Origin of the sequence: Methylobacterium sp. E-066 (assembly GCF_022829635.1) — a bacterium.
Classification (GTDB): Bacteria; Pseudomonadota; Alphaproteobacteria; order Rhizobiales; family Beijerinckiaceae; genus Methylobacterium.
In genome coordinates this window covers 1-111,786 of record NZ_JAKSYO010000193.1, presented here as the reverse complement: position 1 = coordinate 111,786, position 111,786 = coordinate 1, and the positions used below count along the sequence as shown (strand labels likewise).

Annotated in this window: 105 protein-coding genes and 3 pseudogenes (1 of these 108 only partly in view); 49 read left to right on the top strand and 59 right to left on the bottom strand. The window is 70.0% G+C overall.

Annotated features, from left to right (window positions below; all coding sequences use genetic code 11):
• Both MKL20_RS29240 and MKL20_RS29235 read left to right on the top strand, forming a co-directional pair.
• Positions 1-42: the 3' end of an amidase family protein gene (locus MKL20_RS29240; protein ID WP_244039620.1), read on the top strand. Its footprint begins 1,353 nt before the window's first position; only the last 42 of its 1,395 coding nucleotides appear in the window; the start codon falls outside the window, past its left edge; its stop codon occupies positions 40-42.
• A gap of 75 nt (positions 43-117) precedes the next feature.
• The gene (locus MKL20_RS29235; protein ID WP_244039619.1) at positions 118-282 is read left to right on the top strand and encodes a hypothetical protein; all 165 of its coding nucleotides are present in this window, start codon (positions 118-120) and stop codon (positions 280-282) included.
• Positions 283-284: 2 nt separating this feature from the next.
• On the opposite strand, the gene MKL20_RS29230 is transcribed toward MKL20_RS29235, so the two are convergent.
• Genes MKL20_RS29230 through MKL20_RS29210 form a run of 5 tightly spaced genes read right to left on the bottom strand, consistent with a single transcriptional unit; the run spans position 285 to position 7,743 of the window.
• Entirely contained in the window at positions 285-1,190 is a 906-nt protein-coding gene (locus MKL20_RS29230) for an NmrA family NAD(P)-binding protein (protein WP_244039618.1), read from the bottom strand.
• Between the two features lie 11 nt (positions 1,191-1,201).
• The gene (locus MKL20_RS29225) at positions 1,202-2,344 is read right to left on the bottom strand and encodes a M20/M25/M40 family metallo-hydrolase (RefSeq protein WP_244039617.1); all 1,143 of its coding nucleotides are present in this window, start codon (positions 2,342-2,344) and stop codon (positions 1,202-1,204) included.
• Positions 2,341-3,810 carry a M81 family metallopeptidase gene (locus MKL20_RS29220; RefSeq protein WP_244039616.1) on the bottom strand — a complete coding sequence of 490 codons (1,470 nt, stop codon included), beginning with the start codon at positions 3,808-3,810 and terminating at the stop codon, positions 2,341-2,343. The genes MKL20_RS29225 and MKL20_RS29220 overlap by 4 nt, the downstream gene beginning before the upstream one ends.
• 34 nt (positions 3,811-3,844) lie before the next feature.
• A complete protein-coding gene (locus tag MKL20_RS29215) occupies positions 3,845-6,202 on the bottom strand; it encodes a penicillin acylase family protein (protein WP_244039615.1) in 2,358 nt (785 codons plus the stop codon).
• Positions 6,199-7,743, bottom strand: a complete 1,545-nt coding sequence (locus MKL20_RS29210; RefSeq protein ID WP_244039648.1) for an acetolactate synthase large subunit — start codon at positions 7,741-7,743, stop codon at positions 6,199-6,201. Before MKL20_RS29210 ends, MKL20_RS29215 begins: the two co-directional genes overlap by 4 nt.
• A gap of 208 nt (positions 7,744-7,951) precedes the next feature.
• Here MKL20_RS29210 and MKL20_RS29205 point away from each other — a divergent pair, with 208 nt between their 5' ends.
• Positions 7,952-9,553, top strand: a complete 1,602-nt coding sequence (locus MKL20_RS29205; protein WP_244039614.1) for an ABC transporter substrate-binding protein — start codon at positions 7,952-7,954, stop codon at positions 9,551-9,553.
• Positions 9,554-9,558: 5 nt separating this feature from the next.
• Entirely contained in the window at positions 9,559-10,950 is a 1,392-nt protein-coding gene (locus MKL20_RS29200; protein WP_244039613.1) for an amidase, read from the top strand.
• 123 nt (positions 10,951-11,073) lie between these two features.
• On the opposite strand, the gene MKL20_RS29195 is transcribed toward MKL20_RS29200, so the two are convergent.
• Positions 11,074-11,775 carry a sigma-70 family RNA polymerase sigma factor gene (locus MKL20_RS29195; protein ID WP_244039612.1) on the bottom strand — a complete coding sequence of 234 codons (702 nt, stop codon included), beginning with the start codon at positions 11,773-11,775 and terminating at the stop codon, positions 11,074-11,076.
• 196 nt (positions 11,776-11,971) lie between these two features.
• Here MKL20_RS29195 and nthA point away from each other — a divergent pair, with 196 nt between their 5' ends.
• From nthA to MKL20_RS29180, 3 genes are read left to right on the top strand one after another with little or no spacing between them, the layout of a single operon-like run.
• Positions 11,972-12,643: a nitrile hydratase subunit alpha gene (gene nthA, locus MKL20_RS29190; protein WP_244039611.1), complete on the top strand. Its 672-nt coding sequence runs from the start codon at positions 11,972-11,974 to the stop codon at positions 12,641-12,643.
• Complete coding sequence (nthB, locus tag MKL20_RS29185) at positions 12,640-13,299, top strand: nitrile hydratase subunit beta (RefSeq protein WP_244039610.1); 660 nt, start codon at positions 12,640-12,642, stop codon at positions 13,297-13,299. Before nthA ends, nthB begins: the two co-directional genes overlap by 4 nt.
• Entirely contained in the window at positions 13,296-13,619 is a 324-nt protein-coding gene (locus tag MKL20_RS29180; protein WP_243962480.1) for a nitrile hydratase accessory protein, read from the top strand. The genes nthB and MKL20_RS29180 overlap by 4 nt, the downstream gene beginning before the upstream one ends.
• Here MKL20_RS29180 and MKL20_RS29175 read toward each other — a convergent pair.
• Together MKL20_RS29175 and MKL20_RS29170 are read right to left on the bottom strand one after the other, a co-directional pair.
• Positions 13,607-14,482 carry an MBL fold metallo-hydrolase gene (locus tag MKL20_RS29175; protein WP_244039609.1) on the bottom strand — a complete coding sequence of 292 codons (876 nt, stop codon included), beginning with the start codon at positions 14,480-14,482 and terminating at the stop codon, positions 13,607-13,609. The two genes, MKL20_RS29180 and MKL20_RS29175, sit on opposite strands and share 13 nt — an antisense overlap.
• Positions 14,483-14,627: 145 nt before the next feature.
• Complete coding sequence (locus tag MKL20_RS29170; RefSeq protein ID WP_244039608.1) at positions 14,628-15,647, bottom strand: SDR family oxidoreductase; 1,020 nt, start codon at positions 15,645-15,647, stop codon at positions 14,628-14,630.
• A 189-nt stretch (positions 15,648-15,836) separates the two neighbouring features.
• On the opposite strand from MKL20_RS29170, the gene MKL20_RS29165 reads away from it, so the two are divergent.
• The 5 genes from MKL20_RS29165 (at position 15,837) to MKL20_RS29145 (ending at position 23,755) form a co-directional block, all read left to right on the top strand.
• Entirely contained in the window at positions 15,837-16,097 is a 261-nt protein-coding gene (locus MKL20_RS29165; protein WP_244039607.1) for a hypothetical protein, read from the top strand.
• Positions 16,098-16,554: 457 nt separating this feature from the next.
• Positions 16,555-19,968 carry an acyl-[ACP]--phospholipid O-acyltransferase gene (locus MKL20_RS29160; protein ID WP_244039606.1) on the top strand — a complete coding sequence of 1,138 codons (3,414 nt, stop codon included), beginning with the start codon at positions 16,555-16,557 and terminating at the stop codon, positions 19,966-19,968.
• 163 nt (positions 19,969-20,131) lie between these two features.
• Positions 20,132-20,344 carry a hypothetical protein gene (locus MKL20_RS29155; protein WP_243962475.1) on the top strand — a complete coding sequence of 71 codons (213 nt, stop codon included), beginning with the start codon at positions 20,132-20,134 and terminating at the stop codon, positions 20,342-20,344.
• A 79-nt stretch (positions 20,345-20,423) separates the two neighbouring features.
• On the top strand, positions 20,424-22,568 hold the full coding sequence (gene pbpC / locus MKL20_RS29150) for a penicillin-binding protein 1C (RefSeq protein WP_409568213.1): 2,145 nt from the start codon (positions 20,424-20,426) through the stop codon (positions 22,566-22,568).
• Between the two features lie 143 nt (positions 22,569-22,711).
• Positions 22,712-23,755 (top strand): cytochrome-c peroxidase, encoded by a 1,044-nt coding sequence (locus MKL20_RS29145; protein ID WP_244039605.1) that lies wholly within the window; start codon positions 22,712-22,714, stop codon positions 23,753-23,755.
• 54 nt (positions 23,756-23,809) lie between these two features.
• On the opposite strand, the gene MKL20_RS29140 is transcribed toward MKL20_RS29145, so the two are convergent.
• The gene (locus MKL20_RS29140) at positions 23,810-24,559 is read right to left on the bottom strand and encodes a glycerophosphodiester phosphodiesterase family protein (RefSeq protein ID WP_244039604.1); all 750 of its coding nucleotides are present in this window, start codon (positions 24,557-24,559) and stop codon (positions 23,810-23,812) included.
• Between the two features lie 2 nt (positions 24,560-24,561).
• A complete protein-coding gene (locus MKL20_RS29135; RefSeq protein ID WP_244039603.1) occupies positions 24,562-25,035 on the bottom strand; it encodes a RidA family protein in 474 nt (157 codons plus the stop codon).
• A 373-nt stretch (positions 25,036-25,408) separates the two neighbouring features.
• Between MKL20_RS29135 and MKL20_RS29130 the strand changes: the two genes are divergently transcribed.
• The 3 genes from MKL20_RS29130 (at position 25,409) to MKL20_RS29120 (ending at position 29,281) form a co-directional block, all read left to right on the top strand.
• On the top strand, positions 25,409-26,599 hold the full coding sequence (locus MKL20_RS29130) for an aspartate aminotransferase family protein (protein WP_244039602.1): 1,191 nt from the start codon (positions 25,409-25,411) through the stop codon (positions 26,597-26,599).
• 179 nt (positions 26,600-26,778) lie between these two features.
• On the top strand, positions 26,779-27,759 hold the full coding sequence (gene argF, locus MKL20_RS29125; RefSeq protein WP_244039601.1) for an ornithine carbamoyltransferase: 981 nt from the start codon (positions 26,779-26,781) through the stop codon (positions 27,757-27,759).
• 496 nt (positions 27,760-28,255) lie between these two features.
• On the top strand, positions 28,256-29,281 hold the full coding sequence (locus MKL20_RS29120) for an Hsp33 family molecular chaperone (protein WP_244039600.1): 1,026 nt from the start codon (positions 28,256-28,258) through the stop codon (positions 29,279-29,281).
• Positions 29,282-29,522: 241 nt separating this feature from the next.
• Here the strand turns inward: MKL20_RS29120 and speG are convergent, their stop codons facing one another.
• Genes speG through apaG form a run of 3 tightly spaced genes read right to left on the bottom strand, consistent with a single transcriptional unit; the run spans position 29,523 to position 31,683 of the window.
• Positions 29,523-30,071, bottom strand: coding sequence for a spermidine N1-acetyltransferase (speG, locus tag MKL20_RS29115; protein ID WP_313899049.1), 549 nt, complete (start codon positions 30,069-30,071; stop codon positions 29,523-29,525).
• Positions 30,072-30,085: 14 nt separating this feature from the next.
• The gene (gene argE, locus MKL20_RS29110; RefSeq protein WP_244039599.1) at positions 30,086-31,255 is read right to left on the bottom strand and encodes an acetylornithine deacetylase; all 1,170 of its coding nucleotides are present in this window, start codon (positions 31,253-31,255) and stop codon (positions 30,086-30,088) included.
• A 35-nt stretch (positions 31,256-31,290) separates the two neighbouring features.
• Complete coding sequence (apaG, locus tag MKL20_RS29105) at positions 31,291-31,683, bottom strand: Co2+/Mg2+ efflux protein ApaG (protein WP_007562424.1); 393 nt, start codon at positions 31,681-31,683, stop codon at positions 31,291-31,293.
• A 262-nt stretch (positions 31,684-31,945) separates the two neighbouring features.
• Between apaG and MKL20_RS29100 the strand changes: the two genes are divergently transcribed.
• Together MKL20_RS29100 and MKL20_RS29095 are read left to right on the top strand one after the other, a co-directional pair.
• Positions 31,946-33,100, top strand: a complete 1,155-nt coding sequence (locus MKL20_RS29100; RefSeq protein ID WP_244039598.1) for a 2'-deoxycytidine 5'-triphosphate deaminase — start codon at positions 31,946-31,948, stop codon at positions 33,098-33,100.
• A gap of 38 nt (positions 33,101-33,138) precedes the next feature.
• Entirely contained in the window at positions 33,139-33,600 is a 462-nt protein-coding gene (locus MKL20_RS29095; protein ID WP_244039597.1) for an Lrp/AsnC family transcriptional regulator, read from the top strand.
• 135 nt (positions 33,601-33,735) lie between these two features.
• On the opposite strand, the gene MKL20_RS29090 is transcribed toward MKL20_RS29095, so the two are convergent.
• From MKL20_RS29090 to MKL20_RS29055, 8 genes are all read right to left on the bottom strand, one after another.
• Positions 33,736-34,257, bottom strand: coding sequence for a cysteine dioxygenase family protein (locus tag MKL20_RS29090; protein WP_244039596.1), 522 nt, complete (start codon positions 34,255-34,257; stop codon positions 33,736-33,738).
• Between the two features lie 390 nt (positions 34,258-34,647).
• Positions 34,648-35,715 (bottom strand): HD-GYP domain-containing protein, encoded by a 1,068-nt coding sequence (locus MKL20_RS29085; RefSeq protein WP_244039595.1) that lies wholly within the window; start codon positions 35,713-35,715, stop codon positions 34,648-34,650.
• Between the two features lie 114 nt (positions 35,716-35,829).
• Positions 35,830-36,555: a 6-phosphogluconolactonase gene (gene pgl / locus MKL20_RS29080; protein WP_244039594.1), complete on the bottom strand. Its 726-nt coding sequence runs from the start codon at positions 36,553-36,555 to the stop codon at positions 35,830-35,832.
• 10 nt (positions 36,556-36,565) lie between these two features.
• Complete coding sequence (gene gnd, locus MKL20_RS29075) at positions 36,566-37,546, bottom strand: phosphogluconate dehydrogenase (NAD(+)-dependent, decarboxylating) (RefSeq protein ID WP_244039646.1); 981 nt, start codon at positions 37,544-37,546, stop codon at positions 36,566-36,568.
• 274 nt (positions 37,547-37,820) lie between these two features.
• The gene (locus MKL20_RS29070) at positions 37,821-40,667 is read right to left on the bottom strand and encodes a bifunctional transaldolase/phosoglucose isomerase (protein WP_244039593.1); all 2,847 of its coding nucleotides are present in this window, start codon (positions 40,665-40,667) and stop codon (positions 37,821-37,823) included.
• Positions 40,668-40,828: 161 nt separating this feature from the next.
• Positions 40,829-42,904 (bottom strand): transketolase, encoded by a 2,076-nt coding sequence (tkt, locus tag MKL20_RS29065; protein WP_244039592.1) that lies wholly within the window; start codon positions 42,902-42,904, stop codon positions 40,829-40,831.
• Entirely contained in the window at positions 42,901-44,829 is a 1,929-nt protein-coding gene (locus MKL20_RS29060; protein ID WP_279595053.1) for a glycoside hydrolase family 15 protein, read from the bottom strand. Before MKL20_RS29060 ends, tkt begins: the two co-directional genes overlap by 4 nt.
• Positions 44,830-44,927: 98 nt before the next feature.
• Entirely contained in the window at positions 44,928-45,515 is a 588-nt protein-coding gene (locus MKL20_RS29055) for a hypothetical protein (RefSeq protein WP_244039590.1), read from the bottom strand.
• Between the two features lie 198 nt (positions 45,516-45,713).
• Here MKL20_RS29055 and MKL20_RS29050 point away from each other — a divergent pair, with 198 nt between their 5' ends.
• The 9 genes from MKL20_RS29050 (at position 45,714) to MKL20_RS29010 (ending at position 58,572) form a co-directional block, all read left to right on the top strand.
• Entirely contained in the window at positions 45,714-46,301 is a 588-nt protein-coding gene (locus tag MKL20_RS29050) for an ANTAR domain-containing response regulator (protein ID WP_007562443.1), read from the top strand.
• Complete coding sequence (locus MKL20_RS29045) at positions 46,298-47,311, top strand: CmpA/NrtA family ABC transporter substrate-binding protein (RefSeq protein ID WP_244039589.1); 1,014 nt, start codon at positions 46,298-46,300, stop codon at positions 47,309-47,311. The genes MKL20_RS29050 and MKL20_RS29045 overlap by 4 nt, the downstream gene beginning before the upstream one ends.
• A 95-nt stretch (positions 47,312-47,406) precedes the next feature.
• Positions 47,407-47,619 carry a hypothetical protein gene (locus MKL20_RS29040; RefSeq protein WP_244039588.1) on the top strand — a complete coding sequence of 71 codons (213 nt, stop codon included), beginning with the start codon at positions 47,407-47,409 and terminating at the stop codon, positions 47,617-47,619.
• Positions 47,620-48,297: 678 nt separating this feature from the next.
• Entirely contained in the window at positions 48,298-49,551 is a 1,254-nt protein-coding gene (locus MKL20_RS29035) for an NAD(P)/FAD-dependent oxidoreductase (RefSeq protein WP_244039587.1), read from the top strand.
• Positions 49,552-49,654: 103 nt separating this feature from the next.
• Entirely contained in the window at positions 49,655-51,466 is a 1,812-nt protein-coding gene (locus tag MKL20_RS29030) for a NirA family protein (RefSeq protein WP_244039586.1), read from the top strand.
• The gene (locus MKL20_RS29025; RefSeq protein ID WP_244039585.1) at positions 51,463-53,067 is read left to right on the top strand and encodes a sulfite reductase subunit alpha; all 1,605 of its coding nucleotides are present in this window, start codon (positions 51,463-51,465) and stop codon (positions 53,065-53,067) included. The genes MKL20_RS29030 and MKL20_RS29025 overlap by 4 nt, the downstream gene beginning before the upstream one ends.
• Positions 53,068-53,334: 267 nt before the next feature.
• A complete protein-coding gene (locus MKL20_RS29020) occupies positions 53,335-56,031 on the top strand; it encodes a nitrate reductase (RefSeq protein ID WP_244039584.1) in 2,697 nt (898 codons plus the stop codon).
• A 232-nt stretch (positions 56,032-56,263) separates the two neighbouring features.
• A complete protein-coding gene (cysG, locus tag MKL20_RS29015; protein WP_244039645.1) occupies positions 56,264-57,721 on the top strand; it encodes a siroheme synthase CysG in 1,458 nt (485 codons plus the stop codon).
• A gap of 356 nt (positions 57,722-58,077) precedes the next feature.
• On the top strand, positions 58,078-58,572 hold the full coding sequence (locus MKL20_RS29010) for a cupin domain-containing protein (RefSeq protein ID WP_244039583.1): 495 nt from the start codon (positions 58,078-58,080) through the stop codon (positions 58,570-58,572).
• A 15-nt stretch (positions 58,573-58,587) separates the two neighbouring features.
• On the opposite strand, the gene nudC is transcribed toward MKL20_RS29010, so the two are convergent.
• The 5 genes from nudC to MKL20_RS28985 form a co-directional block, all read right to left on the bottom strand.
• Positions 58,588-59,487 carry an NAD(+) diphosphatase gene (nudC, locus tag MKL20_RS29005; protein ID WP_244039582.1) on the bottom strand — a complete coding sequence of 300 codons (900 nt, stop codon included), beginning with the start codon at positions 59,485-59,487 and terminating at the stop codon, positions 58,588-58,590.
• Positions 59,488-59,494: 7 nt separating this feature from the next.
• A complete protein-coding gene (locus MKL20_RS29000; RefSeq protein ID WP_244039581.1) occupies positions 59,495-59,914 on the bottom strand; it encodes an HIT domain-containing protein in 420 nt (139 codons plus the stop codon).
• 82 nt (positions 59,915-59,996) lie between these two features.
• On the bottom strand, positions 59,997-60,590 hold the full coding sequence (locus MKL20_RS28995; RefSeq protein ID WP_244039580.1) for a hypothetical protein: 594 nt from the start codon (positions 60,588-60,590) through the stop codon (positions 59,997-59,999).
• A gap of 73 nt (positions 60,591-60,663) precedes the next feature.
• The gene (locus tag MKL20_RS28990) at positions 60,664-61,527 is read right to left on the bottom strand and encodes a universal stress protein (protein WP_244039579.1); all 864 of its coding nucleotides are present in this window, start codon (positions 61,525-61,527) and stop codon (positions 60,664-60,666) included.
• 27 nt (positions 61,528-61,554) lie between these two features.
• Positions 61,555-62,703 (bottom strand): acyltransferase family protein, encoded by a 1,149-nt coding sequence (locus tag MKL20_RS28985; RefSeq protein WP_244039578.1) that lies wholly within the window; start codon positions 62,701-62,703, stop codon positions 61,555-61,557.
• A 210-nt stretch (positions 62,704-62,913) separates the two neighbouring features.
• Here MKL20_RS28985 and MKL20_RS28980 point away from each other — a divergent pair, with 210 nt between their 5' ends.
• The gene (locus MKL20_RS28980) at positions 62,914-63,618 is read left to right on the top strand and encodes a DUF4142 domain-containing protein (RefSeq protein WP_244039577.1); all 705 of its coding nucleotides are present in this window, start codon (positions 62,914-62,916) and stop codon (positions 63,616-63,618) included.
• Between the two features lie 478 nt (positions 63,619-64,096).
• Here the strand turns inward: MKL20_RS28980 and MKL20_RS28975 are convergent, their stop codons facing one another.
• The 3 genes from MKL20_RS28975 to MKL20_RS28965 all read right to left on the bottom strand — a co-directional run bounded on the left by MKL20_RS28975 (position 64,097) and on the right by MKL20_RS28965 (position 66,152).
• Positions 64,097-64,759 (bottom strand): carbonic anhydrase, encoded by a 663-nt coding sequence (locus MKL20_RS28975; protein WP_244039576.1) that lies wholly within the window; start codon positions 64,757-64,759, stop codon positions 64,097-64,099.
• Between the two features lie 43 nt (positions 64,760-64,802).
• Positions 64,803-65,318, bottom strand: coding sequence for an NUDIX hydrolase (locus MKL20_RS28970; RefSeq protein ID WP_244039575.1), 516 nt, complete (start codon positions 65,316-65,318; stop codon positions 64,803-64,805).
• Positions 65,319-65,411: 93 nt separating this feature from the next.
• Positions 65,412-66,152, bottom strand: coding sequence for a DUF429 domain-containing protein (locus tag MKL20_RS28965; RefSeq protein ID WP_244039574.1), 741 nt, complete (start codon positions 66,150-66,152; stop codon positions 65,412-65,414).
• Positions 66,153-66,270: 118 nt separating this feature from the next.
• Between MKL20_RS28965 and MKL20_RS28960 the strand changes: the two genes are divergently transcribed.
• Both MKL20_RS28960 and dut read left to right on the top strand, forming a co-directional pair.
• A complete protein-coding gene (locus MKL20_RS28960; protein ID WP_244039573.1) occupies positions 66,271-67,152 on the top strand; it encodes an HpcH/HpaI aldolase/citrate lyase family protein in 882 nt (293 codons plus the stop codon).
• Complete coding sequence (gene dut, locus MKL20_RS28955) at positions 67,149-67,619, top strand: dUTP diphosphatase (RefSeq protein WP_244039572.1); 471 nt, start codon at positions 67,149-67,151, stop codon at positions 67,617-67,619. Before MKL20_RS28960 ends, dut begins: the two co-directional genes overlap by 4 nt.
• Positions 67,620-67,921: 302 nt before the next feature.
• On the opposite strand, the gene MKL20_RS28950 is transcribed toward dut, so the two are convergent.
• On the bottom strand, positions 67,922-68,788 hold the full coding sequence (locus MKL20_RS28950; protein WP_244039571.1) for an ATP-binding protein: 867 nt from the start codon (positions 68,786-68,788) through the stop codon (positions 67,922-67,924).
• A 145-nt stretch (positions 68,789-68,933) separates the two neighbouring features.
• Between MKL20_RS28950 and MKL20_RS28945 the strand changes: the two genes are divergently transcribed.
• The 6 genes and pseudogenes from MKL20_RS28945 (at position 68,934) to MKL20_RS28925 (ending at position 73,054) form a co-directional block, all read left to right on the top strand.
• Entirely contained in the window at positions 68,934-69,377 is a 444-nt protein-coding gene (locus MKL20_RS28945) for an OsmC family protein (protein WP_244039570.1), read from the top strand.
• 343 nt (positions 69,378-69,720) lie between these two features.
• Positions 69,721-70,086: a YybH family protein gene (locus MKL20_RS28940; protein ID WP_244039569.1), complete on the top strand. Its 366-nt coding sequence runs from the start codon at positions 69,721-69,723 to the stop codon at positions 70,084-70,086.
• Positions 70,087-70,171: 85 nt separating this feature from the next.
• Positions 70,172-70,837 (top strand): annotated as a pseudogene (locus MKL20_RS33310) (serine--tRNA ligase); the annotation flags it as partial.
• Between the two features lie 114 nt (positions 70,838-70,951).
• Positions 70,952-71,632: pseudogene (gene serS, locus MKL20_RS33305) on the top strand (serine--tRNA ligase); the annotation flags it as partial.
• Entirely contained in the window at positions 71,632-72,402 is a 771-nt protein-coding gene (surE, locus tag MKL20_RS28930) for a 5'/3'-nucleotidase SurE (RefSeq protein ID WP_244039567.1), read from the top strand. The pseudogene serS and the gene surE, both read left to right, overlap by 1 nt.
• 4 nt (positions 72,403-72,406) lie before the next feature.
• Positions 72,407-73,054 (top strand): protein-L-isoaspartate O-methyltransferase family protein, encoded by a 648-nt coding sequence (locus tag MKL20_RS28925; RefSeq protein WP_244039566.1) that lies wholly within the window; start codon positions 72,407-72,409, stop codon positions 73,052-73,054.
• Positions 73,055-73,188: 134 nt separating this feature from the next.
• Here MKL20_RS28925 and MKL20_RS28920 read toward each other — a convergent pair whose 3' ends face one another.
• The 6 genes from MKL20_RS28920 to MKL20_RS28895 form a co-directional block, all read right to left on the bottom strand.
• Positions 73,189-74,067 (bottom strand): phytoene/squalene synthase family protein, encoded by an 879-nt coding sequence (locus MKL20_RS28920; protein ID WP_244039565.1) that lies wholly within the window; start codon positions 74,065-74,067, stop codon positions 73,189-73,191.
• Complete coding sequence (locus tag MKL20_RS28915) at positions 74,067-74,465, bottom strand: Mth938-like domain-containing protein (RefSeq protein ID WP_244039564.1); 399 nt, start codon at positions 74,463-74,465, stop codon at positions 74,067-74,069. The genes MKL20_RS28920 and MKL20_RS28915 overlap by 1 nt, the downstream gene beginning before the upstream one ends.
• An 11-nt stretch (positions 74,466-74,476) precedes the next feature.
• Positions 74,477-75,418, bottom strand: a complete 942-nt coding sequence (secF, locus tag MKL20_RS28910) for a protein translocase subunit SecF (RefSeq protein WP_243971829.1) — start codon at positions 75,416-75,418, stop codon at positions 74,477-74,479.
• A gap of 232 nt (positions 75,419-75,650) precedes the next feature.
• Positions 75,651-77,255, bottom strand: a complete 1,605-nt coding sequence (secD, locus tag MKL20_RS28905) for a protein translocase subunit SecD (RefSeq protein ID WP_244039563.1) — start codon at positions 77,253-77,255, stop codon at positions 75,651-75,653.
• Positions 77,256-77,312: 57 nt separating this feature from the next.
• Complete coding sequence (yajC, locus tag MKL20_RS28900) at positions 77,313-77,648, bottom strand: preprotein translocase subunit YajC (protein ID WP_243971834.1); 336 nt, start codon at positions 77,646-77,648, stop codon at positions 77,313-77,315.
• A 120-nt stretch (positions 77,649-77,768) separates the two neighbouring features.
• Entirely contained in the window at positions 77,769-78,653 is an 885-nt protein-coding gene (locus MKL20_RS28895; protein WP_244039562.1) for an alpha/beta fold hydrolase, read from the bottom strand.
• A 124-nt stretch (positions 78,654-78,777) separates the two neighbouring features.
• Here MKL20_RS28895 and MKL20_RS28890 point away from each other — a divergent pair, with 124 nt between their 5' ends.
• Both MKL20_RS28890 and MKL20_RS28885 read left to right on the top strand, forming a co-directional pair.
• Positions 78,778-79,170: a YidB family protein gene (locus tag MKL20_RS28890; RefSeq protein ID WP_244039561.1), complete on the top strand. Its 393-nt coding sequence runs from the start codon at positions 78,778-78,780 to the stop codon at positions 79,168-79,170.
• Between the two features lie 81 nt (positions 79,171-79,251).
• The gene (locus MKL20_RS28885) at positions 79,252-79,593 is read left to right on the top strand and encodes a YidB family protein (protein ID WP_244039560.1); all 342 of its coding nucleotides are present in this window, start codon (positions 79,252-79,254) and stop codon (positions 79,591-79,593) included.
• 93 nt (positions 79,594-79,686) lie between these two features.
• Here the strand turns inward: MKL20_RS28885 and MKL20_RS28880 are convergent, their stop codons facing one another.
• Positions 79,687-81,135, bottom strand: coding sequence for a peptidoglycan DD-metalloendopeptidase family protein (locus MKL20_RS28880; RefSeq protein WP_244039559.1), 1,449 nt, complete (start codon positions 81,133-81,135; stop codon positions 79,687-79,689).
• A 190-nt stretch (positions 81,136-81,325) separates the two neighbouring features.
• Here MKL20_RS28880 and MKL20_RS28875 point away from each other — a divergent pair, with 190 nt between their 5' ends.
• Complete coding sequence (locus MKL20_RS28875; RefSeq protein WP_244039644.1) at positions 81,326-81,892, top strand: GNAT family N-acetyltransferase; 567 nt, start codon at positions 81,326-81,328, stop codon at positions 81,890-81,892.
• Between the two features lie 48 nt (positions 81,893-81,940).
• On the opposite strand, the gene MKL20_RS28870 is transcribed toward MKL20_RS28875, so the two are convergent.
• From MKL20_RS28870 to MKL20_RS28840, 7 genes are all read right to left on the bottom strand, one after another.
• Positions 81,941-82,258, bottom strand: a complete 318-nt coding sequence (locus MKL20_RS28870) for a hypothetical protein (RefSeq protein WP_243971845.1) — start codon at positions 82,256-82,258, stop codon at positions 81,941-81,943.
• A 292-nt stretch (positions 82,259-82,550) separates the two neighbouring features.
• Complete coding sequence (locus MKL20_RS28865) at positions 82,551-83,828, bottom strand: porin (RefSeq protein ID WP_244039558.1); 1,278 nt, start codon at positions 83,826-83,828, stop codon at positions 82,551-82,553.
• 224 nt (positions 83,829-84,052) lie between these two features.
• On the bottom strand, positions 84,053-84,901 hold the full coding sequence (locus MKL20_RS28860) for a 23S rRNA (adenine(2030)-N(6))-methyltransferase RlmJ (RefSeq protein WP_244039557.1): 849 nt from the start codon (positions 84,899-84,901) through the stop codon (positions 84,053-84,055).
• Positions 84,902-84,967: 66 nt separating this feature from the next.
• Positions 84,968-85,630 (bottom strand): ribonuclease T2, encoded by a 663-nt coding sequence (locus MKL20_RS28855; protein ID WP_244039556.1) that lies wholly within the window; start codon positions 85,628-85,630, stop codon positions 84,968-84,970.
• 2 nt (positions 85,631-85,632) lie between these two features.
• Positions 85,633-86,094, bottom strand: a complete 462-nt coding sequence (locus MKL20_RS28850) for a hypothetical protein (RefSeq protein WP_243971854.1) — start codon at positions 86,092-86,094, stop codon at positions 85,633-85,635.
• Positions 86,095-86,227: 133 nt separating this feature from the next.
• The gene (locus MKL20_RS28845; protein ID WP_244039555.1) at positions 86,228-86,434 is read right to left on the bottom strand and encodes a hypothetical protein; all 207 of its coding nucleotides are present in this window, start codon (positions 86,432-86,434) and stop codon (positions 86,228-86,230) included.
• Positions 86,435-86,498: 64 nt separating this feature from the next.
• The gene (locus MKL20_RS28840) at positions 86,499-87,488 is read right to left on the bottom strand and encodes an extensin family protein (RefSeq protein ID WP_244039643.1); all 990 of its coding nucleotides are present in this window, start codon (positions 87,486-87,488) and stop codon (positions 86,499-86,501) included.
• A 213-nt stretch (positions 87,489-87,701) separates the two neighbouring features.
• Here MKL20_RS28840 and MKL20_RS28835 point away from each other — a divergent pair, with 213 nt between their 5' ends.
• Positions 87,702-88,934 carry an amidase gene (locus tag MKL20_RS28835; RefSeq protein WP_244039554.1) on the top strand — a complete coding sequence of 411 codons (1,233 nt, stop codon included), beginning with the start codon at positions 87,702-87,704 and terminating at the stop codon, positions 88,932-88,934.
• Between the two features lie 619 nt (positions 88,935-89,553).
• On the opposite strand, the gene MKL20_RS28830 is transcribed toward MKL20_RS28835, so the two are convergent.
• Complete coding sequence (locus MKL20_RS28830; RefSeq protein WP_244039553.1) at positions 89,554-90,030, bottom strand: BLUF domain-containing protein; 477 nt, start codon at positions 90,028-90,030, stop codon at positions 89,554-89,556.
• Positions 90,031-90,261: 231 nt separating this feature from the next.
• The gene (locus MKL20_RS28825; RefSeq protein ID WP_244039552.1) at positions 90,262-91,407 is read right to left on the bottom strand and encodes an AI-2E family transporter; all 1,146 of its coding nucleotides are present in this window, start codon (positions 91,405-91,407) and stop codon (positions 90,262-90,264) included.
• 165 nt (positions 91,408-91,572) lie between these two features.
• Between MKL20_RS28825 and MKL20_RS28820 the strand changes: the two genes are divergently transcribed.
• Complete coding sequence (locus MKL20_RS28820; RefSeq protein WP_243971865.1) at positions 91,573-91,713, top strand: hypothetical protein; 141 nt, start codon at positions 91,573-91,575, stop codon at positions 91,711-91,713.
• Positions 91,714-91,719: 6 nt separating this feature from the next.
• Here the strand turns inward: MKL20_RS28820 and MKL20_RS28815 are convergent, their stop codons facing one another.
• A complete protein-coding gene (locus tag MKL20_RS28815) occupies positions 91,720-92,187 on the bottom strand; it encodes a molybdenum cofactor biosynthesis protein MoaE (RefSeq protein WP_244039551.1) in 468 nt (155 codons plus the stop codon).
• A 152-nt stretch (positions 92,188-92,339) separates the two neighbouring features.
• On the opposite strand from MKL20_RS28815, the gene MKL20_RS28810 reads away from it, so the two are divergent.
• The 3 genes from MKL20_RS28810 to MKL20_RS28800 all read left to right on the top strand — a co-directional run bounded on the left by MKL20_RS28810 (position 92,340) and on the right by MKL20_RS28800 (position 94,044).
• Entirely contained in the window at positions 92,340-93,359 is a 1,020-nt protein-coding gene (locus tag MKL20_RS28810) for a gamma carbonic anhydrase family protein (RefSeq protein WP_244039550.1), read from the top strand.
• 87 nt (positions 93,360-93,446) lie between these two features.
• Positions 93,447-93,725, top strand: a complete 279-nt coding sequence (locus MKL20_RS28805) for a BrnT family toxin (RefSeq protein WP_244039642.1) — start codon at positions 93,447-93,449, stop codon at positions 93,723-93,725.
• Positions 93,712-94,044, top strand: a complete 333-nt coding sequence (locus tag MKL20_RS28800; RefSeq protein WP_244039549.1) for a BrnA antitoxin family protein — start codon at positions 93,712-93,714, stop codon at positions 94,042-94,044. Before MKL20_RS28805 ends, MKL20_RS28800 begins: the two co-directional genes overlap by 14 nt.
• A gap of 64 nt (positions 94,045-94,108) precedes the next feature.
• Here the strand turns inward: MKL20_RS28800 and MKL20_RS28795 are convergent, their stop codons facing one another.
• From MKL20_RS28795 to MKL20_RS28750, 10 genes are all read right to left on the bottom strand, one after another.
• On the bottom strand, positions 94,109-94,837 hold the full coding sequence (locus tag MKL20_RS28795; RefSeq protein ID WP_244039641.1) for an amino acid ABC transporter ATP-binding protein: 729 nt from the start codon (positions 94,835-94,837) through the stop codon (positions 94,109-94,111).
• A gap of 152 nt (positions 94,838-94,989) precedes the next feature.
• Positions 94,990-95,682 (bottom strand): amino acid ABC transporter permease, encoded by a 693-nt coding sequence (locus tag MKL20_RS28790; RefSeq protein ID WP_244039548.1) that lies wholly within the window; start codon positions 95,680-95,682, stop codon positions 94,990-94,992.
• A gap of 63 nt (positions 95,683-95,745) precedes the next feature.
• A complete protein-coding gene (locus tag MKL20_RS28785) occupies positions 95,746-96,468 on the bottom strand; it encodes an amino acid ABC transporter permease (protein ID WP_243971875.1) in 723 nt (240 codons plus the stop codon).
• A 246-nt stretch (positions 96,469-96,714) separates the two neighbouring features.
• Complete coding sequence (locus tag MKL20_RS28780; RefSeq protein WP_244039547.1) at positions 96,715-97,638, bottom strand: amino acid ABC transporter substrate-binding protein; 924 nt, start codon at positions 97,636-97,638, stop codon at positions 96,715-96,717.
• A gap of 393 nt (positions 97,639-98,031) precedes the next feature.
• Positions 98,032-99,174 (bottom strand): branched-chain amino acid ABC transporter substrate-binding protein, encoded by a 1,143-nt coding sequence (locus MKL20_RS28775; RefSeq protein ID WP_244039546.1) that lies wholly within the window; start codon positions 99,172-99,174, stop codon positions 98,032-98,034.
• Positions 99,175-99,224: 50 nt separating this feature from the next.
• Positions 99,225-99,593, bottom strand: a complete 369-nt coding sequence (locus MKL20_RS28770; protein ID WP_244039640.1) for a DUF6867 family protein — start codon at positions 99,591-99,593, stop codon at positions 99,225-99,227.
• A gap of 5 nt (positions 99,594-99,598) precedes the next feature.
• The gene (locus tag MKL20_RS28765) at positions 99,599-100,396 is read right to left on the bottom strand and encodes an ABC transporter ATP-binding protein (RefSeq protein ID WP_244039545.1); all 798 of its coding nucleotides are present in this window, start codon (positions 100,394-100,396) and stop codon (positions 99,599-99,601) included.
• Positions 100,393-101,322 (bottom strand): ABC transporter ATP-binding protein, encoded by a 930-nt coding sequence (locus MKL20_RS28760; RefSeq protein WP_244039544.1) that lies wholly within the window; start codon positions 101,320-101,322, stop codon positions 100,393-100,395. Before MKL20_RS28760 ends, MKL20_RS28765 begins: the two co-directional genes overlap by 4 nt.
• Positions 101,322-102,728, bottom strand: coding sequence for a high-affinity branched-chain amino acid ABC transporter permease LivM (gene livM / locus MKL20_RS28755; protein WP_244039543.1), 1,407 nt, complete (start codon positions 102,726-102,728; stop codon positions 101,322-101,324). Before livM ends, MKL20_RS28760 begins: the two co-directional genes overlap by 1 nt.
• Positions 102,728-103,645: a branched-chain amino acid ABC transporter permease gene (locus tag MKL20_RS28750; RefSeq protein ID WP_244039542.1), complete on the bottom strand. Its 918-nt coding sequence runs from the start codon at positions 103,643-103,645 to the stop codon at positions 102,728-102,730. The genes livM and MKL20_RS28750 overlap by 1 nt, the downstream gene beginning before the upstream one ends.
• Before the next feature lie 244 nt (positions 103,646-103,889).
• Here MKL20_RS28750 and MKL20_RS28745 point away from each other — a divergent pair, with 244 nt between their 5' ends.
• From MKL20_RS28745 to MKL20_RS28725, 5 genes and pseudogenes are all read left to right on the top strand, one after another.
• Positions 103,890-105,170 (top strand): dicarboxylate/amino acid:cation symporter, encoded by a 1,281-nt coding sequence (locus tag MKL20_RS28745; RefSeq protein ID WP_244039541.1) that lies wholly within the window; start codon positions 103,890-103,892, stop codon positions 105,168-105,170.
• 203 nt (positions 105,171-105,373) lie between these two features.
• Entirely contained in the window at positions 105,374-106,279 is a 906-nt protein-coding gene (locus MKL20_RS28740; RefSeq protein WP_244039540.1) for an amino acid ABC transporter substrate-binding protein, read from the top strand.
• A gap of 110 nt (positions 106,280-106,389) precedes the next feature.
• Positions 106,390-107,064, top strand: coding sequence for a DUF1007 family protein (locus MKL20_RS28735; protein WP_244039539.1), 675 nt, complete (start codon positions 106,390-106,392; stop codon positions 107,062-107,064).
• Positions 107,055-108,047 (top strand): nickel/cobalt transporter, encoded by a 993-nt coding sequence (locus MKL20_RS28730; RefSeq protein ID WP_244039538.1) that lies wholly within the window; start codon positions 107,055-107,057, stop codon positions 108,045-108,047. The genes MKL20_RS28735 and MKL20_RS28730 overlap by 10 nt, the downstream gene beginning before the upstream one ends.
• Positions 108,048-108,185: 138 nt before the next feature.
• A pseudogene (locus MKL20_RS28725) lies at positions 108,186-108,900 on the top strand (hypothetical protein).
• Here MKL20_RS28725 and MKL20_RS28720 read toward each other — a convergent pair.
• Positions 108,901-109,488, bottom strand: coding sequence for a histidine phosphatase family protein (locus MKL20_RS28720; RefSeq protein ID WP_244039537.1), 588 nt, complete (start codon positions 109,486-109,488; stop codon positions 108,901-108,903).
• 38 nt (positions 109,489-109,526) lie between these two features.
• Positions 109,527-109,922: a VOC family protein gene (locus MKL20_RS28715; protein WP_244039536.1), complete on the bottom strand. Its 396-nt coding sequence runs from the start codon at positions 109,920-109,922 to the stop codon at positions 109,527-109,529.
• A gap of 405 nt (positions 109,923-110,327) precedes the next feature.
• Between MKL20_RS28715 and MKL20_RS28710 the strand changes: the two genes are divergently transcribed.
• A partial coding sequence (locus MKL20_RS28710) for a methyl-accepting chemotaxis protein (protein WP_244039535.1) occupies positions 110,328-111,786 on the top strand: 1,459 nt, incomplete at its 3' end.

Below are 111,786 nucleotides of genomic sequence, written 5' to 3'. Positions count from 1 at the left end.
GAGGCGTCCGGCGTGCCGGAGATGCCGATCGATCCAGTCTGACCCAATCCCACCCGCAGCCCGGGAACCGGATTGCAACGGCCTCGCTTATACAACTGACAGTTGTGTGAGGCACCAATGTCCGTGATCGCCACCGCAGGCTGCGTCGGAAGCGCCCTGGTCTGTACCCTGACCGCGTCCTCGGGCCCGATGCTGGCCCTGGCCGGGTTCTTCGGCGGCGGCACGATCGGGGGTATGGTCGGCGCCCTGGCGGTGGCAGCCCTCGGCTGGGGCCGCGCCTGATCTCACGCTCCACCGCGCGGCTCGGCGGTCTCCGCCAAGAAGGTCCGGACCCGGGTCCAGGGCAGATCCGGGTAGCGGTCATTGTCGAGGGGCGTCAGCCGAGCGCGGCCCTCGAACATGTCGCGCAGGTACTGCATGCCCTGCCAGGGCGGAAACACCGCGCCTCGCCCCGGCGCGAGGGTGCGGGCGACGCGGATCATCAAACCCAGAGAGCCGAGGCTGCCGGCGCGTAGAGGCCGGTAGCGCGTGCCTCGCGCGGCACTCGCCGCATGGGCCAAGTCGCGAGCGCTGAGGCTGTCGCCGGCGATGCGCAGCCAGCGCGGCGTCCCGGGATCCAGGGCGGCCCGGGCCGTGAAGGCGGCGGTATCGTCCTTGGTGGTGAAGTCGAGGATCTGGTCGGCGCTGCCCCAATGGAGCACAAGGCGCGGGCGGTTGAGGATCAGCGGCGCCTGCCCGTCGAGCAGTTCCATGAAGGCGCCGTTGAGCACCGAGGTGGCCTGGATCGAGGCGGCGTCGAGACGGTCCCGGAAGGCGCGGCGCAGGTCGAGGTTGCGATTCCCGCCGGGCGCGGTCTTGGCATAGTCGATCGAGAAATCCGACGGGATGAAGCGCGGCACGCCGGCCCGGACGGCGCCCTCCAGCAGGGCGGTCTGCGCGTCGATCACCGTCCCGCTCAAGCCGTTGAAGGCCGAGACCACGCAGGCCGCGCCCGCGCAGGCGGATTGCCAGCTTCCGGGCCGGCCCGGGCCGGCCTCGACGACGCGCGCGCCCAAAGCCGCGAGCGGCGCGACCCGGGCGCGATCTGTCCCGGGCCGGACGAGGGCGGTGACCGCCGCGCCCTCGCGCCGGAGTGCCCGCACGATCCGCAGGCCGAGATCGCCGGTGGCGCCGGCGACCGCGACCGTCACGGGGTCCGGGCTCACGATCGGCCCGCAGCGCCGAGATTGGCGAGCAGAGCCGCGAACAGCCGCGCCCGCTGGGGCAGCGTCTCGATCAGCACGTGCTCGTCGAGGGTGTGGAAGCCCTGGCCCAGCGGCCCGAGGCCGTCGAGGGTCGGGATGCCGTTGGCACCCGTGAAGTTGCCGTCCGAACCGCCGCCGGCGCTGCGGTGGGACAGGGGCTGGCCGAGCGCCTCGCTCAAGCGCCGCGCCTGGTCGTAGAGGGCCATGCAGCCGGCATCGGGCTCCCAGACCGGCCGGGTGACGCCGCGGTTCACGGAGAAGCGGACGCCGTCCTGCTCGCCTGACAGGGCCAGCATCCGCTCGACGCCGCGGTCGAGGTCGGCCTGGCGCTTGGCCATGCTCAGGGCCTGGCCGCGGCACAGGGTCGGGACGCAATTGACCCATTGCCCGCCGGAGACGATCCCGGTGGAGAAGGTGCAATCCGCATCTGACATGCCGTCGATCGCCAGGATCATGCGCGCCATGGCACGGATCGCCGAGCGGCCTTCATGGGGCGAGGCGCCGGCATGGCTCGGGCGGCCCACGGCCTCCAGGTCGAAGCGCGCGATGGCGTAGCGGCCGGTGACGACGCCGTTGTCGGCCTGGCCGGGCTCGGGGACCAGCACGAAGGCGTGGCGGGCGGCCTCGGCCTCGATCAGGTCCCGGGTCGAGGGGCTTCCGACCTCCTCGTCGCCGGTGAACAGGAAGGTCACCGGCAGCGGCGTCTCGATCCCGGAGGCCACCAGGGCGCGGATCGCCGCGAGAGCGATGACGTTGCCGCCCTTCATGTCGAGGATGCCCGGCCCGTAGGCGCGGTCGCCCGCGATCCGCCAGGGCAGGCTCGCCAGGGTGCCGACCGGATGCACGGTGTCGAGATGCCCGAGCACGAGGATGCCGGGCCGATCGCGGTGCCGGTGCGGAAAGCGCGCGCGGACGCAATCGCTCAGGCCCATCCGCCCGGGGATGGTCTCGACCGCGGCCCCGGCGACGGCGAGGTCGCGGGCGGCCAGGCCCATCATGCGGTTGACCGCGGCGGCATCGTGAGTCGGGCTCTCGCACTCCACCCAGGGACGGAGCGTCGCCAGGATGGAAGCGGCGTCGACATGCAGGTCCGGGATCATCGGGCGCTCTCGGCGAAGGGATCGGCGACCTTGGGCCAGTAGCGGCCCGAGCGCTTGGTGTAGGGGATCGCGCCGTAATCCGGCGGGACAGCGCCCGGCGCCGCCACGTAGCGGACCTCGCTCGCGATCGGCGCGAAGGCGGCGTAGAAATGCTGCATCGACTTCACAACCACGATCCGCTTGTCGTCGAGGGTCAGCCCGAGCCCCGTGAAGGCGTCGGGCGCAAAGGCCTGCTGGCGGATATGCGTCAGGACCACGTGGATCCCGTCGGCCTCGACCCAGGCGGCGGGTCCGAGACGGGCCCGGCCGCCGCTGAGACCGCCCTGGCTATGATCCTCGGAGAGGCCCCGCACGGTGACGCGCAGGTCCACGGGATCGCCCGAGGTGATGCCGCACTTGCCGCCGATGCGCAGCACGAAACGCGCGCCGAGCCCGGCCTCATGGCAGATGCCGACCGCCCCGGGATCCCAGATCAGCCCGAGCGCCACATCCGTGATGCCGCGCTCGGCGAGACGCGCCAGGATCGCGGTGTTGTCGGAGGGTGCGCCGGCCCCGGCATTGTCGGCGAAATCGGCCAGCACCATCGGGCGCGGGTCGCCGGAGGCCAGAGCCGCGTCGAGGGCGGCATCGATGCTGTCGCAGCGGCTCGCCGCCTCCTCGCGCATCGCCCAGACCGCGCCAGCGAGTTCGTCCGCGAGCGCCTGCGCCTTGGCGGCATCGCCGTCGGCGACGACCAGCATCCTGGCGCCGACATCCGGCACGTCGCCCCAGGGGAAGCCGTGCCCGAACGAGACCGACAGGATGCCGTCCCGGCCCTCCAGCGCCTCCATCCGGCGCACGAAGCTTGAGACCGGCTCGCGGGTGGTGCGCCACATGTTGATCATCCGGCAATCGGCATAGGCCATCACCGGCCGGATCTCTTTCGAGACTGTCCGCACCACGAGGGGATAAAGGTCGCGGGCGCGGTCGACGATGTCGGTGTGGGGATATTCCTTGTAGATCACGATCACGTCGGCGCTCTGCCGCATCGCCTCGGTGAGGTGGCAATGCAGGTCGAGCTCGACGCCGATCGTGGCGTCCGGCCCGACGATTTCGCGGACCCGCTCCAGGGTGTCGCCCTCGCAATCGTCATAGCCCTCGGCGACCATGGCGCCGTGCATGAACAGCAGCACCGCGTCGACCGGCATGGCCGCCCGGAGATCGTCGAGCAGTGCGTCGCGCAGCTCCTCGTAGACCGCCCGCAGGGTGATGCCGCCCGGCTGCGCGAAGGTCGAGAGGCTCTCGACAACCGTGTGCCCCTCCGCCTCGGCCTGCTCGCGCCAAGCCTTGAGGGCGATGTTGCTGAGGCGAGGCGGATTTTGGCTGCCGTCCCGGCGGGCATAGTCGGCCAGAAAGGCCGCGCGGCCGGTGGGTAGGGGCGCGAAGGTGTTGGTCTCGGTGGCCAATCCGGCGATGAAAATCTTCAAGGTCTTTTGGTCCCCGTCTTCGGCCGGCCGCCGGTCAGTCGGAGGCCGGGCTCAGCGTGATGATCGTCTCGGTGGCCGCCTCCACGGCGGCGCGGCCGTAGAGCATCGGCACATGGTCCCGGCGGCCCCAGATCGGGGCCAGGTCGGCGTAATGCGGGCTGCCCGGGTCCCCCGACTGGCCGGGCACGTTGATGAATACCGACCGATCCCAGTCGCCCACATCCACGACCATGCGGAACGAGGCGCCGTGGGTCAGTTGGAACGTGTCGGTCCGGTACTCCGCGTGCATGACCGATGCCGCGGCGCCCCCGGCGGCGAGCGGGCCGACATCCCAGCCCGAATCCGGCCGCAGGCTCGAGAGCGGATGGGCGAACAGGGCGTGGTGCAACCGGCCCCAAGACCAGGTTTCGGGATCCGGACCCATCCGCGCGCAGCACGCCCGGAACGCGGCACCCAAGGTCTCGGTCAGAAGGGTTGTTCGCACGGCCGGATCGAGGCGGCTTTCCAGCCGCTCGATCAGGCTCTGGGTATCACCGGGCGGCAGCAGGCGACGGGTCCGGGCATCCGGCACCAGGGCCTCGAGCAAAGCTGGGCGCAGGTGGCGGACCCAGAACAGCTCGATCAGGGCGGCCCCGGCGGAGGCCTCGTGCAGCGTCCCGTCGAAGGGCGCCAGTAGGGCGCGGGCCGCCGCGACATCGGGATCCGCCACCGCCGGCAGCGCTCGCACGAGTTCCGCGAGACGCCGGGCCGGCTCGGAAACGTCGTCGCCCTGGAGCGCCCGGGAGTCCGCCAGGCTGTGCCGGTTCTGGCCGTCGAGCACCGTGCGGATGCGCCGGGCGCGCCAGGGCTCAGCCCATTCGAAGCCGACCTTGCGGGTCTCGGCGGGAAAATCCGGCGGCAGGTTCATCTCGTTGGCGGTGGCGAGGTAGCCCTCCGGCGGGTCGATGCGGCGGGGCAGGGCGCCGGGATCGTGGAACCCGGCCCAGTCGTAGCGGCCGTCGCCCGGCACCGGCAGCAGCCCGTCATGGGCCGGACGGACCGGCGCCTTGCCGGCCATGAACCACGCGATCCGCCCGGTCGCGTCGGCATAGAGCTGGTTGACCGAAGGCGCCGACCAGTGGCGCAGGGCCTGCCCGAACGCCTCCGGGCTCGTGGCGCCGAGATAGGCGAGGCTGCCGAGATAGGCGGCAGCGCCCGGCTCGGACCAGACCGTGCGCAGCGCGAAGGCACGGCCAGCCGTCTCGCGGATCACCGGACCGTGCCGGGTGAAGCCCAGCACCACGGTTTCGTCCGGCCCGCCGCGCACCGGGATTGTTTCGGTGACGCGCTCGATCGGCTGCCGTCCGTCGCCGTAGCGATAGCGATCCGGATTGGCCGGGTCGGTCTCACAGACGAAAAGATCCTCCTGGTCCATCGGCGCGATGGTCAGGCTGAAGGCGGCCTGCCCGTTATGGCCGATGGAGATGCCCGGCAGGGCCGGCTCGCCCGCCCCGATCACGTCGAGGCCCGGGGCGGTGAGGTGGACGGCGTAGCGCAGCGACGGCTGCAGGTAGATCCGGTGCGGGTCGCTCGCCAGGATCGGGCGGCCGGTCTCGGTGCGGGCGGGTCCCACAACCCAGTTGTTCGAGCCCTCGACCGGCTCCTTCGGGGCGGCGCGCTTCCCCCGCGTGACCGCGCCGTGGGCATCGACCTTGGTCCAGTCCCAAGCCTCGTCGCGACGGGCCGCCATCCGCTCGGGGGTGAAGCCGACCGGCGCGGTGGCGAGGCGAAAATCGTCGAGGAGATCGTCCGGCCACTCGGCGGCGTCGAGCCCGTCCGGCACCACCGGATCGTGCGGCGGGCTGATGCGCTTGCGCAGGTCGTCGGTGGAAAGCCCGGCCTCGCGGGTCTCGGCCCGGGCCAGCACCCGGGCGCGGGCGACCTCGGACAGGACGTTGCGCACCAGCCCGTGGCTGCGGATCCGGACCACGTCTTCGGGCAACCACCGGGCCGGGCGCGTCTCCGTCAGGGCGAATTCGGGCGGCCGCAAGTCCGGCCGCGTCTCGGTCAATTCGACGAAAGCGTTGATCCCGTTCACGAAAGCCGTGACGACGGCCTTCGTATCCTGCGGCCCGTAGGCGGCCCACTCGGCCGCCATATCCCCGCGATACAGGAACAGCCGGGCGGCGCGGTCCTGGGCGAGGTAGCCCGGCCCGAAATCCGCCGCCAGCAGGCCGAGACCGCGCTTGCGCCAGAGGTCGAGCTGCCACAGCCGGTCCCGGGCGGCGTTGAAGCCCTGAACCCGGAAGGCGTCGAGCGCGGTGGCGGCGCGGATATGCGCCAAGCCCCAGCGGTCGATCCGGATTTCGGCGGGGCCTTCGAGCCCAGGAAGCGCGTAGGCGGCTCCGCTCACAGGGCGACTTCGATCAGGTACGGCCCTGGATTGTCCAGCCCGTGCTGGAACGCCGCGATGAAGTCCTCCAGCGTCTCGACCCGCCGGCCCTCGACGCCGAAGCCGCGGGCGAGGCTGACCCAATCGATCGCCGGATCGTCGAGGCTCAGCATGCCCAGCGCCTTCGGGCCGGGATTGTGCGCACCGACATTGGCAAGCTCTGCCCGCAGGATCGCGTAGGAGCGGTTCGACCAGATCAGCGTCACCACGTCGAGGTGCTCGCGTGCCTGGGTCCAGAGCGCCTGAGCAGTGTAGAGCCCGCTGCCGTCGGCCTGGAGGTTGATCACCTTGCGGCCGGGACAGGCGATTGCCGCGCCGGTGGCCATCGGGATGCCGAGGCCGATCGAGCCGCCGCTGAGCTGCAGCCAGGAATGCGGCGCCGCATCCCGGGTCAGGGCGAAGAAGTTGCGGCCGGTGGTGATCGACTCGTCGCAGATCACCGCGCCCTCCGGGATCAGCGCGCCGAGGACCCGGCCGATATTGTCCTGGTCCAGGGCGCCCGAACGCGGCAGGCTCGGCCGCGGCCCAACCGCGATGGTCTCGGCCGGCGGCGCGGCGACCGCCTCGGCCAGCCGCTCCAGCGCGTCGATCTGGTCCTCCTCGGGGGTGGCGAGGGTAATGGTCGAAGAATCCTCGGGGGCGAGCAGGCTCGGCTTGCCCGGATAGGCGAAGAACCCCACCGGCTGGGTCGCGCCGATCAGGATGATGTGGCGAAAACCTTTCAGGGCCTCGATCGCCTGGTCGATCGGGTAGGGCAGGCGCTCGATCGGCACCGTGCCGGCGCCCCGGTCGATCCGGGCGTTGGAGGTCATGGCCATCAGCGTCGCGCCGGTCTTGCGCGCGATCCGGTCGGCGATCACCCGGCCCTCGCCCTGCACCGCCCGGTCGCCGAGATGCAGCAGCACCGGCTCGCCGCTGGACAGCGCCGCCACCGCGGCCGCGATGGCCGAATCCCCCGCCTTGGTCCGCTCGGGGATCGGCGGCACCGGCGCGATGCCCGTGCCCGGGTCCCAGGCGGTGTTGGCCGGCAGGATCAGGGTCGCGACCTGCCCCGGGGCGGTGCGGGCGGCCGCGATGGCGGCGGCGCCGTCGGATCCGATCTCCGCGGCGCTCAGGCCGGTATGCACCCACGACGACATCGGGCGGGCCAGCCCCTCGATATCCGAGGTCAGCGGCGCGTTGTACTCCCGGTGATAGGTGGCGTGCTCGCCGACGATGTTGACGACGGGGGTGCGCGCCTTCTTGGCGTTGTGCAGGTTGGCGAGCCCGTTGGCGAGGCCCGGCCCGAGATGCAGCAGGGTCGAGGCCGGCTTGTCGGCCATGCGGGCATAGCCGTCCGCAGCGCCGGTGGCCCCGCCCTCGAACAGGAACAGCACGCAGCGCATCCCCTCGACCCGGTCGAGGGCGGCGACGAAGTGCATCTCGGAGGTGCCGGGATTGGTGAAGCAGACCTCGACCCCGCCGGCGACGAGGGTCCGGACGAGGCTCTCGGCCCCGTTCATCGTGGTTGGCGTCCCATCGGTCACGGGCGGCTCCCTCTCGGTCCGGCTCAGGCGGCCGGCAACGCGCATTCTTTATTATCGTGGCGCAGCCCGCGCCGAGCGCAAGGGCCGAAACGCGCCATCACCCGGTCATCGGACGCCCGGACTATCGCATGATCTGGCGCGGGATTTGCCGGTGGCGGCCCGCAACCTCGACGAACGGGATCCGATGAAACTTCGCCGCCTGCTTGCCGCTGCCGTCGCCGGTTCCCTTGGCCTCGCCCCCGCGGCCCACGCCGAGAGCGTGCTGCGCATCGCCATGACCGCCTCCGACATCCCCACCGCCACCGGGATGCCCAATAACGGCTTCGAGGGCATGCGCTTCCTCGGCTACCCGATCTTCGAGGGTCTGGTGCAGTGGGACCTGAAGCACAACGACAAGCTCGCTGGCATCGTCCCAGCGCTCGCCGAGCGCTGGGAGCAGGATCCGAACGACAAGAAACTTTGGACCTTCCACCTGCGCCAGGGCGTCAGCTTCCATGACGGCAGCCCGTTCAACGCCGACGCGGTGATCTGGAACCTCGACCGCTACTTCAAGAACGACAGCCCGCAATTCGAGCCGCAGGGGGCCGGCATCTCCCGCGCCCGGGCGCCGCTGGTCGGGAGCTACAAGAAGATCGACGATTCCACCGTTCAGATCACGACCACGCAGGTCGCGTCGTATTTCCCCGACATGGTCGTCTACCTGCTGTTCACCTCGCCGAAATCCTTCGAGACGGCGGGGCGCGACTGGGCCAAGGTCGCGGCGCTGCCGGCGGCCGGCACCGGCCCGTTCAAGATCACCCGCGTCGCCCCGCGGGAATCGGTCGATCTCGCCAAGTTCGACGGCTACTGGGACCCGGGCCGGATGGCCAAGGTCGACAAGGTCCGGCTGATGCCGATCCCGGAGGCGAATGCCCGGGTCGCGGCCCTGCGGTCGGGGCAGGTCGACTGGATCGAGGTGCCGGCGCCCGACGCGATCCCGTCCCTGAAGCAGGCGGGCTTCGCCATCACCATGGGCTCCTACCCGCATGTCTGGCCGTACATCTTCAACATCGGCGCCAAGGACAGCCCGCTGAAGGACGTGCGCGTCCGCCAGGCGCTGAATTACTGCGTCGACCGGGCCGGCATCGTCGAGCTGCTCAACGGCACGGCCGAGCCGGCCTCGGGCTGGCTCAACGACAAGGACCCGAATTTCGGCAGCCCGAAGAACCGTTACGTTTTCGACGCCGCCAAGGGCAAGGCGCTGCTGGCCGAGGCGGGCTACTCGGAAAAGAAGCCGCTCAGCCTCAAGGTGATGATCTCGTCCTCGGGCTCCGGCCAGATGCTGCCGATGCCGATGAACGAGTACCTGCAGGAGAACCTGAAGCAGGCCTGCAACGTCGAGCTGAGCTTCAATGTGGTCGAATGGCAGGTGCTTCTGAATTCCAGCCGGGCGCTGCCGGACGCGCAGAGCCTCCAAGGCTCGATGGCGCTCAACGTCTCCTCGCCCTCGTCCGATCCCAGCGTGATGGCGCGCTACTTCGCGGGCGACCGGTTCCCGCCCGGCGGCTTCAACTTCCCGAACTGGAAGGACGATCAATTCGACGCCGCCCTCAAGGCCCTCGCCGAGACCAGCGACACCAAGGTGATCGACGCGCAGACGGCGCTCGCCCACGAGCGGCTGGTGGACAACCCGCCGTGGCTGTTCATCGTGCACGATCTCAACCCGCGCGGGATGTCGAAGAAGATCCACGGCTTCGTCTCCCCGCAATCCTGGTTCGTCGACCTCACCCTCGTCAGCGTGCAGTGATCCCGATGGCTGATTTTGATCTTGTCGACGCATCCGCGGCCGAACTCGCCCGGGCGATCGGATCGAAGACACTCTCGCCGGTGGACGCGGTCGACGCGCTGCTCGGCCGGGTCGAGCAGTTGGAGCCGAAGCTCCAGGCCTTCACGGAGGTGTTCGCCGCCGATGCGCGCCTGGCCGCCGAGGGGGCCGACCGGGCGATCCGCTCCGGCCACGCGGTCGGGCCGCTGCACGGCGTGCCGGTGGTGCTGAAAGACCTGATCGACCTGGAGGGCCGGATCACCATGGGCGGCTCGGCCGCCCACCGGGCGCGCCGGGCCGAGCGCACCGCGACCATCGCCCGGCGGCTGATCGCGCAGGGCATGATCGTGCTCGGCAAGACCCACACGGTGGAGTTCGCCTATGGCGGCTGGGGAACCAACCAGCATCTCGGCACGCCCTGGAACCCCTGGGATCCCGAGACGCCGCGCACGCCGGGCGGGTCGAGCAGCGGCACCGGGGTCGCGGTGGCCGCCCGGATGGCGCCCTGGGGCATCGGCACCGATACCGGCGGCTCGGTGCGCCTGCCCGCCTCCTTCTGCGGGCTGACCGGGCTGAAGGTCACGGTCGGGCGCGTCTCGACCTGGGGGATCGTGCCGCTCTCGACGACGCTGGACACGCCCGGCCCGCTGGCGCGCAATGTCGAGGATACCGCGCTTCTCTACGAGGCGATCTCCGGCCCCGACCCGCTCGATCCCGCCACCCGGGGGATCGCCCCGGACGCGCCCTGGTCGACCCTGAACCGGGGCGTGCGCGGCCTGCGGCTCGGGCGGATGCCGGAAGCCGAGCGGGAGGGCGTCGCCGCCGACATGCTGGCAGCCTACGACGCGGCCCTCGACATCCTGGCGCAGCAGGGGGCCGAGATCGTCGACGTCGCCCTTCCGTTCCGGTTCAGCGACTGCGTGGCGATGAGCGGGATCACCAACGCCGAGGCCTATTTCGTCAACGGCGCCCTCGCCGAGGACCCGGCCTCGCAGCTCGGCGACGCTGTGCGGGCTCGGATCCTCGCCGGCGCGACAGTCTCGGCCCAGGAATATCTCGGCACGCTCCAGCGTCGCGCCGCCATGAAGGTCGCCTATGCCGCCGCCCTGGAGGGGATCGACGCCCTGCTGACGCCGACCACGGAATGCGCCGCCGTGGCGCTCGCCGAGGTCGACGAGGCGCATCTGCCGTCGCGCTTCACCCGCTTCGGCAACCTTCTGGACCTCTGCGCCCTGGCGCTGCCCGACGGGTTCACCGCCGCCGGGCTGCCGCTGTCACTGCAGATCACCTGCCGGGGCTACGACGAGGCGATGGCCCTGCGGATCGGCCAGGCCTACCAGCGGGCGACCGACTGGCACCGGCGGCGGGCTCCGGTCTGAGCAGGCTCGGTCTTCCCGTCATCCCAGCATCCGGGGCATCCCGAGCGCGTGTTCACGCCCCGCCGTTGAAACGGGCAAGGTTTGAGACGGGCACGTTCCCAAAAACGGCGTGGTGCGGCCCCCTCACACCGCAGGGGCCTGCCCCGCGACCACCACGCCCAGGGTATCGAGCAGCGAAGAGCGCGCCCGGCTGACCCGGCTCTTCACAGTGCCGACCTGGCAGCCGAGCTTGCTCGCCGCCTCCTCGTAGGTGTGCCCCTCCGCGCCGACCAGCAGCAGCGCCTGCCGCTGGGCGGCCGGGAGGGTCCCGAGCTGCTTCCACACGACCTTGAGGGTGCTTGCATCCTCCTGGTCGGACAGGCTGGTCATCTGGCTGGCATGGGTGCCGTCCACGTCCTCGACCTCGCGCCGGTTCTTGCGCAGCTCCGAGTAGAACTGGTTGCGCAGGATCGTGAACAGCCAGGCGGTGAAGTTCGTCCCGGGCCGGAACCGCGTCTGGTTGGCCCAAGCCTTCACGAAGGTCTCCTGCACGAGGTCGTCGGCCCGGCTCACATCGCCGGCGAGGGACAGCGCGAAGGTGCGCAGGGCCGGGAGCGCCTTGATGATGTCGCTGCGGAAATCGAACGCCACGACTTGGCCGTGCGCCGCCAAAGCGGCCTCGAAGCGCGCCAGGAGGCCGGCGAGCTGCGCCGGCAGCGGCTCCTGCTCGACGATCTGGAAATAATCCCGGATCGGTAGGGCGAGATGCTGGCCGATGATCGCGGCGTAGCCGGTCGCGCCGCCGCGCTCTGTCCCGTCCGACTGGGTCGCGATGTCATCGGTCATACGCGTATCCTGGTCCCGATCGTCTTGTATACTGGAACTGCTCTAACGTCGGTAGCGTCCCAAATCTGAACCGATACCAAACGCTCCCGGAAAAACCGGAGGATCGCGCAATCCGTCGCGATCATGATTGATACATCGCGACGGCAGTGGCCGTGGGCGAGGCGCCGGTGCAGAATACCGATGGCCAGGAGGACGGATGAGCCACGACCACGCGCACGACCAGGCGCACGACCACTCGCACACGCATGACCACCCGCACGGCAGCGATCTTTCGCCCGTCGAGGCGCGGGTGCGGGCGCTGGAATCCCTGCTGACCGAGAAGGGCTATATCGACCCGGCCGCCCTCGACACCCTCGTGGACCTTTACGAAAACAAGGTCGGGCCGCATGCCGGCGCCCGGGTGGTGGCCCGGGCCTGGGTCGATCCGGATTACCGGGCACGGCTCCTGGCCGACGCCACGCCGACGATCGCCGAACTCGGCATCGGCGGGCGGGGCGGCGAGCACATGGTGGTGGTGGCCAACACGCCCGAGACCCACAACCTCGTCGTGTGCACGCTCTGCTCCTGCTACCCCTGGCCGGTGCTCGGCCTGCCGCCGGTCTGGTACAAGGCGCCGCCCTACCGCGCCCGGGCGGTGATCGACCCACGTGGCGTGCTGGCCGAGTTCGGCGTGACGATCCCCGAGACCACCCGGATCACCGTCTGGGATTCGACCGCCGAGACCCGGTATATGGTCCTGCCGATGCGGCCCGCGAACACCGAAGGCTTTTCCGAGGAGGCCCTGGCCGCCCTCGTGACCCGCGACGCGATGATCGGCACCGGCCTGCCCGGAACGGTCCCGCCGAGCCCGCCGGAGATGCCGGTATGAACGGCGCCCAGGACCTCGGCGGCGCGCACGGCTTCGGGCCGGTGGTGCCGGAGCCGGACGAGCCGGTGTTCCATGCCGACTGGGAACGGCGGGTCTTCGCGATGGCGATGGCCATGGGCTACACCGGCGCCTGGAACCTCGACGGCAGCCGCGCCAACCGGGAATCGCTGCCGCCGGCCCAGTATCTCGCGTCGAGCTACTACGAGATCTGGCTGGCGGCCCTGGAGAAGCAGGTCGCCGCCACCGGTCTCGCCACACCCGAGGAGATCGCGGCGGGCCGCGCCGCCGAGCCGCCCAGGGCAGTGGCCCGGGTCCTGGCCCGGGATGGGTTGGAGGCGCGCTTCCGGGCCGGCTTCCCGAGCAGTCGCGACCCCGCCGGGCCGGCCCGCTTCGCGGTCGGCGATGTCGTCATCGCCCGAAATATCCACCCGACCGGGCATACGCGGCTGCCGCGCTATGTTCGAGGCCGGCGCGGCCGGGTCGAGCGCGTCGACGGCGCCTTCGTGTATCCCGACACCAACGCCTACGGGGCGGGCGAGAACCCGTCCTGGCTGTACACCGTCAGTTTCACGGCGCTGGAGCTGTGGGGCGAGAGCGGCGATCCGGGCGGGATCGTCACGGTGGCTGCTTTCGAACCGTATCTGGACCCGGCATGAGCGAACCGGTTCCAAAAACCTTTGCGGCACCCTGGGAGGCACAGGTCTTCGCCCTGGTGGTGTCCCTGCAGGAGGCCGGCCTGTTCACCTGGGCCGAATGGGCCGACCGCCTCGGCCGGGAGATCCGGCCGGCCGATGGTCCTGAGCAGGCCGCCGATTACGGGGCTTGGCTCGCCACCCTGGAAACGATCCTGGCCGAGCGCGGGATCGCAGCCCCCGACAGCGTGGCCGTTCGCACCGAAGCGTTCCTGCGCGCTGCCGCGGCGACGCCGCACGGCCGGCCAATCCGCCTGGAGAACGATCCGCTCTACCGGTCCTGAACCGGCAGGCTGTCGAGCGGTACCGGCGCGGCATGCGCGCGGCCGCTTAGCAACTGATCCAGCAGCGCCAGAACCTCGCGCCGGCCGCAATTACGAGCGGGCTCGAACGGCGTCCACGTCTGGGTGAAGTCGAGGCGCTCGAACACGTCGCGGTAGCGGCGCAGCTCGCCCGGCGTGAGCGGCACCCCGCGCACGAACGCCTTGTGGGCCGAGATCGTGGTCGCCCGGCGCGGATCGGCCGGATCCAGCTCGAACTTCAGGGCGTCGCCGCAGAAGCAGATCTTTCGCGTCCGGTCGTACAGGACGGCGTGGCCGTCGAAATGCCCCGCGGTGCGATGCAGCTCCAGACCCGGCAGGGGTTCGAGGAAATCGTCATACGGCCAGCTCACCTGAAGCGCGGCACTCCAGATGAAATCGGCAGCGGGCAGGCACAATTCCGGGTCGAACCGGTCCTGGAGCTGCGTCAACGCCCCGTAAGCATGCGGGTGCGAGGCCGAGAGGACCTGCATGCCGCCGAGCGTCTCGATCTGGTCGAGGGCGGCCTCGCTGAAGACCGGGCAGCCCTCGAAACCCATATTCCCCTTCTCGGTCTGGATCAGGTAGGCGGAGGGGCCGATGCCGGAGACCGGCTCGTTCCAGAAGCGCCAGACGCCCGGTTCCAGCTCCTGCCAATGGCACGGGAAGGCGTCCTGCGCCTCCCGGGCGGTGCGGAAGCGCCAGCCGTCCTGCGGCACCACGTGGCGGGCGTCGAGGCAGAGCGGGCAGGACGGCGGTGCCTCGAAATGGCGCTGCCAGAACCCGCAATTGTCGCAGGTATAAGCGGGCAGCTTCAGGGCGCCCGCGAAGGGCAGATAGCCGGGCATCGTGTCAGGCCTCTCCTGGCGATTGGTCCCCCGGTTTTCCAAAGGGCTCAGCCCTTTGGCGGGGTTCGGGGGTGGAACCCCCCGAAACACCAGGGCTCTGCCCTGGACCCGCAAAAGATCTCAGACCTTTTGAAACCAGGACTCTCTAGCGAATCCGACCACGCAGCGCAGCCCGCCGGGGCCGGGTGGCCGCCACGGCCGCGGCGGCGAGCCCGAGAAGCGCCAGCCCCGCGAGGCCGCCGACCGCCAGGTCGCGCGTCCGGCTCGTGACGAATTCGCCCCGGGTGGTCTTCATCCGGTCGGTGAACCGCCCGTCGATGCCGACCTCGCCCGGAACTGGGTCGTAGAGGTTGCCTTGCATGTCGGGGATCGTCGTGTCGGACAGCTGGGCCGACCACATCGAGGCGGCCTTGCGGTCTGCGAGCGCGGGGGCGAGCGCCTGCGCGGCGGCCATCATCATCGACGAGCGCCCGACCCAGACCTCCCGACGCGGGTGCTCGACCGCGTAGACGATCGCCTCGGCGCAGAGGCGCGGGTCGAAGACCGGGTCCGGGGCGTATTGGCGATGGCCGGTGCGGTTGCGCGCCCAGTTGAATTGCGGCGTGTTCACCGCCGGCAGGTAGACCACGCTGAGGCTCACCGCGACCTTGTCGTGGAGCAGCTCGCAGCGAAGCGCGTCGGTGAAGCCGGAGACGGCGAACTTGGCCGCGCAATAGGGCGCCTGGAGCGGCGCCGCCCGGATCGCCAGGCCGGAGGAGACCTGGATGATGGCGCCGCGGTTGCGCCGCTTCATGTAACGCAGGGCCGCCAGGGTGCCATAGACCTGGCTGAGATAGGTGGTCTCGGTGACCCTCCGGTACTCGTCGGGGGTGATCTGGTCGGCCGGGTTCACAACGGTGGACATGGCATTGTTCACCCAGGCCCGGATCGGACCGAGCTCGGTCTCGATCCGGGCGGCGGCGGCGTCGACGGCCTGCGGATCGGCGACGTCGGCCGCGATCGCCAGGACCGGCTGGCCGTAGGCGGCGAGCGCCCGCTCGGTGGCGGCGAGCCGCCCGGGATCACGTGCCACCACGGCCACCGACCAGCCGCCGGCGGCGAAGCGATGCGCGGTTGCGAGGCCGATTCCGGCGGTCCCTCCGGTAACGACTGCAACCCGTGCCATCCTGCCCACCCTGTGAAAGAACCGCTGCGGCAACGAGTGTCGCCGCCCCCGGTTGCGCCGCACCACCGTGCCGGAACGTCACGGCCGCCGGTCTTTTTGGAACCCGGCGCGCAACGTCCGCCGACGAGCGCTGTTGATCCTGCGTAGTCGCGCGCCATCGGCGCGCGGCCGGCCTCAAGGATCGCAGCCATGCGCAACGGACGACGGTTTTCCCTGCCGATCGATCCCTGGCCGCAAGCCTCGCTCGGCGAGCGGATGTCGGTCGGGCTGGTCCTGACCCTGCTGCTCGCGGTGCCGCTCTGCGCCGCCAGCGCCGTGATGGTCGTCAGCGCGGCTGTGGGGGCCTACGTCGCCTGGTCCTACGATCTCGGCGCCTCCGTGCGGATCGCCATCGAGCGCCAGATCGGCAGGATGGCGAGCGGACACAGGCGCGCGGTCCGGAAGGTTTGAGGGGCGTCTCGCGTCCAGGCCGGATCGGGACGCAACTCGTTAAATCGTATTCGAGAACGAGAGACGTCTCTCTATCCCAGGAGTCCCGTCCCCGCCCTCACCTTGAGGCGACGGAGCGCAGCAGCCTCGAAGGAGCCCTCCGGCCAGCCGCGCGATCCCTGGAGGCTCCTTCGAGGCTGCTGCGCAGCACCTCAGGATGAGGGGGGGATCGGGATATCCGCTGGCAGACTTGGTAGTCGCCTAACCGTCATTGCGAGCGCAGCGAAGCAACCCAGGGAAACGCCACGTCCGGAGATCGCGCGCCGCACTGGGTTGCTTCGCTGCGCTCGCAATGACGGCGTCGTCGGGATGCTGGCCAAACCGGTGTATTGCGGCCCCGCAACCGCCGCCCGACGCAGGGCCGATTTGACCTCGACGCATCGGCTGGGCCAGTCAGGTTCGGAACCGAGAGATCGCCATGTTCCGTTCCCTGATGAGTGCCCGGCGCTTCGCGCCGCTGTTCTGGTGCCAGTTCTTCTCGGCGTTCAACGACAATTTCCTGAAGAACGCCCTGGCCTTCCTGATCCTGTTCGGGATCGGCGGGCAGGCGGATGCGCATGCGGGCGTGCTCGTCACCCTGGCGAGCGCGGTGTTCATCGGGCCGTTCTTCATCCTGTCGGGCCTCGGCGGCCAGTGGGCCGACCGCTACGACAAGGCGCTGATGGCGCGCCGGCTCAAGTTCGCCGAGATCTTCGCCGCCGGCACCGCGGTGCTGGGCTTCCTGCTGCATTCGGTGCCGGTGCTGTTCGTGGCGCTCGGCCTGTTCGGGACGATCGCGGCCCTGTTCGGCCCGATCAAGTACGGGATCCTGCCGGACCATCTGCGCCGCGAGGAACTGCCCGCCGGCAACGCGCTGGTCGAGGCCGCGACCTTCCTGGCGATCCTGCTCGGCACGATCGCGGCCGGCGCGGCCTCGGCGCTGGGCGGCTCGGGCCTGGTGTTCGGCGTCCTGGTGATGGGCTTTGCGGTCCTGTGCTGGCTCTCGGCCCGGATGATCCCGCCGACCGGGGAGGGGGCGCCCGACCTCCATGTCGACCGCAACGTGGCGCGCTCCACCGCGTCCCTGCTGCGCGACCTCTGGGCCGATACGCGGCTGTGGCGCGGCTCGCTGACGGTGAGCTGGTTCTGGCTGGTCGGCGTGGTGGTGCTGTCGCTCCTGCCGGTTCTGGTGCGCGATGTCTTCCACGGCACCGAGACCGTGATCACCCTGCTGCTGGCTTTGTTCTCCATCGGCATCGCCGTGGGCTCGGGTCTGGCCTCGTGGCTCGCCAGCGGCCGGATCGTGCTGCTGCCGACGCCGGTCGGGGCGGTGCTGATGGGCCTGTTCGGCCTCGACCTTGCCTGGACCATCGGACATGTGCCGCCGCCACCCGCGGAGGCGATCGGCCCGCTCGACTTCCTGCAGACAGGAGAGGGCCTGCGCACCGCCATCGGCTTCCTCGGGCTCGCCGTCTCCGGCGGCCTCTACATCGTCCCGTCCTTCGCGGCCGTGCAGGCCTGGACCGAGAAGGCGATGCGCGCCCGCATCATCGGGGCGGTCAACGTCGTGACGGCAGCCTTCATGGTGGCCGGCACCCTGGCGCTCGCGGCTTTGCAGGGCGCGGGCCTGTCGAACGCCAGCCTGCTCGCATTGGTGGGGGTGCTGAACCTGATCGTCGGCGCCGTCGTGTTCGCAACCCTGCCGACCAGCCCGTTCCGCGACGCGCTCTCGATCCTGTTCCGAGCCTTCTACCGGCTGGAGGTCCGCGGGCTCGACAACGTCGCGGCAGCCGGTCCGAACTGCATCCTGGCGCTCAACCACGTCTCCTTCCTCGACGCGCCTTTGGCCCTGTCGCTGCTCGACCAGGAGCCGGTCTTCGCGGTCGATAGCGGGATCGCGCAGCGCTGGTGGGTCCGGCCGTTCCTGCGGGTCACCAAGGCTATGCCGCTCGACCCGACCCGGCCGCTCGCCACCCGGACGCTGATCAACGCGGTCAAGAGCGGCGAGACGCTGATCATCTTCCCCGAGGGCCGGCTCACGGTCACCGGCAGCCTGATGAAGGTCTATGACGGCGCCGGGCTGATCGCCGACAAGTCCGGGGCCATGGTCGTGCCCGTGAAGATCGACGGGCTGGAGCGCACCGCGTTCTCGCGCCTGTCCCGCGGGCAGGTCCGCCGCCGCTGGTGGCCCAAGGTGACCGTGACGGTGCTGCCGCCGGTGCGGCTGACCGTGGACGACACCCTGCGGGGCAAGGCACGGCGGCAGGCCGCCGGGGCGGCGCTCTACGGCATCATGTCCGACCTGCTGTTCCGCACCGCCGACACCGACCGCGGCCTGATGGCGGCGCTGATCGATGCCGCGGACCGCCACGGCTGGCGCCGCACCGCCGTGGAGGACCCGGTCACCGGCCGCCTGACCTACAGCCGGCTGGTGCTGGGCGCCAACGTGCTTGGCCGCAAGCTGATGCCGCTTGTGCCCGAGGGCGGCCGGATCGGCGTGATGCTGCCCAACGCCAACGGCGCGGCCGTGACCCTGTTCGCCCTGGCGTCGGCGGGCCGGGTGCCGGCGATGATCAATTTTTCGGCCGGGCCGGCCAACGTGCTCTCGGCGTGCCGGGCGGCGCAGGTCGACAGGATCCTGACCTCCCGGGCCTTCATCGAGAAGGGCCGGCTCGGGACTCTCATCGAGGCGATCAAGGGGACGGTCGAGCTGGTCTATCTGGAGGACGTACGCGCCACGATCACGACGCCGGACAAGATCCGTGCGCTGCTGGCCGGCCGTCGACCCCTGGTGAAGCGCAATGGCGAGGATCCGGCCGCGGTGCTATTCACCTCGGGCAGCGAGGGCACGCCCAAGGGGGTGGTGCTGGCCAACCGCTGCATGCTCGCCAACGTGGCCCAGGTGGCGGCCCGGATCGATTTCGGGCCCACCGACAAGGTGTTCAACGTGCTGCCGGTGTTCCACGCCTTCGGGCTGACCGCCGGGCTGGTGCTGCCCCTGGTCTCGGGCGTGCCGGTCTATCTCTACCCGTCGCCGCTGCACTACCGGATTGTCCCGGAGCTGATCTACGGCTCGAACAGCACGGTCCTGTTCGGCACCGACACGTTCCTGACCGGCTACGCCCGGTCTGCGCATGCCTACGACCTGCGCTCGCTCCGCTACGTGGTGGCCGGCGCCGAGGCCGTGAAGGACTCGACCCGCAAGACCTGGGGGGAGAAGTTCGGGTTGCGGATCCTGGAGGGCTACGGCGTCACCGAATGCGGGCCGGTGGTCGCGCTGAACACGCCGATGTTCAACCGCTTCGGCACGGTCGGCCGGATCCTGCCCGGAATCGAGACCCGCCTGGAACCGGTGCCCGGGATCGACGACGCCGGCCGCCTCTCGGTGCGCGGCCCGAACATCATGCTGGGCTACCTGCGGGCGGAAAAACCCGGCGTACTGGAGCCGCCGCCCGAGGGCTGGCACGACACCGGCGACATCGTGGCGATCGACGCCATGGGCTTCGTGACGATCAAGGGCCGGGCCAAGCGCTTCGCCAAGGTCGCCGGCGAGATGGTCTCGCTCGCCGGGATCGAGGCGCTCGCCGCCGAACTCTGGCCGAACCAGCCGAGCGCGGTCGCTGCGGTGCCGGATCCGCGCAAGGGCGAGCGGCTGGTGTTGTTCACGCAGGAGACGGGCGCAACCCGGGCCGCCTACCAGAGCTTCGCCAAGGAGCGCGGCGCCTCCGACGTGGCGATCCCCGCCGAGGTGGTGGTGCTGGACGCGATCCCGATGCTCGGCACCGGCAAGGTCGACCAAGTCTCCGTCGTCAAGCTCGCCCTGGAGCGGGCCAAGGAATCCGCGGCTGCGTGAGCGGCCGTCTCGTCCTGCCGGCCCGCATCACCCAAACAGGGGATGCAAGCGTTGTCGCGTTAGCATGGTATCACGAATACAGTCATGATTCGATCAGCACTCAGCGATCGAGCTTCGTGGACTGGAATTCGCGATTCGCGCGCGTGTCGACGAGGGGTTGAACATGCACAAAAGCAGGCGATTTCCGATCTGGCTGACCCGGCGGGCCTATTTCAAGCGGCTCGAACGCTGGGCGAAGCCCGGGAAGGCGCGCAAATCCGCGCCGCAGATCCTCGAAGCCGAGCCCGACATCATGCCCAGCAACGTCGTGCCCTTCCCCTTCCGCCTGGGGCAGGCGGGCCGGCCGGCGTTCCCAGACCTGCGCGGCGTCGGCTGAGCCGGCTCCCCCGGGACTTGCCTGCCGCCGCAGTTCGTTGAATCTGTGCGCGCCGGCAATCCCGGGACCTGGAGGACGCGTGCCGCACGACGGGCCTGATCCCAGCGCGGCTGCACCGCCGGAAACCCGACGTGGCCGCGCGGCGCCCGTGGGCTTCGGGATCGCGGCCCTCTTCGTCGGGCTCATCGCGGCGGGCGCCGGGCTGGTCTGGCGCTACGCCGTTTCGCTGCCGCCCCTCGATCTGGCGGCGGCCGCGGCGCGCTCGACGGTGGTACTCGACCGGTCCGACACGTTGCTGCGCCCCTTCGCCACCGCGGACGGCCGCTGGCGTCTGCCGGTCTCCGCGGCGACCGTCGATCCACGCTACCGGGCGATGCTGCTCGCCTACGAGGATCGGCGCTTCCAATCGCATCCCGGCATCGACCCGGTGGCGATCCTGCGCGCCGCCGGCCAATGGCTGGGGCATGGCCGGATCCTGTCGGGGGGCTCGACCCTGTCGATGCAGGTCGCCCGCCTGGTCGAGCCGCGGCACGGGCGCTCGCTGGAAGCCAAGCTCCGCCAGATGGTGCGGGCGGTGGCGCTGGAGCGGCGGCTCGGCAAGGCGGCGCTTCTCGACCTGTACCTGGCACTCGCCCCCTATGGCGGCCCGCTCGAGGGCGTGCGGGCGGCGAGCCTCGCCTATTTCGGGCGGGAGCCGGTGCGGCTCACGGCGGCGCAGGCGGCCCTGCTGGTCGCCCTGCCGCAATCCCCCGAGACCCGCAGGCCGGACCGGTTCCCGGCCCGCGCCCGGGCCGCCCGCGACCGCGTGCTTGATCTGGCGGCGCGCCGGGGCCTTCTCACCCTGGCGGAGGCCGAAGCCGCCAAGGCGGAGCCGGTGCCGACCGAACGAAAGCCGTTCCCGATGCTGGCCGCCCACGCCGCCGAGGAGGCGGTGGCGGCCGAGCCCGGGGCGCCGGTGATCCGCCTGTCCATCGACGGGCGGCTGCAAGCGCGGCTGGAGGCCCTGGCGGCCGAGCGCGCCGCAGCGACGGGGCCGGCCCTCTCAGCCGCGATCCTGGTGCTCGACAATCGCGACGGCCGCGTCATCGCCCAGGTCGGCAGCGCCGGCTATCTCGATCCGAGCCGGCGCGGGGCGATCGACATGACCCTGGCCGTGCGCTCGCCGGGCTCGGCCCTGAAGCCGTTCGTCTACGCCCTGGCCTTCGAGAACGGGCTCGCCCATCCCGAGACGCTGCTGGAGGACCGCCCGGCGCGGTTCTCGGCGAGCTACGCGCCGGAGAATTTCGACCTGACCTTCCAGGGGACGGTCACCGCAAGGCGCGCCCTGCAGCTCTCGCTCAACGTGCCCGCGGTGGCGCTGATGGAGGCGGTGGGACCGGCGCGCTTCATCGCCCGGCTGCGGGCGGCCGGCGCCGGGATCCAGCTCCCCCGTGAGGCGGCCCCGGGCCTGCCGGTGGCGCTCGGCGGTCTCGGCATCACGCTCACCGACCTCGCGCGGCTCTATGCCGGGCTGGCCCGCGGCGGCACGGTGCCGGACATTCTGCGCCGGGCCGGGGATTCAGCCGCCACCGGCGCGGAGCACCGGGTTACCGAGCCGGTAGCGGCCTGGTACGTCGCCGACATCCTGCGCGGGACGCCGCCGCCGGAGAACGCGCTGCCGAACCGCATCGCCTACAAGACCGGCACGTCGTTCGGCTACCGCGACGCCTGGGCGGCGGGTTTCGACCGGCACGTCACGGTGGCGGTCTGGATCGGGCGCCCCGACGGCGCCCCGGTGCCCGGCCTCGTCGGCCGCGTCGCCGCCGCCCCGATCCTGTTCGACGCCTTCGCGCGCCTCGGCACCGAGCCGGAGCCGGTCCCGCAGCCCCGCGACGCGCTGAGCGCGGCCGAGTCCGGCGGCTTGCCACCGCCGCTGCGCCGCCTGCATCGCGATGGGCCGGATGCACAGGGTCCGACGCTCAGGATCGCCTATCCCCCGGACGGGGCGCGAATCGATCTCGGTCTGGCGAACGCGCGTGCGGAAGAAGGCGGCGGGACCGGCCCGGGCCTCGCCCTCAAGGCGCTCGGCGGGGTGCCGCCGCTGACTTGGCTGGTCGACGGTCAGCCCGTGGCGCAGACGCCGCGGCGCCGGGCCGAGTGGATCCCGGGCGGGGCCGGCTTCGCCCGGATCTCGGTTCTCGATGCAACGGGGGCGAGCGACAGCGTCTCCATCCGGCTGGAGTGACGTCGCGCATCACAGATTTTACGACGAAAATGCCTGGGTGCGGCACTCTGCACCCGCCAATACGCTCGTGAAGACCGATCTTCCTATTCGGATTCATCGCTCGTCAACGAATACCGGCCTAAAGCTCACCGGTGAGGTCGGTGATGGCTTGGAAGGTCGGCGCCGCAATCGCGGGGCTTCTCGGATTGGTCGGCATGGCAGCCGGAGTCGGAAGCGGTGGTGATCCGCGCCGCGCCGGCTGGCGCGACGCCTATCGCCCGCCCGCCGAGATCCCGTTCCCCAGCGAGAATCCCTATTCCGCCGCCAAGGCCGAGCTCGGTCGACGCCTGTTCTTCGATCCGATCCTGTCCGGCGACGGCAGCCGCGCCTGCGCGACCTGCCACGTCCCGGATCTCGCCTGGGGCGACGGGCGCGCCCGCGCCGCGACGCGCATGCAGGGCGACATGGACCTGCGCACGCCGACCCTGATCAACGTCGCCTGGCAGGACGGCCCGATGGGCTGGGACGGGAAGTTCAAGACCCTCGAAGCCGTCGCCGCGATGCCGATGACGTCGCCGACCAACATGAACCTGCCGATGGCCGACGCGCTTGCCCGGCTGTCCGCTGATTCGAGCTACGCCGCCGCCTTCGCCGCCGCGTTCAACGATTCCGCCATCACCCGGGACCAGCTGGAGGCGGCGCTGGCGACGTTCGAGCGCCTGATCGTCAGCGGAACCACCCCGTTCGACCGCTGGATCGCCGGCAACGAGGCCGCCATCGGCGAGCCGGCCAAGCGCGGCTTCGACCTGTTCAACGGCCGGGCCGATTGCGCCAGCTGCCATTCCGGCTGGTCGTTCACGGACAACTCGTTCCAAGACATCGGCGTCGGCACCGGCACCGATATCGGCCGCGGCCGCCTCAAGCCGACTTCGGCCGCCCTGCGCTACGCCTTCAAGACCCCGACGCTCCGGGAGATCGGCAAGCGCGGCCCCTACATGCATGACGGCTCGGTCGCGACCCTGGAGGCGGTGATCGACCTCTACGACCGCGGCGGGATCGACCGTCCGAGCCGCTCCCGATCGATCAAGCCGCTCCACCTCAGCGCGACGGAGCGGGCCGACCTGCTGGCGTTCCTGGCAACCCTCTCCACCGGGACGGGCCGCGACCTGACGACGGCGTCGTTCACGACGGCGGTTCCGACGCCGTAAGCCGGATTGTTCGGGGCGCCACTCCAAGCCCGGCAATCCGGCGGCTCGTCCCGGTCACGGGACGAAGCCCTCGAACACCATCTGGTCTGCGTGCGCGCCCGCGCGGGCGCGCTGGTCCTCGGTCCGCACCGTCCAGGCCATCACCGGGATGCGGCTGAGGAGCCGGCATAGGTAGGTCGGCGCGCAGGGCAGGTCGTCGACCCGCCAGGACAGGAAGTCCGGCCGCGAGTCTGAGAAATGCAGCAGGTTGGACAGGGCCCGGCGCGTTGCCCAGGGCATGCCGGCATAGGCCGGGTCGTCCTGGGTGGTCTCGGCGACGATGCCCCGGGGGATTGCCGGCGGGCACAGGTCGCGGAGCGCCGCGACCACCTGCGGATCGAAGGATTTCAGCGCCACCGGGCCAGAATAGGCGGCGGCGATCGCGGCCGCCCGGGTCGCCAGCCGCGGATCGCCGTCGTAACGGGATTTGACCTCGATCACGACCGGCACCGCCCCGGCCACCGCGGCCAGGAAATCCGTGAGCGTCGGGATCGTCTCCGAGGTCCCGGCGACCGCAAGCGCCCCGAGCTCGGCCGCCGACTTGGTGCCGATCGCCTCGCTCGCCTCGGTCAGCCGACCGAGGGCGGGGTCGTGGAACACCATCGCCTCGCCGTCGGCGCTCAGCTGAACGTCGCACTCGATAGCAAAGCCGCCGGCCACCGCGGCGCAGGCGGCGGCCAGGGTGTTCTCCGGCCGGCCCGCCGCCCGGTCGTGCAGCCCGCGATGGGCGATCGGCCGCGCGGTCAGCCAGTCGGGCGCGGCCACGCCTAGCGGACCTCGAAGATCGCCTCGACCTCGACCGCGGCGTCGAGGGGCAATTCGGCGACGCCGACCGTCGAGCGGGCATGGCGCCCGCTATCACCCAACAGCTCGACCATCAGGTCGGAGGCGCCGTTCATCACCCCGGCCACCGCGGAAAAACCGGGCGCGGCGTTGATGAAGCCGCCCAGCCGCACGCATTGCTCCAGGGCGCGATCGAGATCGCCCACCGCGGCTTCGAGCTGGGCCAGGACGTTGAGGGCGCAGAGCCGGGCGGCCGCCTTGCCGGCCTCGGGTGAGACGCTGCCGCCGACCTTGCCCTTGTGCTCGGGGGCGATGGTGCCGTCCGCGCCGAAGCAGACCTGGCCAGAGATCACCACGAGGTTGCCGGTGCGCACGAACGGCACATAGTTCGCCACCGGTGCCGCCGCCTTCGGCAGGGCGAGGCCCAGCGTCTCGAGGCGTTCCTTGATCGTGCTCATGGGATTCTCCCGCGCTGACTCGACTCGGCGGGAGCAGGAGCATGACCGCGCCCCGCCGCGCAAGGGGACTCGAGTGCTCGCCGCCGACGTGGATGCCGGTTCGGCGCAAGCGAGCGCGCCACCTCAGGGATCGAGAGCCGTTCCCGGTCGCGTTGTGATCGGGAACGGCTCCAACCCAGCAATGCGGCTCTGAAATCCGGCGCGCGCAAGCATCGTGCAGAGCAGCCGCGCGCCCGGAATCGACCCCGCAACGTTGACAGGAGCGGGTCGTTTCATAGTAATCGCGCGCGTGCCGCCCATGACGAGGCGGCACTTTCATTTGGAGCCGGCACAACGCTTGCTCCGCGCCTTCTGAGATACGGAGACGGGATCCGTGACGTCAGCCCTTCTGCCGACCTACGTCCGCGCGCCGCTCGCTTTCGAGCGCGGCGAGGGCGCCTGGCTCGTGACGGAGGCCGGGGAGCGATACCTCGATTTCGGCGCCGGCATCGCGGTCAACGGCCTCGGCCACGCCCATCCGCACCTCGTCGGCGCGCTCACCGAGCAGGCCGGCCGGATCTGGCACACGTCGAACCTGTTTGAGATCCCGGGCGGCGAGCGCTTCGGCCGGCGCCTCGTGGACGCGACCTTCGCGGACGTGGTGTTCTTCTGCAACTCGGGGGCCGAGGCCAACGAGGCGGCGATCAAGATCGCCCGGAAGTACCACGCCGCCGGTGGCAACCCGGAGCGCTACCGGATCGTCACCTTCGCGGGCGCCTTCCACGGGCGGACCCTGGCGACGCTCGCGGCCGGCGGCCAGCAGAAATACATCGAGGGTTTCGGGCCGAAGGTCGACGGATTCGACCAGGTCCCGGCCGGCGACTACGACGCGCTGGAGGCGGCGATCGGGCCGGAGACGGCCGCCCTGATGATCGAGCCGATCCAGGGCGAGGGCGGCGTGCGCGTCATCCCGCACGCGGACCTGCGCCGCCTGCGCGAGATCTGCGACGCGAACGGCCTGCTGCTGATCATGGACGAGGTCCAGACCGGCGTCGGGCGTACCGGCAAGCTGTTCGCCCATGAATGGTCCGGCATCACCCCGGACATCATGAGCGTGGCCAAGGGCATCGGCGGCGGCTTCCCGATGGGCGCGTGCCTTGCCACAAGCGAGGCGGCGCGCGGCATGACCGCCGGCAGCCACGGCACCACCTTCGGCGGCAACCCGCTCGCGATGGCGGTGGGCAACGCCGTGCTCGACGTGGTGCTGGCGGACGGCTTCCTCGACCGCGTCGCTCATGCCGGGCTGCTGCTCAAGCAGAAGCTCGCGTCCTTGCGCGACCGCCACCCGCACGTGTTCCAGGAGATCCGCGGCGAGGGCCTGATGCTCGGCCTCAAGCTCGGCGTGCCGAACACCGATTTCGCCGCCGCCGCCCGGGCCGCCCACCTGTTGGTGATCCCGGCCGGCGACAACATCGTCCGTCTGCTGCCGCCGCTGATCGTCGGCGACAGCGAGATCGACGAGGCGGTGGGGCGGCTCGACCAGGCCGCCTCCTCCTTCGAAGCCCTGCGCGGGGCCGCTGAATAGCAGGCCGATCCCGCTCTACACGAATCACCGCCCTGCGCCGCGTTCCGGCGCAGGGCGGTGCGAAGCATTTTCGGGTGCGGTCGATCCCCGCCGCGCGTGATGAGAATGCCCCTCACCAGGAGATAGAGTGTCGTTCATGATCAGGTGATCGTGGAGCAGGCTCTAGCGAACGTGACGCGATGAAAGCCCAGATTGACGGCCGGGCGCGTGCCCCAGTCCCGCACCTGAACGGTGCCGGCCCCCGCCACTTTCTCGACCTCAAGGACTTCTCCGGGGCGGACCTGCGCGGGGTGCTCGACGCGAGCGCCGCCATGAAGGCGCACCGCCGCAAGGGCGAGCGCGCCGCCGTGCGTCCGCTCGTGGGCAAGACCCTCGCGATGGTGTTCGACCGGCCCTCGACCCGGACCCGCGTCTCGTTCGACGTGGCGATGCGCGAGCTCGGCGGCGAGACCCTGATGCTCACCGGCTCCGAGATGCAGCTCGGCCGCGGCGAGACCATCGGCGACACCGCCCAGGTGCTGTCGCGCTTCGTCGACGCGATCATGATCCGCATCCTCGACCACGGGCAGATGCTGGAGCTGGCCGAGCACGCCACCGTGCCGGTGATCAACGCGCTGACCAAGGTCTCGCATCCCTGCCAGATCATGGCCGACGTGATGACCTTCGAGGAGCATCGCGGGCCGATCAAGGGCCGCACCGTGGCCTGGTCGGGCGATTCCAACAACGTCCTGGCGAGCTGGGTCCACGCGGCCGCGCGGCTCGACTTCAGCCTGAACATCGCCAGCCCCCCCGAGCTCGCGCCGCCCCCGGGCCTGATCGCGTGGGCGAAGGGCGAGGGCGCGAACATCACCGTCACCACCGACGCCTTCGCGGCGGTGAAGGGCGCGGATGCCGTCGTGACGGATTGCTGGGTCTCGATGGGCGACGATGACGAGGGTCACCGCCACAACCTGCTGAGCCCCTACCAGGTGAACGCCGCGCTGATGGCGGCCGCCAACCCGGACGCGATCTTCATGCACTGCCTGCCAGCCCACCGCGGCGAGGAGGTCACGGCCGAGGTCATGGACGGGCCGCGCTCGGTGGTGTTCGACGAGGCCGAGAACCGCCTGCATGCGCAGAAGGGGATTTTGGCGTTTTGCCTGGGCGCGGGCGAGTCCTGATCCCGGGCTCGCGCTTTTCGGGACTGCGCCCCATATAGGCCGCGGCGGGCAGCTTCTGTCGCCCGCAATGCACGCTCTCTCCAGTGCGGACGAGCGGATCGATCTATCGGATCCGGCAGCAGACCTCTCGGAACGCTGCGTTTCCCCCTCGCCGCAAGAGCTGCAGGCGATAAGCGTTTGAAGCGCGGCTGCTGTTGCAGATCGCGCCGCGCTCCCTCTCCCCTTGCGGGAGAGGGTTGGGGTGAGGGGCTAGGATTTTCCGGATAGGTCGTATCCCTCACCCTGCTCTCTGCGAGAGCAGACCTCTCCCGCACGGGAGAGGGGACCCGCATCGTCTTCGCTCGACCGCACATCCGCGGCTGCGAATGAAACCCGCGCCGTCTCTGACGTCCGCCGGGGAAGGAGCGTGCATTGTGGGACGGCTGGGCACGATGGTGGACCATCGTGTCCGAGTGAGCGGCCGCCGCGGGAACCGGACCTATCGATCGGAGCGGGCATGACCTCAGGACCAGAGTCGCAATCCCAGTCGCAGGCGGTCGGCAACGGCCATGACGGTGCGGACGATGCCGTGCTGCCCTTCGCTGTCGAGGCCCTCGACGTGCGCGGGCGCCTGGTCCGGCTCGGCCCCTCGGTGGACACGATCCTGCGCCGCCACGGCTATCCGGATGCCGTCGCCCGGCTGCTCGGCGAAGCCGCGGCGCTCACGGTGCTGCTCGGCTCGTCGCTGAAGTTCGAGGGCCGCTTCCAGCTCCAGACCAAGACCGACGGCCCGGTGGCGATGATCGTGGTCGATTTCGAGGCGCCGGATCGCCTGCGCGCCACCGCCCGGTTCGACGCGGAGCGGGTCGCGGCGCTTGGCGAGCGCCCGCTGAAGGATGCCGACCTGATCGGCGCCGGCCACCTCGCCATGACCATCGACCAGGGCTCCGCGGCCAGCCGCTACCAGGGCGTCGTCGCCCTCGAAGGCCAGAGCCTGGAAGAGGCCGCGCACCAGTATTTCCGCCAGTCCGAGCAGATCCCCACGCAGGTGCGCCTCGCGGTCGCCGAAGCGGTGGAAGAGGGCACGGGCCGTTGGCGCGCCGGCGGGCTGATCGTGCAGTTCCTGCCGCAGTCGATCGACCGGGCCCGCCTCGCCGACCTGCCGCCCGGCGACATCCCGGAGGGCCACACCCACCTGTCCGGACAGGCGGTCGAGGACGATGCCTGGGTCGAGGCGCGGTCGCTGGTCGGCACCGTGGAGGATCACGAACTGGTCGATCCAAGCGTATCGAGCGAGCGCCTGCTCTACCGGCTGTTCCACGAGCGCGGCGTGCGGGTGTTCGACCGCCAGCCGGTGCACGAGGCCTGCCGCTGCTCGCGGGAGCGGGTGATGGGCATGATCCGCTCGTTCTCGCCGCAGGAGCGTCGCGACATCGTCGCGGATGACGGCCGCATCGTCATCACCTGCGAATTCTGCTCCCGGCGCTACGACCTCGACCCGCAGGAGGTGGAGGCCGAGATCGACACGCAGCCGAACCAGTAGAGTTTCGGCCGATGGCGCCGATCGACCCGTCGATCGGCCTTCCCAATCACACCCTCATCCTGAGGTGACCGCGCAAGCGGGCCTCGAAGGAGCCCTCCAGAAGCCTCAGGGCTTCCTGGAGCCCTCCTTCGAGGCCTTCGCTGCGCTTCGGCACCTCAGGATGAGGGGGAAGATCTGGATTGCACGGACATCGTGAGCAAGGACGACGACGGCCGCGGCACCGTCTTCACAGGAAAACCCATCACACCTTCAGCACCGGCTCGGCGATGTCGCCGCCGCCCCGGGCCTTCAAGTACTCCGGCTGGAACAGGCACATCCGCACGGCGTCGCGATAGCGGCCGTTCACGAAGAACTCGTCCTTCAGGACGCCCTCGGGGTGGAAGCCGCAGCGCTCGTAGATCCGCACCGCCCGCGCATTGTCCCGGTCCACGTGCAGGTACAGCTTGTGGATGTTGAGGACGCTGAAGGCGTAATCCATGGCGATCCGGGTCGCCTGCCAGGCATAGCCGCGGCCCTGGAAGTTCGGGTGGATCGCGATCTGGAATTCGCAGCGCCGGTGCAGGTGGTTGATCTCGACGAGCTCGATCAGCCCGGCGGGCTCGCCGCTCGGGTCGGCGACGATGAAGCGGCGCTCAGTCTGGTTGTGGATGTTGCGCTCGTAGAGCTGCTGCAGTTCGGCGAAGGACTCGTAGGCCTCCTCGAACCAGTAGCGCATGATGCTGTCGTTGTTGTTCAGCTGGTGGACGAAGCGCAGGTCCTCGCGTTCGAGCGGGCGCAGCTTGATGGTGATGCCGATTAGCGCGTTCATGACGCGTAAGCCTCGATCAGGGCCCTCAGGAACCGCTCGCCCTTGCCGAGCGCATCGAGGGTGATGAATTCGTCGGGTTGGTGGGCCTGGGCGATGTCTCCGGGCCCGCAGACGACGGTCGGGATCCCGGCCTGCTGGAAGCGCCCGGCCTCGGTGGCATAGGGTACCGCGATCGTGCGGTTGCGCCCGGCGAGCCGCAGGCAGAGCAATTCGGCCTCGGAGCCGGGTTCGGGTGCGAGCCCCGGAATGTCGACCTCCTCGATCGTCTCGATTCGCCCGTAATCACCGTAGCGGTTCAGGCGCTCGCGCGTCACCCGCTCGACCTCCTCGGCGAACAGGCGCGGGATCTCGCCCGGGTCGAGGTCCGGCAGGCCGCGATACTCCCAGTGGAAGCGGCACTCCTTGGCGAGGATGTTGCGTGCGGTGCCGCCGTGGATCGTCCCGACATGGACCGTGGTCGCGGCCGGATCGAACCGCCCCGACGCGTCGCCGCGCTCGATCATCCGGTCGGCGATCCGGCTGAGCCCGGCGACCAGCTCGCAGGCCGCCGCCACCGCGTTCGCCCCGAGGGCCGGCCGGGCGGAATGGGCCTCGCGGCCGTGCACGATGGTCAGGCAGGTGACGATGCTCTTATGCGCGTCCGCCACCTCCATCCCGGTCGGCTCGCCGACGATCACGGCACCGGGGCGCGGCAGGTCGGCGCCGAACCGGGTGATCGCGTCCATGGAGCCGAGGCAGGTGGTCTCCTCGTCGTAGGAGAGCAGGATGTGGATCGGCCGCTTCAGATCGGCGGCGAGCATGTCGGGCACCAGGGCCAGCGCCAGGGCGTCGAACGCCTTCATGTCGACGGCGCCGCGGCCATAGGCCCGTCCGTCGGCGACCCGCAGGGTGAACGGGTCGCTGGTCCAGGCCTGGCCCGCCACCGGGACCACGTCGGTATGGCCGGAGAGGACGACACCGCCCTCGACCATCGGGCCGATCGTGGCGAACAGGGCCGCCTTGTCGCCGGCCGCGTTCGGCAAACGCAGATAGGGGACGCCCCAGCCGTCGAGATAGGCGCAGACGGAATCGATCAGGGCGAGGTTCGACTTGACGCTCTCGGTATCGAACGACACGAGGCGGGCGAGCATGTCGAGCGGGCTGAGCCGCTCGCCGTTCCCAGACATGGATCCCTCCGGAGCGAGGCCCCGGCGCCGGGACCTCAGTGCAGGCTGCGGCGGACGTGGGGGCTGTCGAGGGAGAAGGCGGGAATCTCGGCCTCGAAGCTCTCGCCGGCCACCGTCGCCATGGTGTAGCTGCCGGCCATCAGGCCATCGGGCGTGTTGAGCGGGCAGCCGCTGGTGTAGCAGAAGGACTCGCCCGGCTCCAGCACGGGCTGCTTGCCGACCACGCCCGTCCCCCGCACTTCCTGGCAGGCGCCGTGGCCGTCGATGATCCGCCAGTGGCGGGAGCGCAACTGCACCTGCTCGCTGCCGGTGTTCACGATCTCGACCGTATAGGCGAAGAAATAGCGGCTCTCGTTCGGGGAGGATTCCTCCTCGACGAAGCGGGGCTGAACGGTCACTCGAATTCCCCGCGTCTCGGCCTTGTACATCGCCCTATTAGGCCCTTCTTCGAACGGTGCGATTCGATGAAGACGAATTGAACGCGCTTCACTCGCGGTGGTAGTGGGCAGTGAAATCGGCGTCAATTGCGGCGGACTACCTCGCGCGGATGATGTCGCAGGCCTGTCGAACCGTGGCAGGAAGCGGCACTGGGCGACCCGCGCTCTCGGTTAAGCGGGCATTAGCCAGTCCCGTCGGAGAACGTGTAGGAACGCGGATCCACCCGGAGGCGCGCGAAGGAGTCGATGCGCGATGAACGCGGGCGCAGGCACGGATGCCGCAGATTCGCAGGCCGCCAAGTCGGGCGACGCCGATTCGAGCGCCGGGACCCGCTCCGGCATCCTGCCGGCCGAGGCGATCGCCGCGCTGGCCCAGGCGGGCGGCATCCGCGTGGCCGAGGCCTTCGCGGGCGACCAGATCCAGCCCGCGAGCCTCGATCTACGCCTCGGCGCCACCGCCTACCGGGTCCGCACCAGCTTCCTGCCGGGCGCGAGCCGCACGGTCCAGGCCTGCGTCGAGCGCCTGTCGCTGCACCGGATCGACCTGCGCCCCAGCGCGGTGCTGGAAACCGGCTGCGTCTACATCGCCGAATTGCAGGAAGGCTTGGCGCTGCCCGGCAACTTGGCGGCCGCAGCCAATCCAAAAAGCTCCACCGGCCGCATCGACGTGTTCACCCGGGTGATCACCGACCGGGGGGAGGCGTTCGATCAGGTCGAGCCCGGCTATACCGGGCCGCTCTACGCCGAGATCTCGCCGCGCACCTTCCCGGTCTTGGTCCGGACCGGCTCGCGCCTGTCGCAGATCCGGTTCCGCCAGGGATCGCCCCGGCTGACCGAGGCGGAACTCGGCCAATTGCACCTGCGCGCGCCGCTGGTCGATTCCGACGCCCCGTCCTTCCACGGTGGCGTGGCGGTGTCGGTGGACCTCTCCGGGTTCGACGGGCTGATCGGCTACCGGGCCAAGCGCCATACTGGCCTCGTCGATGTCGACGCCCCGGGTCGCCACCGGGCGGTGGATTTCTGGGAGCCCCTGGTGGCGGACGGATCGGGCGCCCTGATCCTCGATCCCGGCCAGTTCTACATCCTGGCGTCCAAGGAATCGGTACAGGTCCCCCCGGACCACGCCGCCGAGATGGTGCCGTTCGATCCCCTGGTCGGCGAGTTCCGGGTCCATTACGCCGGGTTCTTCGACCCCGGCTTCGGCCATGCCGGGGCCGGCGGCGCGGGCGCCCGCGCGGTGCTCGAAGTCCGCTCCCGCGACGTGCCGTTCCTGCTGGAGGACGGCCAGATCGTCGGCCGGCTCGTCTACGAGCGGATGCTGGCAATCCCCAAAACCCTCTACGGTGCGGGGGCCGGCTCGAACTATCAGGCCCAGGGGCTGAAGCTCTCGAAGCACTTCTTCCTGTAGACCCGGCAGCCCGGACCCCGCGCGGGAGCAGCTTTCGCATGGACGCGGTGGACCGAAAAATCCTGGACGTCCTCCAGCAGGACGCGACGCTGCCGGTCGCCGAGCTGGCCGAGCGGGTCGGCGTCAGCGCCGCCCCGTGCTGGCGCCGGGTCAAGAAGCTGGAAGCCTCAGGCGTGATCCGCGGCCGGGTCGCCCTGGTGGACCGGCGCAAGGTCAACGTCCCGACCACGGTGTTCGTGGCCGTAAAGGCGCCCCGCCACGCGGCCGACTGGTCCGACGCGTTTCGCCGGGTCGTCGCCGGCTTCCCGGAGATCGTCGAGGCCTGGCGGCTCACCGGCGAGATCGACTACCTCCTGCGCATCGTCGTGCCCGACATCGAGACCTACGACGCCGTCTACCAGCGGCTCATCGCCAAGCTCGAATTCTCGAACCTGTCCTCCTCCATCGCCATGGAGGAGATGAAGTACACGACCGCCGTGCCGACCATTTATATGGAGTGACGGTTTCGGGTCGGGCGGCCCCCTCCACCGTCATTGCGAGCGCAGCGAAGCAACCCAGTGTCGCGCGCGGTCTCAGAACGCTGGCGTTTCCCTAGGTTGCTTCGCTGCGCTCGCAATGACGGCGTGGGTGTCACATCACCCCGCCGCGACCTCATAGGTGCGGTGGACCGAAGAAGCCTGCGCCCGGTGGTCGTAGCCGTAGACGTGGATCGAGATCGCCGGGTCCGGACCGTCATTGGCGATCCGGTGCAGGTTCGGCCCCGAGGGCATCATGCAGGCCACGTAGCCGGGTACCCGGACCACATCCAGGGTCGCGACCGCATGCGTGTCGCTGATCGGGCGATACCAGGTCTCGCGCAGGCTGCCGCTGAGCAGGCCGAAGCAGCAGGAGCAGTGGTGATCGTGCACGGGCGTCACCGCACCGGGGCTCCACACCATGGCCCAGACGCTGAGCGCCCGGGTGCCGAACAGCAGATTGCGGCCGAGGCCCTCCGGCGGCGCGACGAGCTGCGTCGGGTCCAGCAAGTCCGGCCGCGCCAGGATCTTCAGCAGGGTCGCCCGGGCTGAGGCGAGATAGGCGTCCGGGGAGCGCCGGGCCGAGAGCGCGAGATCCGCCAACATCGCCTCGACTTCGGCTGGATGGGTCAGCGGGGTCATGCGCACTCTCCTCAAAGGCCCTCCGTCAGGCTGCGTGAAGCCTAGCGCGGAGGGGCCGGAGACGGGTTGCGAAGTTGGCGCTCGAATGGACTGCCTGAGCAATGTGATCGCGCAGAAGGGCGAAAGGTAGAAATGTCATTTCAACCTCATCGAAAGATGTGGGGTGAGTTCGCACGTCGGCCTGATGTAGCGCAATAAGATCAGCGCGCGTCTCATGCGATTTTTGGTCGATCCGTGCGCAGCTCAACCCCCGTCGTTGCGAGCGCAGCGAAGCAACCCAGGGCAGCGCGCGATCTCCGAATGTGGCGTTTCCCTGGGTTGCTTCGCTGCGCTCGCAATGACGGCGCGGGATAGGGGACCGGATCGTGCTTCGGCACCCGCAAGCGCCGGTCAGGACCCGGCGACGGAGCGCTCGAAGGCGCGCACCAGAGTCCTGTCGAGCTTGCCGCCCATGCCGTGCAGGATCGTCATGGCTGCGGCGGCCGGCATTGGGGCCCGGTAGGGGCGGCGCTCGACCAGGGCCGCGTAGACGTCGCAGACGGTGATGAGGCGGACGATGTCGTCGATGGCCTCGCCGGCGAGGCCGTCCGGGTAGCCCGAGCCGTCGAGCAATTCGTGGTGGTGGCGCACCACCTTGAGCACGGCGTCGTCAAAGCCGCCGGCCTGGACCAGGATTTGGTGCCCGAGGGCGGCATGCGTGCGCATCACCGCCCGCTCGGCCGGGTCGAGGGGGCCGGCCTTGTTCAGGATCGCCAGGGGGATCCTGGCCTTGCCGACATCGTGGACCAGGGCGGCGCGCACGAGTTGCTGGCGGTCGGCCGGCGAGAAGCCGAGATCGATCGCGAAGGTCGCGGCGAGGCCAGCCACCAACAGGCAATGCTGATAGGTGGCGTCGTCGTAGGCGCGCACCGTGTCGAGCCAGGCGGTCAGGCCGCCCTGGCCGATCGCCCCGAGGATCGGCTCCAGGCCGTCATTGACCAGGGCGGCATCGACCCTGCCGGAATCCCGCGCGGCATCGAGCAGGTTGGCGATCACCGCGCCGGCCTTGTCGGCGGCCTGGACGACCAGCGGAGACTTACTGCGCGCACCGGGCTTGGGAACGTCCGAGACGGGTGAGAGCTGCGCCCGCAGGGCCTCGACCACGGTTCCGACCGGCGTGTCCTCGGGCAGGCAGAGCCGCGCCCCGAGCCCGCGCGCCGCCGACAGGCTGCGAGCGCCCATGCTGCGCATCAGAAAAATCCGCGGCAGGGCCGGGGAGGCGGCGATCAGCGTCCGCAGGCCGACGAGCGGGGAGGGCTGAAGCAGGTCGAGGTCGGCCACCAGAGCGAGACAGGGGCCGGCGGGCGGCATCGCGGCGGTGTCCAGCACCGTGCAGGGGGCGACCTGTTGCAGCGCCAGCAGCAGATCAGCGCGGCGGGCAGCCTGATCGATGTAGAGGACGACCGTGCCCGCGCGCATCTGGCCCTTCGTGGCATGGAACCGCCGCTGCGACGCGATCGGATCCGGACCACGCAGCAGGCAACCCGGTCTAGCGCCACCGTCTTGCCAGACCGTAACGGCCCGCGCAGGCCTTCAACCGGCGGCGGCCGCGTCGAGCAGCCAGGCTACGTCACCGACACTGGTGACCCGGCCCGCGGGCAGATCTTCTCCGGCGGCGAGCCGGGCCAGGGGTTCGCGCTTGCCGGCGCCGGTGACCAGGAACAGCACGTGCCGCGAGGAGGCCAGGGCCGGGAGCGTCAGGCTGATACGCGGCACGAACGGCGCCAAGCCGGCTTCAGGCACGGGCGCGACCAGGCGCGCGGTCTCCTCGACCGCCGGCTTGCCGGGGAACAGGGAGGCGGTGTGGCCGTCCTCGCCGAGGCCGAGCAGCACCAGATCGAACAGCGGCCGGGCGGGGTCGAGGGTTTCGGCCCCGTAGAAGTCGAGTAGAACGCGCTCGTAGGCCCGGGCCCCGATCTTCGCCCCCTCGTCGGAAGGGATGAAGTGCAGGTGCGTCGACGGGATCCGGGACCCGTGCCCGAACGCCTCGCGGACCATCCGGACGTTGCTGCGCTCATCGTCCCAGGGGACCACCCGGTCGTCGCCGAAGAACCAGTGGATCCGCTCCCACGGCACCCGGGCGGCATAGTCCGGGCCGGCGAGGAGGCCGTAGAGCACTCTTGGGGTCGAGCCGCCGGACAGGCAGATCGCGATCCGATCGGATTCGGTCTCGCCGCAGGCCACGATCAGCCGCTCGGCCGCCTCGCGGGCGACCGCCTGCGGATCGGGCAGGACATGGGTACCGGTGGGGAGGCTCATCGGCCTTTCCTCACGACTTCTTCGGTTCCTGGTGGCCGCCGAAGCCCTTGCGCATGGCCGAGAGCAGTTTGTCGGCGTAGCTCTCCTGCTCGCGGGAGCGGAAGCGGCGGTACAGGGCGTTGGACAGGACGGTGGCCGGCACGCTCTCCTCGATGGCGGCGTTGATGGTCCAGCGGCCCTCGCCCGAATCCTCGACGTACCCGGAGAAGTCTTGGAGATTCTCGTCGCCGGCCAGCGCCTGGGCGGTCAGGTCGAGGAGCCAGGAGGACACGACGCTGCCGCGGCGCCAGACCTCGGCGATGTCGCCCATGTTCAGGTCGAAGCGGCGCTCGGCCGGAAGCGCCTCCGAGTTGGCGTGCTTCAGGATGTCGAAGCCCTCGGCATAGGCCTGCATCAGGCCGTACTCGATGCCGTTATGGACCATCTTGACGAAGTGGCCGGCGCCGGTGGGGCCGGCATGGATGTAGCCCTGCTCGGCGCGCGGATCGCGACCCTCGCGGTTGGGGGTCTTGGGGATGTCGCCGACGCCCGGCGCCAGGGTCTTGAAGATCGGGTCGAGGCGGTCGACGGTCTCCTTATCGCCGCCGATCATCATGCAGTAGCCGCGCTCCAGCCCCCAGACGCCGCCCGAGGTGCCGACATCGACGTAGTGCAGGCCCTTGGCCTTCAGCTCGATGCCCCGGCGCACGTCGTCGCCGTAGAACGAGTTGCCGCCGTCGATGACGCAGTCCCCCGCCTGCATCAGGCCGGCCAGCGCCTTGACCGCCTCCTCGGTGATCGCGCCCGCCGGCAGCATCACCCAGGCTGTGCGCGGCACTTCGAGCTTGGAGACCAGATCCTCCAGGCTCGACGCGCCGACCGCGCCGGCTTCCACCAGCCCGGCGACCGCCGCCGGGTTCTGGTCGAACACCACGGCCGTGTGCCCGTCGCGCAGGAGCCGCCGGACGATGTTGCCGCCCATCCGGCCGAGACCGATCATGCCGAGTTGCATTGCTGCCATCCCTTACCGATCGCCCCCGCGGCGCGGGGTTTGAGTGCTTCGCCGGCTACGCCAACATTGAACAATGTGGCGCACCCTTTTCCCGGACACCTGAAACGCAGTGAAAGGTGATCCGGGACCCAGTGAGAAAAGCGCCGCGCAGCGGCTCGCATTCGACGCTGGGTTTCGATGTCTCGACGCTTCGCGCGCTCTTGTGCTGGGTCCCGGGTCGCATTCCGCTGACGCTTCATGCGCCCGGGAAAGGGCGGCCAGACCCGTCCGCCCTTTAAGCCACCGCGGCCTTCAACGCCGCCGCGATGCGCTTCAGCCCGGTATCGAGGTCGCCCTTGATGTGAACCCGCAGCGCCCGGCGGCCGCGCTCGGCCAGCACCGCGAAGTCGCCCCGGGCCTGCGCCGCCACCACGGTGGCGAAGCCGAGCGCCCGGCCGGGGATCGGCAGGTCCTCGGTGGGCTCCGCGGTGATCTGCAGGAACACGCCGGTGTTCGGGCCGCCCTTGTAGGCCTGCCCGGTCGAGTGCAGGAACCGCGGCCCGAATTCCAGGCAGGTCGCGACCTTGCGGGCATCGCGCACGGCGAGCCGCGCCTCCTGCAGGATGCCGGCGGCCTTCGGGTCGCGGGGCACGTAGGCGAGGAGCCCGAGATAATCGCCGTCCTTCAGGCGGGCGACCTGCGCATTCAGCGCCGCCTCCAGGCCGTCGGTGGCCTGGGGCAGGGCCTCGGCGTTCTTCGGGTCGGCGTAGAGGGCGATGGCGTCGTCCGCGAACAGCGGCGTCTCCGCGGGGAGGGCGCCGTTGCGCTCGGCCTCCGAGAACAGCTTCTTCGTCTCGATCTTGCTGGCCTCGACATCGGGCTGGTCGAACGGGTTGATGCCGAGCACCGCGCCGGCCACCGCGGTGGCCATCTCCAGGCGGTAGAATTCCTGCGGCAGCTGCTCGACGGAGTCGAGGGTGATGCGGGCGATCGGGTGACCCTCACGCTCCAGGGCGCGCAGGGCCTCGTCCTGCGCCTCCTCGGCGTGGCCGTCGAGGCGGAGATAGATGAAGAACCGGTCGCGGCCGTAGACCGCCGGGACGCTTGCCGGCTCGCCATCCACGGGCACCAAGCCCTTGCCCTGCTTGCCGGTGGACTCGGCGATCAGCTGCTCGGCCCAGGCGCCGAAGCTGTCGATGCCGGGCGAGGCGATCACCGTCACCTTGTCGCGCCCAGCGAGACCCGCCGCGCCTAGGGCGGTGCCGAGCAGCACGCCCGGGTTCTGGGAGGGGGGCACCACCGGCCCGCAGGAGCGGACCATGATCCGGGCCGTCTCCAGGAGCGCCTTCACGTCGAGCCCCAGGGCCGCGGCCGGCACCAGCCCGAAGGCCGACAGCACCGAGTACCGCCCGCCGATCTGCTTCACGCCGTAGAAGATTTTCTTGAATTGATCGGATTGCGCTGCGCGCTCCATGTCGGAGCCCGGGTCGGTCACGGCGACGAAGTGATCGCCTGCCCGGTCGCCCAGCTTTTCCTTCACGCGCCCCAAAAAGTAGTCGCGAAAGACGTTGGGCTCCAACGTCGAGCCGGACTTGGACGAGACGATGAACAGGGTGCGGCCGAGATCGATGCTCGCCTCCAGGGCGCGCACCTGATCCGGGTGGGTCGAATCGAGGATCTGGAGCTTCGGAAAACCCTCGCGCTGGCCGTAGGTCAGGCTCAGCACCTCGGGGCCGAGGCTGGAGCCGCCCATGCCCAGCACCACGGCATCGGTGAAGCCCTCCTGCTTCACCCACTCCGAGAAGGCGGCGTAGTCGGCGGCCTTCTCCAGCTCTTCCTCGACGATGTGCAGCCAGCCGAGCCAGCTCGCCTCGTCATGGCCGGACCAGACGGTGGCATCCCCGGCCCAGAGCCGGCGGATCGAACCGCTCGCCCGCCAGGCCTCGACGGTCTTCTTCGCCTCGGCGGCGAGGGTGTCGTCCATGACCAGGCTCTGGCCATCGAGGCGCTGGCCCAGCAGCGCGGCGCGCTTGCCCGCGACCGCGCCGAGCAGGTTGTCGGCGGCGTCGATGAAGAGCTGCACGCCCTCCTTCACAAGCTGCTCGGCCACAACCTCGATGTCGATGCCGGCGCGAGCGAGCCGAGCCATGACGGCCTCGGCGCCCGGCACGTCCTCCTCGATCGTCGCCCGGACGGTGCCGTGGTCGCGGAACGCGTCCATGGTGGCGGGCGGCATGGTGTTGACGGTGTTCGGCCCGATCAGCTCCTCGACATAGAGCACGTCGGAATAGGCCTTGTTCTTCACCCCCGTGGAGGCCCAGAGCAGCCGCTGCGCCTTGGCGCCCTTCTCCGATAGCGACGTCCACTTCGCCTCGGAAAAGATCTTGCGGTAGCGCTGGTAGGCGAGCTTGGCGTTGGCGATCGCGACCTTGCCCTTGAGCTGGCCGAGCGCCGCCTTCTCGTCGGGGTCGTTGGCCGCGGCGATCTTCTCGTCGAGCAGCTTGTCGACCAGCACGTCGATCCGGCTGATGAAGAAGCTCGCGACGCTCGCGATTTTCGACACGTCGTGGCCGGCCTTGGCCCGCTCGTCGAGCCCGTCGACGAAGGCGCGGGCCACCGCCTCGTAGGCCTCCTGCGAGAACAGGAGCGTCACGTTGATGGAGATGCCCTCGGCCGTGAGCTGGCGGATCGCCGGAATGCCTTTCGGCGTCGCCGGCACCTTCACCATCAGGTTGTCGCGGGCGACCGCCTTGTGCAGGCGCCGGGCCTCGTGGAGCGTCGCCTCGGTGTCGAGCGCCAGGTAGGGCGAGACTTCGAGGCTGACGTAGCCGTCGGCGCCGTCGCTCGCCTCGTAGACCGGGCGGAGCACGTCGGCGGCGGCCTGGATGTCGGCGATGGCCAAGCCCTCGTAGAGGTCGATGACGCGGCTGTCGCCGGTCTCCTGCACGGCCTTCAGGCTGGCATCGTACTCCTCCGAATGGCCGATCGCCTTCTCGAAGATCGACGGGTTGGACGTGACCCCACGCAGGCCGTCCTCCTCGACGAGGCGCTTCAGCTCACCCTTCTGGATGAAGCCGCGGGCCACGAAGTCCAGCCAAACCGCCTGATCCTGTTCGTCGTGCAGGGCCTTGAGCGCGTTCATGTCGGTTCCTCGTCGACGGTCTGCGAACCGCACCGCTTCCGCCTCTCCTCCCCCTTGTGGGGAGGAGCCGGAGGTGGGGGTCGGTCAGGATGGGGCGCTCCGGTGCCTTCTGCACCACCCCCACCCCTTGCCCCTCCCCACAAGGGGGAGGGGAATAAGCGTTACGTCTTGTGCTTGGCGAGCTGCGCCCGCGCGGCTTCCAGCACCTTCTCGGGGGTAAAGCCGAACTTGGTCTGGAGATCCTTGATCGGGGCCGAGGCGCCGAACGTATCCATGCCGATGACCGTGCCCTCGGTCCCGGCGTAGCGGTCCCAGCCGATGATGCTGCCCTGCTCGACGGTGACCCGCGCCTTGACGGCGGGGGGCAGCACGGAATCCTGGTAGGCTTTGTCCTGGCGCTCGAACAGCTCCCAGGACGGCATCGACACCACCCGGACCTTCACGCCCTCAGCCTTCAGCGCCTCGTAGGCGCCGACGCAGAGCTGCACTTCCGAGCCGGTGCCGATCAGGATCACCTCCGGGGTGCCGTCGCTGTCGGCCAGGACATAGGCGCCCTTGGCGGTGCCGGCGGCCGCGCCGAACTTGGTGCGGTCGAGGGTCGGCAGCGGCTGGCGGGAGAGCGCCAGTACGGCCGGCTGATCTTTCAGCGAGAAGATCACCCGGTAGGCCTCGGCGACCTCGTTGGCGTCGGCCGGGCGCAGGGTGACGAGGCCCGGGATGCAGCGCAGCGACAGCAGCTGCTCCACCGGCTGGTGGGTCGGCCCATCCTCGCCCACGCCGATCGAGTCGTGGGTGAAGATGTGGAAGATCGGCAGCTCCATCAGCGAGGCGAGCCGGATCGGCGGGCGCATGTAGTCGGCAAACACCAGGAAGGTGGCCCCATAGGCCCGCAGGCCGGACAGGCCGAGGCCGTTCACGATCGAGCCCATCGCGTGCTCGCGCACGCCGAAATGCAGGTTGCGCCCGCCCGGCGAGAACGGCCCGAACGAGCCGGCGCCCTCGAAGGTGAGGTTCGACTTGTTGGACGGCGCCAGATCGGCCGAGCCGCCGAGCATGAACGGCACGTGCTGCGCGATCGCGTTGAGCACCTTGCCGGAGGATTCCCGGGTGGCGATGCCCTTGGCGTCGGGCTCGAAGACCGGGATGTCCTTGTCCCAGCCGTCGGGCAGGCGGCCTTCCAGCAGGGCGGCGAGGTCCTCGGCGTGGTCGGCATCGGCTGCGCGCGCCTTGGCGAGCAGGCCCTGCCAGGCATCGTAGAGGGCAGCGCCGCGCTGGCCGATGCCATCGCGGAAGTTCTCCTGCACGCCGTCCGGCACCAGGAACTGCGCATCCTCGGGCCAGCCATAGGCGCGCTTGGCGCCCTTGACCTCGTCCTCGCCGAGCGCGTCCGAGTGCGCCTTCGGGGTGCCCTGCTTCTTCGGGGCGCCGTAGCCGATCACCGACTTCACGACGATCAGGGTTGGCCGGTCGTTGGTGGCGAGAAACGTCTCGAGCGAACCGGCCAGCGCGTGCAGGTCATTGGCGTCGGCCACCCGCAGCACCTGCCAGCCATAGGCCAGGAACCGGGTCGCGACCTCTTCGCCGAAGGCCAGTTCGGTGTGGCCCTCGATGGTGACGGTGTTGTCGTCGTAGATCCAGCAGAGGTTGCCGAGCCGCAGATGGCCGGCGAGCGAGGCGGCCTCGGAGGCCACGCCCTCCATCAGATCGCCGTCCGAGCAGATCGCGTAGACGTTGTAGTCGAACAGCGGCAGCTCGGGCCGGTTGAGGCGCGCGCCGAGGAAGCGGCCGCCGATCGCCATGCCGACCGAATTCGCGACGCCCTGGCCCAGCGGGCCGGTCGTGGTCTCGACGCCGGTGGTGAAATGGTACTCGGGGTGCCCCGGGGTCCGGCTGTCGAGCTGCCGGAATTTCTTGATCTCCTCCAGCGTCACCGCCGGCGCGTTGCCGCCGTCGCTCTCGGCGACGTTGGCGAGGTGCAGCAGGGCGTAGAGCAGCATCGAGGCATGGCCGCAGGACAGCACGAAGCGGTCGCGGTTCGGCCAGTGCGGATGGGCCGGATCGTAGCGGAGATAGCGGTTCCACAGGGTGTACGCGACCGGGGCGAGGCCCATCGGCGCGCCGGCATGGCCGGAATTGGCCTTCTGCACCGCGTCGATCGCCAGCGTCCGGATGGTGTTGATGCTGAGCGTATCGATCTCAGCGAAGCCCGCCTTGGCGGGAGTGTCAGCGCCGCTCATGATGTCGCGTCTTCCAGTTCGCCTCTTGCGTGCCGCTTGTCGGCTTCACGCTGCCGAAGGACGGCGGGAGGGGCTCCGTTGGCCTTACCACCCTGCCGATCCGCCGGCCCTTCGCCGCGCGTATAGCTGAGCAGCGTGTTGACGAGCGCGACATGGGTGAACGCCTGGGGGAAGTTACCCACAAGCCGCTTGGCTTGCACGTCGTATTCCTCGCTGACGAGGCCGAGATCGGTGCAGATGCCGATCAGCCGCTCGATGATCGCCCGTGCCTCGTCACGCCTTCCGAGGCCGATCAGGTTGTCCGCGTACCAGAACGTGCAGGGCAGGAAGGCGCCCTCGTTGCCGGACAGGCCGTCGGTGGTTTGGCCCTCGGTCTCGTAGCGGAGGATGAAGCCGTCGCGCATCAGGTCCCGGCCGATCGCCTCGACGGTGCCGACCACCCGGGGATCGTCCTGCGGCAGGAAGCCGGTATGGGCGATGAGCAGCAGGCTCGCGTCCAGCGCCTTCGCCCCATAGGATTGGACGAAGCTGTTGAGCTCGGGGTCGAAGCCCTTGGCGCAGACCTCGGCGTGGATCTCGTCCCGGAGGGCGCGCCAGCGCACGGCCTGCTCCTCGGTGGCGCCCGATTCGTGCATCTCGTGCATGCGCAGGGCCCGGTCGAAGGCGACCCAGGCCATCACCTTGGAATGCGTGAAATGGCGCGAGCCGCCGCGCACCTCCCAGATGCCCTCGTCGGGCTTGCGCCAGGCCTTTTCCAGGTGGCCGAGAATCGCCAGCCCGACCCGCAACCCGTCCTTGCTCACCGGCAGGCCGCGGGCATGGGCCTGATAGAGCGCGTCGAACAGCTCGCCGTAGACATCGATCTGGAACTGCGAGGCCGCGGCGTTGCCGATCCGCACGGGCTTCGAGTTCTCGTAGCCGGGGAGCCAGTCGAGTTCGATCTCCGGCAGCAGGCGCTCGCCGCCGATGCCGTAGAGGATATGCGCCTGTTCCGGGTTGCCGGCCACCGCCCGCAGCAGCCAGCCCAACCAGTTGCGCGCCTCGTCGATATAGCCGCCATCCATCAGGGCGATCAGCGTCAGCGTGGAGTCGCGCAGCCAACAGAAGCGGTAATCCCAGTTGCGCTCGCCGCCGAGGCCCTCGGGCAGGGACGCGGTCGGCGCGGCGACGATGCCGCCGGTGGGCTCGTAGATCAGCGCCTTCAGGGTCAGGAGCGAGCGCTGCAGCATCCGGTCCCAGGCCGTGCCGCCGGCGCAGCGCTCGGACCATTCACGCCAAGCCTGATCGGTTGCCTCAAGGCTCCTGCGCGGCTCGATCGGGGTCGGATCGTCCTCGTGGGACGGGCCGTAGCTCAACACGAAGCGATGGCGCTCGCCGGCATGGACGGTGAACTCGGAGACGGTGGTCTGCGCCTCCGACCCCTTCAGGTGGACATCGGTGCGCAGCACGACCTTGTGCGGGCCGGAGACGGCGCGCAGGTCGCCCAGCTCCGAGCGCGAGACCCACGGCACCGCGGAGCCGTAATCGAACCGCACCGCCATCTCCATGCGCATGGCGACGCGCCCGTGCACGCCCTCGACCAAGCGCACCAAGTGGGAGCCGTCGCCGACCGGCATGAAATCGGTGACCAGGACCTCGCCGAGCCGGGTCTTGTGCCGGGTCTCCAGCACGAGGCTGCCGGGACGATAGGCCCAGCTGGTCTCAACATGCTCGGCCTCAGGAAAGATCTTCCAGAAGCCGTGCGCCTCGGTGCCGAGCAGGCTCGTGAACAGGGCGGCGGCGTCGAAGCGCGGCCAGCACAGCCAGTCGACGCTGCCTTGCCGGCTGATCAGCGCGGCACTGCGGCAATCCCCGACGAGTGCATAATCCTCGATGCGTGCAGCCATCCGGCCTCGGCTCCAGCGCGAGGCCGGGTCCCCGACCATCCGCTGCAACGCACCTAGGACGCCCGGTTGCGAGGTCCAGAGGTGGTCGCACGCTAAGCCGGGCCGAATAGAATGCCGTGCCGTCGGACCGACGCGCGTCAGCGCAGGCAGTCGGCCACCACCAGGGCGACGGAGCCCTGTACGGCCGCCGCGCCGTCGCGCATCAGGCTGGCCGCATCGCCGACGGCGCGGGCGGCGGGCGCCAGCCGTTCGGCCACCGAGGCGGCGAAAGGCAGGGCGGCGGGCGGCAGAAGCCCGGCTTCGTCCGCCTCCGGGGCCTCGGCGCGGCCGGCCGCCAGCGGATCGGTCACGCGCTGGGGTGTCTCCGGGCAGCGGCGACCGGGGCAGGGATGGCGGCCCGCGGTCGCGATATGCGACGTCGCCCGCGCCGCGAGCGCAGGCCTTGCGGCTTGAGTCGGGGCCAGGGGATACATTTCGGCGAAGGCCAGGGAGGCCGGGCGCCGAACCGTCTCCGGGATCGCCACCGGCTTGGCGAAGGCGGTGGGCGACGGGGCCTCGGGCGCGATCAGTTCGGCGCGAGCCTCCGGCGGGGTCGGCTGCGTCGATGAGGGGCAATAGAGGGAGGCGATGCCCAACATCGCCACCACCACCACGGTCGGCAGGAACGGCATCGACACGCGCCCGGTGGCGGCGTCCGTCAGGGCAAGCTGGTCTGGCCTGCGCATCCGTTTCACCATCCCCGCGATCGTTCCGAGAGGGCCAACATGCCCCCAGCATTGCGGCGGAAGCTGGACCGTTTCTTTGCCTGGCGGTAACGCTGGCGATCCCCGCGGGGCATACACCTTGCTTGGGCTATTGGCTTGGCCGGGGGCGCCCGGACCGGGCCGCCCCCTCTTGAGAAGACCCGCGCCGACCGGGCCCCGATGACCGAATCCAACCTCACCGTCGCCGTGATCGACCCGAGCCGCGCCCGTGCGGCGATCCTGGAGGAGGGCCTGCGCGCGGCCGGCATCGGCCGGATCGTGGTGATCCCCGACACGGCCGATCTGCTGGAGCGGATCACCGCCCTGAAGCCCGACGTGGTGGTGATCCACCTGGAAAGCCCGAGCCGCGATATCCTGGAACAGATGTCGGGCGTCTCCCGGCAGGTCGAGCGGCCGGTGGCGATGTTCGTCGACCGCTCGGACACCACCATGATGCAGGCCGCGGTCGATGCCGGGATCTCGGCCTATGTGGTCGACGGGCTGCGGGCGGAGCGGATCAAGTCGATCCTCGACATCGCGATCCTGCGCTTCAACGCCTTCGCGCGGCTCCAGCGCGAATTATCCGAGGCCCGCGGCGAGCTTGCCGACCGCAAGCTGATCGAGCGCGCCAAGGGCATCCTGATGAACCTGAAGGGGCTGACCGAGGACGAGGCCTACAAGCAGCTCCGGCGCAAGGCCATGAACGAGAAGCGCAAGATCGCCGACATCGCCCGGGCCATCGTCACCACGGCGGATCTGCTCGGATGAGGCTCCAGCTCGGCTACATCCCGCTCTGCGATGCCGCGCCGCTGATCGCGGCCCACGAATTCGGCTTCGCCCGCTCCGAGGGCCTGGAGCTTGACCTCTCGGCCGAGCCGTCCTGGGCGACCCTGCGCGACCGTCTGGCCCTCGGGCATCTCGACGGTGCGCACATGCTGGCGCCGCTGGCCCTGGCGAGCCGCCTTGCTTTGTCCGGGCCGCCGTCCGACCTGATCGTACCGCTGCAGCTCAGCGCCAACGGCAACGCCATCACGGTGTCCCGCGCGCTCTGGGCCGCGATGGAACCGGAGAGCGAGGCCCTGGCCGACGTGGCCCGCGCCTTCGCCCGGGTGGCGGCCGAGCGCCGGGATGCGGGCCGGCCGCTGACGCTCGGGACCGTGCATCCGTTCTCCTGCCACACCTACCAGCTGCGGCTGTTCGCGGAGGCCGGCGGCCTCGATCCCACGGCGTTCCGCACGGTCGTGGTCCCGCCCCAGCACAGCGTCGAGGCCCTGGCCCGAGGCCTCGTCGACGGCTACTGCACCGGCGCCCCCTGGAACGACGTGGCCGTGGCGGCAGGCCACGGGCGGATCGCGGCCTTCGGTTGCGACCTCGCCCCGGACGCCCCCGAGAAAGTGCTCGCCCTGTCCGCGCGGCTCGACGGCGCGACGCTGCCCCTGGTCCGGGCGGTGGCGCGGGCCGGGCAATGGTGCGCCGACCCGGCCAACCGCGCCGACCTGATCCATCGCCTCGCCCACCGGACCTACCTCAACCTCGATGCCGAGTTGATCGGCCGGGCCTTTGCGGGCGACGCGATCCTGGATTCGGCCGGCGCCACCCGGCCGGTGCCGGGACATCTCGACCTCGGCGCCTCCGTGCAGGCGCCGCGTCCCGAGGCCGCAAGCTGGCTCGTGGCGCAGATGCGCGCCTCTCGGCAGATCTCCCGGGACGACCGCCTCGATTCGGAGGCGGCCACGGTCTTCTGGCCCGATCTCTACCAAGCCGCCCTGGCGCCCTGAGGGCGATAGACAAAACGGCGATTTCGTCAGCGACGTGATGTCCGAACACAGTCGAGCGCGGAACGTTACCGGGTCTCAGCCGTTTCCCGATCGCCATGCCCGGATGCCGTAAACTCGATACCGACTCGTCGACATCGCATCCGCCGAGGCGGGTCGAGCTTCGACGCTATGTTCGCCGCGGCGCCAAGGCCCCGCGCGCCAGCAACGACAACCGCCGTCCCGGCGGTGTCCCCGCCTGGTATTGGGTCCTCGTGGCCGGCGCGATGCCGACTCTGGGCCTGCTGGCGATGCTCTCGACGCTGATCTGATCCGGCCCAAGCGTCGGATTCGATCTTGCAGGGCTCGAGTGCTCCTCCCACGCACGCCCTCATCCTGAGGTGCCGGAGCGCAGCGGAGGCCTCGAAGGAGCCCTCCAGCCAGCCACGCGATCCCTGGATGGCTCCTTCGAGGCTCGCTTCGCTCACACCTCAGGATGAGGTGGAGGGTTGGACCTTGTTGTCGCGGACCTCCCGGTCCTAGCGAGGCAACTCAGCGCGGCGCACGATCTCCAGGTGCAGCATCTCTTCGCCGCTTCGCTGCGCCTGCGATGACGGCGTAAAACCATCTGGCCGCTCTCGGTCTCCGATGATCAAACGGTAGCCCAGACACCCTCCCTTGCCGCCGCGCTGATCGTTTAAGCGACCGCCCGCCTGCTTTTTGTGCAGTGCGGTCTCGCCCCTCATAGCGCGAGGGCGCCTCTGTGACGGCGACATTTGATCAACACTTGTAATAACTTGGAACTGCGCCCCGCGCTTGGCATGGGATCTGCTTTGATACTCGCGTCCGTCAACGACGACGGGCAGCGCCGTCAGCGAGGCCGCTGATCCGGTTCTCCTGAGGCTTAAAGCCTGCCCGGGGGATGACCGGCAGCGGCTTTTTCGTGGGCGGTCCGCCGACGATCCTGCACTCGAGGTTCCAGACGCGATCCAGAGATGGCGACATCCCCCATGGACACCAGCGCACACGATGCGCGCGCCGAGACCGGCTTGCCACGCGAGCGGCTCGTCGTGGTCGGCAACGGCATGGCCTCGCTTCGATTCCTCGAGCGCCTGACCGAAGGGTCACCTGGCCGCTTCGACGTCACCTGCGTCGGCGCCGAGCCGAAGGCGGCCTATAACCGGGTTCTGCTCTCCTCGCTGCTCGGCGGCGAAGTCGACGAGGCAGCCTGCGAGTTCCGCGGCCTTGACTGGTACGCCGCCCACGGCATCCGCCTCATTACCGGCGCCCCGGTCACCCAGATCGACCGCGAGAACAGCTTGGTCATGGTCGGCGAGACCCATGTCCTGCCCTTCGACAAGCTGGTCCTCGCCGTCGGCTCCCTGCCGATCCGGCTGCCGAAGCCAGGCATGGAGCTGCCGGGCGTCATCACGTTCCGCGACCTCGCCGACGTGGCCGCGATCCGCAAGGCCGCCGTGCAGCATGCCCGGGCAATCGTCATCGGCGGCGGCCTGCTCGGGCTCGAGGCTGCGGTCGGGCTGGCGCGGCTGGGGGTCGACACCACGCTACTCCACGTCATGGACCGGCTGATGGAGCGCCAGCTCGATCACCACGCCGCCGGTCTGGTGAAGCGCGCCATGGAAGCCCGCGGCGTCCGGGTGATCCTCAAGGCCGACACAGCCCGGGTCGAGGGCGACGGCAAGGTCGAGCGCCTCGTCCTCGCCGACGGGACCGTGCTGCCGGCCGACCTCGTGGTGATGTCGGTGGGGGTGCGCCCCTCGATAGCCCTGGCCCAGGGGGCGGGGCTGGAGATCGGCCGCGGCATCAAGGTCGACGACCGGATGACCACCTCGGATTCGCGCGTCTTCGCGCTCGGCGAATGCGCCGAGCATCGCGGCCTGATCTACGGGCTGGTCGAGCCGGCCTACGAGCAGGCCGACACCCTGGCCCGGCACCTCGCCGGCCACAACGCCGCCTATGCCGGCACGTCGCTCGCCACCAGCCTCAAGGTCTCCGGGCTGCCGGTTTTTTCCGCCGGCCTCGTGGACACCCCCGAGGATGCCGAGGCGATCGTCCTGTCCGATCCCGGGGCCGGGCTCTACCGCAAGCTGCTGGTGCGGGAGGGCCGGCTGATCGGCGCCGTGTTCGTGGGCGACATCGCCGAGCAGGGCGCCTGCAAGGGCCTGATCCGCTCCGGCGATCCGGTCGAGAACCTCGATGATCTGATGTTCGGGCGCCCGGCGCCCGAGCAATTGGCTGCTTAGTTCCCGCTGCCGATCGGCAGGGGGTACTAAGCCTTTGATTTCACACGCTCGCTTACGCCGAACCGGCATCCACTTCGGCGGCGAGCGATCCAGGGAGGCGCAGATGGCCGAGACCACCACACAGACCGCCCCGGACGGCTTCAACCCCGAGCAGAAGCGCTACCTCGAAGGCTTCGCCTCGGGCGTCGCCGCGGCGCGCCTGACCGGCGGCTTGGCGATCGGGCAGGGCCCGGCCGCGCCGGCCGAGCCCACCGGGCCGGACGCGATCCACCTCAAGGCGCAGGACAAGACCGTCAAGGACGGCGGCAAGCTCTGCGAGCAGGAGAAGTGGAAGCGCGCCGAGAACCCGTTCGACGGCCATAACCGGCTGATCGCGGACGCGGCCGCGGGCAAGCAGCCCAAGCCCGAGGACAATTTCCGCTGGCGCTACCACGGCCTGTTCTGGGTCGCCCCGAACCAAGTGAGCTACATGGCCCGCCTGCGGATCCCCAACGGCATCCTGCACCATTGGCAGTTCGCAGGCGTCGCCGACCTCGCCGACCGGCACGGCGGCGGCTACGTCCACGTGACGACGCGCGCCAACCTCCAGGTGCGCGAGATCAGTCCCGAGCACGCCCAGCCGTTCCTCGACGGGCTCGTCGATATCGGCCTCACCGCCCGCGGCTCGGGCGCCGACAACATCCGCAACGTCACCGGCTCGTCCACGGCCGGCATCGACAGCCAGGAGCTGCTGGACACCCGCCCGCTGGCGAAATCCTGGAACAACTGGATCATCAACGACCGCTCGCTCTACGGCCTGCCGCGCAAGTTCAACGTCGCCTTCGACGGCGGCGGCGTGATGCCGACCCTGGAGGAGACCAACGATATCGGCTTCCAGGCGGTCGAGGTGCTGGAGGGTGCCGCGGTGGCGCCGGGCGTGTGGATGCGCCTCGTCCTCGGCGGCATCTCCGGCCACCGGGACCTCGCCCGCGACACCGGCATCGTGCTCAAGCCCGAGGATTGCAACGCGGTGGCGGACGCGATCATCCGGGTGTTCATCGAGAACGGCGACCGGACCAACCGCAACAAGAGCCGGATGAAATACGTCCTCGACGCCTGGGGCTTCGACAAGTACCTCGCCGCCGTCGAGGACAAGCTCGGCCGCAAGCTCGACCGTGTCGATCCCGCCCATGTAGCGCCGCGCCGGCCCACCGACCGGTTTGCCCATGTCGGCGTGCACGCCCAGAAGCAGCCCGGCCTCAACTGGATCGGCGTGGTCCTGCCGGTCGGCAAGATGACCAGCGATCAGGTCCGCGCGCTCGCCGAGATCGCCCGCGAATGCGGCGACGGCCAGATCCGCCTCACCGTCTGGCAGAACTTCATCTTTTCGGGGATTCCGGACGCGAAGGTTGCCGAAGTCGAGAGCCGCATTCTCGAACTCGGCCTTACCATCAAGGCGGCCGGCATCCGCTCCGGCCTCGTCGCCTGCACTGGCGCCCGGGGCTGCAAGTTCGCCGCCTCCGACACCAAGGGGCATGCGCTGATCATCGCCGACCATGTCGAGCGCACCGTCACCGAACTCGACGTGCCGGTGAACGTCCACCTCACCGGCTGCCACCATTCCTGCGCCCAGCACTACATCGGCGATATCGGCCTGATCGGCGCCAAGGTGGTCGTCTCCGAGGAGGGCGACACCGTCGAGGGCTACGACATCGTGGTCGGCGGCGGCTTCGCCGAGAACCCGAAGATCGGCACCGAGATCTGGAAGGCCGTGAAGGCCGAGGACGCGCCCTTCCGCGTCGAAGCGCTGCTGCGCACCTACCTGGCCCGCCGGGAAAGCCCGGACGAGAGCTTCCAGTCCTTCACCGCCCGCACCGGCGCCGAAGCCCTGCGGGACGCCGCCGAGGAACAGCCAGCCCTGAAGGCCGCAGCATGAGTGAGCACGTCGCGCCCCCCCTCGTCCTGATCCCCGAGACCGCGCCCTTCGACGCCGACCAGCGCTCGTGGCTCTCGGGCTACTTTGCCGCCCTGCTCGGCCCCGCCGTCACCGGGGCGACCGCCCTCGCGCCGGGTGAGGCGCTCCCGGGCGGCCCCAAGCTCGCCGACAACGACGACGCGCCCTGGCACGACCCCTCGGTGCCGATCGTCGACCGGATGGCGATGGCCAAGGATCGGCCCGAGCCGCAGAAGCTGATGGCCGCCATGGCCCAGCAGGATTGCGGCCAGTGCGGCTACAATTGCGCCGACTACGCCAACGCGATCTTCCTGAAGAACGAGGAGCGCCTGAATCTTTGCCAGCCCGGCGGCAAGGAGACCCTGCGCATGCTCAAGAAGCTGGAGGAGGAGTTCGTCGCCGCCAGCGGCGTGCCGGCGGCCCCGAAGGCCGAGGACGACGCCCCGAAGCCGGCGGCCGATCTCGGCCCGCTCGGCTTCTGCCGCGAGAACCCGGTCGAGGCCCTGTTCCTGTCCCGCCGCCGCCTCAACGATCCGGGCGGCGAGAAGGAGACTTGGCACATCGAGATCGGGCTCGACGGCACGCCGATCACCTACGAGGCCGGCGATTCGCTCGGCCTGTTTCCGGCCAACGCCCCGGCGCTGGTCGACGCGGTGATCGCCGAGCTCGGCGCCCGGCCCGAGCGCATGATCGGGACCAAGACCCTGCGCGACCACCTGCTCAAGGATTACGCGCTCGGTGCCGCGCCGGACAACCTCTACCAGCTGCTGTCGCTGCTGACCTCCGGCGCAGCCCGCAAGAAGGCGCAGGCTCTGGCCTCCGGCGAGGATCCGGACGGCGACGCCGCCTATCTCGACGTGCTCGGCGCCCTGCACAAGTTCCCCGGCGCCCGGCCCGACGCGGAGGTTTTTCTGGAGGCCCTCGACGAGTTGCAGCCGCGGCTCTACTCGATCTCGTCCTCGCCGAAGATGGATACCGGGATCGTGTCCCTGACCGTGGACGCGGTGCGCTATAACCACCGCTCGCGTCTGCGGCTGGGCGTCGCCTCCACGCATCTCGGCGAGCGCCTGCCGGAGCAGACCCACGTCAAGATCTACCTGCAGAAGGCCCACGGCTTCGCCCTGCCGGCGGACCTGTCCAAGGACGTGATCATGTGCGGCCCCGGCACCGGCATTGCGCCGTTCCGGTCGTTCCTGCGCGAGCGCGCCGCGACTCAGGCGCCGGGCCGCAACTGGCTGTTCTACGGCCACCAGCGCCAGGCCACGGACTTCTTCTACAAGGACGAGCTGAACACGCTGAAGGACGACAAGATCCTGACCCGCCTGTCGCTCGCCTGGTCCCGGGACGGCAGCGAGAAGACCTACGTCCAGGACCGGATGCGCGAGAACGGCGCCGATCTGTGGAAGTGGCTCGAAGGCGGCGCACATTTCTACGTCTGCGGCGATGCCAAGCGCATGGCCAAGGACGTGGAGCGGGCGATCATCGACGTGGCGGCCAGCCATGGCGGCAAGAGCCCCGAGGACGCGGTCGCCTATCTCGCCGCCCTCAAGAAGACCGGCCGCTACCAGGCCGACGTGTACTGAGCCGCGCCCTCTCCGTGCGGGCCACGGTGGTCACGCCGCGGTCCATGCGGAGCGCGACGCGCCCCCTCTCCCGTGCGGGAGAGGGTTGGGGTGAGGGGTCTGGTCTCTCCAGAGAGGTCGCATCCCTCACCCTGTCCCTCTCCCGCACGGGAGAGGGGACCCGCGCCCCATCCGGCAACGGGGGCGATCCACTCGCTGTCGGGTGACAGGGAGCGCGGCCCGCCTCTTGCGGCGGCCGTCGAACAAAAAACTTTCGAGGACCCAGCCATGACCCTGTCCGTGGCAGACCCGACGGTGCGGACGACCTGCCCCTATTGCGGGGTCGGGTGCGGCGTGCTCGCGACCCCGGACGGGAGCGGCGGCGCGGCGATCGCGGGCGACACCGAGCATCCGGCCAATTTCGGCCGGCTGTGCTCGAAGGGCTCGGCGCTCGGCGAGACCCTGTCGCTGGAGAACCGCCTGCTCCATCCGGAGGTCGATGGGGTCCGGGCCTCGTGGGACGTGGCGCTGTCGACCGTATCGGAAAAACTGCGCGCGGTGGCCGAGGCGCACGGGCCGGATGCGATCGCCTTCTACCTCTCGGGGCAGCTCCTCACCGAGGATTATTACGTCGCCAACAAGCTGGCGAAGGGCTTCATCGGCACGCCGCACGTCGACACCAATTCCCGGCTGTGCATGTCGAGCGCGGTGGCAGCCCACCGCCGCGCCTTCGGCTCCGACACGGTGCCGGGCTGCTACGAGGATCTCGACGAGGCCGACCTGATCGTGATGGTCGGGTCCAACACCGCCTGGTGCCACCCAATCCTGTTTCGGCGCATGGCCGACGCCAAGGCCCGGCGGGGCACCAAGTTCGTGGTGATCGACCCGCGCCGGACCCAGACCGGGCAGGAAGCCGACCTGTTCCTCGGGATCAAACCTGGCAGCGACGTGGCGCTGTTCTCGGGATTGCTCGTACACCTCGCCGATAACGGCTTCCGCGACCGAGCCTTCGTGGACTCCCACACCGCCGGGCTCGACGCCGCCCTCGACCGCGCCCGCCTCATCGCGCCGGACGTGGCCGCGGTCGCCGTTGCCACCGGCGTGCCGGCCTCCGACATCGCCGCCTTCTACGACCTGTTCGCCGGCACCCGCCGGGTGGTCACCGCCTTCTCGCAGGGGGTGAACCAGTCGGCGCAAGGGACAGACAAGGGCAACAGCATCATCAACTGCCACCTCATCACCGGCCGCATCGGCGAGACCGGGATGGGGCCGTTCTCCCTCACCGGCCAGCCCAACGCCATGGGCGGGCGCGAGGTCGGGGGCTTGGCCAACATGCTGGCCGCGCACATGCACTTCGCCCCCGAGGAGGTGGACCGAGTCCGCCGGTTCTGGGGCGCTCCGCGGATCGTCACCGGCGAGGGCATGAAGGCAGTTGCCCTGTTCGAGGCGGTCGCCCGGGGCAAGATCAAGGCCCTGTGGGTGATGGGCACCAACCCGCTGGTCTCGATGCCGCAGGCCGATCGGATCCGAGAGGCCCTCAAGGGGCTCGAACTCTACGCCGTCTCCGAGGTGATGGCCGATTCCGACACGGTGCTGGGCCTCGGCAAGACCACGGTGCTGCTGCCGGCGCTCGCCTGGGGCGAGAAGGACGGCACGGTCACCAATTCCGAGCGGCGGATCTCCCGGCAGCGCCGGTTCCTGGCCGCCCCCGGCGAGGCGCGGGCCGACTGGGCGGTGCTGTCCGAGGTCGGCCGCCGGCTCGGCCACGGCCGGGCCTTCGCGTTCGACTCCGCGGCGGCCGTGTTCCGTGAGCATGCCACGCTCTCGGCCTACGAGAACAACGGCACCCGCGACTTCGATCTCGGCGCACTCACCGACATCAGCGACGCCGCCTACGACATCAACCTGCCGGTGCAATGGCCGATCCCGAAGCGCTCCGGCCCGAAGGGCGCGCCGCAGGGCAAGGCCCGGCTGTTCGGCGACGGCCGGTTCTACACCTTCGACCGGCGCGCCCGCTTCGTGGCGGTGCAGCCGCCGGGCCTGGCGCAGGCGGTCTCGGAGGATTTCCCGTTCGTGCTCAACACCGGCCGGGTACGCGACCACTGGCACACGATGACCCGGACCGGGAAGAGCCAGCGCCTCTCGGCCCACCGCGCCGTCCCGTTCGTCGAGGTGCACCCCGATGATGCGACCACCTTGGGCCTGACCGAGGGCGGCATCGCGCGTCTGCGCACCGAGCACGGCGAGGCCGAGCTTGAAGTGATGATCACCGACACCGTGGTGCCGGGCGGCCTGTTCATGCCGATGCACTGGGGCAGCGCCTACGCGTCGAAGGCCCGGGTCGGCGCCCTGGTCCGCGGCGTACCGGATCCGGTCTCGGGCCAGCCCGAGCTGAAGGCGACCCCGGCCGCCCTGGAGCCCGTCGCCTACCGCGCCCGGGGCTTCCTGCTGTCGCGCCGGCAGGTGGCGCTGCCGGAGGGCTGGTGGTGGGCACGGGCGTCGATCACCGGCGGCTGGGGCGTGCAATTCGCCACCGCAGCGAGTTCCAGCGCCGTGGCGCTGCTGGTGCGCGGGCTGATCCAGAGCGACGCGCTGGCCGGCTTCGAGCTGGCCGAATACGCCGACCACGCCCGCGACCGCTACCGCTGCGCGGTCTATGACGGCGCCCGGCTGGTCGCCTGCCTGGCCTACGCCCCGGCGGAGGGCCGCCCCGACTGGGAGGCGGCCAAGGCCCTGTTCGCCATCGAGGAGCCCGAGGCAGCCGAGCGCCGGGCGCTGCTCTCGGGCCGCGCCGCCACCGCCTCGGCGGGTCCGGTGGTCTGCGCCTGCCACGGCGTCGGCGCCGACGTGATCGCCGCCACGATCGGCGCGGGGGCCGGGTCCGTGGAGGCCGTGGGCGCCGCCTGCAAGGCCGGCACGAATTGCGGCTCCTGCATCCCGGAGATCCGCAAGATGCTGACCCAGGAGACCGCCCGCGCCGCGTGATTTTCTGATATGATGGCACCTTGAGGACGGACCGGTCTATCCCATCCACACCCTCATCCTGAGGTGCGGCGAAGCCGCCTCGAAGGAGCCCTCCAGCCAGCTCCGCGATTCCTGGAGATCTCCTTCGAGGCGCAGCGATCTTCGATCGCAGGGCACCTCAGGATGAGGGGTATGGATGGGACGGCCGACAGGGACGACCCAGGACAGATTCGTGACCGAGACACAGGCCCCCCTGCGCGCAGCCCGCGCCCCCCGCGAGACCCAATCCGCCGGCCTCGAGCCGTTGGCGGTGCTGCCGGTGTTCGTGCCCCTGCGCGGCAAGCGGGTGGTGCTCGCCGGCTCCTCCGGCGGGGCACCGTGGAAGGTGAAGGTCCTGGCCGCGGCCGGCGCCCATGTCGACGTCTACGCGCCCGAGCCCAGCGACGAGCTGCGTGCGGTGCCGAGCGAGATCGTCGACGGGAGCGTCGCGCTGCATGAGCGCGCCTGGACGCCGGACGACCTCTGGGGCGCGGCCTTCTGCATCGGCGCCCTGGAGGACGAGGCCGACTGCGTCGCCTTCGTGGTCGCCGCCCGGGGGGCGGGCGCCATCGTCAACGCCGTCGACCGGCCGCACCTGTGCGATGTGAAGTTCGGCGCCATCGTCAACCGCTCGCCGCTGGTGGTCGGCATCTCCACGGAGGGCGCTGCCCCGGTCTTCGGCCAGACCGTGCGGGCGCGGATCGAGGCGATGCTGCCCCGTGGGTTCAGTCGCTGGGTCGGGGCCGCCCGCGACTGGCGGGACGGCGTCACCGCCCGGTTCCACGGGTTCAGTGAGCGGCGCAGCTTCTGGGAGCGCTTCACCGACCGCGCCTTCGCGGAGCCCGACCGGGCGCCGACGCAGCAGGATTTGGCCGAGCTGCTCGGCGAGACCGAGGCGGCGCCGAAGGGCGGCGCGGTGACGCTGGTCGGGGCCGGCCCGGGCGACGCGGAACTCCTGACCCTCAAGGCCCTGCGGGCGCTGCGCAACGCCGACGTGATCCTGTACGACGATCTCGTCGCCCCCGAGATCCTGGACTATGCCCGCCGCGAGGCGCGGACCATGCTGGTGGGCAAGACCGGCCACGGCCCATCGTGCCGGCAGGACGACATCAACGCCCTGATGGTGCAGCTCGCCCGCACCGGCAAGCAGGTGGTGCGGCTGAAATCCGGCGACCCGCTGGTCTTCGGCCGGGCCGGCGAAGAGATCGAGGCCTGCCGGGCCGCCGGCATCCCCGTCACCGTGGTCCCGGGTATCTCGGCCGCGCAGGGCGCGGCGGCGGCGCTGGGCCTGTCGCTGACCCACCGCGACGCCGCCCGTCGCCTGCAATTCGTCACCGGCCACGACCGCCGCGGCGCGCTGCCGGACGATCTGAACTGGGGCGCGCTCGCCGATCCGAGCGTGACCACCGTGGTCTACATGCCCAAGCGCACGCTGCGAGCGCTGCTCGCCCGGGCGGTGGACGAGGGGCTGGCGCCCTCGACCCCGGCTCTGCTGGTCTTCAACGTCAGCCGCCCGAACCAGGCCTCGCTGCGCGGCACCGCCGCCGACCTCGCCGACCGCGTCGAGGCCGCCGGCCTCGACGGACCGGCGCTGCTGATGGTGGGCGAGGCATTCTCGGAGACACGGGCGGCGGTACCGGCCGAGGCGGCGCCGGTGCGGGTGGCGATCTGAGGGACTGTTCGCAGCCGTCATCTCTGGCGCCAAGGCGTGATACGGATCTGGATCGGATCACGCATTCCACGCCGTCATTGCGAGCGCAGCGAAGCAACCTAGGGAAACGCCAACGTTCTGCAATCGCGAGCCGCCCTGGGTTGCTTCGCTGCGCTCGCAATGACGGGACAAACTGCGGCAGGCTTTTCCACCGGACGAACGCCACAGCGGATCTGGCGATCTCCGTCGCGCTGTCAGATGGCACCCCACAACCCCGCGACGATCTGCGCCAGCACCCGCGCCTGGGAAACCGCCAAGCCAGCACCAGAAAAAGCCTGCGGGTGCGAAAGACCCCCGCGGGTTCTGGGAGGCGCACCATGACAACACGCTCTTGGCTCGGTGTCGCGGCCATGCTCGTCGCGGCCGGGCCGGCCCTTGCGGCGGATCGCGATGCGCCCGGGATGGTGGTGAAGCCCGATGGGGCGTCGGTCGTCTACGGGCCGGGGCCGGCGAACCTGCCGAAGGGCACGCAGATCAGCCAAGTCGCCGGGGATCCGGCCAAGCCCGGGCCGTTCGTGCTGCGACTGAAGTTTCCCGCTAACACGGTGATCGCCCCGCACACGCATTCCCAGGCGGAAACGCTGACGATCCTGTCCGGCTCGATCTACCACGAGCACGGGGAGACGCTCGACAAGGCCAAGGGGGCGGCGCTGAAGGCCGGCGGCTTCGTCTACCTGCCGGAGGACATGCCCCATTCCCTCTGGACCACCGACGAGCCGGTGGAGCTGCAGGTCAACGGCTCCGGCCCGTTCGGGCTGAACTACATCAACCCCGCCGACGACCCGAGGCGGCAGGCCGGCGGGAAGGGCTAGAACGCCGCGAGAACATCAGGTCTCGCCGGCTACGAAGGCCCGCATCAGGTAGTTGGCGATCGCCATGGGCGGCGGGGCCTGGATGCCCTCGGGATGGGTCCCGGCCAGCATCGCGGCGACGGCGGCGCGGTCGAACCAGCGCGCATCCTCCAGCTCGGTCGGGTCGGTGACGATGGCACCGTCGAGGGCCTCGGCGGCGCAGCCCAGCATCAGCGAGGACGGGAACGGCCAGGGCTGCGAGGTCCGGTAGGTGACCGCGCCGACCCGGATCCGGGTCTCCTCGAAAACCTCGCGGCGCACCGCGTCTTCGATGGTCTCGCCGGGCTCGAGGAAGCCGGCGAGGCAGGAATACATGTTGGGCCGGAAATGCGGGCCCCGGCCGAGCAGGCAGGTCTCGCCCCGGCGCACCAGCATGATCACCACCGGATCGACCCGGGGGAAATGGTGGGCGTTGCAGGCCGGACATTCGCGCCGGAAGCCGCCGGCCTTCGGGACGGTGGCGGTGCCGCAATTGGCGCAGAAGCCGTGCCGGGCGTGCCAATCGAGCATCGACTTCGCCACCGCCAGCAGGCCCAGCTCCTCGGCCTCCACGGCGGATTCGGTGGCGATGGCGCGCAGGTCGAGTGTGCGGGCCTCGGCATCCGAAAACCCCTCCGCGGCCTCGGCCGGGGCGGACGCGGCGAAGACCGGCCTTCCATCCCGATGCCCCAAAAAGATCCGCGTCCCAGAAAGCTCGGGCGCATCGGCGGGGGTGATCAGCGCGGTCGCCCCGCGCAGCACGATCCGGTCGCCGCAGATCAGGACGAGGCGCGCATCCGGCGCATCGAACGGCGGCACCGCCTCCTCGGGCTGCTCGGCAGAGTGCCGGTCGAGGCGGTTGCGAACGAAGCCGAGGGTGTCGCGGGGATCGGTCATGGAAGGGTCAGGCCGCGGAGAACAGGGCGCCGGCGCGCTCGATCAGTTGAGCGCGGGCGTGGAACGGGTAGGTCTTTCGCGTCTCGAAGCCCCAGACCGGGCCCGGCCAGGCCGGGTCGGAGCGGAAGCGGCCGACCACGTGGACGTGGAGCTGCGCCACGACGTTGCCGAGCGCGCCGACATTGACCTTGTCGGGCTTCGACAGCGCCTGCATCACCCCGGTGGCGATGCGGGTCTCCCGCCAGAGATCCGCGGCGTCGGCCTCGGACAGGTCGGTGATCTCGGAGACGTCCGGGCGGCGCGGCACCAGGATCAGCCACGGGAACCGGGCATCGTCCATCAGCAGCACGCGGCACAGGGCGAGGTCGCCCACCTCGACGGTGTCGGCAGCCAGGCGCGGATCGAGGGCGAAGGCAGACTCGGTCATAGCACGACGATGTAGCGCAGCTTGCGTCGCAGCGCGCCTCCCCGATGCGCGGAGCGATGACGCAACCGCAGCAGAGCCATCGTCAGAAGGACGGCACGGCGCCCTGGCGGCCCACCGCGATCGTGCCGACCGAGAGGGCGCCGTCCGGCCCGGACTGGGTGAACAGGGTGACGGCCGCGCCGGGTTCGAGCAGGGCTTTTTCGCCGGGGGCGATCGCGGTGACCGGGGTCCCGGCCGGGATCTCGAAGCTCGCCTGGCCGCCGCCAAAGCCCAGCGTCAGCCGAAGCGGGCGGCCGCCCTTCAGGTCGGCGACCCAGCCCGCCGTCAAGGTCGCGCCGGCATCGGTATCCCAGGGCTGCGTCCCAGCCTCGAAGCCGCGCTCGGAGGGGGAGTACAGCGTCACGGCCTTGGCCCGCAGCGGCGCGGCCCCGGGGGTGGCCAGCACGCTGACGTAGCTCTCGGGCTTGATGTTGCGCAAACCCGCCTCGGTCACCGCGAAGACCCGGGTCCGCGGGTTCATCCGCAGGGTCAGGGTGCTGCCGCCGGGGCGGCGGATCTGGATTCGGTCGGCCTCGGCCCATTCCACGATGCCGCGGAACCGGGCGGTGGTCGGCTGCGCCCACGCGGCAGTCACCGCCGAGACGGCCAGCAGGGAAGCGAGGAGGAGGCGGGTCACGGCTATCGTCACGGGGATCCTGATCCGGCTGCGGTGGCCGAACGCCAGGCACGCGTGGCGGTTCCAGATCCCATCAATGGGCCAGCAGCACCGGCATGTCGGCATGGGCCAGGACGTGACTGGTGACGCCGCCGAAAATCATCTGGCGCAGGCGGCTCTGGGTGTAGGCGCCCTTGATCAGCAGGTCGCAGCCGAACGCCTTGGCCTCGCCGAGAAACGTCTCGCCCGGCGCCCGCCGGCCGGCCGGAAGCGCCCGGTGCGAGGCCGCCACGCCCTCGCAGGCCAGGGCCTGGGCGAGGTCCTGGGCACTCGGCCCCGGCACCATGCCGCCCTCGACGCTGAGCACCAGCACCCGCTCGGCCCGGCGCAGGAACGGCATCGCGAAGGCCACCGCCCGGGCGGTCTCGGTGGAGCCGTTCCAGGCGATCAGGATCGCGTCGCCCAGCGTCGTCGGGGCGAGGGGTGGCGCCAGCAGGATCGGGCGGCCGCCCTCGAACAGGGCGGTCTCGAAGGTGGTCATGCGCGGAGCGTTGTCGGTGGTCCCCGGACGCCCGACCACGGTGGCCGAGAACAGCCGGGCATACTGGCCGAGGAACGCGTCGCCGGTGGGCACGTCCTGCCGCCAGCGGTAGCGCGGGCCGGCATCGGCCACCTTTTCGGGGATGCAGAGCCCGTCGCGGGCGTGCCGCGGGATGCCGGCCGCGTCCATGAAGGCGACGAAGCGCCCGCCGGCCTCCTCGGCCTCGGCCCGGTCGGCCTCCTCGTCGCGCAGCCAGGTCATGCCGCCGACCATGTCGACCGGCACGTATTCGGCGAGTGCCGGGCGCAGGGACACGCCCTCGATCAGGCTGCCGAAGCGTGACGCCGCGAGCCGGGTGGTCTCGAACACGGAGGTCAGGCCGTCGTGCATCGCGACGGGAACGAGCAGGGTCTTCATCGCGGCATCCTCCTCCGGTGCGCGAGGCTAATCCGACCGACGCCCGGGGGGAACCGGGGCGGGGACGGCGCGCACACGGTTTTGCGCGGCGCCGGGATCGAGACGTGCCCGGGCCCACCGGGTCAGGGGCCGCTCGACGCAGCGGTGGACCAGCAGAGCCGCCACGACGCTGCCGGCGACCATCACGGCGAGGCTGCCCCAGGGATGCAGGCCCGCGGCAAGGTCGAGCCGCAGCAGGGCCTCGCGCCCGAGGCGCAGGGCGAAGGGATGCACGAGGTAGAGGGCATACGAGGCATCCCCGAGGCGCACGAGCCCGCGCAGCGCCACCGGCAGCACCGCGATCTCGGCGGCCTGCCGCTTCGGCCCGAGGGCGGCGGCGACCAGCAGGGATGCCGGCACGCCGACCAGCAACGGGCGCAGGACCCCGTCGGCTGCGCCATCGCCGACGAGCAGGCGGGCGGCCAGGCCCAGCCCGAGGAGCCCCAGGATCGCGAGCCCCAGGCGAAGCGAAACGCCGGGCCGAAAACCTTCTCGGTGGGCGAGGGCGAGCCCAGCGCCGAGCAGAAACTCCAGCACGATCGGGTTCGCCCAGAACCGGACCGGCACCGGCAGTCCGGGCACGAGCGCGCCCAAGGCGACCAGCGTCACCAGGGCCAGGGCGAGCCAAGCCACGGCGCCACGCCGGCCGAAGCCGAGCCCGATCGCGAACAGGCCGTAGAAGAACGCCTCGTAATTGAGGGTCCAGCCCAGGCCGTAGAGGGGCTGGACGATGCCGTCCGGCCGGGCCGCCGGCCAGAACAGGAACCCGGCCAGGATCGTGCCGGGCTCGTGCACCAGGGCCGCCGCATCCCCGAGGAGGTCGGGACGTGCCAGGGCGAGCGCCAGATAGAGCAGGCTCACCAGCCAGTAGAGCGGCACCACCCGGGCGACCCGGTGGGCCAGGAAGCGGGCGCGTCCGCCCGGCACCCCGAACAGCCGTCCGCTCGCATGCACGATGACGAAGCCCGAGATCACGAAGAACAGATCGACCCCGCCCCACCACGGCAGCAGCGTGCCGGGATCGAGGGCCGGACCCGCGCCGCGCAGGGCCAGCAGCCCGGCCTCGTGCCGGGCATGGTGCCAGACCACCATCAGGGCAGCCGCGGCGCGCAGGATCTGGACTTCGATCAGGATCACGGAGCCGTCTGCACCAATAGAGTCGCTTTAATCCAAGGCCCTAAGCACAAAACGGCAGGAACCATAGGCCGATGGCCCCGTTGTCGAACCAATTCGCGAACGTGTCGCCGCACGGTTTCGGCCGCGAGATCTTGGTCCTCCAAAGAGGTCCAGGCTTCCGCCCCTGGCCCCGCGTGCCGGTTCGCGTCTTCACTCGTACTCGAGGTTCTCATGCTCAAGAATTACGCTGCCGCGTCCGCGCTCGTCCTGGCCCTGTCGACCCCGGCCTTCGCGCAGGGCGCCAACGATTTCCGCCTGCAGTCGATGCAAGCCAATGCGTTCGAGATCCAGTCCTCGCAGATCGCGCTGTCGAAGTCGCGCAGCCCGAAGGTGCGGTCCTTCGCCCAGGAGACGATCCGTGACCACCGCGCCGCCAACGTGGCGCTGGCCGGCGGTGAGAGCAATTACATGGCGGCCCGCGACGAGGGCCTCGGCGGCCTCGTGACCGCCCCGCTGTCCGTGGCCGGCAGCGCTGTCGGCGCCGGTGTCGGCGCGGCGACCGGCGTGGTCGGCGGCACCTTGGCGGGCGGCCCGGTCGGCGGCCTCGAGGGTCTCGGATCCGGCGCCGCCAACGGCGCACAGGCGGGCGGCCGTATGGGCCGCGGCGATGCCATGGCCACCGGCGCGTCCACGATCGTCCCGCCGAGCCCGGAGCAGCAGGCGATGCTCGCCGAGCTGTCGGCGACCCCGGCCGGCCCGCGCTTCGACCGCCTCTATGCGACCCAGCAGATCCAGGCGCACCAGATGACGATCGCCATGACCCAGGCCTACGCCCAGGGCGGCCCGAACCCGGCCCTGCGCAACTACGCCCAGCAGGCCCTGCCGGCCCTGCAGGCGCATTACGACCACGCCCAGCGCCTGCCGGGCGCCATGTAATTCTTTGGGATCGCCCGGCCTCGGCCGGGCGGTACGGCAAGAGGCGGTGGGCGCGAGCCCGCCGCCTTTTTTGTGTCTGGTCGCGCCCCCATCGCGAGCGCAGCGAAGCAACCCAGGGCGGCGCTCGCTCGCAGACCGTGGGTGTGTCCCTGGGTCACTTCGCTGCGCTCGTGATGACGGTGCGAGGCAGCAAGCGGAGCGCTTCTGCCGAAAGTGCGCGAGACTGATGGAGTGTCTAACCCCCAACGCCTGCAGGCGGTCTCAAGCCCACTCCGCCGTGTTGGCCCCGTTCCTCACACCGGTTTGTGAGGGCCGCAACAGGCCCCCTCTCCTGAGCGGGAGAGGGGGCCCACGCCGGATCCGGCGACAAGAGGGTCTGCCGGTCCAAGCTTGAGCGGCGGAGCGTCGAGCTTCGCAAACAGCCGAAGCCCCTCGGCTTGAGGTGTCGAACAAGCACCTCAAGCCGCTCGATAATCGCTCAGTCGCAGGCCACTGCCGTCGGCAGCACCTTGCGCCCCGCATTGTCCACCGCCGGGTGGAAGTCGCCGGTCTCGGAATCGCGCACCAGCAGCACGCCGTTGGCCACGCCGAAATGCGCGCCGTGGAGGTTGAGCCGGCCGTCCTCGACCCGTTCCTTCACGAACGGGAAGCTCAGCAGGTTCTCGATGCTCTGGCTGACCATGGCGTGTTCCATCCGGGTCAGGTAGTCGGGCGCGCTCGAATCGCCGGCCTTGGCCTCGGCCGCGCCCACGAGCGAGACCCACTTGCCGATGAAGTTGCTGCTCGAAAGCGGCGCGGCCTTGCTGGCGAAAGCCTTGATGCCGCCGCAGGTGGCGTGGCCGAGCACGACGATGTGCTTCACCTCCAGGGCCTGGACCGCGAACTCGATCGCCGCCGAGGTGCCGTGATAGGCGCCGTCCGGCTCGTAGGTCGGCACGATGTTGGCGACGTTGCGGATCACGAACAATTCGCCCGGACCGGCGTCGAAGATCGCCTCGGGGGCGACGCGGCTGTCGCAGCAGCTGATCACCAGGATCTGGGGCTCCTGGCTCTGGGCGAGCTGCGCGAAGCGCCGGCGCTCGGTGGGAAACCGGTCCGCCAGGAACGCGCGGTAGCCCTCGGTCAGGAATTCAGGGAACATGCCATCTCCTCAAGGTTGCGATCTCGCAACTGCGAGATCGGGATCAGCGATCGTGCCAAGTCAGAACGCGCGGCTGGGTCGGAATAGTCCCTGCGGCGAGATCGCCCGCCAGGTCGGCGAGACCCGCCGGCTCGACGCGCTCGCCGCTCGCCCGGAGCTCGGCCAACGGCCACCAGCGGGTGCCGATCACCGGGTTGTCCTCGGTCTCGGCGAGCCGGCTGGTATCGACCCGGTCGTCGGGCAGGCGAACGAGAAAGTAGCGCTCGCGGGCGTCCCGCGACTGGCGGAACAGGTGGAACGGCCCGTCGCAGGCCGCGACCTGCGGGCCGATCTCCGCGTCGTCGCGGCCGATCTCTTCGCCCAGCTCACGCCGGCAGGCAATAACGTGGTCCTCGCCGGGCTCCAGCCCGCCCCCGGGCATGAACCAGAACCGCAGCGGCTCGCCGTCCGGCCCCGTGGCGTGGACCGACGCGTAGGCGATCAGCAGGATCCGGTCCTGCGGATCGAGGACGATCGCCCGGGCAACGTGGCGGATCGGGAGGGGGTTCGGCGCACTCATGGGGCTGAGCTAGAGCAGGACCGTCCGAACGGACACGGGTCGCGGGCGCGATCAGGAGGAATTGAGCGCCTCACCTGACCTTGAAACCACCGATCATGGCCCCCGAATAGCCGGCGCCCAGATCACCACCGGCAGCCCATGCGCATCCCGATCCGGCGGGTCCGGCAGCGGCACGGCGCGGCCTTCGAGGATGTCCCAGGCCACCACCAGGGCGGCCAAAGCGTCGAGATGATCGTCGGCCGGCACGCCCTTCGCCCGGGCGTCGAGCAGGGCCGCCGGCAGGCCGGCCGCTTCGAGCAGGCTCCGGCGCAGGGCTAGGCCCTCGCGGGCGCGGGCGCCCTTCTTCGGCAGGCCGAGGGGGCGGCCGCCGTTGAGCGCGTGGAACGCCACCTCCGGGTGGACCTCGTGGACCCGCGCCAACGCCTCCGGCCGCGCCCGCAGCAGGGTGTCCACGGCGCGGACATAGCGGAAGATGTTGTAGCCCTGGATCGAGGGCGCGAAGGGCGGCTCGCTCGCCGCCCGCGAGGCGGCCTTGGCGGCGTTGTAGTCGGGCGCGTCGATCGCCGCCCGGGGCGGCATCGGGAAGACCGAGGATCGCGCGGCCCCGAGCCGGACCCGGGCGGCCAAGTCGGCGGCCCTGCCGCCTCCGAAAACCCGGTCCGGCAGGCCGATCGGCACGTCGATGCCGACGATCAGCGGCTGTTCCGGCGCGTCGAGGAGCGCCGCCACCTCGGGAAACAGGGCGCAGCGGTGCCGCTCCGGATCGTCGAGGTCGAGGAGCGCCCCCGCCCAGGCGCCCCGGCAGCCGTCGAGCCCCGCGACCCAGCACGCCATCCCGTCCCCGCCATCGCTCGCGAACGCATCGTCTCGTCTCGCGATGCGTTCTTGCCCGGGACGCGGCGGAAAGCTATCGGCGATCCGAAGGGCGCCCCGCCGGCCCGGGAGAAGCGTGATGAGTGAGATCCGTCCCCGCCGCAGCGTGCTGGCCATGCCCGGCTCGAATGCCCGCGCCCTGGAGAAGGCGCGCACGCTCCCCGCGGACGTGATCCTGATCGACCTGGAGGACGGCGTCGCCCCGGAGAAGAAGGCCGAGGCCCGTGCCTCGGTGGCCGCCGCAGTCTCCGGCGGCGGCTTCGGCCCGCGCGAGGTCGTGGTGCGGATCAACCCGCCCGAGACCGAGGACGGCGAGGCCGACCTCGCGGCGCTCGCCGGCGCGGGTCCCGACGCGATCCTGGTGCCGAAGGTGCGCAGCTCCGACGCGCTGATCACGGTGGGCGCGCGCCTGCGCCGGCTCGGAGCCCCGCTCGCGACGCGGATCTGGGCGATGATCGAGACCCCGATGGCGGTGGTCAACGCCGCCGAGATCGCCGGGGCCGCCCGGGACGTGGACGGCCGCCTCGCCGCCCTGGTGATCGGCCCCAACGACCTCGTGAAGGCGGCCCGGATCCGGCCCCCGGGGCGGGCGGCCCTGCGCCCCTGGCTGATGACCGTGCTGGCCGCCGCCCGGGCCTACGAGATCGAGGCGATCGACGGCGTGTATTCCGGCCTCGACGACGCGGCTGGGTTCGAGGCGGAATGCGCGGAGGGCCGCGATCTCGGGTTCGACGGCAAGATGCTGATCCACCCGAGCCAGATCGGCCCGGCCAACGCCGCCTTCGGGCCCGGCGAGGCCGAGATCGCCGAGGCGCGCCGGGTGGTCGCGGCCTTCGCGGCCCCGGAGAACCAGACGCGCGGGGTGATCGCGCTCGACGGGCGCATGGTCGAGCGCCTCCATGTCGAGGCCGCCCGGCGCAGCCTGGCGCTCGCCGAGGCGATCGAACGGCTCGGCGCATGAGCGATCTGCCGGAGGTCGGTCTCCGCCTCCTCGACCCGCGCCTGACCGGCTGGGGATTCCCGCGCTGGGGCTCGGCGGCGGCGGCCGGCCTCGACCTCCATGCCTGCCTGGACGCGCCGCTGATCCTGCCGCCCCGGGGGGCGCCGGCCCTGATCCCGGCGGGTTTCAGCGTACTGATCCGCGATCCCGCTTGGTGCGGCCTGATCTTCCCCCGCTCCGGCCGCGGCCACCGCGACGGCCTCGTGCTCGGCAACGGCACCGGGGTGATCGACGCGGATTACGAGGGCCCCCTGATGGTCTCGGCCTGGAACCGCGACGATGCGCGGCCGATCCGGATCGAGCCGGGCGACCGGATCGCGCAGCTGGTGTTCACCCGCGTGACCCGGCCTCTCCTGACCGTGCTGGCCGATGAGGCCGGTCCGGGCTCGGGTCGTGGGGCAGGGGGGTTCGGATCGAGCGGGCGGTAGGCTGCGTGCTTCGAATTTAGGACCGTGCAGGAGAGCCGGATATCCAGATCGCCGCCCCATCCCGCGATAGCTGGGCGACTCCACCCCACCGCCGCATCCTGAGCGGTCATCAGACGGGTCCTTCCCATCCACCCCCTCATCCTGAGGCGACGGAGCGCAGCGAAGGCCTCGAAGGAGGCCTCCAGGGATCGCAGAGGCTTCTGGAGGGCTCCTTCGAGGCCCCGCGATCTTCGATCGCCGGGCACCTCAGGATGAGGCCGCGGGTGGGATACCTCAGATCGATCAGGCCCTTATAAGAATCCTCACTCCATCACCTTCCCCATCCGCCCGGCGAGATCCTGGATGAACTGGAAGGCGGTGCGGCCGGAGCGGGAGCCGCGGGTGGTGGCCCATTCCAGAGCCTCGGCGCGCAGGCGCTCGGGCGGCAGGTCGAGGCCGTAGCGCTCGGCATAGGCGCGGATCATCGCCAAAAACTCGTCCTGGCTGCATTTGTGGAAGCCGAGCCAGAGGCCGAACCGGTCCGAGAGCGAGACCTTCTCCTCCACGGCCTCGCCGGGGTTGATCGCCGTGGAGCGCTCGTTCTCGACCATGTCGCGGGCCAGCAGATGCCGGCGGTTCGAGGTGGCGTAGAACAGCACGTTGCCCGGCCGGCCCTCGATGCCGCCGTCGAGCGCGGTCTTGAGCGACTTGTACGAGGTGTCGTCGCCGTCGAAGGACAGGTCGTCGCAATAGACCAGCCAGCGATGCGGATCGGGCCGCAGCAGCGCCATCAGGTCGGGCAGGGCCTCGATGTCCTCCCGGTGGATCTCCACCAGCTTCATCGGCAGGGCACCTGCGGGCCGGCGGGCGTTGATCTCGGCATGGGCCGCCTTGACCAGCGAGGACTTGCCCATGCCGCGGGCGCCCCAGAGCAGGGCATTGTTGGCCGGCAGGCCGCGGGCGAAGCGCTCGGTGTTCTCGATCAGGGTGTCGCGCGCCCGGTCGATGCTGGTGAGCAGGCCGATCTCCACCCGGGCCACCTGCGGCACCGGAGTGAGCCGCCGCTCCGGCCCCCACAGGAACGCGTCGGCGGCGTTCGGGTCGAAGGCCGGCGGGGCGGGCGGGGCGGCCCGTTCCAGCGCGGTGGCGATCCGCTCTAGGAGCGGCATCAGGGTCTCGAGGCTCGTCATCGGATCGGGGGGGTTGGCTGCCGGATCGGTGGAGCAACCGTACTACGGCGTTCGGTTACGGAAATCATCCGGATGACGATTGCTTCGGCCGGGTGCCGAACGCGTCTCGGGATCGGACGTTGGTCCTCTGCGAGGGAGGGCGCCGATGGAAGCGGGACCGACGATCCGGATCACCCAGGTCGGCGCTTACGTCTTCACGGTCGATTTCGGCGCCGCCTTGCCCGATCTCCTCACCGACGAGGCGCCCCCGGTCGGAACAGGCACCGGCCCGGTCCCGGAGCAGATGCTGATCGCCGGGGTGGCGAACTGCCTGTGCGCCAGCCTGGTCTTCGCCCTGGGCAAGTTCCGGCAGGACGCCCAGGGCGTCACCGCGGAAGCTGCGTGCCGGGTCGCGCGCAATCCGGAAGGCCGTCTGCGGATCACCGGGATCGACGTGCACATCCGGCTCGGCGCGGAGGCCGCCGCGATGCCGAGGATCGACCGGGTGCTCGACCAGTTCCAGCGCTTCTGCACGGTCTCGGAGAGCGTAAAGGCCGGGATCCCGGTCTCCGTCTCGGTGGAGGATGGCGGCGGGACGCGGCTCGCATGAATGCGGGTGGGAGGGATGGGGGGCGTGCATGCTGCAGCCTCACAATACGGGTATTGAATTGTTTGCGGCCTGACAGAATGCCCGGTCCAGAGACGGTACACGTTTTCCCTCCCCCCTCTGCGGGGGAGGGTGGGCCGGCCGTCAGGCCGGGTCGGGAGAGGGGCAGCGCGACGGTTCAGGATCTCGCGCCCGTCGCGCCCTTTCCGGAGACGGCGCTCCCCTCTCCCGACCCCCTTCGGGGGCCACCCTCCCCCCCAGAGGGGGGAGGGAGACGCGCGTATCCGACCGCCGCCCTCATCCATCAACGATAGGCCAACACGACAGCCCGTACGGGAGCGAACCCATGGCAGACGACCCTAAAGCACCTGCCCGTGAGCCGGGGGACCTGGCCCAGCTCTTCAACCAACGCGCCAATGCCGGCGATGTCGAGGGGCTGGTCGCGCTCTACGAGTCGGGGGCGGTGCTGGCGGCCGGGCGGGTGGTCGCCACCGGGCATGACGAGATCCGGGCCTTCTATGCCAACCTGCTGGGGCGCAAATCCGAGTTCCCGGCTCCCGAGACGCTGGAACCCGTCCGCAACGGCGATCTTGCTTTGACCTTCGCCCGGCTGCCCAACGGCGCGCTCTCGGTGGAGGTCGCCCGGGCGCAGCCGGACGGGACCTGGCTCTGGGCGATCGACCAGTTGAAGATCGCGCCGCCGAAGGACTGACAGCCCCGCGCTTGTCCCACCGGACGCGATGCGGCAAAGCGGGGACCGCGCGCCCCGAGCCTGCGCGCCGATCCGAGCCGACACGATGCACGACATCCGCGCCATCCGGGACAACCCGGACGCCTTCGACCGCGACCTCGCCCGCCGGGGCCTCGCGCCGCTCTCGGCCGAGCTGATCGCCCTCGACGAGGCCCGGAAATCCGCGGTCTCGGCCGCGCAGGCCAATCAGGAGCGGCGCAACGCGCTGGCCAAGGAGATCGGGGGCGCCAAGAAGGCCAAGGATGAGGCCCGCGCCTCAGCCCTGATGGCGGAGGTCGCCGCCCTCAAGGCCGCCGAGCCCGCGCTGAAGGCGGCGGAAGGCGAGGCCGACAGGACGCTCGCCGAAAAGCTTGCCGCGATCCCGAATCGCCCCAAGCCCGACGTGCCGGACGGCGCCGACGAGCACGGCAACGTCCTCTACCGCAGCCACGCCTCCACCCGGGAGCGGCTGACCGAGGGCAAGGAGCATTTCGAGCTCGGCGAGGCCTCAGGGCTGATGGATTTCGAATCCGCCGCCAAGCTCTCGGGTTCGCGCTTCGTGGTGCTGAAGGGTCAGCTCGCCCGGCTGGAGCGGGCGCTCGGCCAGTTCATGCTCGACCTGCACACGCAGGAGCATGGGTATCTGGAGGTGGCGCCGCCGGTGCTCGTTCGCGACGAGGCCATGTTTGGCACGGCGCAGCTGCCGAAATTTGAAGACGATCAGTTCGTTGCGACGCGTACTTTGGCGGAGTCAGAGCGCGCTTCACGAGCCTACGAACTTGCGGCAAGTCGAATGCTTCCTTTGGAGCAGCCACTTCGTCCGTTCATGAGTGGCACAACAGTGATCCCGCCCGGCGTGACACCGCCGCTTGGTTTGCTTCCGTATATGGAGGCGTATCATGAGATTGGCTCTGCGGAACGCCGCTGGCTCATCCCCACGGCAGAAGTCCCGCTCACCAACCTCGTGCGCGAGTCGATCCTGAAAGAAGAAGAACTGCCCCTGCGCTTCACCGCGCTCACGCCCTGCTTCCGGGCCGAGGCCGGGGCGGCGGGGCGGGATACCCGCGGCATGCTGCGCCAGCACCAGTTCAACAAGGTCGAGCTGGTCTCGATTACCACGCCCGAGGAGTCCGCCAACGAGCACGAGCGAATGCTGACCTGCGCGGAGGCCGTTCTCAAAAAACTCGATCTGCCCTACCGGGTGATGACGCTCTGCACCGGCGACATGGGCTTCGCCTCCCAAAAAACCTACGACATCGAGGTCTGGGTGCCGGGCCAGCGCACCCACCGGGAGATTTCCTCCTGCTCGGTCTGCGGCGAGTTCCAGGCCCGCCGGATGAACGCCCGCTACCGGGGCAAGGACGGCAAGCCGGCCTATATCCATACGCTGAACGGCTCGGGGGTCGCGGTCGGCCGCGCCCTGATCGCCGTGATGGAGAACTACCAGAACCCGGACGGGAGCATCACGATCCCGTCGGTGCTCCACCCCTACATGGGCGGGCTCAACCGGATCGAAGGGGCCCGCTGATGCGCATCCTAGTCACCAACGACGACGGCATCCATGCGCCGGGGCTCGCCACCCTGGAGGAGGTCGCCCGGGAGCTGTCCGACGACGTCTGGGTGGTGGCGCCCGAGAGCGACCAGTCCGGCGTGTCGCACTCGCTCTCCCTCAACGACCCGCTGCGCCTGCGCCAGGTCTCGGAGAAGCGCTTCGCCGTGAAGGGCACGCCCTCCGATTGCGTGATCCTGGGCGTGCGCCACATCCTGGGCGATCACGGGCCGGACCTGGTCCTGTCGGGGGTCAATCGCGGCCAGAACGTCGCCGAGGACGTGACCTATTCGGGCACGATCGCGGCCGCCATGGAGGGCACGATCCTGGGCATCCGCTCGATCGCGATGAGCCAAGCCTACGGGGCGGGCGGGCGCAGCGCTCTCAAATGGGATTGCGCCCGGGAGCACGGGCCGAAGGTCGTCCGAAAGATCCTGGAGACGGGCATCGAGCCCGGCATCCTGATCAACGTGAATTTTCCGGATTGCGAGCCCGACGCCGTGCAGGGCGTCGCGGTGGCAGCGCAGGGTTTTCGCAATCAGGCGCTGCTCTCGATCGACGCCCGGGTGGACGGGCGCGGCAACCCGTATTTCTGGCTGGCCTTCGCCAAGGCCCGGTTCGAGCCGGGCCACGGCTCGGACCTGAAGGCGATCGCGGAAAAGCGGATCTCGGTGACGCCGCTGCGCCTCGACCTCACCGACGAGCCGACCCTGACCCGCTTCGCGCAGGCCTTCGCCGAAGGATCATAGGCAAGTGATCGACCTGGGCGGCCTTGAGGAGGCTGCCGGCAACGCGGCCTTCGTCATGGCGCTCCGGGGCCGGGGCCTGCGGGACACCGCGATCCTGCGGGCCATGGAGCAGGTCCCGCGGGAGCCCTTCGCCCCGGCCGCCCACCGTGCCCAGGCCCGGCGGGACATCGCCCTGCCGCTGCCCTGCGGCGCCGCGATGACCGCGCCGACCCTGGTGGCGCAGATGCTGGCGCTCCTGCGGGTCGAGCCCGGCCAAAGGGTTCTCGAGATCGGCACCGGCTCGGGCTACGCCACGGCGCTGCTGGCCAAGCTCGGGGCCGGCGCGGTCCTGAGCCTGGAGCGTTACGCGACGTTGGCCCGGGAGGCCGCCGCGCGGCTCACCGACCAGTCCGAGGTCCACGTGGTCCAGGCCGACGGCCTCGCCCCGGAGCTGCCGGATGGCGGCTTCGACCGGATCCTGGTCCACGGCAGCGTCGACGCCATCCCACCCCACTGGCGCGCGGCCCTGGAACCGGGCGGCCGCCTCGTGACCGGCCTCCTTCACGACGGCCACTGCCGGATCGCGACCCTCACGACCCCCGAGGCCGACCCGGAGCTCGGCCCGCCGATCCGCCTGGCGGCGCTGGTGCCGGGGTTGGCGCTGGTGCTGTGAGGTCCCCGTTCCACGCCGTCATTGCGAGCGCAGCGAAGCAACCCAGGGAAACGCCACCATTCCGAGATCGCGCGCTGCACTGGGTTGCTTCGCTGCGCTCGCAATGACGGTGAGGGTCGTTCGCTCGAAGGTGTTCACCCAATCCGCCGCGAAGCCCGCCACAGCCGCCACAGCCTCCGCCAGCGCGGCAGGTCGGTGAGCGTGTTGAGCGGGTCGTAGCTCGCCCGCTCCATCGTCGCGAGATAGGGCTCGACCAGGGCCACCGGCAGGAACGCCGTGCCGGCGAGCGGCGCGATGGCCGGGCGGGCGGCCTCGAAGGCCTTGAGATGGGTGCGGGCGAGGTCGCGCAGGTCGGCGCAGGCCCGGCGCAGGCCGGGGCCGCCGCGGCCGCTGGTGATGTCTTCCCGGGTGACGCCGTAGCGGGCCAGCACGTCGGACGGCAGGTAGACCTGGCCGGAGCGGGCGTGCCAGGGCAGGGCGCGCAGCAGGCCGGTGAGGCCGTAGGCCACGCCGGCATGGCCGGCGGCTCCCGCACCGCCCGGCTCGGTGCCGTTGCCGATCACCAGGCTCGCCAGCCGGAACAGGGCTGAGGCGGTCTCGCCGCAATAGCCCTCCAGGTCGTTCACCCGGGGCATCGGATCCTCGTAGAGGTCGAACACCCGGGCGTCGATCAGGTCCACGAAGGGCTGGCGCAGGAGGCGGTTCACCCGGATCGCCTCTTCGAGGGCCGCCGCCACCGGGTTGGCGCGGACATCGCCCCGGGCCTCGCCCTGGAGCGCGTCGCGCCACCATTGCAGGCGGATCTCCCCGGCCATGGGATTCGAGGCGGCCTCACGCACCCGCGCGATGGTCAGGCTGAAGGCGTAGAGGGCGAAGAGGTGCGGGCGGGCGGCGGCTGGGGCGAACAGGGTCGCGTAGTAGCGGTCCGGGTCGCCGTCGCGGACCAGCTGCTCGCAATGGGCCTGCGCGAAGGCCAGGCCGGTCTCGGCGGGCTTGTCGTCGACCTCCGGCATCAAACGACCACGATCAGGGCGGCCGCGACCTTGCGGTTCTCGGCCACCAGGATGTTGTAGGTGCGGGCGGCGGCGCCCGTCTGCATCACGTCGAGGCCGATACCGGCATCCTTGAGCCAGCCGCGCAGGGACGGGTCGATCGCCGCGATGTCGAGGCCGGTGCCGACCAGCAAAAGCTCGATTCCCGCCGCCTCGGCCTGGACCGGGCGCAGGGATGTGCGGTCGATCGCCTTCGGGGCGGTCACGTCCCAGGCACGCACCCCCGAGGGCAGGAGCAGGAGCGAGCCGCGATGCGACATCCCGGCGAAGCGGAAGCCGCCATTGCCGTAGGTGTCGATGATGTGGCGCCCCGGCACGAAGCCGGAGTCAAAGTTTTTCGGACTCGCCGGCTCGGCCATCGCGTTAAAAATTACTCGGCGGGTTGCGGGACGCCGGAGCGCTCGGCCGCCGCCCGGGCGCCCGAGAGCATCAGCCCCAGATAGATCAACACCGGAGTCGAGACGAAGATCGCCGAGTAGGTGCAGATCACGACGCCGCAGAGCATCACGATGGCGAAGCCCTTGATCGCCTCGCCGCCGAACAGGACCAGCGCCAGCAGCGACAGGCCGGACGAGATCGAGGTCATCACGGTCCGCGACATGGTCGAGTTGATCGACAGGTTCAGCAGGTCGACCGTGGGGATGGTCTTGTAGCGCCGCATCAGCTCGCGGGTCCGGTCGAACACCACGACGGTCTCGTTGAGCGAGTAGCCGACGATGGTCAGGATCGCGGCGATCGAGGTCATGTTGAACTCGATGCGGGTGATGATGAACACGCCCACCGTCAGCACGATATCGTGGAGCGTGCCGACGATGGCGCCGAGCGCCAGCTCCCGCTCGAACCGGAACCAGAGGTACAGCAGCACCGCGACCACCGACAGCACGACGCCGAGCGTGCCGGACTGGACCAGCTCGCCCGAGACGCGCGGGCCGACGGTCTCGGTGCGGCGGAAATCGTAATCGGCGTCGAAGGCGGCATGCGCCTTGTTCATCACCGCGGTCTGGCCCTGCTCGCCGGGCTGGAGCGGCAGGCGCACCAGCACGGTGCCTTGGTTGCCGAGCTCCTGCACCTCCGGCTCGCCGAAGCCGAAGCCCACCGCGGTGTGCCGGATCGCGGCCACGTCGGCGGTGCCGGACTTGGCCTGCAGCTCGACCAGGGTGCCGCCCTTGAAGTCGATGCCGAAGTTCAGCCCGATGGTGAGGAACAGCACCACGGTCGCGAGCGACAGCAAGGCCGACAGCGGAAAAGTGAGCCGCCGGAAGCGCATGAAGTCGAAATGCGATTCATCGGGCCAGAGGCGGAGCAGGCGCATTGTTTCGGACCTAACGTGTGGAAGATGTCAGCACCGGCGCGATCCCGTCCCACCCGCGACCTCATCCTGAGGTGCTTGCGCCCCGCGCAAGCCTCGAAAAAGGCCTCCAGGCTGCGCGCGGTCCCTGGATCCCTCCTTCGAGGCCCGTTGGCGCGGGCACCTCAGGATGAGGTTCGGGGTTTGGAGCGGCGGATCACACCGGCGGCGATGCATCTCCCGAAAGAAAGTTCATTCAGAACGGCAGAGCCTTCGGCCTGAACGTCTTATACCACACCGCGATCATCATCCGGGTCAGCGTCACGGCGGTGATGACCGTGGTGAGGATGCCGAGGATGAACACCACGGCGAACCCCTTCACCGGCCCGGAGCCGAGGAAGAACAGGATCAGCGCGGCGATCGCCATGGTCGAGTTCGAGTCGATGATCGTCGCGAAGGCGCGGTCGAAGCCGGCCTGGAGCGCGGAGATCAGCGAGCGGCCGGCATGGCTCTCCTCGCGCATGCGCTCGTAGATCAGCACGTTGGAATCCACCGCCGTGCCGATGGTGAGCACGATGCCGGCGATGCCCGGCAGGGTCATGGTCGCCTCCAGCACCGACATCAGGCCCAGGATCAGCCCGACATGGACCATCAGGGCGATGTTGGCGATGAAGCCGAAGGTCCCGTAGGTGGCGAACATGAAGCAGACCACCAGGCCCGCCGCCACCAGGGTCGCGAGCTTGCCAGCCTGGATCGAGTCGCGGCCGAGGCCGGGGCCGACGACGCGGCGCTCGACCACGGTGAACTTCGCCGGCAGGGCGCCGGCCCGGAGCAGGACCGACAGGTCGTTGGCCTGCTGAACCGTGAAGTTGCCGGTGATCTGGCCCGAACCGCCGGTGATCGCCGAGCGGATCACCGGGGCCGAGACCACCTCGTTGTCGAGCACGATCGCCATGCGCCGGCCGACATTCTCCGAGGTCGCCTGGCCGAAGCGCTGGGCGCCGCGCAGGTTGAATTTGAAGCTGACCATCGGCTCATGCGACTGCTGGTCGAAGGCCGGCTGGGCGTCGGTCAGCTCGCCGCCATCCGCCATGACCCGGCGCTCGACCGGCACCTTGGCGCCCTTCTCGTCCTTGGAAGGCAGCATGTCGACATCGCCCGAGGGGCTGTCGGCCAGCATGCGGAACTCGAGCTTGGCGGTGGAGCCCAGCAGCTTCTCCAGCCGCTCCGGGTTCTGCTCGCCCGGGACCTGGATCAGGATCCGGTCGGCGCCCTGCTGCTGGATCGACGGCTCGGTGGTGCCGGTGGAATCGAGCCGGCGGCGGATGACCTCGATGCCCTGGCTGACCGCCCGGCGGGTGCGCTCGGTGATGCCGACATCGGTGAGCGTCAGCCGGATCACGCCGCCGGGCTGCTCGGTGATGTCGAGGGTGCGGGCGGCGGTCTGGCCGATCGACGTGGTGATCGGCAGCGACAATTCCTGCAGCTTCGGCAGGACCTTGGCCCGGGCCGCGTCGTCCGCGACCTTCACCTGGACGCCGCGCTGGAGCAGGCCGATGCCGCCGTCGGCGCGGACATTCTCCTGCTGGAGGGTGCGGCGCACGTCGTCGCGCAGGGCCTTGGCCTGGGAGGCGACCAGCTCGTTCTGATCGACCTCCAGCAGCAGCTGCGAGCCGCCCTGGAGGTCGAGGCCGAGCACGATCGCCCGGGTCGGGACGATCCAGGCCGGGAACCAGGACGGCAGGCTCGCCATGAAGCCCTTGCGCTGCTCGGGCGAGAAGAAGCTCGGCACCGCGAGCATCAGGCCGATCAGGATCGCCGCGAGGGTCGTGATGATCTTCGCACGGGAGAAGCGCAGCATCGGCCGGTGTTTTCTCTGTCAAGCCGGCGGGTTACGCCGGCCGCTTCATGGAAGGTGTCAGGCGGCCTTGGCCGGTCCGCCCTTGGCGCGGACCTCGGAGATCATCGTCCGGACGACCCGCACGCGGACGTTCGGGGCGATCTCGACCTCGATCTCGGACTGATCGTCCACGGCCTTCACGACCCGCCCGACCAGGCCGCCATTGGTGACGATCGTGTCGTCCCGGCGGACCGCCTTGATCAGCGCCTGGTGGTCCTTGACCCGTTTCTGCTGCGGTCGCAGGATCAGGAAATACATGATCACGAAGATCAGGACGAACGGGATCACCTGAAAGGCGATCTCCGCTCCGCCAGCGGCCGTAGCGGCCCCTTGCGCGAAGGCGGGGGTGATCAACGAGCGTCTCCTGCGATTGGCACGCAGGCCTGCCGCCGATTGCGGCGTGTGCAGACCTGTCTGAAAGCGCGCGGACTATAGCCAGGGGCTTCCCGAAAGCAACGCCCCGCGCTCAGGCCATCACAGCAGGCCGAGAACCGCCTCCGCGAAGGCGTCCGGCGCCTCCTGGGGAAAGTTGTGGCCGACCCCCGCGACGACGGCGCGCCGGTACGGCCCGGTGAAGTGCTGCGCGTCGGTGTCGGTCGCCGGCGGCGGCCCGACGCCGTCGTCGGCCCCGAGCAGGACCACCGACGGCACGGCGATCTCGGGCTGGGCCGCCAGCCGGGCCTCGATCTCGACCAGCGCCGGGTCGCCGGAGACCAGGCCGAAGCGGTGGCGGTAGGAGTGGACCACCACGTCGACGAATTCCGGGTTTTCTTCGAAGGATCGGGCGGTCCGGCCGTAGGTCTCTTCGGAGAACGGCCAGGTCGGGGACCAAAGCCGCCACAACAATTCGCAGAATTGCGCGCGGTTGGCCGCCAGGCCGGCGCGGCCGCGCTCGCCGTGGAGGTAATACTGGTACCACAACCTGTGCTCGACGTCCGGCGCCGCCGGGTTCCCCGAGACCGGGATATTCTGGATGTTGTAGCCCACGCCGCAGCTCACCAGCCCCGCCGCCCGACCCGGCCAGAGCGCCGCGACCACGCAGGCCGCCCGGCCGCCCCAATCGTAGCCCGCGAGCACGGCCCGCTCGATTCCGAGCGCGTCCAGGAAGGCCAGGAGGTCAGCCCCGAGGGCCGCCTGCTCGCCGGAGCGCAGGGTGGCGGGATCGCGGAACCGGGTCGGCCCGTAGCCCCGCAGATACGGGATCAGGCAGCGCACCCCGGCCCCGGCCAGGCGCTCCGCCGCGGCGTCGTAGGCGTGAATGTCGTACGGGAAGCCGTGGAGCAGCACCGCCGGCTTGCCGTCCGGCGGGCCGACCTCCCTGTAGGCGACGTCGAGTACACCGGCCTGCACGCGCTTCACGGATCGCTCCCTCGATTCGTCAGGCACCCTAACGGATTTCCCGCGCAATCGCCGCATCCGCTCTTGTCGGCAGCCGGCCGCGCCCGACCTTGGGCGCGGTGACGGAACCGGGAGATACGACACGATGGGCCTGCTCGACGGTGTGAAGACCCTGATCGGCGACGTGGTCGCGGCGGCCGACCGGGCGGTCGTGAGCACCGGCAGCGGCAAGCTCGCCCTGGCGCTGGCCAAGTTTTACCCGGGCGGCCTGGTCGCCTTCCTGGACCGGCTGCGCGAGACCGGCCATGGCGAGGCCGTCGACTCCTGGATCGGGTCCGGGGAGAACCGCTCCGTCCCGGTCGCCGCCGTCGCGCAATGCCTGCCGGATGCGGTCACCGAGCGGCTGGCCTACGACCTCAATCTGCCGGCTGGCCGAGTGGCGACGGCGCTCGCCGAGTTCCTGCCCGCGGCGGTCGCGGCCCAGAGCGAGAACGGTCGCTTGAAGCCGCAGCCGAACTTCAGCACGCAGGTCCGCTGATCGTTTTGTCGGCGGCGGCCCTCGGCCGGACCCGGTCGCGCCCTATGATACTCCCGTACGGGGATCGATAGGAGGATCAGGATGAGCTTGCTCGATAGTCTCGGCGGTTCGCTCGGGCAGATGGCGCTCAAGGCGCTGCCCGGTATCATCCAGCAGGTCCTGCCCGGCGGCCTCAACGCGCTGCTCGATCAGCTCCGCCGCTCCGGCTACGAGAGCCAGGTCAATTCCTGGCTGGGCCGCGGCCCGAACGAGCCGATCACCGCCGACGACCTCCAGAAGGTCCTGGGCAACGAGCAGGTCCGCCAGATGGCGCAGAAGCTCGGCATTCCGGTCGACCAGCTGTTTCCGACCCTGGCCAAGGCCCTGCCGGAGGCGGTGGACCAGCACAGCCCGGACGGAACGCTGCAGGCGCCCAAGGTCTGATCGCCGGGGCCTGACGGCGCAACAGGGGCCGTCACGAACGAAAACAGCGGCCCCTCTCGGGACCGCCGTGCGCTGTGTATCGAATGTGTCGCCTCAGTTGCTGGCGAGCTGGGACATCGGGTCCACGGGCGAGCCGCCCTTGCGGATCTCGAAGTGCAGCTGCGGCGAGGTCACGTTGCCCGACGCGCCGGACTTGGCGATGGTCTGGCCGCGCTTGACCTTGTCGCCGGGCTTCACGTCGATCTCGCCGTTATGGGCGTAGGCCGAGACGAAGCCGTTGGCGTGGCGCACCAGCACCAGCTTGCCGTAGCCCTTCACGTCCGAGCCGGCATAGGCCACGGTGCCTTCCTCGGCGGCCTTGACTGGCGTGCCTTCCGGCACCGCGATGTTGATGCCCTCGTTGCCCGAGGTGCCGTAGCCCGAGATCACACGGCCCTTGGCGGGCCAGCGGAAGCTCTCGGACGGGGTCGCATCGGCGACCGAGCCGGTGGCGGCGGGCTCGGGCTTGGCCGGCGCGGCCGCGGCGACCGGCTTCGGCGCCTCCTTGGCGGCGACCTTCTCGGGCTTCTCCGCGGCGGCGGCCTTCTGGGCCGCCTCCTTGGCGGCCTTGGCCTCGGCGAGTTTCTGGGTGGCCTCGGCCTTCGCGGACGCCTTAGCCTCGGCCTTGGCTTCCTGAGCCTTCGCCTCGGCCTTGGCCTTCGCATCCGCCTTCGGATCGGCCTTCTTCTCGTCCGCCTTGGCGACCTGGCCCGGGCGGACGTGCTTCTTCTTGTCGGCCTCCTTCAGGGACGCCTCCTTGCGGGATTTTTCTTCCGCGACCTTGCGGGCGGCGGTATCCCGGGCGAGCGCTTCCTTGCGGTCCGCTTCCTTCTCGGCGGCGGCCCGCTTGGTCTCTTCGCGCTTGGCCTCCTCACGCTTGGCCGCCTCCTTGGCGTCCTCGCGCTTGGAGGGAACCTTGGCTTCGATCTGCCGGGCGTCCTCGCGCTTCTCCTCGGCGGCCCGGGCCGGACGCGCGGTCATCGGGGCCGCGGCCGGGTTCAGCCCGGAGGCGTTGTAGACCGGGATCACGATCTGTCGGCCGGGGGTGATCTGGCTGGCGTTGGACAGGCCGTTGGCCGACAGGATCGCCGAGGCGGGCACGCCGAAGCGGGTCGACATCTGGTTCAGGCTGTCGTTCTTCGACACCGTGATCTGGGTGCCGCCCTGCGCGCTCCAGCCGGGGGTGCCGGTGGAGGCGACGCGGGTGGCCGGAGCGGCCGCCGGAGTCGGGGCCGGGATCGCCGTGGCCGCCGGGCGCGGGGTCGCGCCGGGGGCGCCGAGCGCCTCGGACTGGATCCGGCCGGTGCGGATCGCCGGCGCCGGCTTGAGGCCGCCCTCCGGCAGGCTGCCGGTGGCGGCAGGCTCCGACGAGAAGGGGTTGGAGAATGGGTTGCTCAGGCGCGATGCGTCCGAGGAACAGGCGGCGGCACCGCCGCCGATGATGCCGATGAGGGCGACGCGCGACAGCGTCCGTAACCCTCGACCCGTACCGCGCACCCGCATCGACGCACCCGTTTGCCTGACGCAACTTGATGCCCCAATGAAGACGGATTCAGGTTAAGCAACCGTTCCCGTCCGGCCTATCCGTGACCGCGCCGCGCTCTGTTCGACGAGTCGTCGAAGTCTTCGCGGGATGAAACCGGGGGGCATGACCGTGCCTTTTCCGGCCCGGCCGCCACCCCACATCGGAACGATGTTTACCATCCGCGCCACCCGTGACAGCCTCGCCGACCTGCCCCGGCTCGAGACCGCCCGGCTGTCGATCGCGGCCCTGCGGCCCGAGGATGCCCAGGACCTGCGCCGGCTCACCGACGACCCGGCCATCACCGCGGCGGTCGATTTCCTGCCGGCGCCCTTCACGGTGCGCGATGCCGAAGACCTGATCCGCAGCGGTGCGCGCGGCCAGGACCGCTTCCTGGGGGCCTGGATGCGCGGCAGCGGCGCGCAGGACGCCGATCCGGAACCACGGCCGGCCGCAGCCGGGTCGGGCCTTGTCGGCGTCGTCGGGACGCATCTGCGCGGTCCCGGCGCGATCGAGATCGGCTACTGGGTCGGCGGCGCGGCGCGCGGGCGCGGTTATGCCTTCGAGGCGGTCTCGGCGATCCTAGGGCTTCTCGCCCGGCGCTTCCCGGCGCGCATCATCGTGGCGGAATGCCGCCCCGGCAACGTCGCCTCCTGGGGCCTCCTGCAGAAGCTCGGGTTCCGCGATACCGGGGAGGAGGGGCACCGGCCCGGCCGGCGCTTGCTCCGGCGGGACTGAGCGACACCGATCGCGATTCCTCGCGATGCAGGATGGCCGCTGCCGCCTTCAGTTCAGCGCTTCGGCCAATTCGGCGGTCGCAGCCTCGGCCGTCTTGGCGACCCGGCGCTTCTTCTTGTGGCCGTCCACCTTGATGGTCCGCTCATCCTCGGACACGCGCTCGACGAGGGCGAAGCCGTGCAATTCGGCCAGGCAGGCCAGATCCTGCGATTGCTCCTCGGTCAACGCATAGAAGGCGGCCCGCACGATATCTCTCTTGGATGCATCGGGATGCTTCTCCCGGACGGCGGCGCGCAACGCCTTCGGCGACATGCCGGGCGCGGCGACACTCCGCAACGTGTCCGACAAAACCTTGATCACCGGCATTTCCAGAGGCCCCCAACATTCACGCGTTACGAGCGAAGCACATTAGGTGATACGCCCATACCATCGCAAGTTCCGAGCGCTTTAAAGCTTGCTCGAACTGTCCTGATAACTCGCGATAGATCGCGATCATTGTGAGTTTGGAAGATTTCTATATTAAAGTTCGCGGATCAACGCGAGATAATCTCGGTTTTTCGGAAGACGTTCAGCTTTTTTTTACAGGCAAGAAAAAACCCCCGGGCTCGCGCCCGGGGGTTCAAAACGTCCGGCCCGGAGGCCGGTATGGGGAATTGGATCAGAAGGTGATGCCGGTCTCGACCATGTAGCGGTCCTGCGAGGTGCGGTTGCCGGTGCGGCCGAAGCCGCTGCCCAGCGTGCCCTCGGCGAGATTTCCGCGGGTGATGCCGCCGAGTTCGACATGGGCGTACTCGACCCGGAAGAAGTAGCGGTCGAACGTGAAGGTCGGCGTGACGGTGACCGAGAAGGCGTTGCTGCCGGCACCGAAGCCGAGCAGGTTCGTTCCGCCGGAGCCCCGCACGCCGGTCTGCTCGGTGTATTCGACGCGGCCGGCCAGCGAGAAGTTGTCGGTGAAGGAATAGGCCGCCAGCAGGGCACCGCCGTAGGTCGATGCGGTGTTGTTGATCCCGACGCGGACGTCACGCTCGACGTTGGTGAACTGGAAGTACGGCGAGACGATCCAGGGACCGTTCGCGTAGGTGTAGTTGATGTTGAAGATGCCGCTGTTCTGCTGCGCGTTCGGCGTCGCGAACTGGTAGCGTGGGCTGCGATCGAGGGCGTTGGTGCGCCCGACGTTGAGGCCGCCGTTGACGCCGATCGTGTTGAAGTCGTCGAGCTTGTAGGCGACGTTGCCGGTGAACCAGGTGATCTCGTTGGAGAAGAAGCCGTCGGTGCCGGCGAGCGAGACCGAGAGCGGGCCGCTGGCGTAATTGACCTGCACACCCTGGTTGATGAAGTTCTCCTGCACGAACAGGAGGCCGCGGTTGATGTTCAGGTTCTGATAGGTGAACAGCAGCTCGGTGCCGATCAGGGTGAACATCCGTCCGCCCTGGACCGACCATTCATCGTTGATCTGGATCTTGCCGAAGGCGACCGGGACCGGGCCGAACAGCAGGTCGGTCTGGGTGAACGTCCCGAGGGTCGGGAAGCCGAGCTGCGGGATCGAGTAGCCGCCAGCCTGGATGTAGAACTGGAACGCGCCCTCGGGCTTCTGAATGATGCCCTGGATGTTCGAGAAATCGAACCGCGCGGAGCGATCCCGGTCATTGGGGGCGGCCGGCGTCGAGAACGACGCGAACGGGTTGGTCTGCGTGTAGCCGTAGCCGGTGACGGCACCGCCGACATAGAGGTCGCCCAGCGGACCGGCCGAGAAGCAGGTCGGGTTCGGGTTGGCCTTGATCGTGCCGCTATAGGTCGGGCCCAGGAGCGTGGCCTTGCAGGGCTCGGCCGGGGGCGGCACCGGCACGGGCGCCTTGGTCTGCAGGTCGGCCGCGAGGATGCTGGTCGTGGAGAGCAGCACGGTGGCCAGGCCGGCCAGGGTGGATCGCTTCAGCATGATGTCGCAGCTCGTTCGAATTGGTTCCCGGCCAAGCTGACACCGACCCGTGAATGATACAAAAGCAAACTAACGGCACTTGCCTAGTTTTTAGTCATTCCGGGGCTCACAACGCGGGTCGGCCGGGAAATGTGGCTTTAGCGCCACAACAGAGTTGGCCGCACTTGTGCGAAATCTCTTAAAGAATTGTTCCGGCCTTGCCGCCCCGAATCAATAGTGACGAATCAGCTCTCACGACCGAGCGAATCGCAGCGAAATCCGCCGAACGCCTCCCGAGCCAGCCGCTGTGCTAGGGCCGGCAAGAACAGAAGCGCCTCTTCGGCCAGGCGCCAGGGCGGATTGACCACGATCAACCCGCTGCCGGAGAGCCGCGTCGGGTCGTCCGGCCGGTCGATCAGCAGGTCGAGGCGCAGGGCCGGACGGGGCAGGGCGGCGTCGAGGTCGCGGACCATGCGGTCGATCGCAGCCGCGTCCTTGATCGGATACCAGGCCAGGAAAATCCCGGTCGGCCATTTCGCCACCGCGCGGGCGAGATGGCTGCCGAGGCGCTCGACCTCGCCCGGCACCTCGTAGGGCGGGTCGATCAGCACGAGGCCGCGGCGCTCCGGGTGCGGGATCTGGGCGTTGACGGCGGTCCAGCCGTCGAGGTTCAGGACCTTGGTGCGCCCGTCGCGTTCGTAGCGGTCCCGCAGGGTCGCGGCGTCCTCCGGGTGGAGTTCGACGAACACGCCCTTGTCGCCCGGCCGCAGCGCCTCGCGGATCATGGCCGGCGAGCCGGGATAGGCGGTGGCGCCGTAGCGGGCCTGCACCGCCGCCACGGCCTCCCGGTAGGGCGCGAGCAGCGCCTCGACCTCCGGCGCGAACGGCTCGTCCATCCGGCCCCAGCCGTCCCGCCATTCGCCGGTTCGGGAGGCCTCGTCGGCGGTCAGGTCGTAGATCCCGAGGCCCGCGAAGGCGTCGAGCGCCCGGAACGGCTTGTCCTTCAGGCAGAGATGCGCGAGCACCCGCGCCAGGACGAGATGCTTGAGCACGTCGGCATGGTTGCCGGCGTGGAAGGCGTGCCGATAGTTCATGGCTGCGCCCTGAAGCGGATCGCGCGATCCGGGTCCAGCCTCAAACCGCGAAACCGGCCAAATAAATCAGCGGGCGGCGTCCAGCGTGACGTCCGGCGCGCGGCAATTGCCGCGGGCGACCTCGGGGCAAGGAGCGAAGCTGCGTAGGTCCTTGGAGAAGCAGATCCGCACCTCCTGGAGCTGCCCGCGGGTGCAGGTCACCGCCATCATATCGGGACGCAGGCCGCGGTTGGCGGCCACGAATTGCCGGGCGATCTCGATCGGCGCCAAAGTTTGCGGAGCACCGCCGCCCTTCAGCCCGTCGGGGATCGTCACGGCGAGGCGCGCGTCGCGGGCGGCCTGGAAGTAGCTGGTGGGATCGAGGCCGGAACAGGTGCCGTGGGCGCGCCATTCGTGCCGGGCGAGCCCCTCGCTCGGATAGACCTGCCCGGCCACCTCCAGTGCCTGCCGGGTCGGCGCGCGCTCCACCGCGGAGCAGTTCTGCGGGTAGCCGCGGGCGTGTTGCGGCCACAGCCCGTGGACGACGAAGCCGAGGCCCCGGCCGGGGGTGCATTGCACGTCGTTCCGGCGCTCGCCGACGCCGGCGCAGTAGGTCGGCGACCACGACAGGGCCAGCACGTAGAAGTCGAACGCGCCCGGCTCGCTCCGGCGGCTGAAGCCGCCGACATCCTGGGCGGCGGCCGGCCCCGCGAGCAGCAGGCCGGCGAGGCAGGCGGCGCGGACGCGCATGGTCAGGGGCGCGCCATCCGGCAGGCGGTGGCGTAGGCGTAGGCCAGGTCGCGGTCGAGGCCGTGGACGCAGAACTCGACGCCCCAGCTCGCCCCGATGATGCCGAGGCTCTCGCGGACCGAGTAATCGACCTTGCGGCGCACGCCGTCCGACGTGGTGACGGTGGCCGAGCAGAACCGGCGCGGATAGGTGTCCAGCCCCCAGGGCCGCCAGGCGGTGCGCTCGATCGTGTCGAAGGACCGGATCGTCATTGACGAATTCCAGTACTTCGCCTCCTTCTCGGCGAAGTTGGTCGAGACCCGCTCCAGGACGCTCGGGTCCTGGCAGCCCGGGATCTGCGCGTCGAACGGAAAGATCCGCTCCTCGGCGGGCTCGATATCCTCCCGGGCCGAACGGGCCAAAGCCGGCTGCGCGACGGAGAGGAGGGCCAGCCCGAGGGCCAGGCTGTGAAGGATCGGGCGCATGGCGCGTGCCTCGACGGGGGTGCTGTCCTGCATGCGCGAGACGATGGCTTGGCGGGGGCGCCAGTCAAGTCGGCTTAGGGTTGAACCGGCGGTTTACCGGGCGGTGCGGCGCGGCGGCCACGGTCCCGAAGTGCTACGCGCCGGTCGGCCCAGTCCTGGCGCGCGGATACCGAATGGTCCCGCTCTCGACGGCGGCCAAGCGGCGCCGGCCCTCAGCCTTCAGCGCTTCGATATCCAACGGCGCCGAGGGGCCGCTTTCCATTCCCGCGCGGATATCCCGCCGCAACGCATCCAGTTTGGCCGCCCGACGCTGCTCGTCCAGGATGTAGCTCGAAGGCATCGCCCCCTCCGCGGAAGCCGCGAGACTACCACTTGGCGATCGTCCCGCAATCCGGGGCCACGGCTCAGTAGATCGGCCCCGTGCTCGGCGGCGGCGCGCCGAGCTGCAGCGGCTCGTCGTAATCCTGCGCCGGCTCCTCCGGGGCAGCCGCGGCGATGCGCGGCGCGGGCCGGACCGGCGGCGCGGAGGTGTAGGCCGTGGCCGCCGGCACGCGGGCCGGAGCGCGGGCGACCTGGGTCGGGCTCGCGGCCTTCGACATCGGCGAGACGCCGTAGGGATCGTCCTCCTCGATATCCACCGGCGCCTGCGGAGCGGCCGGCTGGCGCGGCGGCGGGACCGGGCGCGACAGGGGCCGCTCGACCCCGGTGCCGAGCTGGGGTGTGAACTTGATCAGCGGCTGGCAGATCCGCTTGAGGCCGCGCGGGTCGTGCCGGGCGAGGTCGACATGGATGTGGTCGTAGTGGAAAACGTTCGAGCCCGGGGCCAGCACCGTGGTGAAGCGCTGGCAGGCGCCCAAAAAGATCTCGCGCAAAAAGCCCTGCTCGGCCTCCGTCCCGCGCCAGCCGCCCTTGACGGTGATGACGTGGCCGTCGGCCAGCTTGATCGACATCACGTCGATCGCGTTGCCGAAGCCGTGCTCGGAGAGCTTGGCGCCGGGCTGGTTGTTGCGCCCGCGGCAGGAATAGGAGCCGGCGTTGATCTCGGCCACCGGGACGCCGAAATACAGGTCGGCGGCGGGCTGGATCGTGTCGGCGAGCCAGGCCTCGGCCTCGGCGAGCGCCGGGCAGCCGAGCGTCATCCGCTGCTTCATCACCACCGTGCCGCCGGCCAGCCGCGTCACCCGGAAGGGCTGCTGCATGCCGCACGGGCCGGGCCCGTCCATCGCCGCGACCGGCGTGATGAACTCGGTCGGCTCGACTAGTTTCTTCGCCAAGCAGACCTGCTCCGCCTGATCGCGCCACGGGTCGCGCCGCTCGAACCGGTTGATCGAGCACGCGGTGAGCCCCGCGCCGAACAGCGCCAGGGCCGAGAACAGGGATACGCCACGCCACATGACCCGGACGATGCGCACGACCGCGTAAAGCGTTCGTCAACGCCGATTCGGGAATGGCCCGGCCTGTGGCCTCCGAGAACCGTCCCCGATCGCCATACGATCGAGGACGGTTCTCAATCCTGGATGTGACGCGCGCGCTGACGCCGAACCGGCCTCCACTTCGGCGGCGAGCGCTTGAGTTGACAGGGGCCCGGCCCGGGGACTGAATACAGAATGCTGTCAATCCTCGATCTCCGCGCCCGCATCGAAGCCGGCACCCTGACGCCCTCGGGCGCGATCGATCTGTGCCGTGCGGCGATCGCCGCGCGGGAGCCGGAGCTGCGCACGCTGGTGACGCTGGACGACAATCCGGCCATCCCGAATTCCGGGCCGCTCGCCGGCATCGCGGTGGGCGTGAAGGACATCATCGACAGCGCCGGCCTGCCGACCCAGATGGGTTCCTCGCTCTACGAGGGCTGGCGGCCCCGGGGCGATGCCTCGGTGGTGGCGCGCCTGAAAGGCCTCGGCGCCGTGGCTCTGGCCAAGACCACCACCACGGCCTTCGCCAGCAGCGACCCGACCGCGACGGTCAACCCGCACGATCCCGGCCACACCCCGGGCGGATCCTCGGCGGGCTCCGCCGCGGCGGTGGGGGCGGGGCTGCTGCCCCTGGCGCTCGGCACCCAGACGGCGGGCTCGGTGATCCGGCCGGCGAGCTATTGCGGCTGCGCGGCGGTGAAGCCGTCCTTCCGGCTGATCCCGACGGTCGGGGTCAAGACCTATTCCTGGGCGCTCGACACGGTCGGGCTGTTCGCCGCTGGCGTCGCGGACGTCGCCCACGCCCTGGCGCTGGTCACCGGCCGTCCGGAGATCGTGCGGGCAGAGTCCGGCTCTGCCCCGCGCATCGGCCTCGTGCGGCAGGATTTCGCCGAGGCGCCGGAGCCCGCCGCCGAGGCCGCCCTGAACCGCGCCCGGCAGGCCGCCGAGCGGGCCGGCGCGCAGGTCACCGACCTCGCGCTGCCGCCGGAGCTGGCGCTCGCCTGGGAGCGCCACCGAATCATCCAGAACTACGAGGGCCGGCTGGCGCTGGCCTGGGAATACGACTCCCATCGCGACGCGCTGCCGCCGCGGGTCCGGGAGCATCTCGATGCCGGCGCGGCGATCGCGGCCGCGGCGTACGACGAGGCCCGCCGCCACGCCCACCGGGCCCGCCGGGTGCTCAAGAGCCTGTTCGCCGACTACGATGCGATTCTGACCTTCTCGGCCCCGGGCCCGGCCCCGGCGACCCTGGCCTCCACGGGCGATCCGCGCTTCAACCAGCTCTGGACCCTGATGGGCGTGCCCTGCGTGAACGTGCCGGTGCCGGGCGAGCGCCTGCCGGTGGGCGTGCAGGTGATCGGCCGCTTCGGCGATGACGGCCGCGCGCTGGCGGTGGCCCGGATGATCGAGGCGGCGTTGCGCGGGTGACGGGCTCGCCCGCGGCGGCCCGGAATGACGGGCATTCGCGTGCGACCGACGGATCCGTAGAGCGAAGGCGCGGCATGCCGGACACGTCCAGGACTCGCCTCAGTCGGCTCGCGTGCGCAGTGGCTGCTTCCGGCCTAACTGAGTCGGACCCGTTGCTGCACGTGCGGCCTGAAAGCGGATACAGGCCTGGGGCCTGATTGACGGTAAGAAATGCCCCTCACCAATCCTTCAGCGCGTCCGCTTTTGGCGGCGACGCGACCCCTCTCAGAGCCTGTTTGACTGCGTGATCGCAGTCGCGTGACGGTTCTGACTGACGTGTATCCCAATCTCTCCCCTCATCCTGAGGTGCTGCGCAGCAGCCTCGAAGGAGCCCTCCAGGGATCGCGCGGCTGGCTGGAGGGCTCCTTCGAGGGCTCCGCTCCGCTACGCCACCTCAGGATGAGGGCGAGAATGGGAACAACCGGTCAACCAAGCTCTCAGTGTCGTCGTTCGGAGCGGATCATCACAACATGCCATTGGCATGGCCGCAGCGAGCAACCAGCCAAAAGCCGTCGCCGCGGATACAGTTCGTCACGACGCCAGTGGCGGATCGGCTCGAGGCGACCGGGTGCTGACCCGATCAGCTTCGCCCAAGCGAAACCAGCGGCCCCGAATCGAGTTGCTTGAGAATCCGCGTCAGTGCTGCGACGTTGTTCTTGTCTTCGGCGCTGTCCAGCGCGTCCTGTAGTACCAGGCGGATGTCCTCGGCTTCGACCCTCTCCATGTCCCAGTTCGGATAGAGACGCTCGCGCTCTTCCTCGCTCTGGCTCAGCGAAACGATATCGTAATGGCGCGGATCGCCATGAAGGCTCGTGATCAGCTTCTGGATCTCGGCGGCCGGCCCCTCGATCCACTGGAAGAAGACGCCACTTCCGTAAACCAGCACCCCGGTGATGCCGCGCGCGAGATTGTGGCGCTGGGCCGCCTCGACGATGCGGCCGACCTCGGCGTCGTCGACGCCGTCGGCGGCACGGCTGCAGTAGACGAAGTGATAAAGCGCCGGCAGCGCAGGTTCGTCCAACTCAGCGCCGCGTGGAATGCCGTATTCGTCGAACATGGGTCGGCGCGCTCCGTTTGTGCCAGGCAGGCCGTTCCGCCCGGTGGGTGAGCGGCAGGATAGCGCAAATGACCGGATTTGAAATTGAATCCGGCCGCCCAATACCTCGGGCGGACACCGAAGGCACTGCTACTCGACGGGCCGGCAAGCACGCTCGAACTCGGCCAAGCGGGTTGGGTTCAAACTTGAGTGGCCACACCACCCGCCGTCCCGCGCATCATAACCCGCGCCTCAACTGCTCGCCGGCTCGTGCAGCGTGTCCTCCACGTAGAGCTGCTCCAGCAGCACCTTGATCACCGCCATCAGCGGCAGAGCCAGGGCGATGCCCCAGAGCCCAAAAATCACGCCCAGGATCAGCTGGCCGGCGAAGATCGTGGCCGGGGGGATGTCCAGGGCTCGCTTCTGGATGAACGGCGTCAGGCCGTAGCTCTCCAGGCACTGCACCGCCAGGTAGACGCCGATGGCGCCGATCACCGCCTTGAGGCCCGAGGCCAGGGCCGCCAGGATGATCACGATCCCCGCCACCAGCGGCCCCACGGTCGGCACGAAGGCCAGCAGACCCGCCTGGAGGCCAAGGATCAGCGCGCCGCCGATCCCCAGGAAGGCCAGCCCGGCCCAGGTGCAGAGGAAGATCACCGCCATGATGATCAGCTGGCCGAACAGCCAGTGCCGCAGGGTCTCGCCGGCACCGTCGAGGACCTTGGCCGCGCGCGGGCGCTTCTGCGGTGGGACGAAGCGCAGCGCACCGTCCCGGTAGGCTTTCGGGTCGGCCGCGAAGGCCAGCCCCAGGAAGGCGATCACCAGCAGGTTGCCCAGCGCGTCGAACAGACCGAGGATCACGGCGGCGGCCGGCCCGAGGACGCTGCCCGCGTCGGAGACGATCGAGCTGCTGCCCTTGAGCAGGCCGTTGGCGAGGCCGCCGAGGCCGCCCTCCTTCTGGCTGGACTCGGTCGAACCGTCCTTGCCGCCGCCCTGGGGGGCGAGGCTCGGCACGTCGATGCCGCGCTCGGCGAGCCAGCCCGAAACCGTGCCGGCCTGGTCCTTGATCGTGGTGCCGAGGTCGCGCCCCTGCTGCACGATGGTGGCGCCGCCATAGGTCCCGAAGCCGATCGCCGCGACGGCGACCGCCAGGCTGGCGATGGTCAGGCGCAGGCCCCGGGGCAGGGGCAGGACATGGCCGAGCCCCCGGGTCAGGCCGTCGAGGAACACGCCGAGCAGCACGCCCGCGAAGATCAGCAGCAGCGTGCCCACCGACATCCAGGCCAGCGCCAGCAACGCCGTGAAGCACACGACGGCGATCCCCGAAGCCGCCAGCGGCAGGGCTCCGCGCCAGGGCCCGACCGGGCCGTCCAAGTCCCGAAGTTGACCGTCCGTCATCACCGCTCCTGCATCGCGGGCTCACGAACGCCCCGGGCCGGTCGGGGTCAAGTGCGGCTGTCTACCAAGCTTGTGCGCGGAGCCCCGCGACCGGACGGCGTTTCACGCGTTGTCCGCCCGCGCAATCGCTCCCGCGGGGAGCCGGGCGCATCCGGGAGAGACCGCGTGAGCAGCAACGAGCCCCACACCCATTCCCTCGGCCCAGGCCGGACCGTGGACACGGGAGATCAGCTTAGCAGCGTGGTCATCCTCGGCCTCGCGATCGCCGGCGCGCTCGCCGCGGTGCTGTTCAACGCGATCCTGTAGGCCGCGTCAGCTCCAGCGCTCGGCCGCGGCGTCGTCGTGGGCGGCGGCCTCGACCCAGCCGCCGGTGGTGCCGTCGGCGAGGTGCTCGCGCTTCCAGAACGGGGCGCGGGTCTTGAGATAGTCCATCAAAAAGTCCGCCGCCTCGAAGGCCGCGACCCGGTGGCTGGAGGCGGTCACCACCAGCACGATGCCGTCGCCCGGTAAGACGCGGCCGTGGCGATGGATGACCCGCAGGGCCTGGAGCGGCCAGCGGGTCACCGCCTCCTCGGCAACCCGAAGGATCTCGGCCTCGGCCATGCCGGGATAATGTTCGAGCTCCAGGGCGGCGAGGCGTCCGGCCTCGTCCCTGCACAGGCCCGTGAAGGTGACGACCGCCCCGGCCCGGCCGCCGAGTTCGGCGCCGATCCGGGCGATCTCGGCGGCGGTGTCGAAGGGCTCGGCCTGGATGGCGACGCTCGGGGCGGGGGCGCTCATGGTCCGGTCCAACGATCCTCGTCCGGCGGTGCGGGGGCGGCGCGGGACCGTCCCACGCCTGTCACACCCGGCCGCGCCTCTATATGGCACATCGAGCCGCCTTCGCCCCGGTCGCGGGCGCGGCGGCGTGATCGGCGGAGAAGGATACCAATGTGACCCCCGACCTGATCCTGCCCTACGCGGGCGTCCTGCCGGATTTCGCCAGCCGCCCGGTCTGGTGCGGGCGCGGCAGCACGGTGATCGGCGCAGCCCGGATCGGCGCGCAGGCCTGGATCGGCGACGAGGCGGTGATCCGCGCCGACGGGCAGACCATCAGCCTCGGGGACAGGTTCTGGCTCGGCCACCGCTCGACGGTGCATATCGCGACCCTCACCCACGGGACGCAGGTCGGCGACCGGGTCACGGTCGGGCGCAACAGCGTCGTGCATGCCTGCACGGTCGGCTCCGACGTCGTGATCGAGGACGATGTCGTGATCCTCGACGGGGCCGAGATCGGCGACAACGCCGTGATCGAGGCGGGCTCGACCGTGTTCCCCCGCATGAAGCTCGACGGCGGATACGCCTATGCCGGCAGCCCGGCGCGGCCGAGCCGGCCGATCGACCCGGACGAGGTCGCCGAGCGCGCCGAGCGCCTGCGCGAGCGGATGGGCGACGGCTCGGCCGCCGATCCGGGCCTTCCCCCGGAGGTCGAGGACAGCGTGTTCGTGGCCCGGACCGCGCGCCTGCGCGGGCGGGTCAGCCTCGGGGCCGGCGCCAGCGTGCTGTTCTGCTGCGATCTCAATGCCGAGGTCGGGCCGATCGTGGTCGGGGCCGACACCAACATCCAGGACAACACCACGATCCGCACCCGGGGGGAGGGCGTGGTGATCGGGCGCGATACCACCATCGCGCACAACGTCCGGATCGCCGATTGCCGGATCGGCGCCCGGGCGCTGATCGGCATCGGCGCCAGCATCGCCCCCGGCACGCTGATCGCCGACGACGTCATGCTGGCGGCCGGGGCCACCACCGATCCCGGGCAGATCCTGGAGGCCGGCTATCTCTGGGGCGGCCGCCCGGCGCGGATCCTGTCGCCCCTGGACGCCGAGAAGCGCGCGATGATGATCCGCATCGTCGAGGGCTATTGCCGGCACGGGCGGGAGTATCGGGCGGCGCAGGCGGCAGTCGGCTAGGTCCACCGACGCCGCTCAGGCTTCTGAGCGGACCGCGCGCGTTGCCTTGCCGGCGGTCCGGTCTGTAGCTACGTTAATTCCGTGCATATGGTCTGGGATGAGCGCAAGCGCGCGATCAATCTGCGCCCCGAGCCGGAGGGACATGGTCTCGATTTCGTAGATGCCCGCGACCGCTTCGAATGGGACAGCGCCGTCGTCGTCCCGACCTATCCGGGACCGGATGGCCGTCCGCGATTCATCGCGATCGGCTGGCTCGACGGGCACTTGCGGGCGCTGGTGTTCTCGCCGCTCGGGACAGAGGCGGTGACAGCCATCAGCCTGCGGCCGGCCAGCCGCAAGGAGAGGAGCCTCTATGACCAAGCGTAAGGCAGGCCCGATCAGCGACGCCGAGGAGGCCCGGATCCAGGCCGCGATCGCGCGCGATCCAGACGCACCGGAGGTCACCGACGAACAGGCCGCGCAGGCGCGCCCGGCCTCCGAGGTTCTGGATCCGGCACTCTTCGCGAGGCTCACGCAGCGCGGCCGTCCCAGATCGGAGACCCGCAAGAAGCTCGTCACCCTGCGCCTGCCCCCCGACGTGATCGAAGGCTACCAGGCCACCGGCCCGGGCTGGCAGGTGCGGATGGGCGAGGTTCTCGCGGCCGGTCTCAAGACCGGCGCCCGCGGTCGCAAGCGGACGGCGTGACGGGGGTAGGCATTCCCTTCGTCACGCGGCGATATCCGAGATCCCTCGGCCAAGTCGCAAAAAATCAGTGCTGCAGGATCTTCGACAAAAACGTCTGGGCGCGCTCGGAGCGGGGGCTGCCGAAGAAATCCTCCTTCTTGGCGTCCTCGACGATCTCGCCGCGGTCCATGAAGATCACCCGGTCGGCGACCTTGCGGGCGAAGCCCATCTCGTGAGTCACGACCATCATGGTCATGCCCTCCTTGGCGAGCTCGACCATCACGTCGAGCACCTCGCCGACCATCTCGGGGTCCAGCGCCGAGGTCGGCTCGTCGAACAGCATCACCACCGGGTTCATGGCGAGCGCCCGGGCGATCGCCACACGCTGTTGCTGGCCGCCCGAGAGCTGCCCCGGAAACTTGTCGGCCTGGGCGCTCAAGCCCACCCGGGCCAGCAGGTCGAGGCCGCGCTTCTTCGCGTCCTCGGCGCCGCGGCCCAGGACCTTGCGCTGGGCGATGGTGAGGTTCTCGGTGATCGACAGGTGCGGGAACAGCTCGAAATGCTGGAACACCATGCCGACCCGGGAGCGGAGTTTTGGCAGGTTGGTCGCCTTGTCGACGACCTTGGTGCCGGCGACCGTGATCTGGCCCTTCTGGAACGGCTCGAGGGCGTTGACGCACTTGATCAGGGTCGACTTGCCCGAGCCCGAGGGGCCGCAGACCACCACGACCTCGCCCTTGGCGACCTTGGTGGTGCAATTCGTCAGCACCTGGAAGTCGCCGTACCATTTGCTGATGTTGTCGATGGCGATCATCGTCTCGCCGGGCGCCGCCGCGGGCACGCCGGAGATGAGGCCGCCAGGCTGCAACCCGGCATCCCGGGGAGCGTGGGCGGCGTCGGCGACGGGTTCCTTGACGGACGGGGCCGGCATCGGGGTCGAGGTCATGGCGCGGACTCCAGTGTCGGTCAGCGAATGATGGCGACGCGGCTCTGCAGGCGACGCACCAGGAACGAGGCCGTGAAGCAGATCACGAAGTAGACGATGGCGGCGAAGATATACATCTCGACGAGGCGGCCGTCGCGCTGCGCCACCTTCGAGGCGGCGCCCATGAAGTCGGTGAGCGAGAGCACGTAGACCAGGGAGGTATCCTGGAACAACACCACGGTCTGGGTCAGCAGCAGCGGCAGCATGTTGCGGAAGGCCTGAGGCAGCACGACGTTGGCCATGGTCTGCCAGTAATTCATCCCGAGCGCCAAGGCCGCCCCGGTCTGTCCCTTGGGGATCGACTGGATGCCCGCCCGCATGATCTCGGAGAAGTAGGCCGCCTCGAACGCCATGAAGGTGATCAGCGCCGACGGGAAGGCGCCGACCTGGATCGGGGTCGTGGCGCCGGTCACGTAGGCGCCGATATACGGCACCAGGAAGTAGAACCAGAAGATCACCAGCACCAGCGGCAGCGAGCGGCACAGCTCGACATAGCCCTTGGCCACGTGGCTGAGGCCCGGCACGCTCGAGAGCCGGGCCATCGCCAGCAGGGTGCCGATCACCACGCCGCCGACCGCCGCCATGGCGGTGAGCGTCACGGTGAAGACCATGCCCTGCCCGAACAGGTAGGGCAGGGAGGAAAGGATGACGGTGTAGTCGAAATTCGAGAGCATCGGGGCCTGTTCGCGGTGGCCGGGTGCCGGCGGAGCGGGGAAATCGAGGGGCGGGCCGGCGCCTCAGCGCTGGCCCGGGATCGCGACGGCGCGCTCCAGGTAGGTCGCCGCGGTGACCACCACGAGATTGATGATCACGTAGAGCAGGGTCGCGGCCGTGAACGCCTCGAACACCTGGAACGAGAATTCCTGCATCGAACGGGCCCGGGCGGTCAGCTCGAGGAGGCCGATGGTGAGGGCCACGGACGTGTTCTTGAGATTGTTGAGGAATTCCGAGGTCATCGGCGGCAGGATGATCCGGTAGGCGTTCGGCAGCAGCACGTACCGGTAGGTCTGGTAGACCGTGAAGCCCATCGCGGTGCCGGCCATGCCCTGGCCGCGCGGGAGCGACTGGATGCCGGCGCGGACCTGCTCGGCCACCCGCGAGGCGGTGAAGAAGCCCAGGCACACCACCGCGGTGTAGAACGGCGCGTCGGGCAGTTGCTTGATCGCGTCGCCCACCTGCGTCGGCACCACCTCGGGCAGCACGAAGTACCACAGGAACATCTGCACCAGCAGCGGCACGTTGCGGAACAGCTCGACATAGGCAGTGCCGATGGCGTTGGCGGTCTTCGACGGCAGGGTCCGCAGCACCCCGATCAGGGAGCCGAGGAAGAACGCGATGAGCCACGAGCACAGGGCGGTAGCGATCGTCCACATGAGCCCGGAGAGCAGCATGTCGAGATAGGTGCCGTTGCCCTCGGGCGAGGCGTCGAAGAAGATTCGCCAGTTCCAGTTGTAGTTCATCGCGCTGCTTCTGAGATGAAACGTGTGAGTCCGGTGTTTCCCAATCTCACCCTCATCCTGAGGTGCTGCGCAGCAGCCCCGAAGGAGGGCTCCAGATGCCAGCGCGATCCCTGGAGGGCTCCTTCGAGGCCTCCGCTGCGCTTCGGCACCTCAGGATGAGGGTGAGGATGGAATTGCCGTCTGCTTCGGCCCTGTCGTGACGCATCGCGGGCGAACCCGCGATGCGTCATCGTTGACTGAACGATCTCAGTAGGCCGCCGGATCGGGGCTCGCGATCGGCGTCGTGAACTGCTTCTGCATCTCCGCGCTCATCGGCAGGTTGAGGTTGATGTTGCGCGGCGGGATCGGCTTGGTGAACCACTTGTCGTAGAGGGCCTTGCCCTCGGGGCTCGTGTAGAGCTTGGCGGTGGCCTCGTCGGCGACCTTCTTGAACGGCGCGTCGTCCTTGCGCACCATGATCCCGTAGGGCTCGGGCTTCGACAGCGCCTCGGTGGAGATCTCGAAGGCCGACGGATCCTTCGCGGAGGCCGCCAGCGAGGCGAGCAGCACGTCGTCCATCACGAAGGCCACGGCGCGGCCGGTCTCGACCATCAGGAACGCCTCGGCATGGTCTTTGGCCGGCAGGATCGTGAGGCCGAGCTTGCGCTCGGTGTTGGCCTCGTTGATCTGCTTGATGTTCGTGGTGCCCGAGGTCGACACGACGGTCTTGCCCTTCAGGTCCTCGATCGTGTGCAGGTTGGCCGACTTCTTCGAGACATAGCGGGTCGCGGTGAGGAAGTGCGAGTTGGTGAAGTTCACCTGCTTCTCGCGCTCGGCGTTGTTCGTGGTCGAGCCGCATTCGAGGTCGATCGTGCCGTTCGCCATCAGCGGGATGCGGGTGGCGGAGGTGACCGGGTTGAGCTTCACCTCAAGGTTCGGCAGGCCGAGATTGGCCTTCACGGCGTCGGCGATCTTGAAGCAGATGTCGAGGGCGTAGCCGACCGGCTTCTGGTCGCCGCCGAGATAGGAGAACGGCACGGAGGCGTCGCGGTAGCCGATGACGATGGCTCCGCTATCCTTCACCTTCTTGAGGGTACCGGTCAGGTCCTCGGCCCGGAGACTGAGGGGGGCCAGGGCGAGGCTCAGGCCGAGCGCCGCGGCAAGGCCGCGGCGAGCGATATCAGACTGCATCGGTACGGAACTCCTGGATCAGGCCGAACGGGATCGGCTGGCGGCTTGGCGCTCGGGCCCGCCCGCTCGGGCGACGCCTTTGCAATGATGGTGCCGGGAGGCTGGCCGCGGCGCCACACGGGACCGTGGCAGACGACGTAAGAACGACCGTCGCCGGTGCGCGAGCATCCGCAGTCGCGTGTCCCGCCGCCGTCATCCGGTCCCCTCCGGCTCGTCGAGGCACCCTGCTCGTCCGCGCCGCCGGCATCATGCACAATTCTTGGGCGTACGCACGGGGTGGCGCACGCGGAACAGCGATTAAGGCTGACGAATCCACCGCGCCGAACACACAGACGCCGCCCCGCATAGTCATGCGGGGCGGCGCCGGCTCGGAGTGCGGTCGGAACGACTTGGTCAGTTCACTTTGGTCAGTTCGTTGCCGGTGTAGTCGATCTTGCCGTCGGCGCCCTTCTTCCACTCGTACAGGACATAGTCCGGCCGGGTGATGTCGCCCTTCTTGTCATAGGCGATCGGGCCGACCACCGTGTCGACCGCCTTGCCCTGGTGCAGCCACTCGGCGAGCTTCTTGCCGTCGCTGGAGCCGGTCTCGGCCATCGCCTTGGCCAGCACCTGCACGGCCGCGTAGGAGTAGAGCGTGTAGCCCTCGGGATCGATGTTCTTGGCCTTGAACGCAGCGAGCGCCGCCTTGGCGTTCGGGTTCTTGCGGGCGTCCGGCGGGAAGGTGGTCAGGGTGCCCTCGGCGGCCGGACCGGCGATCGCCACCAGCTCGCGGTCGACCATGCCGTCGCCGCCCATCAACGGGGCCTTGAGGCCCTGGTCGCGCATCTGGCGCAGGATCAGCCCGGCCTCGGTGTAGTAGCCACCGAAATAAACGATGTCGACGTTGGCTGATTTCAGCTTGGAGACCAGCGCCGAATAGTCCTTCTCACCCGGGTTGATGCCCTCGAACATCACCGGCTTCACGCCCTTGGCCTTGAGCACCATCAGGGTCTCGTCGGCCAGACCCTTGCCGTAGGGGGTCTTGTCGTGGACGAAGGCGATCTTCTTGTCCTTGTAGTTCGCGACGAGGTACGTGCCCGCCACGGCACCCTGCTGGTCGTCCCGGCCGCAGGTGCGGAACGTGTTCCACATCCCGCGCTCGGTGAACTTCACGTTGGTGGAGGCCGGGGTGACCTGGATGATGCCGGCGTCGAGATAGACGTCGGAGGCCGGGATCGACACGCCCGAGTTATAGTCGCCGACCACCACCTTCACGCCGTCGCTGGCGAACTTGTTGGCGACCGAGACGCCCTGCTTCGGGTCGGAGGCGTCGTGGCCGACCGTGACCGTCAGGGTCGTGCCCTTGAGGGTGCCGGCCTTGTTGAGGTCCTCGACGGCCTGGCTGGCGCCGTTCTTGATCTGCGCGCCGATGGCGGCGCTGTTGCCGGTGATCGGCGCGGCGATGCCGAGCTTGACCTCAGCGGCGAAGGCTCCCGTCTCTCCGGCCGCAGCGATCAGCGTGCCGAGGGCGAGCCCGGCCAACAGAATCGATCTCATCGCGAACATCCCCTTCGATCGTTAGTCCGCCCCGGTGGATCCGGCCGAACTCACCCGACCTCACCGGAGACGGGCGCCCGCTCGCGCCACGTCAGGGGGGAGGTCTTCTCGTAGAGCCAGCGGTACTGGCTCGTCATCTGGCGCGTGCGCGTGACCCGAAAGCCGACCGTGCCGATGATCATGACCACGATCGCGTCGATCGCATAGTAGTGCAGCGAGACCAGCGTCCCGGAAAACAACGCGAAATGGATGAAGCGCACGGAAGCGGCCACGAGGAGCAGCGCGGCCGCGCATTGCCAGAACGGCCGCCAGCCCCGGGCGACCGCGCGGGCGGCCATCCAGCCGGCCCAGCCACCCATCACCACGGTGACGAGCAGGAACAGCCAGGCCGATTCCTCCTCGTACAGGATCCCCTGCAGCATGCTCATGCGCCGACCGGGCCGGTATGGCCCCCCTCCAGATAGGCGGCCTTGACGTTCGGATCGTCGAGCAGCGCCCGCCCGGTGCCGCTCATCGTGACCCGGCCGTTCACCAGCACGTAGCCGCGATGGGCGAGTTTCAGGGCGTGGTAGGCGTTCTGCTCGACCAGGAAGATCGTCATGCCGTCCGTGCGATTCAGCTCCTTGATCGCGTCGAAGATGCCCTTCACCACCAACGGCGCCAGGCCGAGCGACGGCTCGTCCAGCAGCAGCAGGCGCGGGCGGCTCATCAGCGCGCGGGCGATGGCGAGCATCTGCTGCTCGCCCCCCGACATCGTGCCGGCGCGCTGGTGCAGGCGCTCCTTCACCCGCGGGAACAGGGTGCAGACCTTCTCCAGATCCTCCTGGAAGTAGCGCTCGCCGTGGAGCGAGGCGCCCATCTGGAGGTTCTCGAACACGCTCATGCGCGGGAAGACCCGGCGGCCCTCCGGCGACTGGGCGACGCCCAGCCGGGCGATGGCGTGGGTCGGCAGCCGGGTGATGTCGCGCCCGTCATAGGTGATCGTCCCCGTGCGCGCCTGGGGGCTGCCGAAGATCGTCATCATCAGGGTCGACTTGCCGGCGCCGTTGGCGCCGATCAGGGTGACGATCTCACCGTCGGCGACATCGATGTCGACGCCCCGGAGAGCGGCGACGCTGCCGTAATAGGTGGAGACGTCGCGCACCGCGAGGAGCGGGGGCCTGCCCCCCGCCTGGATCGCCCGGGTCTCCTCGACCAGGACGTTGATGCCGGCCACGCTCATACCGAAGCCTCCGAGCGGTTCACGTCCGGAAGAGTCGGGTCCCCGTGCGGCACGGTGATGCCGACCTCGGCCTCCACGGCTTCGACCTCATCGTCCTCGACGCCCAGATAGGCGGCGATCACCTTCGGATCCGCCCGCACCTCGGCCGGGGAGCCGTCGGCGATTTTTTGGCCGTAATCCAGCACGACCACATGGTCGGAGATTTCCATCACCACCGACATGTCGTGCTCGATCAGGAGCACCGACGTGTCGTGCGCGTCGCGGATATGGCGCAGGAGCGCGTTGAGCTCGGCGGATTCGCGCGGGTTGAGGCCCGCCGCCGGCTCGTCGAGGCAGAGCAGCACCGGGTCGGTGCACATCGCCCGGGCGATCTCCAGCCGGCGCTGGGCGCCGTAGGGCAGGGCGCCCGCCGGGTCGTCGGCCCGCGCCATCAGGTCGATCCGGTCGAGCCAGGCCTTGGCCCGCTCGATCGCCTCGGCCTGCGCGTCCCGGTAGCCCTTGAGGCCCAGGAGCCCGAACAGGGTGTAGCCCGAGGCGCGCATCAGCGGCTTGTGCTGGGCGACCAGCAGGTTCTCCAGCACCGTCATGCCCTGGAACAGGCGGATGTTCTGGAAGGTCCGGGCCACCCGGGCGGTGCGGTTGACCGCGTGGTTCGGCAGCCGCTCCAGCAGGTGCGTGGTGCCATCGTCATGGCTAAGCCGCAGCATGCCCTCGGTCGGCTTGTAGAAGCCGGTGATGCAGTTGAACACCGTGGTCTTCCCGGCCCCGTTCGGGCCGATCAGGGCGGTGATGTCGCCGCGCCGGGCCTCGAAGGACAGGTCGGAGACGGCGGTCAGGCCGCCGAACCGCATGGTCAGATGCTCGACGGCGAGCACCGACGGGGCGGGGGCCTGCGCCGCCGCCCGGGGATCCGGATGAAGCGCCATCAGCCGTGCCCCTCGCTCACATGCGCGCCCGAGACGGCGCGGCGCTCGCCCAGCGACACCGAGGGCAGGCGCACCGAGATCAGGCCGCGGGGCCGCCAGACCATCATCGCCACCATGGCGAGGCCGAACAGCAGCAGGCGGTACTCGTTGGGGTCGAAACCCTCGCCGAACACGGCTTTCAGGAAGCCGAGATTGCGCAGCATCTCCGGGCCGCCGACCATGGCCACCGCCGCGATGGCGACGCCGACCTGGCTGCCCATGCCGCCCAGCACCACGATCGCCAGGATGATCGCGCTCTCCAGGAAGTTGAAGCTCTCCGGGCTGATGAAGCCCTGGCGCACCGCGAAGAACGAGCCGGCGATGCCGCCGAACGCCGCTCCGAGCGCGAAGGCCGTGAGCTTGGTGGCGGTCGTGTCGATGCCGAGCGACCGGCACGCGATCTCGTCCTCGCGGAGCGCCTCCCAGGCCCGCCCGATCGGCAGGCGGCGCAGGCGCAGGGTCACGAAGTTGGTGAACAGGGCCAGCGCCAGAATAAGGTAGTAGAGGAACACCAGCCGGTGCATCGAATCGTAGGGGATGCCGAACCGGGCGGCGAAGCCGTCCTCGCCGGCGCTGAACGGGATGCCGAAGAAGGTCGCCCGCGGGATCGACGAGATCCCGGCCCCGCCCCCGGTCACGTCGGTCCAGTTGATCAGCACCAGGCGGATGATCTCGCCGAAGGCCAGCGTCACGATGGCGAGGTAGTCGCCCCGCAGGCGCAGGACGGGGAAGCCGAGCAGCATCCCCCACAGGCCGGCGAAGACGCCCGCCAGCGGCAGGCAGATCCAGAACGACAGGCCGAAGGTGGTCGACAGGAGCGCGTAGGAATAGGCCCCGACCGCGTAGAAGGCGACGTAGCCGAGGTCGAGCAGGCCGGCGAGGCCGACCACGATGTTCAGGCCCCAGCCGAGCATCACGTAGGTCAGGATCAGGATGCCGAGATCGATCCAGTAGCGGGCCGAGGACAGGCCGCCGGTGGCCGCCGCCGCGAGCGCCGGCAGGGTCAGGGCGATGCCGACGAACAGCCAGAGGCCGAGCTTGGAGGTCTTCTGGCCGGCATCGGGCTCGCCGTGGACCGCCTCCGTGGCCTGGGCCGGGGAGGGGGTCAGGGCGCGGCGGGCGTCCCGGCGCAGGAGAATCAGGCGCTGGAGGAGGCGGACGACGAAGACCGCCGCGCACAGGCACGCCACGAGGCCCCAGCGCGGGGTGAGCAGGAGGTCGCTGCCCGGGCCGGGATCGGTCCGGTACGCGATGATCGGCACGCAGAGGCCGAAGGCGACGAGCGCGTAGAGCGCGGCGTCGCGCAGGATGCCGGCCATCGCGGATCCGGGGATGGCGGCTTGGGTCGCAGGCTTGGAGTGCGCCATCAGACCTTCTCGACCTCCGGCCGACCCAGGATACCGGACGGCATGAAGATCAGCACGATGGCCAGGATCGAGAACGCGGCGACATCCTTGTACTCGATGGAGAAGTAGGCCGACCAGAACGTCTCGATCAGCCCGATGATCAGGCCGCCGAGCACGGCGCCGGGGAGGGAGCCGATGCCGCCGAGCACCGCCGCGGTGAAGGCCTTCACGCCGGGCACGAACCCGTCCGAGAAGGACACGACGCCGTAATACATCAGGTAGAGGACGCCCGCGACGGCCGCGAGCGCGGCGCCGAGCACGAAGGTCAGCGAGATCGTCCGGTCGACGTCGATGCCCAGCAGCGCCGCCATCTTGCGGTCCTGCTCGCAGGCGCGCTGCGCCCGGCCGAACGGGGTCCGCTGCACGAGATACCAGAAGCCGGTGAGCAGCACCGCCGTGACCGCCATGATCAGGCACTGCTTGTAGGACAGGAACACCGCGTAGCCGTCACGCTCGAACAGCGTGATTCCCCCCGACAGCATCGGCGGGGTCGGCTTGTTGCGCGCGCCCTGCACCACCTGGACGAAGTTCGACAGGAAGATCGAGACGCCGATCGCGGAGATCAGCGGCGCCAGCCGGAACGAGCCGCGCAGGGGCCGGTAGGCGATGCGCTCGATCGCCCAGCCCCACAGGGCGGTCAGCACCATGGCGACCACGAGGACGACCAGGAACGCCAGGGCGATCGAACTGATCCCCAGCCACGTCGTTAGAAGAAGGAAGGTGATCAGCGCGATGAAGCAGGACACCATGAACACATCGCCGTGGGCGAAGTTCACCATGCCAATAATGCCGAACACCATCGTGTAACCGATCGCGATCAGACCGTATATCGAGCCGAGCGTAAGCCCGTTGATCAGCTGCTGTACGAAAACGTCCATGTACTCTCGCGGGCGTAGGTTTTTCGTCCAGCCTGCACAAACGGCAGGCGAGCCGGGAGAGCAAGTCCCGTACCGCAGCTGCGGCGCTCCGGCCACAGGTTTCAACCCCGCACGAACGTCCCGCAAAAACAGTTAGGCGGGTCAGTAACAACCTGCGAATGGGCTTGCATCTGGCGTAGTTCCTGCTTCACGTTAACGAAAATCAGTGCTTGTCCATCCCGGGCGGCGACGAGGAGCAGTACCGATGTCGGGTTCACGGCTCACGACGTTGATTTTCATCGGCATGCTGCTCGGCATCGCGGTGGGCTACGCCTGCAGCATCACCTGGCCGGATCCCCAGACGGCCAAGGAGATCGCCGGCTACATCGCGCTGGTCTCGGACATCTTCCTGCGGCTGATCAAGATGATCATCGCGCCGCTGGTGTTCTCGACCCTGGTGGTCGGCATCGCGCATCTCGGCGACACCGCCGCGGTCGGCCGGGTCGGCGGCAAGGCGCTGCTGTGGTTCGTAGGCGCCTCGTTCTGCTCGCTGATGCTGGGCCTGGTCCTGGTCAACCTGATGCAGCCGGGCCACAACCTGAACCTGCCGCTGCCCGATGTCGGGGCCGGCACCGGCCTCAAGGCGGCCTCGCTGTCGCTGAAGGAATTCGTCACCCACCTGGTGCCCAAGAGCGCCGTGGAGGCGATGGCCAACAACGAGATCCTGCAGATCGTGGTGTTCTCGATCTTCTTCGGCGTCGCCCTGGCGGCGCTCGGCGAGAAGGGGCACTTCCTCGCCCAGGGCATCGAGGGCCTGGCCGACGTCATGCTCAAGGTGACCGGCTACGTGATGCTGTTCGCGCCCGTAGCGGTGTTCGCGGCGATCGCCGCGACGATCACCACGCAGGGGATCGGCGTTCTCATCACCTACGGCAAGTTCCTGGTCGAGTTCTACACCGGGCTCGCGGTGCTCTGGGCGCTCCTGATGGGCGTCGGCTTCCTGATGCTCGGGGGCAGCGGCATCATGCGGCTGTTCAACCTGATCAAGGAGCCGTTCGTCCTCGCCTTCTCGACCGCGTCGAGCGAGGCGGCCTACCCGAAGATGCTGACCAACCTCGAGCAGTTCGGCGTGCCCAACCGGATCACCTCGTTCGTGCTGCCGATGGGCTACTCGTTCAACCTCGACGGCTCGATGATGTACTGCACCTTCGCGGTGATGTTCATCGCCCAGGCCTACAACATCCCGCTCACCTGGGGTCAGCAGCTGACGATGCTGTTCCTGCTGATGGTCACCTCGAAGGGCATGGCCGGCGTGCCGCGCGCCTCGCTGGTGGTGATCTCGGCGACGCTGACGCAGTTCAACATCCCCGAAGCCGGCCTGCTGCTGATCATCGGCATCGACCAGTTCCTGGATATGGGCCGCTCGGCGACCAACGTGCTCGGCAACAGCATCGCCACCGTGGCGGTCGCCAAGTGGGAGGGCCAGCTGACCGCGACGGACCAGCGCCTCGACCATGTCGGCACGGTCCCCTCGCCCGCCGAGTAGGGGAGGGCCGTCCAAAGCAGTCCCCTCATCCTGAGGTGACCGCGAAGCGGGCCTCGAAGGAGGCCTCCAGAGATCGCGTGGCCGGCTGGAGCCCTCCTTCGAGGCCTCCGCTACGCTGCGGCACCTCAGGATGAGGTGGATGGGTGAGATGGCCCGGGCGCTCGGCGCCTTCGGATATGATGGTGCGGCACGGGGTGCGGGTTATGGCGATGCGGCTCGTCGCGTTTCTGGTCCTGACATTGGCGGCGTCCCCGGCTTCCGCCATCGAGGTGCTCACCGGTACCCTGAAGCGCGTGGCCGAGCGTGGCGAGATCGTGCTCGGCTACCGGGAGAGTTCGGTGCCGTTCTCGTTCGTGGAGGGCAAGCACCGGGACGGCAGCCCCCGGGCGATCGGATACGCGATCGACCTGTGCAGCGAGATCGCCGATGACATCCAGGCGGCGATCGGCCGTAAGGTGAAGGTCCGATACGAGCCGGTCACCGCCGAGACCCGGATCCCGGCCCTCACGTCGGGCCAGATCGACCTCGAATGCGGCTCGACCACCGCCAATGCCGAGCGGCGCCGGAGCGTCGCGTTCTCGCCGGTCGATTACATCAGCGCGACGCAGCTGCTGGTGAAGAAGGAGTCCGGCCTCGCCTCCTACCGGGACCTCGCCGGCAAGACTGTCGTGGTCACCGCCGGCACCACCAACGAGAAGGCGGTGCGCGACCTCCTGGCCAAGCTCAAGATCCAGGCGCAAGTGGTCACGGCCCCCGACCATGCGGCGTCCTACGCCCTGGTGAAGGCCGGCCGGGCGGACGCCTTCGCCACCGACGACGTGCTGCTCTACGGCCTGATCGCCACCGACAGCCAGGACGGGGCCAACTACACGGTGCTGCCCGACAAGCTCTCCTACGAGCCCTACGGCATCATGTTCCGCAAGGACGACCCGGAACTCGCCGGGATCGTCGCCCAGACCTTCACCCGGCTCGCCGAATCGCGCGAATTGCGCTGGACCTACGAGCGCTGGTTCGTGAAGCGCCTGCCCAACGGCGAACGCCTCGACATCCCGATGTCGAACGACCTGCGGACGAGTTTTCAGCTGATGGGCCTCGACGCGCAGGAGTGATTTTTCGGGAGGATCGGCGCGCCGCGGCGCCTCGCTTTCGCCCAACCAGGGGATGAGGAAGGGATCCCGTTTCCCTCCGTCCGCCTCTGCCGCGAGCGTGCCCCCGCCCCATGCCGATCGCCGCGCCTTTCCTCAGAGCTTACGCACTCCTTCTGGCCGCCGGCCTCGCCTGTGCCGCCACGGCCGCGTCCGCCCATCCGCACGTCTGGGTCACCGCGAAGGCTGAGCTCATCTACGAAAACGGCAAGCTCGTCAGCGTGCGGGACACCTGGAGCTTCGACCCCGAATACACGGCTTTCCTCGTGCAAGGGCTCGACGCCGATAAGGACGGCAAGCTGTCGCCCGACGAACTGGCCGGACTCGCGGCCACGAACACGGAAGGGCTTTCTCCGTACGGCTACTTCACCAAGCTGAAGGTCGGCGGAAAGGAGCAGGCCTTCGCCGACCCGAAGGAGCCGGCGATGCGCCTGGAGGGCAAGGCCCTGGTGCTGAGCTTCCTGCTGCCGCTTAAGGCGCCGATCCAGCAGGGCCGGGGCGTCGCCGCCCTGGAAGTCTACGACCCGACCTATGTTGTCGCCTTCTCCTTCGCGGAGGGCGCGGATGCGGCCACCCTCGCGGGCGCCCCGCAGGGTTGCGCCGCCACCGTCACCCGGCCGAAGACCGAGCAGCCCAAGACCGCCGAGGCCGGCTCGCCCGGCATGACCGAAGCGTTCTTCGAGGCGCTCACGGCCGCCTCGTCCTACGGGGTCCAGTTCGCCAGCCGGGTCCTGGTCGCGTGTCCGTAGGGATCGGCATCGACGCGCCGCCCCGGGTCGGGCGGCTCGGGCTGCGGCTGGGGCTCATGGCCGGCGCCATCGTGCTGGCCGCCCTCGTAGCTGCTGGGCTAGCTTGGCTGATCGCCCCCGGGATCGCCGCGCCTCCAGCGCGCTCGCCCTTCGGCATCGGTTTTCGCGAAGCGACCCCGGCTGCCACCGGCCTCGGCGGCGTGATCCTGGCCCTGCAGGCGAGCTTTTCCCGCAGCCTCAACGCCGCCGTGGCGGCCCTGAAGGGCGGCGGCGACTGGGAGCCGCTGATCGGGCTCGCCTTCGCGTATGGCGTGTTCCACGCGGCCGGCCCCGGCCACGGCAAGGCGGTGATCGCCGGCTACATTCTGGCCGGGGAGCGGGCCCTGCGCCGGGGCTGCACCTTGAGCGTCTGCGCGGCCCTGCTCCAGGCGCTGGTCGCCGGGGCGATCGTCGGGATCGGCACCGTCGTGCTGAACGCCACCGCGGCGGGCGTGACCCGGGCCGGAACCCTGATCGAGACCGTGAGCTTCACCCTCGTCGCCCTCGTCGGGCTGGCGCTGACCTGGCGCAAGGCCGGCCAGCTCGTCCAGCTCGGGACGCCCTGCGGCCCCGGCTGCACCCACCTGCCTGATGCCAGGACGCTCGACGCCCTCGACGGCTGGCGCGCGCGCGCCGGCGTGGTCCTGGCCGCCGGATCGCGGCCCTGCGCCGGGGCCGTGCTCGTTTTGGTGTTTGCGGTGTCGCAGAATGTGCCGGGGGCTGGGATCCTGGCAGTGCTAGCCATGGCGCTGGGGACGGCGCTGACCACCACGGCCCTGGCTTGCCTCGCGGTCTTCGCCAAGCGCGCGGCCCTGCGCCTCGCCGGCGGCCGCGGCCAAGCGGGTCTGCTGGCGATCGGCGGCCTGGAACTCGTGGCCGCCGCCTTCGTGCTGGTGCTGGGCGCGGCGATGCTGTCCGGCCTCGCCCTGAACCTCGGCGGCTGAACCTCGGATTCAAAAGGTCTTCGACCGTTTGCCGGTCCAGGGCGGAGCCCTGGCATCTCGGGGCCCCGGCCGCGAAATCGCGTCTCGCCAACGGGACTTAAGCGTGTCACGCTGCCGTCTCGAGGCGGAGGAGCGCGGATGCACGCCGACTTCCACACGATCCTGAACTGGCGCCTGCTGGCCGGATCGCATCCCTTCCCGGGTCCCGATCTGGACCTGCATCAACGAGGCGGCGATCGTGGCCGCGGGGCTGCCTTACAAGGCGATCCGCTCCAGTGCCGATTGCCCGCCCTGCTTCTCCCGGCCGATCGCGGCCTACGCGCTGGGCCTCAACGACGCGATGCCGGACGAGGCCCGGCCGCAATTGATCGCCTTCGTGCTGCGTCTGTCGGGCAGCGCCGACCGGCCGGAGGTCGAGGCCGCCCGCACTCGGCGCCTCGCCCTGGACAGCATCCGGCAGATCCTGGCGCCGCTCTGCGCTCGGGCTAGCATGGCTGAGCATGCCGAGGCCTGCGCGGGCGCGCCGGACCTGGCCCTGGCGCTGGCCGCCGCGCGCTCGGCCGAATGGCAGGGCGGCGCGCTCGCGCAGGAGGCGGCCCGGGCGCGGCGCTGGCGCGATGGGGCGCTGCAATCCGCGGTCGCCCGGACCGCGACGGCGGCCCAGCGCGCCGCCGAGGATGCCCGCTGTGCCGCCGAGGTCGCCGAGGGCGCGGCCCCGTTCGTGCCGGACACCTGGGTGCGGGCCTGCGCCATCCTCGACGCCGCGCTCAGCATCGGCCGGCAGGCGCCGGAGATCGACCTGCCCGGCGCCCGCGCGCGCCTCGATGCGGCCCGGGGCAGGGTGCCGGCCTGATCAGGCCAGCGCAGGCTCGGCGGCGAGGTCCAATTCGATGGAGGCGCAATTCTCCAGGAACGTGCCGGTGAGGTGATAGAAGAACGTCCCATGGCCGACCACCGCGATGGTCGTCTCGGGACGCGCCCGCAGCCACTCCCGGAACCCGGCGACGCGGGCATCGAACAGGTGGCGCGGCTCAACCGGGTAGCCGCCGACCTCGCAACCGGGCTCGGCATGCCACCAGATCTCGGGCAGGTGCCCGACATCGAGATGCGGAAATTCGGCGGCGATCTCGGAGGCCGCCCGGCCGACGTCGCAGCTGCTCTCCTGGCATTCCCGGTGCAGCACCTCGACCAGCACCCGCGGCCGGCTCGGGTGGTCGCCGAACACGATCGCAGCGGTCTCGATCGCCCGGGTCAGGGGCGAGACCACCACCAGCTCGAACGGGATGTCCGTCAGGCGCTCCCGCGCCTCCCGGGCCTGGGCCTGGCCCCGCGGGGTCAGCCGGGCATCGAGGAGGCCGGGATCGCCGCCCCCGTGCCGGTGGGCGGCGTTGAAGGTCGATTCGCCGTGGCGGATGCAGATGATGCGGGTGGTCTCGGACATGAGGCTCGGCTGTGTCGCGTGTCGGGAAGGCGGAACGCTCAGGCGAAGCGGCCGCCGCGCTGGATGACCTCGATCTTGTAGCCGTCCGGGTCGGTGGCGAAGAAGAACCGCGCCAGCACGGTCTCGCCGTGCTTGAGGGTCTTCACGTCGGTGGCCGAAAAACCTTCGCGGAGGTGGCGGGCGTGCTCGGCCTCCACGTCATCGACGACGACGGCGATGTGGCCGTAGCCGTCGCCGAGATCGTAGGGCTTGTCGCGGTTCTTGTTCACCGTGAGCTCCAGTTCGAACGGCGAGGCCGGGTCGCGCAGGTAGACCAGGGTGAAATCGTCGAACTCGTAGCGGTCCGCAGCCTCGAAGCCGAAGGCACGCGCGTAGTAATCCCGCGCACGCTCTTCGTCGCGGACGCGGATCATGGCATGGACAGGCTTGGACATTCCGGTTCCTGCGAAGAATTCGGGACGCGGCCTATGTGGCGCCATGACGGCCCGGCGGAAAGGGCGGACATCCCGTCGCGGCGCTCAACCACCGTGGCACGGCCACCGAACCTCCCTGACAAGTTGATGCTTGACGGTCGGGCACAAATTATAGACATCGTTCGACATGACCCGATACGCGGCCGCAACCGTTCATGTTTTTGGATCGTTTTTCCTGCTCAATTTGGCTCTATTGACCTCGATTTTTTAGATCAATTACCCGAAGTATTACTTTGAAATCGAAAAACTTCTTCGTCGCGCGCCAAATTTTCGGATTTTAGGGCAGAATTAACCGGCCCGTGGCATCATGGATCCTGATCAGGTCCGCGATTCGGGACCGACCTGGCCTGCTGGAACCGAACAGACATGCTGCGCCTGTCGAACCTCAAGATCATCACCAAGCTGGTGACGATCGTCTCCCTGATCGGCGTGATGGTCGGCGCCGGCGTCTGGTACGCCCAGTCGCGGATGAGCCAGATCGACGATGCCTACAGCGCGTTCATCAGCAACGAAGCCGTCGCCGTCGCCCAAGGCCGCCGCCTCAACCGCTTCGTCTTCGAACTCAACTATTACGTCTATCGGATCATCGCGGAGACCGACGCGTCCCAGATCCAGGCCGCCAATGCCGGCTTCGAGGCCGCCGTACCGAACCTGAAGGCGACGCTCACGTCGCTGCGCGAGCGCGCACCCAAATTCGCCAGCCGGATCGACGAGTTGGGGGGGCGCGTCGACCGGTTCCTGAAGGACGTGACCGAGGTGCGCCGGCTCGGCAGCAGCAACCATAACGACCAGGCGATCGCGCTGGTCCATTCGGCGATCGACCCGACCTTCTCCAGCCTGGCGGTGGACGGCAACGCGATCGCCACCGACATCAACGCCTACATGCAGAAGGGCTCCGACGACCTGACGGCCCAGACCAACGACACCCGCCTCACCCTGATGATCTTCAGCGGTATCGGGATGCTCGCGGGCCTGATCGCGGCGGCGTTCATCGGGATGGTCGGCATCACCCGCCCGCTCGACCGCCTGGTCGCCGTCCTGCAGCGGATGGCGCGGGGCGAGATCGATGCCGAGATCGCGGAGGCCGCCCGCAAGGACGAGATCGGCGCCGTCGGCAAGGCCGTGGAGGGCATCAAGGCGATGGTCGCCCGGAAGGCCGCCGAGGAGGCCGAGGTCCGGCGCGTCGCCGAGGAAGCCGCCGCGGCCGCGCGCAAGCGGACCATGCTGGAGCTGGCCGACGGGTTCGAGCGCGCCGTGGGCGGCATCGTCGGCCTGGTCTCGTCCTCGGCGACGGAGTTGCAGGCGACCGCCCAGACCATGACGGCGAGCGCCACCGAGACCGCCAGCCAATCCACCACGGTGGCGGCCGCCGCCGAGGAGGCCGCCGCCAATGTCGAGACCGTGGCGGCCGCCGCCGAGGAGCTGGGCTCCTCCGTGCAGGAGATCGGCCGGCAGGTCCTCGGCTCGGCCAGCCTCGCCCAGACGGCGGTCGGCGAGGCGGACCAGACCCATCATCTCGTGCAGGCGCTGAGCCAGGCGGCCACCCGCATCGGCGACATGGTCGGGCTGATCTCGACCATCGCCGGCCAGACCAACCTGCTGGCGCTCAACGCCACGATCGAGGCAGCCCGGGCCGGGGAGGCCGGCCGGGGCTTTGCCGTGGTCGCGTCCGAGGTGAAGGAGCTGGCCGCGCAGACCGCCAAGGCGACGGAGGAAATCGGCCAGCAGATCGGCCAAATCCAGGGCGTGACCGGCCAGGCCGTCACGGCGATCGGGGCGATCACGACGCGGATCCGGGAGATCGACTCGGTGGCGACCTCGATCG

Excerpts from the sequence above, each read along its gene's own strand:
- nthA (WP_244039611.1), top strand. The coding sequence starts at position 11,972 with ATGAGCCACGACCACGCGCACGACCAGGCGCACGACCACTCGCACACG.
- argE (WP_244039599.1), bottom strand. The coding sequence starts at position 31,255 with ATGTCTGGGAACGGCGAGCGGCTCAGCCCGCTCGACATGCTCGCCCGC.
- MKL20_RS29195 (WP_244039612.1), bottom strand. The coding sequence starts at position 11,775 with ATGACCGATGACATCGCGACCCAGTCGGACGGGACAGAGCGCGGCGGC.
- MKL20_RS28835 (WP_244039554.1), top strand. The coding sequence starts at position 87,702 with ATGCTGTCAATCCTCGATCTCCGCGCCCGCATCGAAGCCGGCACCCTG.
- MKL20_RS29070 (WP_244039593.1), bottom strand. The coding sequence starts at position 40,667 with ATGAACGCGCTCAAGGCCCTGCACGACGAACAGGATCAGGCGGTTTGG.
- MKL20_RS28880 (WP_244039559.1), bottom strand. The coding sequence starts at position 81,135 with ATGCGGGTGCGCGGTACGGGTCGAGGGTTACGGACGCTGTCGCGCGTC.
- MKL20_RS29180 (WP_243962480.1), top strand. The coding sequence starts at position 13,296 with ATGAGCGAACCGGTTCCAAAAACCTTTGCGGCACCCTGGGAGGCACAG.
- MKL20_RS29050 (WP_007562443.1), top strand. The coding sequence starts at position 45,714 with ATGACCGAATCCAACCTCACCGTCGCCGTGATCGACCCGAGCCGCGCC.
- MKL20_RS29235 (WP_244039619.1), top strand. The coding sequence starts at position 118 with ATGTCCGTGATCGCCACCGCAGGCTGCGTCGGAAGCGCCCTGGTCTGT.
- MKL20_RS29035 (WP_244039587.1), top strand. The coding sequence starts at position 48,298 with ATGGACACCAGCGCACACGATGCGCGCGCCGAGACCGGCTTGCCACGC.
- MKL20_RS29095 (WP_244039597.1), top strand. The coding sequence starts at position 33,139 with ATGGACGCGGTGGACCGAAAAATCCTGGACGTCCTCCAGCAGGACGCG.
- dut (WP_244039572.1), top strand. The coding sequence starts at position 67,149 with ATGAGCGATCTGCCGGAGGTCGGTCTCCGCCTCCTCGACCCGCGCCTG.
- MKL20_RS28795 (WP_244039641.1), bottom strand. The coding sequence starts at position 94,837 with ATGATCGCCATCGACAACATCAGCAAATGGTACGGCGACTTCCAGGTG.
- MKL20_RS29030 (WP_244039586.1), top strand. The coding sequence starts at position 49,655 with ATGGCCGAGACCACCACACAGACCGCCCCGGACGGCTTCAACCCCGAG.
- MKL20_RS29225 (WP_244039617.1), bottom strand. The coding sequence starts at position 2,344 with ATGATCCCGGACCTGCATGTCGACGCCGCTTCCATCCTGGCGACGCTC.
- secD (WP_244039563.1), bottom strand. The coding sequence starts at position 77,255 with ATGCTGCGCTTCTCCCGTGCGAAGATCATCACGACCCTCGCGGCGATC.
- MKL20_RS28945 (WP_244039570.1), top strand. The coding sequence starts at position 68,934 with ATGGAAGCGGGACCGACGATCCGGATCACCCAGGTCGGCGCTTACGTC.
- MKL20_RS29165 (WP_244039607.1), top strand. The coding sequence starts at position 15,837 with ATGCGCAACGGACGACGGTTTTCCCTGCCGATCGATCCCTGGCCGCAA.
- MKL20_RS29210 (WP_244039648.1), bottom strand. The coding sequence starts at position 7,743 with ATGAACGGGGCCGAGAGCCTCGTCCGGACCCTCGTCGCCGGCGGGGTC.
- MKL20_RS28885 (WP_244039560.1), top strand. The coding sequence starts at position 79,252 with ATGAGCTTGCTCGATAGTCTCGGCGGTTCGCTCGGGCAGATGGCGCTC.
- tkt (WP_244039592.1), bottom strand. The coding sequence starts at position 42,904 with ATGAGCGGCGCTGACACTCCCGCCAAGGCGGGCTTCGCTGAGATCGAT.
- MKL20_RS29135 (WP_244039603.1), bottom strand. The coding sequence starts at position 25,035 with ATGAGCACGATCAAGGAACGCCTCGAGACGCTGGGCCTCGCCCTGCCG.
- gnd (WP_244039646.1), bottom strand. The coding sequence starts at position 37,546 with ATGCAACTCGGCATGATCGGTCTCGGCCGGATGGGCGGCAACATCGTC.
- MKL20_RS28890 (WP_244039561.1), top strand. The coding sequence starts at position 78,778 with ATGGGCCTGCTCGACGGTGTGAAGACCCTGATCGGCGACGTGGTCGCG.
- MKL20_RS29120 (WP_244039600.1), top strand. The coding sequence starts at position 28,256 with ATGACCTCAGGACCAGAGTCGCAATCCCAGTCGCAGGCGGTCGGCAAC.
- secF (WP_243971829.1), bottom strand. The coding sequence starts at position 75,418 with ATGCGCCTGCTCCGCCTCTGGCCCGATGAATCGCATTTCGACTTCATG.
- MKL20_RS28760 (WP_244039544.1), bottom strand. The coding sequence starts at position 101,322 with ATGGCGCTTCATCCGGATCCCCGGGCGGCGGCGCAGGCCCCCGCCCCG.
- MKL20_RS28865 (WP_244039558.1), bottom strand. The coding sequence starts at position 83,828 with ATGCTGAAGCGATCCACCCTGGCCGGCCTGGCCACCGTGCTGCTCTCC.
- MKL20_RS28805 (WP_244039642.1), top strand. The coding sequence starts at position 93,447 with ATGGTCTGGGATGAGCGCAAGCGCGCGATCAATCTGCGCCCCGAGCCG.
- MKL20_RS28860 (WP_244039557.1), bottom strand. The coding sequence starts at position 84,901 with ATGAACTATCGGCACGCCTTCCACGCCGGCAACCATGCCGACGTGCTC.
- MKL20_RS28790 (WP_244039548.1), bottom strand. The coding sequence starts at position 95,682 with ATGCTCTCGAATTTCGACTACACCGTCATCCTTTCCTCCCTGCCCTAC.
- MKL20_RS28940 (WP_244039569.1), top strand. The coding sequence starts at position 69,721 with ATGGCAGACGACCCTAAAGCACCTGCCCGTGAGCCGGGGGACCTGGCC.
- MKL20_RS28715 (WP_244039536.1), bottom strand. The coding sequence starts at position 109,922 with ATGTCCAAGCCTGTCCATGCCATGATCCGCGTCCGCGACGAAGAGCGT.
- MKL20_RS28830 (WP_244039553.1), bottom strand. The coding sequence starts at position 90,030 with ATGTTCGACGAATACGGCATTCCACGCGGCGCTGAGTTGGACGAACCT.
- MKL20_RS28920 (WP_244039565.1), bottom strand. The coding sequence starts at position 74,067 with ATGCCGGAGGTCGACGACAAGCCCGCCGAGACCGGCCTGGCCTTCGCG.
- MKL20_RS28970 (WP_244039575.1), bottom strand. The coding sequence starts at position 65,318 with ATGAGTGCGCCGAACCCCCTCCCGATCCGCCACGTTGCCCGGGCGATC.
- MKL20_RS28960 (WP_244039573.1), top strand. The coding sequence starts at position 66,271 with ATGAGTGAGATCCGTCCCCGCCGCAGCGTGCTGGCCATGCCCGGCTCG.
- MKL20_RS28845 (WP_244039555.1), bottom strand. The coding sequence starts at position 86,434 with ATGCCTTCGAGCTACATCCTGGACGAGCAGCGTCGGGCGGCCAAACTG.
- MKL20_RS29010 (WP_244039583.1), top strand. The coding sequence starts at position 58,078 with ATGACAACACGCTCTTGGCTCGGTGTCGCGGCCATGCTCGTCGCGGCC.
- MKL20_RS29085 (WP_244039595.1), bottom strand. The coding sequence starts at position 35,715 with ATGCGCGCGGGCACGGTCGTCCTCTACATCGATCAGGCTGCCCGCCGC.
- MKL20_RS29170 (WP_244039608.1), bottom strand. The coding sequence starts at position 15,647 with ATGGCACGGGTTGCAGTCGTTACCGGAGGGACCGCCGGAATCGGCCTC.
- argF (WP_244039601.1), top strand. The coding sequence starts at position 26,779 with ATGAAAGCCCAGATTGACGGCCGGGCGCGTGCCCCAGTCCCGCACCTG.
- apaG (WP_007562424.1), bottom strand. The coding sequence starts at position 31,683 with ATGTACAAGGCCGAGACGCGGGGAATTCGAGTGACCGTTCAGCCCCGC.
- MKL20_RS28840 (WP_244039643.1), bottom strand. The coding sequence starts at position 87,488 with ATGTGGCGTGGCGTATCCCTGTTCTCGGCCCTGGCGCTGTTCGGCGCG.
- MKL20_RS28855 (WP_244039556.1), bottom strand. The coding sequence starts at position 85,630 with ATGCGCGTCCGCGCCGCCTGCCTCGCCGGCCTGCTGCTCGCGGGGCCG.
- MKL20_RS29160 (WP_244039606.1), top strand. The coding sequence starts at position 16,555 with ATGTTCCGTTCCCTGATGAGTGCCCGGCGCTTCGCGCCGCTGTTCTGG.
- MKL20_RS29060 (WP_279595053.1), bottom strand. The coding sequence starts at position 44,829 with ATGGTCGGGGACCCGGCCTCGCGCTGGAGCCGAGGCCGGATGGCTGCA.
- nthB (WP_244039610.1), top strand. The coding sequence starts at position 12,640 with ATGAACGGCGCCCAGGACCTCGGCGGCGCGCACGGCTTCGGGCCGGTG.
- MKL20_RS28965 (WP_244039574.1), bottom strand. The coding sequence starts at position 66,152 with ATGGCGTGCTGGGTCGCGGGGCTCGACGGCTGCCGGGGCGCCTGGGCG.
- MKL20_RS28735 (WP_244039539.1), top strand. The coding sequence starts at position 106,390 with ATGCCGATCGCCGCGCCTTTCCTCAGAGCTTACGCACTCCTTCTGGCC.
- MKL20_RS28815 (WP_244039551.1), bottom strand. The coding sequence starts at position 92,187 with ATGAGCGCCCCCGCCCCGAGCGTCGCCATCCAGGCCGAGCCCTTCGAC.
- MKL20_RS28775 (WP_244039546.1), bottom strand. The coding sequence starts at position 99,174 with ATGAGATCGATTCTGTTGGCCGGGCTCGCCCTCGGCACGCTGATCGCT.
- MKL20_RS29000 (WP_244039581.1), bottom strand. The coding sequence starts at position 59,914 with ATGACCGAGTCTGCCTTCGCCCTCGATCCGCGCCTGGCTGCCGACACC.
- MKL20_RS28800 (WP_244039549.1), top strand. The coding sequence starts at position 93,712 with ATGACCAAGCGTAAGGCAGGCCCGATCAGCGACGCCGAGGAGGCCCGG.
- livM (WP_244039543.1), bottom strand. The coding sequence starts at position 102,728 with ATGGCGCACTCCAAGCCTGCGACCCAAGCCGCCATCCCCGGATCCGCG.
- MKL20_RS28870 (WP_243971845.1), bottom strand. The coding sequence starts at position 82,258 with ATGCCGGTGATCAAGGTTTTGTCGGACACGTTGCGGAGTGTCGCCGCG.
- surE (WP_244039567.1), top strand. The coding sequence starts at position 71,632 with ATGCGCATCCTAGTCACCAACGACGACGGCATCCATGCGCCGGGGCTC.
- MKL20_RS28825 (WP_244039552.1), bottom strand. The coding sequence starts at position 91,407 with ATGACGGACGGTCAACTTCGGGACTTGGACGGCCCGGTCGGGCCCTGG.
- MKL20_RS29055 (WP_244039590.1), bottom strand. The coding sequence starts at position 45,515 with ATGCGCAGGCCAGACCAGCTTGCCCTGACGGACGCCGCCACCGGGCGC.
- MKL20_RS29040 (WP_244039588.1), top strand. The coding sequence starts at position 47,407 with ATGCCCGGATGCCGTAAACTCGATACCGACTCGTCGACATCGCATCCG.
- MKL20_RS28720 (WP_244039537.1), bottom strand. The coding sequence starts at position 109,488 with ATGTCCGAGACCACCCGCATCATCTGCATCCGCCACGGCGAATCGACC.
- MKL20_RS28745 (WP_244039541.1), top strand. The coding sequence starts at position 103,890 with ATGTCGGGTTCACGGCTCACGACGTTGATTTTCATCGGCATGCTGCTC.
- nudC (WP_244039582.1), bottom strand. The coding sequence starts at position 59,487 with ATGACCGATCCCCGCGACACCCTCGGCTTCGTTCGCAACCGCCTCGAC.
- MKL20_RS28980 (WP_244039577.1), top strand. The coding sequence starts at position 62,914 with ATGCTCAAGAATTACGCTGCCGCGTCCGCGCTCGTCCTGGCCCTGTCG.
- MKL20_RS29020 (WP_244039584.1), top strand. The coding sequence starts at position 53,335 with ATGACCCTGTCCGTGGCAGACCCGACGGTGCGGACGACCTGCCCCTAT.
- MKL20_RS29155 (WP_243962475.1), top strand. The coding sequence starts at position 20,132 with ATGCACAAAAGCAGGCGATTTCCGATCTGGCTGACCCGGCGGGCCTAT.
- MKL20_RS29205 (WP_244039614.1), top strand. The coding sequence starts at position 7,952 with ATGAAACTTCGCCGCCTGCTTGCCGCTGCCGTCGCCGGTTCCCTTGGC.
- MKL20_RS29025 (WP_244039585.1), top strand. The coding sequence starts at position 51,463 with ATGAGTGAGCACGTCGCGCCCCCCCTCGTCCTGATCCCCGAGACCGCG.
- MKL20_RS28950 (WP_244039571.1), bottom strand. The coding sequence starts at position 68,788 with ATGACGAGCCTCGAGACCCTGATGCCGCTCCTAGAGCGGATCGCCACC.
- MKL20_RS29100 (WP_244039598.1), top strand. The coding sequence starts at position 31,946 with ATGAACGCGGGCGCAGGCACGGATGCCGCAGATTCGCAGGCCGCCAAG.
- MKL20_RS28740 (WP_244039540.1), top strand. The coding sequence starts at position 105,374 with ATGGCGATGCGGCTCGTCGCGTTTCTGGTCCTGACATTGGCGGCGTCC.
- MKL20_RS28850 (WP_243971854.1), bottom strand. The coding sequence starts at position 86,094 with ATGCGCCCGATCCTTCACAGCCTGGCCCTCGGGCTGGCCCTCCTCTCC.
- MKL20_RS29175 (WP_244039609.1), bottom strand. The coding sequence starts at position 14,482 with ATGCCCGGCTATCTGCCCTTCGCGGGCGCCCTGAAGCTGCCCGCTTAT.
- MKL20_RS28975 (WP_244039576.1), bottom strand. The coding sequence starts at position 64,759 with ATGTTCCCTGAATTCCTGACCGAGGGCTACCGCGCGTTCCTGGCGGAC.
- MKL20_RS28915 (WP_244039564.1), bottom strand. The coding sequence starts at position 74,465 with ATGGCCGAGCCGGCGAGTCCGAAAAACTTTGACTCCGGCTTCGTGCCG.
- MKL20_RS28765 (WP_244039545.1), bottom strand. The coding sequence starts at position 100,396 with ATGAGCGTGGCCGGCATCAACGTCCTGGTCGAGGAGACCCGGGCGATC.
- MKL20_RS29090 (WP_244039596.1), bottom strand. The coding sequence starts at position 34,257 with ATGACCCCGCTGACCCATCCAGCCGAAGTCGAGGCGATGTTGGCGGAT.
- MKL20_RS28875 (WP_244039644.1), top strand. The coding sequence starts at position 81,326 with ATGTTTACCATCCGCGCCACCCGTGACAGCCTCGCCGACCTGCCCCGG.
- MKL20_RS29145 (WP_244039605.1), top strand. The coding sequence starts at position 22,712 with ATGGCTTGGAAGGTCGGCGCCGCAATCGCGGGGCTTCTCGGATTGGTC.
- MKL20_RS28785 (WP_243971875.1), bottom strand. The coding sequence starts at position 96,468 with ATGAACTACAACTGGAACTGGCGAATCTTCTTCGACGCCTCGCCCGAG.
- MKL20_RS29200 (WP_244039613.1), top strand. The coding sequence starts at position 9,559 with ATGGCTGATTTTGATCTTGTCGACGCATCCGCGGCCGAACTCGCCCGG.
- MKL20_RS29045 (WP_244039589.1), top strand. The coding sequence starts at position 46,298 with ATGAGGCTCCAGCTCGGCTACATCCCGCTCTGCGATGCCGCGCCGCTG.
- MKL20_RS28780 (WP_244039547.1), bottom strand. The coding sequence starts at position 97,638 with ATGCAGTCTGATATCGCTCGCCGCGGCCTTGCCGCGGCGCTCGGCCTG.
- pgl (WP_244039594.1), bottom strand. The coding sequence starts at position 36,555 with ATGAGCCTCCCCACCGGTACCCATGTCCTGCCCGATCCGCAGGCGGTC.
- MKL20_RS28750 (WP_244039542.1), bottom strand. The coding sequence starts at position 103,645 with ATGGACGTTTTCGTACAGCAGCTGATCAACGGGCTTACGCTCGGCTCG.
- MKL20_RS28990 (WP_244039579.1), bottom strand. The coding sequence starts at position 61,527 with ATGAAGACCCTGCTCGTTCCCGTCGCGATGCACGACGGCCTGACCTCC.